Genomic DNA, 110,172 nt, shown 5'->3' with positions numbered 1-110,172 from the left:
ACGCCGAGGGTGCATGGAGCGATTCGGCCGTGCGTCGATACGTGCGGGATGCCGGCGACGAGCTCGAGCGCCTGCACATCCTCACCCGCGCCGACGTGACCACCCGCAACAAGCGCAAGGCCGCGCGGCTGCGCTCGGCGTACGACGACATCGAGCGGCGCATCGCGGAGCTGGCCGAGCAGGAGCAGCTGCAGTCGATGCGCCCGGCCCTCGACGGCAACCGGATCCAGGAGATCCTCGGCATCCCGCCAGGGCCGGTCGTGGGCGAGGCGTACCGGTTCCTGCTGGATGTGCGCCTGGACGAGGGCGTCGTCGACGAGGCCGAGGCCGAGCAGCGCCTGCGCGCCTGGTGGGCCGCCCGCGCCTGACCCGCTGTCCCGGCGCCGCGACCGCGCGGACCGTGAGACCGTATCCGGCGGCCGAGGCATTGGTCGTTTCCCACGGTCTCGGCCGCCAGATGCGGTCTCAGCGATCGGGTGGGTCGGATCGGGTGGGTCGCGCCCCTCGGCTCGTCACCCGAACAGGTCCAGCAGCCACGGCACCGCCATCACGACCAGGAGCACCCCGCACAGCACCCACGGGAAGCGCGTCGCGAGGCGGCGACCCTCGGGCGCGACGCCGGGCGGCGGGCGCAGCAGCCCCGCAGGCGGGGCGAACGGCAGGGACGCCGCCGTCATGGTCCCCGTCGCCGTCGCGAACGCCGCATGGCCGTCGGCGGATGCCGCCTGCAGCATCCGCTCATCGCGCCAGCGTTCCCACTGGTCGAGTTTGTCGAGCACGGCCGCCACGGCTCCGAACAGCCACGCCCAGGTCGCCGGGTCGGTCGTGCTGGCGTTGCGCTTGGTGTACATGAGCAGCCAGTCGTCCACGATCTCGACGTCGAGGTCGGCTGCGTTGTCGATGAACCTCGACATGACGTCGGGGGTGAACAGGTACAGGGCATCCTGCTCGTACCCTTCCGGGCAGTACAGCGCGAAGTGCCGGTCGAAATCGCCCTCCAGGCTCAGCCGCTGCTCCTTCTTGTACGACGTCGGCAGGTTGGATCCGAGAAGGCTGTTGTTGCCGGTGGCATCCAGCACGATGTGCGGCAGCGGGGTGTCGAGCTTCACAGCGACGTACCCCCACCGATGGGTCCTGCGGTGTTTCCCGGAGCCGGTCGTGTACACGTAGTTGGCGAACTCGACCACCCGAGGCTCGTCACCGCGCACGAGGTCGAAGCTCTGCCGGTGCGAGCCGGTGTTGAAGATCATCCCGGGCAGTGACGGATTCGCCCGCTGCGGGGTGTAGCTCATCCCGTTCGCGCGCGCGAAGCGGTCGAGCCGATAGCGCCGGGTCGCCACGCGCAGCTGCGAGAAGAAGGTGACCACCACGCCCACGATGGCCGCCACGAGCAGCACCACGAAGAAGGGCCCCATCTCCGACAGCTCGACGAGGAAGGACGACCGGGACGTCGCCGCGCCGATCAGCATCATCCCCGCCAAGAACACCAGGACCACGCCGTATCCGACGATGCTGGCCGTCACTTCGTTGTGCGTCCGCCCCGACGCGCGCAGCTCCTTCGTGAACGCGCGGACGGCCGCGCGATCGACGCGCTCGGTCAGGGCGCGGATGTCGAACGGCACGGATGCCGCCGTCGTGCGCGGCGTCACCGCACGCCGCCGAGTCCGCCGAGCATGCCGAACATCCCGGTCTGCATGAACAGCTGCATCCCGAGCCACAGCAAGCCGAACAGCCCGACGGCGATGATGGTCGCCCACGGCACGCGCCGCCGCAGGCGCTGTCCCTGCTGCGCGACGCCGAGCGGCGGGCGCAGCGACTCGGTCGGCGGGGTGAACGGAAGCGTCTGGGCGCCCCCGGCGAGAGCATGCCCCGCCTGAGCGGCCGCCTGTCCCGCCTGAGCGCCGGCGAGCGCGTGCGCGTGCTGCTCGGGCTGGACCAGCCGCTCGTCGCGCCACCGCTCCCACTGCGCGAGCTTGTCGAGCATGGCCCCCACCACGGAGAACAGCCAGGCCCACATGCGCGGGTCCAGGGTGGAGAAGTCGCGCCGGGCATAGAGGAACAGCCAGTCGTCGACGATCTCGACGTCGAGGGCCGCGGCGTTGTCGATGAAGCGGGCCATGATGTCGGGCGTGAACAGGTAGAGGGCGTCCCGCTCGTAGCCGGCGGGGCAGTAGAGCGTGAAGTACCGGTCGAAGTCGCCCTCGAGGCTGAGTCGCTGCTCCTTGTCGAACGTCGCCGGCAGGTTCGAGCCCAGCAGGCCGTTGTTGCCCACGGCATCCAGCACGATGTGCGGCAACGGCGTGTTCAGCCTGATCGCGATGTAGCCCCACTTGTGGGTGGTGCTGTTCTTGCCGGACCCGGTCGTGTAGCGGTAGTTGGCGAACTCGACCCACCGCGGCTGCCCGCCACGCAGGATCTCCGACGCGGTGCGGGCGGACCCCTGATGGAAGATCAGACCCGGCAGCGGCGGGTTCTTCGCTTCGGGGTAGAACGTGAGTCCGTTGGATGCCGCGAACCGGTCGAGCCGATACCGGCGTTCCCCACTGCCACGCGACGACCGCACGATGACGACGATCACGATCGTGAAGACGGCGGCCACGAGCAGCAGCGGGAGCAGCGCGAGCACCCCGAACCCCCCTCCCGTCGAGGAGGCGATGGTGAAGAAGACCGCGCCGAGGCTCCCGAAGCCGGTCACCATGATCACGCCCACCACGATGAGGATGATCACCGTGATCGGCAGACCCATGTCGTGCGGGGCGCGCCCGGAGGCGACCAGATGCTCTTTGTGGGCCTTGATCGCGGCGCGATCGACCGGCTCGGTCAGCGCGCGCGTGTCGAACGGAACGGATGCCGCAGGTGTCGTCATCGCGCAATCTCCCCCAGGTGGTGCGGCCGGGTGTCCAAAGACGCGCTGACGGGGCCCGTCGACATCGACTGGCCCCCCGACACGTCCCCCTGCACGCGGCTCACGCTATCGAATGCGCGGGATGGATGCCGCGCGGGGCATCCTCGCCCCGCGCGGTCGCACGGCTGGGGTGGCATCCGCTAGACTGTCGAGGTTGTCCGTTCACCGCGCCACTCGGCGCCGGCGTCCGGGCAGTGCACACACCCTCCTGCTTCCGGGAAATGCCCGGGAGCCGTTCTAGTCCGAAGGAGGTGGGTCAGTGACGCACACACACCAGTACGAACTCATGGTGATCCTCAACCCCGAGATCGACGAGCGCCTCGTCGCCCCGAACCTTGAGAAGTTCCTCAAGGTCATCACGAGCGACGGCGGCACGATCGACAAGGTCGACATCTGGGGCCGTCGCCGTCTCGCTTACGAGATCCAGAAGAAGACCGAGGGCGTCTACGCCGTCGTCAACTTCACGGCGACCAGCGAGGCCACCCAGGAGCTCGACCGTCAGCTCAAGCTGAGCGAGCAGATCATGCGCACCAAGGTCCAGCGCGCTGAAGACGCGATGGCCATGGTCGCCGCCGAGAAGGAGCGTTCCGAGGCGAAGGCTGCCCGCAAGGCTGCCGCGCCCGCGAAGGCTGCGAAGGCGTAACGACGATGGCTGGCGAGACCGTCATCACCGTTGTGGGAAACCTCACGGCAGACCCCGAGCTGCGGTACACGCAGAGCGGGCTGCCCGTCGCGAACTTCACGATCGCGTCGACGCCGCGCAGTTTCGACCGTCAGGCGAACGAGTGGAAGGACGGCGAAGCGCTGTTCCTCCGCGCGAGCGTGTGGCGCGACTTCGCCGAGCACGTGGCCGGTTCGCTCACCAAGGGCATGCGGGTCATCGCCAGCGGTCGCCTGAAGCAGCGGTCCTACCAGGACCGCGAGGGGCAGAACCGCGTCTCCATCGAGCTCGAGGTCGATGAGATCGGCCCGTCGCTGCGTTACGCGACCGCACAGGTCACGCGTACCAGCAGCAGCGGTGGCGGCGGCGGAAACGGCTCCGGCGGTGGCGGCGGGGGCGGACAGCAGTCCCGCCCGCAGGTCGCCGACGAGCCGTGGGCCACTCCCGGTTCGGCCGCTCCCGACGCGTGGAGCGCCCCCGGCGCCTACGGCGACGACACTCCGTTCTGATCCCTCGGATCAATCAACTCTCTCTAAGGAAAAACCATGGCTGGAAAGTCGAGCGGCGACCGCCGCAAGCCGCGGAAGGGCGCGAAGAACGCCGCTCCCGCGAAGGCGATCCGTGTCGGCGTCATTGATTACAAGGACGTCGCCACTCTTCGCAAGTTCATCTCGGAGCGCGGGAAGATCCGCGCCCGCCGTATCACCGGTGTCTCGGTGCAGGAGCAGCGTCTGATCGCGAAGGCGATCAAGAACGCCCGTGAAATGGCGCTCCTGCCCTACGCCGGCGCTGGCCGTTAAGGGGTCCCGACATGGCAAAGCTGATTCTCACGAATGAGGTCGCCGGGCTCGGAAGCGCCGGCGACGTGATCGAGGTCAAGAACGGGTTCGCCCGCAACTACCTCATCCCCCAGGGCTTCGCAGTGATGTGGTCGCGCGGTGGCGAGAAGCAGGTGGCGTCCATCCGCGCCGCCCGCGAGTCGCGCGCGATCCACGACCACGAAGAGGCCGTGGCCCTGAAGAACTCGCTCGAGTCGACCAAGGTCCGTCTGGCCGTCAAGGCCGGCAACGAGGGACGCCTGTTCGGTTCGGTCAAGACCGGTGACGTCGCTGACGCGGTCAAGGCTGCCGGGCTCGGCGAGCTCGACAAGCGCAAGATCCACATCACCTCCACGATCAAGGCCGTGGGCGAGCACGAGGCGACCGTTCGCCTGCGTGACGACCTCACCGCCGTGATCACGCTGCAGGTGGTCGCCGCCAAGTAAGGGCGGTGGAGCGCCCCTCTGCGGGCGTCTGAACGACACGGATGCCGTGGACCTCGAGGGGTCCACGGCATCCGTCGTTTCCGCCGCAGAACGCCCCCAGAGGCCCCCGCTGGAACCCCTCCCACCGCCCGTCCACCCGCCTGTGTGTCCACAGCGGCCTGTGTATAACGTGCTACGTACTCCCAACCTTCAATGCGGACTTCAACCACAATCCATTCCACAGGCTGTGGAACCATCAATCCCAGGTCAGCCGGTAAAAGTGTTCTGTCTTGTTCCGGTATCCCGGGCGTTTTCCACAGGACTTGTACACAGGCTGGGCGGCGTTTCGCCCACACTCTCCACAGAGTTATCCACAGGCTCGGTTGCGAGTGTCAGTGGCCGTGCATAGCGTGAACGTGTCCCACCCCGACAACACCCGAAAATGACGGAGGTACGGCTGCGTGTCCATCGCTGACATCTCCGACGAACGACTCGGCGGGCGCCGTGAGAACGAGCGCACACCGCCGCATGACGTCCTCGCCGAGCAGAGTGCGCTGGGCGGCATGCTGTTGTCGAAGGACGCGGTCGCCGATGTGATCGAGACGCTTCGCGGGGCCGATTTCTACGTGCCCAAGCACGAGCTGATCTTCGAAGCGATCCTCAGCCTGTACTCGCACGGCGAGCCCACCGACGTCGTCGCCGTCACCGACGAGCTGATCAAGACGGGCGAACTGCAGCGCGCCGGCGGCGCCGATTACCTGCACTCACTCACCTCGATCGTGCCGACCGCCGCCAACGCCGGCTACTACGCCACGATCGTCTCCGAGCGCGCGCTGCTGCGCCGCCTGGTGCAGGCCGGCACCCGCATCGTGCAGATGGGGTACTCCGGGCAGGGCGAGGCTGTCGAGCTCGTCAACAACGCCCAGGCCGAGATCTACGCGGTGACCGGCGCCGAGGCGGCCGAGGACTATGTTCCCCTCGAGATCGCGGTCACCTCCGCCATCGACGAGATCGAGGCTGCCCGTGGCCGCGACGGCTCGATGACCGGCATCCCCACCGGTTTCGCTCAGCTCGACGAGCTCACCAACGGGCTCCACGGCGGTCAGATGATCGTCGTGGCCGCGCGACCCGCCATGGGAAAGTCCACGCTCGCACTGGACTTCGCGCGAGCGGCGGCCATCAAGCACAACATGCCGACGATCTTCTTCTCGCTCGAAATGGGGCGCAGTGAGATCGCCATGCGCCTCATGAGCGCCGAGGGCGCGGTGCCGCTGCAGAACATGCGCAAGGGCACGCTCGACTCGCGTGACTGGACCACCATCGCCGCCACGCGGGGCCGCATCAACGACGCTCCGCTGTACATCGACGACAGCCCCAACATGACGCTCGTCGAGATCCGCGCCAAGTGCCGTCGACTCAAGCAGCGGGTGGGGCTGCGCATGGTGATCATCGACTACCTGCAGCTGATGACCAGCGGCAAGAAGGTCGAGTCGCGTCAGCAGGAGGTCAGCGAGTTCTCGCGTGCGCTGAAGCTGCTCGCGAAGGAGCTGCAGGTGCCCGTGATCGCACTGTCGCAGCTGAACCGTGGATCTGAGCAGCGCACCGACAAGCGTCCGCAGGTGAGTGACCTGCGAGAGTCCGGCTCGATCGAGCAGGATGCCGACATGGTCATGCTGCTGCACCGCGACTCGGTGTACGACAAGGACACCCGCCCCGGCGAGGCCGACCTCATCGTGGCGAAGCACCGTAACGGGCCGACCGCGACCATCGAGATCGCGTTCCAGGGTCACTTCTCGCGCTTCACCGACATGGCGCCGGTGTAGCGGAGGGCGCTTACCGGTGCCTCTCAGTCTCACGGGTCCTGCCCGACGGCATGTCCGCGTGGGGTGGAGGGAGACCTTCCCGGTCGGCGCTCTCATGCGTGAGAGGCTGGCCGCATGCCTGTGGCTCTCTCAGTGGACGGGCTTGCCAACGCACGCGACCTCGGTGGCATGGAGCGCAGCGATGGTTCGCTGACTCCGACGGGCGTGTTCGTTCGCGCCGAGATGCTGGACCGTCTGGACGAATCCGGGTGGGCTGTCCTGCGAGATCACGGGGTGCGTACCGTCATCGACCTGCGGCGGCCGGAGGAGGCCACAGGCTCCGTGCCCGACGACATGCTCCTGGTGCGACTCGATCTCGACGGCGATGAACGCGACTTCTGGGCGCCATTGGAGGCGGACGGACGGTGGGGAACGCCGCTCTACTACGCCGCTCACCTGCAGCAGTTGCCACATCGGCTCGCCCAGGTCGTAGACGCGATCGCGTCAGCGCCCAGGGGAGCGGTGGTGTTCCACTGCGGAGCCGGCTGGGACCGAACAGGGCTCGTCGCCGCCTTCCTGCTCAAGGCGATCGGCGTCAGCGAGGATGCCGCAGTGGCCGACTACCTCGTCTCCTTTGCCAACGCCGACGCGATGACCGCGCTGCATGGTCGGTCATTCGACGTCGAGGAGCGTCACGCGGTGCTCGCCGCATTCGGCCATACGCCGGAGTCGGCCTTCCGCGGGATGTACCGAGAGCTCGATGTGGACGAGTGGTTTCGGCACGCGGGAGTCGGCGAGGACGCAGTCCGCGCGATCGTCACCTGGCGTGGACACGTCGACGCGCGCCCGCAGTGATGAGTAGCCCCCGATGCATTGGCGCGCGATCGGCTTCGATCTCGACGGCACCCTGTTCGACCACGTGGGAGCCGCGGAGGAGGCTGTCAGTGAGTTCGTGGCCGATCTCGGATGCGAGCCGACCGCCGATCAGCTACTCCAGCGACACCTACAGTCGCGCGCGCATCTGATTCCGTCCCCACCGCACGCTGGCGGTGATGTCCCTGCCACCATGAGCGAATGAGCTTCAGGACCCGGATGCCGGTGCCGACGGATGCCGCGGAGATCGCCGATCTCCACGTCTCGACGTGGCGGGAGGCTTACGCACATCTGTTGCCAGAGGACCACTTCTCGGCGCAGTACATCGAGGGACGGCATCGGATGTGGAAGCACGTCCTCGGGCACCCGGGGGACGATGTGGTCGTCAGGGTCGCGGAAAGCGCCGGAGCCATCATCGGGTTCGCGTGGGCGGGGCCGACCGTCGGCGCGGAGGGCGCAGAGCGCCCGCGTGATCGCGAGCTGTACGCGATCTACGTCTCCGCCGCTCACTACGGCACCGGCGCCGGCCAGTCGCTCCTCGACGAGACTCTCGGTGACGGGCCGGCGATGCTCTGGGTCGCGAAGGAGAACCCGCGCGCGACCGGGTTCTACGTGCGCAACGGCTTCCGCTTCGATGGCGTCGAACGGATCGACCCGCACGTTCCGATGATCACCGCCGCACGGATGGTGCGATAGCGCCCTGGACCGCGTCATCGTGGTGGGAAGCGTCGTGCTCCCTGGGTTCAAGATGGGCCGGAAAGCGGCAGGGACCGGATCGTCCGAGGTTTACTCGCACGGTCCGGTCCCACCACGCGCCGCGGACTGACCGAAGGGTCAGGCGCGGTCCGCGCGGTTCGTGCCGTCGTCGTAGTCGATCTGTTCCTTGCGGACCTGCTCGGTGACCGTCTCCTCCTCGGTCACGGTTTCCGTTCCCAGGCGGACACGCTCGACCGGAACGGTCTCCTTGGCGATGACGGGCCGTTCCTCAGTGAGGACGACCTCATGCTCTTCCTCGCTGATGGCCGGCCCGTCCATGGCATCCGCAACGTTGGCGTCGGTGATGGGTTCGCGTTCCAGCCGCACTTCCTCACTCTCAAGTTGCGAATCACCCAGTTTTAGCCGTACGACAACTCGCGTGAGCGACCTGGTTCGAGTGGGACTGACCGCCAGGGCGCGGTCAGTCTTCGCCGGCGAGAGCAAAGATGAGGCATGCCTGGGCGGTGAGGCCGAATCCCTCTACGTTGTCACGCAGTGGCTGCGCGCTTGCGTAGTCGATCGGCTCGGCTTTGCCGGAAGGCGTCCTGTTCGGCAAGCGCAACACGTGGGTCGCGCGGGGGATGCCGTAGGCGAGCGCTGCGCGAACTGTGGCACGGTGGACAAGTCGTGTCGGTCCCTACCGCTCTCGGATCCGCGTCAACCTTGCGTGGATCAAGCGCCGACTGGTCACCTGCGTAGGGTGTTTGCATGATCGGCGCGCGTTGGTTGCAGGAGATGGCGGGCCAGCTCGCCGCTGTCGACGGCGTGCTGGCGGTGGCGCTCGGTGGCAGCCGGGCACGAAATACCCATCGGCCCGACTCTGACGTTGACCTCGGTCTCTACTACGAGCGCGAAACGCTCGACCTTGGCGCTCTCGAGGATCTTGCCCGCCGCTGGGCCGGCCGCCGCGTCGAGGTCGCGGCGCCGGGAAGCTGGGGACCGTGGGTTGATGGTGGCGCGTGGCTCACCGTCAACGGTACGGATGTCGACTGGATTCTTCGCGACGTCGAACGCGTCCGAGAACAGTGCCACCGCGCGCGACGTGGTCAGTTCGGTTTCCACGCTCAGGCCGGTCATCCGCTGGGATTCCTGGACGTCGCTTACGCCGGCGAAGCGGCCACCGCTGTGCCACTCGTCGACGCAGGAGGGGTGCTCGCGGGCCTCCGCGAGCTCGTCACCCCATACCCCGAGGCATTGCGGGCGGCGATGATAGACAACCTCTGGCAGGTGGACTTCTTTCTGGACGGCGCACTCAAGGGCGCCAAACGCGGTGATGCCGCCTATGTAGCGCTGTCCGCCTCTCACGCAGTCCTGCTCGTCGCGCACGCGTGGCACGCCGCTGCGGGGGAGTGGGCCACCAATGAGAAGGGGCTCACGGCCAACGTGGCGCGACTCGCCATCGAATCTCATGGTTTCGCGGAGATCGCGACCCGCAGCCTCGCCTACGTCGGTCGCCGACCAGCCGAGCTCGTGTCCACACTCACCGACCTCAAGACCATCCCGCGGCCGACCGGAGATGTTCGCGCATAGGGGCCGCCACCGACCGAGCAGCCCTGGCGGGCGTTGCACCCACTCCTCCGGGTCGCCCAAGTCATCGCTCGGCGCCGCTACCTTCGCGCCCTCCGCTGATCAAGCCGCCGGGGAGGACGAGGGTCAATGGCTCGTCATCCAACTCCGCAGCGAATGGGATGGAATCGCGGAGGTGCGTCCGCAGGTTCTGCCTGAATTCTCGGTGGCGATGCGCATCACTCACGGGCACATAGGTTTTGTGATGCGAGTTGTCGTGTGGGGGCATCGGAGACTTCGAATTGGTTCCTAGACGGTGGCTGCGATTGCGCGTTGGATTGAGCCGCGCGAAGCTCTTCAGATGCAGGTGGGTCCGATGCTCGAGCGATACTGCGTCTCGGCTTTCTTCGCTCGTTTGGAAGTGGGGGAGCGGTTCGCGCGAAGCGACTGGCCAGCGCATGTCACGCTCGCTTCGAACTTCGTCGTCTCGGAGCCGGTTGAGCAGATTGTCAGCGCGATCCGTGACGCGAAGGTCGTCGACCGAGCCCTGAGGTTCCAATTCACGGGGCTTGCCTTCTTCGGCCCGCGACGGGATGTTCCGGTTCGGTTGGTGGAGTGCCCGGATATCGAAGACGTACATCGAGACCTCGCGGATCACCTCGGTCACCTCGGCGGTTTTAAGCCGGACGAGCCAGCCCATTGGCGAGACGGCTACCGCCCCCACCTCACTCTCCGTCCGGCCGTCGACGTCCGCGACGGCGCGAGCTGCATCGCGTCACACATCGCGATCGCACGGCTGACTGGCGAAGCAGCCGAGGTCGTCGCCTGCTTCGCGCTTGATCGGTCGCCAGTGCCGAAGGTGCGTGCGGTCGGCTTCGACCTCGACGGCACGCTTTTCGACCATCATGGCTCTGCGGCCGACGCTGTCCGGAATTTCATGACTGAACTTGAGCGCGAGCCGACCATCGAGCGAGTGACAGCGTGGTTCGAGCTCGAAGCCCAGCACTTCGAGAGCTGGCGGGCCGGCGATCTCACCTTTGCGGAACAGCGGCGGCTGCGGCTGCGTGACTTCCTGGAGTTCCTGAGCGTGGTCGTACCTGCTCGCGATGACGTTCTCGACGAGCTGTTCGAGAAGTATCTGGTGGACTATCGCCGCGCATGGCGCGCATTTCCAGGGACGGAGGCAGTACTTGAGAACCTGCGTGGTCGCGGGATCCGAATCGGCGTCCTCACCAATGGGAACCACGCGCAGCAGATCGACAAGCTGAATGTCACTGGCCTAACCCACCTCATTGACGTCGTGTGCACCTCCGAGGACATCGGTTTCGCCAAGCCGGATCCTCGAGCGTTCGAGATCCTCGCCGCACGACTCGAATGCTCGACGTCGGAGATGGTGTTCATCGGTGACAACTCTGAGATGGATGTTGCCGGTGCTCGGGCCGCTGGAATCGCGGCAGCGCGTGTCCGGCACGACGATGACTCCGATGCGGCACTCGAGGCTGCGTTGGATTCGGCGAGCCTCTGACACCTGCGGCCTGCAGATGCAAAAGCGGCTCTGCACTGTCGGCGAGTGGGGCTCTGGGCGCACCGTGCTGAGACAGCAACCCATGAAAGCCCGCGGAATTCCGCGGGCTTTCATGGGTTTCTCGGATGGTGGCGACGGGTGTCAGGCGCGGTTCGTGCCGTCGTCGTAGTCGATCTGTTCCTTGCGGACCTGCTCGGTGACCGTCTCCTCCTCGGTCACGGTTTCCGTTCCCAGGCGGACACGCTCGACCGGAACGGTCTCCTTGGCGATGACGGGCCGTTCCTCAGTGAGGACGACCTCATGCTCTTCCTCGCTGATGGCCGGCCCGTCCATGGCATCCGCAACGTTGGCGTCGGTGATGGGTTCGCGTTCCAGCCGCACTTCCTCATGGCTCACGGGGACAGTGACGGTCTTCTCCTCCGTGACGACGTACTTGCGCAGCCGTGCGCGACCGGTCTGCACCTTCTCGGTGCCCACGCGCAGGCGCTCCTCGGACCGGGTCATCGCATCGTCGGTGGTCGGACCGGATGTGTCATAGCCGGTGCTCGTGTCCACGGCCCCGTCGCTGGCGTCACGGACGGTACCGGTGCCTTCAGTGGCGCTGGTGGTGCGGGAACCGTTGCCGTAGTAGACGTACAGTTCGTCTTCCTGCGCGTGCTCCAGCGCCCCGTCCGCGTCCACGCGCGGTGCGTTCTTCACGAACTCTTTCGCGTAGCTCACCCGGAGGTTCTGGCCGTCCTGGTTGGCGTCGTCGATGGGCACGAAGGACTCCGAAGTGCCGAAGAAACCGGTGCGCACCGCCGCCCAGGTGGGCGCCCCGGTGTCGGTGTCGAGGTAGATCTGCTCGAGCGTGCCGATCTTCTCCCCGTCGGAGTCGATCACCGCTGCTCCCATGAGCCCGCTGATGTTGTCTGTGCTGATCATGACTGCTTCCTATCGTTCGTTTGTTCGTACGTATTGAGACCGGCGCGGGGCCCGCGACCGGGAACCGTGTCACCGGGTTGTGGTGACCTGCACGGCAGTGGTGTCGGGGTCACGCTTGACGACACTCCGCACGCCGAGCATCCCGCCGAGGGCCGCGATCACCGCGCCGATCAGCAGACCGGCGAAGCCCCACCACGCGGCGGCTTGAGCGGTCGCGGCGGCATCCTCCGCCGTCTGCTGCGCGTCCTGCAGCGCCTCATCGGTCTGCTCCTGCGCTTCTTCTTCGTCGACGTTGCTCTGCACGTCCTCGACGACCTGGGTGACGTCGGTCCCGGACAATGCCTGGGTGGCGGAGCTGACGACGCCGCCGAGCAGGCTGGCGCTGAGCCACACGGTCAGGGCGAGAGCAACCACCAGGGACGTCGCCCAGGTCAAGAATCCGTGCAGCAGCCCGCTGCGCACCGCCAGCGCGCCGGCGACGAAGCCGGCCGCGGCAAGAGCGATCACCAGGGCGATGACGCTCCAGATCGTCGCCCCGATGCCCGAGCCCCCCAGTCCGATGCCGGCGGTGACGAGGGAGAGCAGGATGGTGACGGCCAGAAAGGTCACCACCCCGGCGATGATGGACCCCCATGAGACGTTCGCGGTGCGGCCACCCCTTTCGGTGCCGATCAGCGACTCCTTCGCGGCGTCGTCGTTGTGGTCTGCGATGACAGGGCGGGCTGCGGCGCTGTCGGGGTGGGCGGTGCGATTGTTTGCCATTGTCTCGATCCCTTGGGTTGGGGCGTCGGAGCCGCAGGAGTCGAAACGTGCGGACCGGCTACCAGCCCGCTTACACCGTAAGCCGACTAGCGTGACAGTACAGCGCCCGAAATGACTTGGCGAGGGGGGTTGCGCGTGATGGGAGGGAATGTGCTATGAGCGTCCGGGTGACGAAGAAGCCGACGGGTACGCAGTCCCGTCGTCTGAGCCGCGGCCTGATCATCGAGACCGCACTCGCGCAGATCGACCGGCGCGGCGCACAGGGGTTGTCGATGCGCTCCTTGGGGCAGGAGCTCGGCGTAGAGGCGATGTCGCTGTACCGATACGTACACGGGCGAGAGGATCTGCTGGAGGGGGTGGTGGCTCTGCTGATGGAGAACCTGACCTCGGATCTTGACGATGAGCTCGCCGAACACTGGCAGGGGTTCCTGCAAACCGTCGCCCACCACGTCCGCCAGATCGCGATCGATCATCCGCTGGCCTTTCCGCTGGTCGCCACCCGCCACCCGGCAGCCCCCTGGCTGCGCCCCCCGCTACGCAGCGTCGAAGTGGTCGACACGTTCCTCGGCACCCTCATCGGGCACGGTTTCACCGACCAGCAGGCCGTGGATGCCTACCGGTCCTTCAGCAGCTTCCTGCTCGGCCACCTGCTGCTGGAATCAGCCGTGCGCGGCGCGGAAACCGGCCCGGTCGAAGAACCCCTCGACGAAGGCGACGCCACCATCCCCGAAGGGGACGGGCAGGTCAGTCTGGAGGCCGCACCCGAAGTGAAACGCCTCCGAACCCTCCTCAGCGAAGACCGCAGCGACGAGGAATTCGAAGTCTCACTGGAGGCACTGCTGGACCGGCTGAACCGCGAGCTCACCCAGTAACGAGCCAGCCCTGCCGGCGACGTGGAGTCAGCGTGGATCAGGTGCCGGTCGCAGCACGCCGTCGCGTCAGTCGAAGATCGCCACCGATTCCGACAGCCGAGTCACTTCCTCAGCGGTGAGTTCCAGGTCGGCGGCTTTCGCGGAGTCTCTGATGGATGCCGCACGGCGCGCACCGGGGATCGGGATGACGTGCGGGTCGAGGGCGAGCTCCCACGCCAGCACGGCCTGCTGTGGGCTGACCCCGTGTGCATCGCCGACTTCGCGGAAGGCCGAGAACCGGTCGCCTACGCTGCTGGCACCGCCGCCGGTACCGCCGAGAGGACTCCACGGCAGGAAGGCGATGTCGTGAGCGGCGCAGAAGCGCAATTCGTCGATGCTTCCCGGATGCTTCGGCGAGAACTCGTTCTGGACGCTGGCGAGGTTGCCTTCGCCGAGCACGTCGAGAGCGATCTGGATCTCTTCGACACTCGCGTTGGAGATGCCGATCGCGCGGACGAGGCCGTCGTCGTGCAGCGATTTCAGTCCCCGCATGATGTCGGCGTAGACACGTGTGCGGTCGGGACGGTGGTACTGGTACAGGTCGATCTGGTCGACGCCGAGGATCGCGAGTGACTTCTCCACGGCCGAGCGCAGGTAGGCCTCCGACCCATCGCGTCCCTTGGCTCCGTCTTCTCCGAGCGTGATGCCGCCCTTGGTCGCGACGAAGATGCTCGAGGAATCCCCGTCCCATGTCCGGAGCGCCTCGGCGACGATGCGCTCGTTGTGCCCCATCTCTTCGCCATCGGGCGCGTAGATGTCCGCCGTGTCGATGAGCGTCACGCCCGCGTCGAGTGCGGCGTGCACGGTCGCCACGGCATCCTCGAATGACGGATACTGCTTGTCGTTGTTCATCGACAGCGGCATGGCGCCCAGGCCGATCGCCGAGACCTGTCGTCCTGCCAGAGTGCGCTGCTTCATTGCTTCTCCTCGTCGCGTCTTCTCAAAGACTGCCAGCGCAGCCGCGCGCGTGCGTGGGACTGGACATACGGCTGGACACCGTAGTAGTCCACTGAGCGCACGTGTTTCTAGGATGTCGCCGTGGACCGCGTGATCGTCATGGGGAGCATCTTCCTGCCGGGGTTCGTGATGGATCCCTTCGTGTCGGCGTTGCGGGAGCGAGGACTGGTGGCCGAGTCGGTCGCCCCGACGTCCGCGGGGACCGCGGGAGCAGCCGGCGAGGAGTACTCCGCGGCCGCGGCGCGACTCGGTGCGACGACGGCGATTGCGCATTCGAACGCCGGCAACTTCGTTCCTGCCGTCGCCGCGGCTTCCGCTGTCAGGCGGGTGGTGTTCCTCGACGCGATCGTCCCGCCTCTGCACGGTGGCACATGGCCCGTTGTGCCCGCGCCTCTGCGCGACACCCTGTCGGCGACCGCGAGGCGCGGCATCCTGCCGCCGTGGACGCGGTGGTGGCCGCAAGAGAGCGTGCGCCCTCTGTTTCCGGACGACGCTACCTTCGCGCGGGTGGATGCCAGCACACCTTGCATCCCCGCCTCCTACCTGTCGGCTCGCGTCTCAGCGGCTCGGGACTGGTCGGCTGAACTCACCTGCAGTTACGTCGCCTTCGGGACCACCTACGCCGACGAGGTCGACGTCGCCGCCGACGCAGGATGGCCCGTGCGGACCCTCGAACTAGGTCACCTGGGGATGCTGCAAGACCCCGCGATGGTCGCGGACGCGGTGATGGCCGCCGCCGAAGGCTGAGCCGCTCTGCGCTGGTCGTCACGGTTGTGACTTGGATACTGTGTGGCAAGGACAGGGTGGGATGATCCGCTGACCCGAGCGACAACGCCCGTCACAACTCGATAGACAGCGATGGGGGAATGCGGGTGCACCTGTTCGGCCGGCACGCAGAATGCGAGGCTCTCGATCGCGCCCTCGCCGATGCGCACGCGGGGCGGAGCAGGGCGCTGTACGCACGTGGTGAGGCGGGAATCGGAAAGACCTCCCTCCTGGACTACGCGCGGACCGCCGCCGATGCGCTGGGGTTCCGGGTGGAAAGCGCCACCGGCATGGAATCGGAGTCGCAGTTCGCGTACGCCGCGCTGCATCAGCTGTGCGCTCCGCTCCTGGAGTACGACGCGACGATGGCCGGGCCCCAGCGCGACGCACTCGCCATCGCCTTCGGCACGAAGACGGGGCCCGTTCCGGACCGGTTCCTGGTCGGCCTGGCCGTGCTGAATCTGCTCGCAGAGGCCGCGGAAGAGCGGCCTCTCCTCTGCCTCGTCGACGACGCGCAGTGGCTGGACCGCGCCTCGGCCGAGGTCATCGCCTTTGCGGCCCGGCGGGTATCCGCCGAACGCCTGGCCCTCGTCGTCGCGGGCCGTGATTCCGACGACGACGCGTCCGCCGCGTTCTCGGGGATGCCGGTCCTCACGGTTGCCGCACTCGGTGAGGCCGACGCGCGGGAGTTGCTCGCTGCCGAGACCGCCACCCTGATCGACGCCTCAGTGCGCGAGCGCGTCATCGCGGAAGCACGCGGAAACCCCCTGGCTCTGCTGGAGCTGCCGCGCAGCGTCGGGCCGGCGACTCTCGCAAGCGGGTTCGACGTGCATGACCGCCCCGACGTCCCGCAGCACCTCGAACAGGCCTTCCGGCAACGCTCGACAGCGCTGCCGTCCGAGACTCAACGTGTTCTTCTCCTCGCAGCCGCCGAGCCTACGGGCGACGTGGCACTGCTGTTCCGCGCTCTGTCCCGGCTCGGGATCGAGGGTTCCGGCGCCGCTGCGGCAGAGACCGCGGGGTTGTTCACCATCGACTCGAAGGTGCGCTTCCGGCATCCCCTGGTGCGTTCGGCGATCTACAGTGCCGCTGTCCCAGCGGAACGTCGCCAGGCACATGAAGCGCTGGCTGCGGCGACCGACCCGCGCATCGATCCAGACCGTCGGGCGTGGCATCGGGGGCAGGCCGTCCTCGGCCCAGATGAGGACGTGGCCGTCGAGTTGGAGCGCGCCGGCGAGCGAGCACTCGCGCGCGGCGGCATGGCAGCGGCGGCCGCCCTTTTCCAGCGCGCGGCGCAACTGACCCCCGACCCTGCTCTTCGCACGCAGCGCGCGATGACCGCGCTGCAGGCGAAACATGAGGCGGGCGCTGCAGATGAGGCATTGAAGCTGCTCGCGCTCGCAGCTCAAGGGCCGCTGAGTCCGCTGCAGTCTGCGCGCCTCACGCTCTACAGAGCGCACATCACCTTCTATCTCGTCCACAGCGACGACGTTCCGGTGATGTTCTTGGATGCGGCACACGCGCTGGCGCCGCTCGACCCCGCGGTGTCTCGCGAGGCCTTTCTGCTCGCCCTCAACACCGCCGTCATCGCCGGAGGCGATGTGCGAGGGGTTGCCGAGGCAGCCCGGGCCGCGCCCCGACCGCCCGAGCAGCCACGGCCGCTGGACCTCCTTCTCGACGGGCTCGTGACGGTCTACACGGAGGGATACGTCGCCGGCGTGGACACGCTGCGAAGAGCGGTCACCTCGTTACGTGATGAAGAGCTCAGTCGAGACGTCTACCGCGGCACGGACAGCGACCGCTGGCTCTGGCTCGCCAGCCGCACGGCCGTCGCACTCTTCGAGAACGACCTGATGTACGACCTTGCCGCGCGCAAGGTCACGATCGCGCGTACGGCGGGGGCGGTGGCGACCCTGTATGTCGCGCTGATCGCTCTTTCGGCGGCACACGCGCTGCGCGGTGAGTTGAGTCGTGCCGCGGAGCTGCTGGCTGAGAGCACGGCGATCGCTCGCGCGACGGATGCTGTCCCGCTGCCCCACGGGGAGCTGTTCCTCGCAGCATGGCGAGGCTGGGAATCAGATCTCCCCGAGCTTCATCGACGCAGCGCCGGGGCGGCGGACAAGAACGCCGGTACCGAGGTCGCCGTGGCGAACTACGCGTCCGCGGTGTTCCACAACGCGACAGGGAGCTTCGCAACGGCCATGACCGCAGCTCAGCGCGCCGTGGAATCCGATGATTTCTCCGTGCAGAGCGTCGCCCTCCCCGAGCTGGTCGAAGCGGCCGCCCGCGCAGGTCACGCACAGGCGGCCCGCGAAGCCCATGCGCAGCTCGTCGCGCGTGCCCACGCGAGTGGAACCCCGTGGGCGCTCGGCCTGGCCGCACGGTCGCGGGCTCTGATCACACCGGGCGGGGCCGCGGAGGACGACTACCGGGAGGCCATAGAGCGGCTGGGTGAGTCACGCCTGACCGGCCACCTTGCACGAGCCCACCTGCTGTACGGCGAGTGGCTGCGGCGCGAAGGGCGTCGCCGCGAGGCGCGAGAAGAGCTCCGCACGGCACACGACATGCTGACCGACATGGGAGCGGTGGGTTTTGCAGAGCGCGCCGCGAAGGAACTGCGCGCGACCGGCGAGCACCCCCGTGCTCGCAACGCGCCTCCCAGCACCGCGCTCACCGAGCACGAGCTGCAGATCGCGCGTGCTGTCGCGACCGGCGCCACGTCGCGGGAGGTTGCGGCGATGCTCTTCCTGAGTCCGCGAACGATCGAGGCTCACTTGCGCACGATCTTCCGAAAGCTCGGCGTCACCTCCCGACGCCAACTCAGGGAACTCCACCTCTGACGACGGTGCACACACCTCGGCGGCCGGAGCGGACACGTGATGATCGGCTGCTCGCTGGAAGGAGGGTACGCGACCTACGGCCCTTGCGCGAGGGGGGTTCGCGGGCCTGCGCGGGCGAGCAGGCTGAGCCCACCGACCCTTTGGAGGAAACATGTACTTCCATGTTCAGCAGCTGATCAACGAAATCGACCAGGATCAGCCCGATCCCGACGCCGCGAACGCGCTTCAGGAGGGCCTGGGCGGGCAGTTCGGCGAGATGCGCACGATGATGCAGTACCTCTTCCAGAGCATCAACTTCCGCGGTCCGTCGGCGAAGCCCTACAAGGACCTCATCCAGGGCATCGGCACCGAGGAGATCAGCCACGTCGAGCTCATCGGCACGACCATCTCACGCCTGCTCGACGGATCGCCGGGGTACAAGGGCAAGCCCAGCGACACCGTCGACGCCCCCGGTGCCGGTGGCGCGACGCCGCTGCAGGTAGCGACGTCCGAGAGCAACATCCATCACTACCTGGTCGGTGCGCAGGGAGCGATGCCGGTGGATGCCGCCGGCAACCCGTGGCTGGGCAGTTACGTCTACAACTCGGGCAACCTCGTGCTCGACCTGCTCTACAACCTCATGCTGGAATCGACCGGCCGCCTGCAGAAGTGCCGCCTCTACGAGATGACCTCCAACAAGACCGCTCGCAGCACCATCTCGTACCTGATCGTCCGCGACCAGGCGCACGAGAACGCGTTCGCCCGGGCGCTGGAGACCCTCGGCGTCAACTGGCGCACTGCACTGCCCATCCCCAAGACAAACGCGGAGAAGTTCCCCGAGGTCGCGCGGCTGCTCGAGATGGGCCTGCAGAGCAAGCAGTACTCCTTCGACCTCACCAACCTGTCCGAAGCGGGCAAGATCTTCCAGGGCCTTTCGCCTTCGAAGGATGGCACCCAGCTGGATGCCAGCGAGCAGGCGCCGGCCGGCGTACCGATGACGATCGCACCCGAGCGTCCGGAAGAATTCTCCCCCGGTGCCGACGCCGACCTGCGGGAGCTCATCGAGGCGACGGCGGCAATGGAGATGAAGGACATCGACCGCACCTTCGGTGAGATGAAGTAGCAGGCCGCAGTCCGACGGGTTGCGAGGGGGAGCCGAGATGTGCCGATGGATCGCGTATCTGGGCTCCCCGCTTGCCGTTGAGGACGTTCTCGTCCGCCCGGATCACTCGCTGATAGACCAGAGCCTGGTCGCCCGCCGGCTGTACCTGCCCGGCACGACGATGGCGTCGCAGTTCCGGGAGCACGCGTTCCCCACCAACGGCGACGGTTTCGGTCTCGCCTGGTCTGGCCGCGCGGGCACGTTGGGACAGTTCCGGCAGGTCACGCCGGCATGGGACAGCGACAACCTGCGCCACCTCGCAGCGCAGATCGAGTCCCCCTGCTTCCTCGCCCACGTGCGGGCGGCGCCCGGCGGCACGATCGCCGAGCAGAACGCCCACCCCTTCGTGCACGACGGGTGGATGTTCCAGCACAACGGCGAGATCGGCGGGTTCGCCGCGCTCAAGCGCGACCTCACGATGGATGTCGCGCCCGAGCTGTACCCGCACATCCGGGGCACCACCGACAGCGAAGTGTGCTTCTTCCTCGCGCTGACCTACGGCCTCGCCACCGACCCGGTGACGGCTCTGACCCGCATGGTCGAGCGCGTCGAGGCGGCGCGCGCCGCGCACGGCGTCACCGCGGCGTTCCGCGGCGCGTTCTGCGCCTCCGACGGTGAGCGCCTGGTGGTGGCGCGGTGGCGGAGCGCGGATGCCGGCGAGCTGCCGCCGCCGTCGCTCTTCCACAGCGTCGGGCCGGAGACCTTGCATGTGGGCGAGGGGCGCACCGAGCGCCTTCCCGACGGCGCGCAGCTCGTGGTCTCGGAGCCGCTCGAGCTGCACTGGTCGCGTCGGCATTGGCAAGAGATCCCCACCGCCACGGTCGGCGTCTTCACCCGCGGCGCCGACCCGGTGTTCACCGCGCTCGCGTGACGCCGCCGGGTGGACGCGCGGGGGCTTGGCGCTCGCCGCCTCACCGCGGGCTGGCCCCGCCCCGTCGCGCGGCGCTGTCGACCTGCCCGGCATGCAGGTCGGCCACCCACTCCCAGCCGGGCTCGGGCGCGTCGATCCGGGGGTCTTCGAACACCCCGCCGTCGCGCAGCGTCTCGATGTAGCGGCGGTCCAGCGCCAGCCGCTGCCGCAGCTGCGTGGCGTCACCGGCCGAGCCGTGTCCGGGGACGAACGCGTCCACCTGGTCGGCGACGGACGCCAGCGCATCGAGCCCCGCGAGGTAGTCGCCCAGCGGATCGTCAGCGCCCTCGAGGTCGGGCATGGGCACGAAGACGTCCGACAGCATGTCCCCGGCGATGAGCACGCGGCATCCCTCCACCACGAGCGCCGCGTGCCCGATGGCGTGACCGGGGTGGGCGACGACCCGCACCTCGGGGCCGTTCCAGGGGACGCGCGCCCCGTCGCGGGGCAGCGCGTCGATCAGGCCGAACGGCTCTATCGGCACGTCCGTGATGATCTCGGGGGGCAGGGCGTCGGCGAAGCGCTGCTGCCAGTCGCTCTGCGACCGCAGGTCGCGCAGGAACGCCGCACACGCCGCCGTGCCCCAGCGTGGGGCGTCTCCCAACTCCGGATGCCACAGCGCGTGGTCCCAGTCGGGGTGCGTGGCGAAGCCGGCGACCACCGGCATCCCGAGGGCGCGCAGGTCGTCGGCGAGGCACCGCATCTCCGCCTCGGTGATGCCGGGATCGACCAGCAGCACACCGTCGTCGTCGCCCTGCACGACGACGGTGTTGTTGCGCAGCAACGGGCTCTGGTGGGCGAAGACGCCGGGGGCGACGGGGGTCAGCATGACCGTGGCCCGGGGGTGGACGGGTTCGGGGCGGCCGTCGGTGCGAGCAGTGCCATCGAGGAGTCCTTCGTGTTCCGGGCGCTCAGTCCAGCGAGAGCGCGATGATCGCGAGCGTGCAGATGCCGATGCCGGCACCCTGCGGTGCGCTGAGTCGCTCGCGGAGCACGCCGGCGGCCAGCAGCACGGTGACCGCAGGATAGAGCGAGGTGAGCACGGCCGCTACAGCCAGCGAGGTGGTTCCGCTGGACAGCAGGAAGGCGACCGTTCCGGCGGCGCCGGTCAGTCCTGCCGCGGTGCCCCAGCCGACGGCCGTGCGCATGCTGTGCCCGCGGGGTCGCACGGCTGCGACGCCGATGCCGGCGAGCACCGCGCCGGTGGCCTGGTTCGCCGCGAGCGGCAGCAGCCCCGCATCGGGCCCGATCTGGGCCAGGCAGACGAACAGCAGCCCGAACCCCGCACCCGCGAGGGCGCCGTCGCCGAGCGCACCCCACGACCGCTGCGGGCGGCCGGTGCCGGTGCCGGTCTCGCGCGAGACCAGCCAGATCCCGGGGAGGGCGATGACGATGCCCGCCCACACCAGCAGACCGGGGCGCTCGCCGAGCACGACACCCGCGATCACGGGCAGCGCCGCTGCCCCGACGGCCGACAGCGGCGCCACCAGACCCATGCGACCGCGCGCCAGCCCTCGATACAGGAACAGTCCGCCCGCCGCGGAACCGACGCCGGCGAGCACACCCCACCCGAAGTCGGTCGCCGTCGGGGTTCCGCCGAGGAGGAGCCCCGCGGCCAGCAGGGCGATGGTCCCCGCGATCTGACCGACCAACAGGATCAGCCACGGCGAGCACCGCCGGGCACCGACGCCCCCGATGAAGTCCGACGTGCCGTACGCGATCGCCGACGCCAGCGCCAGCAGGATCCCGGGGCTCACGGCATCCAGCCTGAGACGCGGCGGATCAGCCGGCCTGGCGCTGCAGCGCCTGCGCGACCCAGAAGTCCAGCGTCCCCTCGTCCTGCGCCGCATCGGGGTGGATGTGGATCCACCCAGGGCCCATGGAACGACCGGGGCCCATCTCGGCGCGCACGGCCTCGGGCCGCGTCACGAGATCGGCGTCGTCGTCGGCGCTGACGTGCACGAGCAGTCCCAGGTCCTTGCGGGCCGCGACGAGCATCGATCCGTCGAACATCACGGCGATGGTGCCGAACATCGGCACTTCGCGCACCGACCCCGCCGGAAGTCGCCGCAGCACGCGGTCGAGCAGATCGCGCCGCGCCGCATCCACCATCACGGTCATGTCATCACCTCGCAGCGTCGTCCGGATGCCGGTCAGCGTAGAGCGCGACCGCGCTGCCGTCGAGGGGGACACTGGCGCGCTCGCCCGCCCGGTCGTACGGTCGGAGCCAGCCGCCCGGCGACCTGCGCCGTGCGAGCCGGAGGGGGAAGAGATGCCGTGGGATGCCGATGACCTCGCGACGATCGGCGGTGCGGAGGAGTTGCAGGTCTCCTCGGTCCGCCCCGATGGCACGGACCGCCCGTTCGTCACCATCTGGGGGGTGCGTGCCGGCGACGACCTGTACATCCGGTCGGCGTACGGTCCGGACAACCCCTGGTACCGGCGGGCGCGGCGTGCCGGCATCGGGCGCATCCGCGCCGACGTGGTGGATCGGCCGGTGAGCTTCACCGCGGTCGATGCCGGCGACGAGGCGACGCAGCAGGCGGTGGATGCCGCCTACCACGCCAAGTACGACCGCTTCGGGCCGCAGATCGTCGGCACGGTCACCGGGCCGGCATCCTACGAGACGACGCTGCGGCTCGATCCGCGCTGAGCGCGGCACCGCGCCGGGGCGGTGGTTTGCCGGAATGCGGGGATCTGCCCGGATGCGGACCGTTTCGGCCGCGGGGATCCGCGTTTCGGCGGATTCCCTCATCCGGGACAGTGGAAAGGCAGCCCCCCGTCGACTCAGTCCTCGTCGACCGGGGTGGCCCGCACCGCGTTGCGGTCGGCGATGAGCGTGTCGCGCACGCGCCGGCGCAGCACCTTGCCGATGAGCGACGTCGGAAGCTCCTCCCACACGCGGTAGGCGCTCGGGCGCTTGTATTCGGCGAGGTGCTCGCGGGCCGCGGCGCGGGCGGCATCCTCATCGAACGTCGCGCCCGGCTCGAGCACGACGACGGCCGTCACGACCTCGGCACCGCCGCCGCGGGGGATGCCGACGACGGCGGATGCCGCCACGCCCGGCACCGCGTTCAGCACCTTCTCCACCTCGCTGGGGGCGACGTTGAAGCCGCCCGTGATGATGATCTCCTTCTTGCGGTCGACGACCGTGACGAAGCCGTCTTCGTCCTGCATCACGAGGTCGCCGGTGCGCAGCCAGCCGCCCTCGAGCAGCGCCTGCGCCGTCTCCTCCGGACGGTTCCAGTAGCCCTGGAACACCTGCGGACCCTTGATCAGCAGCTCGCCGACCTCGCCCTGCTCCACCTCATGGGTGGGCTCGTTGGGATCGACGACGCGGATGTCGGTGGAGGGGAACGGGATGCCGATGGCGCCGATCTTCCGCGAGGAGTTGAACGGGTTCGCAAGGGCGACAGGGCTCGTCTCGGTGAGCCCGTAGCCCTCGTTGAGCATGCTGCCGGCCAGCTCCTCCCAGCGCTTCACGATCGCCGGGGTGAGGGTCATCGCGCCGGAGATGGCGTAGACGACGCCGGAGAGGTCGAGCTTGCCGTCGCGGGCGACGCGGGCGAGCCGGTCGAACATCGGGGGCACGGCGGGGATGAACGTCGGCGGGTACTTCTTCGCCGCCTGTGAGACCAGTTCGGGGTCGAACGTGGGGAAGAGCACCGCGTTCGAGCCCGTTTCGACGGCGTAGATCACCGACAGCAGCACCCCGAACGAGTGGAACATCGGCAGCAGACCGTAGATGCGGCCTTCGCCGTGTGCGAAGCGCGGCATCCAGGCCCCACCCTGGCGGGCGTTGGCCCACAGGTTGCCGTGCGTGATGATCGCGCCCTTGGGGGTGCCGGTGGTGCCCGAGGTGTACTGCAGGCACGCGATGTCGGTCACCGAGGGGCGAGGGGTGGATGCCGGCAGCGGGGCGGACTTCTCGAGTTGCGAGAACGGGATGGTGCCGGGCGCGGGAGCGGTGAGCTTGTTGCGGGAGGCCTTCGCCTTCGCGATCGGCAGGCGCAGCGCGAGACGGGTCGTCAGCGGCATCGCGCGGGTGATGTCGACCGAGACGATCGTGCGGATGCCGAGATCGGCGGGCAGCGACTGGATCACCGGGGCCATCTTGTCCCAGGTGATGACGACGGTGGCGCCATGGTCGCGGAACTGCACCTCGAGCTCGTCGCGGGTGTACAGCGGGTTGTGCTCGACGACGATCGCGCCCAGGCGCAGCACGGCGTAGAAGGCGGCGAGGTGCTGTGGTGCATTCGGCAGCACGAGCGCCACGCGGTCGCCTGCCTTCACTCCGAGCGCCGCCAGGCCGCCGGCCACCCGGGAGACGCGGTCGGCCAGTTCCCGGTAGGTCTGCGAGGCGCCGAAGAACGTCACGGCGGGGCGGTCGGCGTACTGCGCGGCCCGCTCGTCGAGCAGGTCGACCAAGGAGCCCGTCGGCAGCTCGATGTCGACGGGGGTGCCTTCGGCGTAGAAGCGGTTCCAGGCGCGGGTTTCGTTCAGGAGCACCGGACAAGATTACGTCGCCGTCGGGCGCCGCGCCGCACCCACCTCGCCTGCGTCTCCGGGCCGCCGCACGGCTCGAAGGGGTGGTTGCGCGGCCGTCGGCGCGCCATGATGAGGCCATGACGCCAGGCGCCCGCGGTCGCGACAGCCGAGCCGCCCGATGAGTGACGACAGCGTCGCCCGGCCCCTGCCTCCGCCTGCCGGCCCCGTGGCCGCCTTCCTCGCAGGGCTGGAATCGCAGTTCTCGCGGATGGAGCGGTTCAAGGACGCCGTCGACCCGGTCGCCGCCCGGCGGGGCGGGCGCATCGTGACGGACTTCTTCACTCCGCGGGTACCCGAGCTGCGCGCCGCCGCGGGGCTGCCCGCGGGCCGCGGGCGTGCGTCCCACGGCAGGCGCCTGGCCGCCCGCGACGGCGGACGCGTCGGCACCGACGAGCTGGCGGTCTACTGCTACTGGGATGCGGGCGTCGATCAGGCGCCCGAGCTCGTGCGTGCCTGCATCGACAGGGTGCGCGAGGTGCATCCCGATGCCCGTGTGCTCGACGCCGCCGGCATCCGCGAACTGATCGCCATTCCGGATCGCGTCACGTCGGTGCTCGCCGAGCACCATCCGGCGCACTTCGCCGACTACGTGCGCGTGGCGCTGCTGGAGAAGTACGGCGGGATCTGGGTGGATGCCACCTGCTGGCTACCCGGCCCGCTCGACGAGGCGATCCTCACGTACCTCGACGCGGGCGTCGTCTATCCCCGCTGGACGCATCGCGAGATCGGCAACTGGTTCATCGCCGCCGTGCCGGGCTCTCTTGTGATCAGGCTGCAGCGGGTCGCCCTCGAGATGTGGTGGGAGGCGCGCGACGACGTGCCCGACTACTTCCTCTATCACCGCATCTTCGAGACCCTTCACTCACTGATCCCGGAGTTCCGCGGGCAGTGGTCGCGGGTTCCCTCCCTTTCGAGCACCGCCAGCCACCTGCTGCAGCTGAGCATGATGGAGCCCTGGTTCCCCGGCGTCGCCGACATCATGGCGCGCCTGTCGATCGTGCAGAAGCTCAGTTACAAGTACGACCCCGCCGCGGTCCCAGAAGGCTCGATCCTGGCCCGGCTGCTCGAGCACCGGGCGCTGTAGGGGGCGCCGGTCCGGTGGCTCGGGCTGCTCAGGTGTGGGCGACCGGCTGACGCAGGATCGTCCTGAGCTTGTCGGCCTCGGTGTGGCGCGGGTCGTTGAGGTAGATCTCGTGGTGCCTGCCGGTGGCGACCAGCCCGTTCGCAGGAAGGTACTCCTCGTGCAGGCGCGCGAGCACCGGGGCCTCGTCGTCGTACGAGCCGACGTGCAGCGTCTGCACCGCGAGGCCCTCATCGAGGGTGGCCAGCCGGATGAGATCCAGCGACGGCGCGTCGCCCTTCTGCTCCAGCATCGCGATGACGTCGGCGACGTGGTCATCGGTGATCCAGTGCGGCACGAGGTTCATCACGGTCCAGTCCCACTGGGACTTGTCCCGGGCGGCGGTGAACGCTGTCATGTCCTGTGCCCACCACAGCGCCTCCAGCGGCATGACGACGTAATCCATGTCGAGGGTGGTCTTGCTGAAGAACTTCAGCTTGTACGCCACGGGATACAGCGTCGACAGCGCGTCGGCGTAAGCCTGAGACGTGTTCGGATCGCCGTGCCCGTCGAGCATGAGGTACTGCAGCGGGGGCACCGTGACCACCTCGAACGCGCCCGCCGGAGCGGTGTAGGTCGCGATCTGCTTCTTGAGGTCGACTTTCACGGCTGCTCCTCCTGCGGCGAGGCTACGAGCCGCCGCGACCGGTGAAGTGGTCCATCGAGGAATACACCTTGAACACCTTGTCGGCAACGACGTCCCAGACGCGGGTGGGCAGGATGCCGCGCAGCGCCATGGCCAGCTTCACCGTCCACGGGCGCAGCACCATCGGCGTGCCGCGCACCATCCCCTGCCACGCGGCGTGCGTCGCCTGGCGCGGGGTCATGATCGGGGTCAGCAGCGGCCCGCGCGCCCCGGCGAACATGCCGGTGGAGACATAGCTCGGGCAGAACGTCGTCACGGTGACGTGGCGGTGGCCGCGCGCGCGCAGCTCGAGTCGCACCGAGTCGCTCCAGCCGATCATCGCCCACTTGGATGCCGCGTAGACCGCCATGTTGGGGTTGGCGAGCGTCCCCGCCGCGGACGCGATGTTGAGGATGCGCTTGGGTCGGCTGGTGTCGGCGATCATCGCCGGCAGCACCTCGCGGGTCAGCCACATCGCCGCGAGGGTGTTCACCCGCATCGTCATCTCGATGTCGCGGGTCGGGTCGTTGTCCCAGAAGACCCCCGCGCGGACGATGCCGGCGTTGTTCACGAGGATGTCGGGGGCGCCGATGTCGGCGGTCACGCGCTCCAGCGCGGCGACGATCTCGTGCTGCTGAGAGACGTCGACGCGGTAGGCCCGCACGTCGACACCCGAGGTGCTGAGCGCGGATGCCAGTGCGCTCGCGGCATCCTCGTCGATGTCCCACAGGGCGATCGCGTGCGCGCCGCCGGCGACGGCCCGGCGGGCGAAGAGCTCGCCCATGCCGCGGGCGCCGCCCGTGATCAGCACGGTCGCGCCGCGGACGGCATCCATCCGGCTCGTCGCTGCGCTCATGTGCGGTCCTCCTCGCGTCGGCTCCCGCCAGCGTAATCCGCTGACGGGAGCCGATCACGCGGCGGCGTCGGTCACCAGGTGGAGTCGCCCCGGATGACGGCATCCGAGCCGCCGTCGATGAAGATCATCTGGCCGCAGAGGTGCGCGTTCTCCTCGCTGACCAGCCATGCCATGAGGTAGGCCACGTCGAGCGGCTCGAAGATGCCGTTGAGCGGCATCGGCACCCGCTGCAGCAGGGCCGCTTTGGCCTCTTCGGTCGTGGTCAGGTCGGCGGTCATGGGGGTGGCGACGACGCCGGGTGCGACGCCGTTCAGCGCGATGCCGGCGCCGGCCCACTCGGGGGTCGCCGCCACGCGCCGCATCCACCGGGCGAGTGCCCGCTTGGAGGTGCCGTAGATCAGGCTGGCCTGCTCAGGGGTGCCGGCCGCGAGCTCGCCCGCGCGAGCCAGGGCGGTCTGCTCGTCCCCGGTGAGGAATGCCTCGAGCAGCGTCTCGTCCGGCGGGAACAGCGACGCCATCGAGGCCGTGGCGACGGCACGCGGTGCGGCGGATGCCGCCAGCAGCGGCCGCAGGCCCTCGAGGGTCGCGACGGCGCCGAAGTAGTTGACGGCCGCGGTGGCGACCGTCGGCGACGACAGCCCGGCGTTGGCGATGACCACGTCGACCGTGCCGTCGGAGAGGTCGGTGACCTCGGTGACGAGCCTCTCGCGGCCCTCGGCCGTGGTGAGGTCGACGTTGACGTCGGCACCGGCGATGTCGACCCCGATGACCCGGTAGCCCCGCTCGGTGAGCAACCGCGCGGTTGCCGCTCCGATGCCGCTGGCGGAGCCGGTGATGACGGCTGTGCGGGCCATGATGATCTGCCTTTCCTCGGTGAGTCCCGCCGACGGTGGCGGGCTGCTCACTGCCATCATGGCATGTGGTCAGACCATAGGGAAGGGGCAGGCGAGGGCGGTTTTCCGGCCGTCACACCGTGAGCATCACCTTGATCGCCCGGCGCTCGTCCATGGCGCGGTAGCCCTCTGCGGCATCCTCGAGGGGGAGCGTCAGGTCGAAGACCTTGCCCGGGTCGATCTCGCGGTCCCAGATGCGCTGGATCAGGTCGGGGAGGAACCGCCGCACCGGCGCCGGTCCGCCGTGCAGGTGCACGAGGGAGAAGAAGAGCTCCCGGCCGGGAAGCTCCACGTCGTGCGATACCCCGACGAACCCGATGTGGCCGCCGGGTCGCGTGGAGCGCAGGGCCTGCAGCATGGACTCGTGGGTGCCGACCGCTTCGATCACCGAGTGCGCGCCCAGTCCGCCGGTGAGCTCCTTGATGCGGGCGACGCCGTCGTCGCCACGCTCCTCGACGATGTCCGTCGCACCGAATTCGCGGGCCAGCGCCTGGCGGTCGGCGTGCCGGCTCATCGCGATGATGCGATCGGCGCCGAGCTCCCGGGCGGCCAGGATCCCCATGAGGCCGACGGCGCCGTCGCCGACGACCGCCACCGTCTTTCCGGGGCCGACCTCTGCGGCGACGGCGGCGAACCAGCCGGTGCCGAGCACATCGGATGCCGCCAGCAGCGACGGGATCAGGTCGGCATCCGGCTGACCCGGAGTCGCCACGAGCGTGCCGTCGGCCAGGGGGATGCGCGCGTACTCGGCCTGCGTGCCGATGCGGCCCATGGGTACGCTGTGCACGCAGCGCGACTGGTAGCCGGCGCGGCAGATCTCGCAGGTGTTGTCCGAAGCGAAGAACGACCCGACGACGAAGTCTCCGACCTTCACGGTGCGGACGTCCCCGCCGATCTCGGTCACGACACCGACGTACTCGTGCCCCATGGGGGTGCGGTTCACCTTGTCGGCGCCCCGGTACGGCCACAGGTCCGAGCCGCAGATGCAGCTGGCCGCGAGCTTGATGATGGCGTCGGTGGGCTCGATGATCACGGGGTTCTCCCGGTCTTCGACGCGCACGTCTCCTGCGGCCTGCATGATCACTGCGCGCATGCGCGTCTCCTTCGTTGCGTTCGTTCCGTGGTGTCGCCCGGGGCGTGTGGTCGGCGCCGCTCACGATAGACCCCGGGGCTGGGGACCGCGATCATCAGAGGCCATCGGTTCCCGCGAGAAACCACGTTCGGGGCGAGACACCACGCGGTGCGTGATGTCTCAGCCCAGAAGCGGTTTCTCGGCGAGGGAGGGCCGGGCGCACGGGATTCGAATCGATTCGAATCCAGCGATAGGATGGCCCGTCGCCTTCGCCGCTCCGGCGTCACCCGTCCCCAGATTCCCCGGAAGTCCTGCATGTCCACGTCCCTGACCACCGGCAGCCCTTGGCGCGTCATCCTCCTCTTCTCCGTGCCGTTGCTGCTCGGCAACATCGTGCAGCAGATGTACCAGTTTGCCGACGCCGTGGTCGTCGGCCGGTGGCTGGGGGTCGAGGCGCTCGCCGCCGTGGGGGCGACGGGAAGCCTCTTCTTCTTCCTCCTCGGATTCGTATGGGGTCTCACGACCGGTTTCGCCATTCCCACCGCGCAGGCGTTCGGGGCGCGTGACGCGGCGGGCGTGCGCCGTTCCGTCGCGGCCGGCACCATGCTCACCGGGGTCGCGACCGTGCTGCTGACGATCGCCGGGCCGCTGCTGTCGGAGCCCATGCTGCTGCTGCTGCGCACGCCGGCCGAGCTCATGCCGCAGGCGACCGTCTTCGCCCAGGTGAGCTTCCTCGGGTCCGGCGCCATGCTCTTCTTCAACTACCTCGCGGCGATCATCCGCGCCATCGGCGACTCGCGCACGCCGCTGATCTTCCTCACGATCGCCTGCGTGCTCAACGTCGGCCTCGTCGTGCTGATGGTCGGACCCCTCGCCTGGGGGGTCGGCGGTGCAGCGCTGGCGACGGTGGTCGCCCAGGGCCTGTCGGTGGTGCTGTGCGTGGAATTCGTGCGCCGCCGCGTCCCCGCCCTGCAGATGCGGCGCAGCGACTGGCGGGTGTCGTGGGAGGACATCGCCGACCACCTGCGACTGGGCCTTCCGATGGGCTTCCAGGCATCGATCATCGCCATCGGCGCCCTCGCCGTGCAGGTGCGCCTGAACGAGCTCGGCGCCGACGCGGTCGCGGCCTACACCACCGCATCGCGTGTCGACTCCCTCGCCGTGGCGCTGCTGCAGTCGCTGGGCCTCGCCGTCTCGATGTACGTCGCGCAGAACTTCGGCGCGCGCCGGCCCGACCGCATCCGCCGCGGAGTCGTCCAGGCGGTGTGGATGTCGATCGCCGCGTCCGTCGTCGTGGGTGCGCTGCTCGTCGTGTTCGGCAGCGGCGTGGTGCGCCTGTTCGTCGGGGAGGGGGCGGATGCCGTCGTCGGCCTCGCCTCGCTCATGCTGGTGATCAACGGCGTCAGCTACAGCCTGCTGGGCGTGCTCTTCGTTGTCCGCGGCGCCCTGCAGGGCCTCGGCCACACCCTCATCCCCACCGTCACCGGCGCGATCGAGCTGGTGATGCGCGTGGCCGCCGCCGTCGTGCTGGGCGGGCTCATCGGCTTCGCCGGCGTCGCCTGGAGCAACCCGCTGGCCTGGTTTGGAGCGGTGGTGCTGCTCGTTCCGGCCTACATCCGCGAGCATCGGCGACTGGCGGGCATGCCGGTGCGGCCCGACACGGTGACCCCCACGACGCCGATCGCCGTGATCGGTCCGGTCGACGGATCGATGGCCGTCGACGCCGTCGTGACCCAGCCGGTGCCGGTTGTGGCGTCGCCCAGCCGCGCGCAGCGGCTGCGCCGGCGCGTGAGGCAGCGCCCGCGTCGCCGGCGCGACCGCGCGAGCTGACCCGACTGCGGCTCACAACCCTGGCGACGTCGTACCGCCCTGTGCGACCATCTCCCCGTGGTTGCACGCACGCCCCGGGATCTGCAGACGCTTGTGCTGCTGCGGCGCGTGCGCGACCGCATGGACCGCGAGTACGCGCAGCCGCTGGATGTGGCATCCCTCGCCCGTGATGTGCACATGTCGGCCGGTCATCTGAGCCGGCAGTTCAAGCTCGCCTACGGGGAGTCGCCTTACGCCTATCTCATGACCCGGCGCATCGAGCGGGCCATGACCTTGCTGCGCCGAGGCGACCTCAGCGTCACCGAGGTGTGCTTCGCGGTCGGCTCATCGTCGCTGGGCACGTTCAGCACCCGGTTCACCGAGCTCGTCGGGGTGCCTCCGAGCGTCTACCGAGAGCAGGGTGCACCGTTTCGGGCCGGTATGTTGCCGTGCATCGCCAAGCGCCTCACCAGACCGGTCAGGAATCGAGAAGCGCAGGACGCCCCCGCACTCGTACCGTGACCGTCATGGACATCACGATTCAATCGAGTTTTCTGCCGCACACCGACGCTGAGGCATCCGTCGCCTTCTACCGCGACGTGCTCGGGTTCGAGGTGCGGCTGGACGTGGGCTATGACGACATGCGGTGGATCACGGTCGGCCCCGTGGGCCAGCCTGACACCGCGATCGTGCTGCATCCGCCCGGCGTCGGGAGCGATCTGACCGACGAGGAGCGCGAGGTGCTGCTCGAGATCATCGCCAAGGGCAGCTACTTCGGCGTGAACCTCGCCACCGACGACCTCGACACCACCTTCGCCGCGATCGCCGCGGCCGGCGCCGACGTCGTGCAGGAACCCATCGACCAGGATTACGGCGTGCGCGACGCCGCCTTCCGTGATCCGGCCGGCAATCTCATCCGCATCCAACAGAACCCGGAAGGCTGATCATGGCCGACACCCGCACCGCCGACCAATCCGGCTTCAGCGCCGCCGAGCGCTCCGCGATGAAGCAGCGCGCCGCCGAGCTCAAGACCCAGGTCAAGAACGGCAAGGGCAGCGCGAAGAAGCAGAAGGAGGCGCAGGCCTGCCTCGACGCCATCGCCGCGCTGCCCGAGCCCGACAAGACCATCGCGGAGCGCTTCCACGCCGCGGTGACCGAGACGGCGCCGCACCTCGACCCGAAGACCTGGTACGGATTCCCGTCGTACGCTCGGGACGGCAAGGTGGTGACGTTCCTGCAGCCGGCGTCGAAGTTCGAGACCCGATACGCCACGATCGGGTTCAACGAGGACGCCACGCTCGACGAGGGGGAGTTCTGGGCGACGTCGTTCGCCGTGATCGACTACACCGACGCGGTGGATGAGAAGGTCCGGGCGCTGGTGAAGAAGGCGGCAGGCTGACGACCTTCTTGCGCCCGTTCTGCTCTGGGCGGATGCTGGGCGGTGACGCACCCGACGAGGAGGTCTTCCGTGCAGAGAATCGTCCCGCACCTCTGGTTCGACCACAACGCCGCCGAGGCGGCGGAGTTCTACACGGCGGCGTTCCCCGGGTCGACGTCGACCGTCACCGCCCGCTATCCCGATGAAGGGCTGCCGGGCTTTCAGAGCGACTTCGCCGGGGCGGAGCTGACCATCGACGTCGAGATCGACGGATACCGGCTCACTCTCATCAATGCGGGGCCGCAGTTCAGGCCCAACCCGTCGGTGTCGTTCATGCTCAACTTCGACCGCCTGCTCTTCGGCGGGGACGCGGGTGCCGCGCGGGAGCGGCTCGACGCGCTGTGGGAGCGCCTCGTCGACGGGGGCGAGGTGCTGATGGAGCTGGCCGCGTACCCGTACAGCCCTCGTTACGGGTGGGTGCAGGACCGCTACGGCGTCAACTGGCAGCTCATCCTCGACGAAGCCGGCGACGAGCCCCGGCCCTTCCTCATGCCCAGCCTGATGTTCGGCGGAGACGCCCAGAATCGCGCCCGTGAGGCGGTGGACTTCTACACGTCGCTGTTCGAGGGCTCCCGCATCGGCATGATCGCGGAATACCCCGAGCAGACCGGTCCTGCCCCCGCCGGGGCGATCATGTTCTGCGACTTCCAGCTGGAGGGGCAGTGGTTCACGGCGATGGACTCCGCCGTGCCGCAGGACTTCTCCTTCACGTGCGGCGTCTCGCTCGAGGTGAGCTGCCCCGACCAGGCCGAGATCGACCGGCTGTGGAGTGCCCTGTCTGCGGTCCCCGAGGCCGAGCAGTGCGGCTGGCTGGCCGATCGGTTCGGCCTGAGCTGGCAGATCGTGCCGGAGAACATGGGCGAGCTGATGCGGCGGCCGGGCGCTTACGCCCGCATGCTCGACATGCACAAGCTGGTGATCGCCGGCCTCTGAGTCGTCAGGGGACGACGTCGCCGGCATCCACTGACACGATGCGGTCATCGCCGGGCCGCGCGTCGCCGCGCCCGTCGGTGTTGTTGGTGACGATCCAGACGCGTCCGTCGGGGGCGAGCAGCACGTCGCGCAGGCGCCCGTACGCACCGGTGAGGTGGTCGACGGATGCCGCGGGGTCATCCGTCGGCACGGCGCGCAGCGATTCCCCGCGCAGGTTGGCCATGAGCACCGTGCCGTCGACGATCGCGATGCCGCTGGGGCTGGCCTGTGCCGTCGGCCACTGCGCCACCGGGTCGATGAAACCCGGCTCGGATGCCGCGCCCTCCACGACCGGCCAGCCGTAGTTCGCGCCCGGCTCGATGACGTTCAGCTCATCCCACGTGTTCTGCCCGAACTCGCTGGCGAACAGGCGTCCGTCCTCTGCCCACGCCAGGCCCTGCACGTTGCGATGGCCGAGGCTGTACACCGGTGAGCCCGGCGTGGGGTTGTCGGGCGGGATGCCGCCGTCGGGGGTGAGCCGCAGGATCTTGCCGTTCAGCGCGGTCGCGTCCTGTGCGGCATCCGGATCGCCGGCATCGCCGACGGGGACGTAGAGCATGCCGTCGGGACCCAACGCGATGCGTCCGGCGTTGTGCGTGCCAGAAGCCGGGAGGCCGTCGATGATCGTGCGGGCGGTGCCGAGTGCAAGCGCGCCGGGCTCTCCCGACAGGGCGAACGCCTGCACGCGGTTTCCCGCCGCCGTCGTGGCATACACGTAGAGCTCGCCCTCTGCGGCGGCCAGCCCAAGCAGCCCGCCCTCACCGCCGTGAGTCACATCGTCGATGACGGCCAGCTCCCGCAGATCCCCGGTGGCGGTCCACTCGAACACGCGGGCGGTGTCGCGCTCGCTGATGAGCACCGATGAGCCGACGGGCGCGAGCGACCACGGCGCGTCGAGGCCGGTCACCACGTCGAACGGCGGGCTCGGCGCCGTCGTGGCGGAGGGCGAAGGGGCGGGTGTCGTCACGGGCGCCGCGGACGGCGCCGCCACCGACCCGCCACCACACCCGGTGACGAGTGTCATCACGGCGACCACGGCGATCACGGCCGGCACGGCGCGTGCGGACCGGTGGGGTCTGCGGGCGGTGATGTTCACGGGGCCTCCGCGCGGGACGGGAGGCCAGGCTACCCGCGCCGCGGCCCGGTGCGACAGGGCGGGCACCGAAGGTCTCCCAGCCGGCGACGACCTAGACTGGAGGCGTCCCATTTCTTGAGCTGACGAGTTCCGCCGTGTCCGACACCACCCCCCGCACGTTCGACGTGCGACACCTGCAATTGGCGCGCGCCCTGTTCGCGCTGACCGCGGGCGTCATGATCACCTTCTCGCCCGACCACTCGGCGGCGATCGGGATGGCGGTCTTCAGCGGGTTCGCCGTCGCGACCTCCCTCGTGCTGCTGCTGTCGGCATGGCTGGTCTTCCCGGCCGGCCAGCGCTGGCCCTCGGTGCTGCTCGGCATCCTCACCCTCGTCGCCGGCATGATCGGCGGCGCACCGGGGCTGCGCACCACCACGACGTTCTTCGTGCTCGTCATCGCCTGGGCACTGACCACCGGCGCCGCTGAACTCGCCGCGGGCATCGCCGCCCGCCGTCGTGCCGTCGCGCTGACCCAGCAGGCTTCGGACGCTCGCGACGCCATCGTCGTCGGGGCCATCACCCTGCTTTTGGGGCTCGGCATGCTGGTCGTGCCCGCGGGCTACCAGCTGGACTACTTCGTCGACGAAGCCGGTCAATGGTTCACCCTCACCGGCATCGTCATCGGCGTCGGCATCTTCGGCGCGTACGCGGCGGTGATCGGGGTCTACCTCGCCATCGCCGGGTTCTCGCCGCGGCGCACCGAGACCGATACCGCGTCCCCGGTCGTCACCCACTCCGGAGGCATGTCGTGACCGAACCCACCCGCCCCACCCGTCGCGAGCTGCTCAAGCCCGTGCAGCTGCTGGGCTTCGCCTTCGCCGCCGCCGCTTTCGCCGGCGTCGTGACGCTGCTATCGATGGGCGCGCTGCAGGCCGGACCGCCGGAGGACACGCAGCGCGCCGTCGTCGTGGCGCTCATCGTCGCGGGGGTCTCGTTCATCGTCACCCTGGTGGGGCTGGCGCTGCTGATCCTCGTGGTCGACCCGGCCCAGGTGGCCAAGCCGATCGACGGACCGGTGATGCGCAACGACCGCACGGATCGCGATGACGCCGGGACGGCGCCCGAGGCGGACGACAAGCGCTGACACCGCGCCCCCTCGGCGGTGCGAGTACTCACTCGGCGATGCGAATACTCACTCGGTGACGCGAGTACTCACTCGGTGGCGCGAGTACTCACTCGGCGATGAGGGTGTCGACGAGCCGCTCGGCGAGCCCGGTGTAGTCCGCCGGGGTCAGCGCCCGCAGCCGCGCCTTCGCGGCGTCGCCGATATCGAGGCCGTCGACGAATTCGGCCAGCTCCGCCGCGCCCACCCGGCGACCGCGCGTGAGGTCCTTCAGCAGTGCGTACGGGTCGGTGATCTGCGAGCGTCCGGCGGCGATCTCGGCGCGCACGACGGTCTGGATCGCCTCGGCCAGCACCTCCCAGTTCGCGTCGAGGTCGGCCAGCAGCACGTCGCGTGACAGCGAGATCTCGCCGAGGCCGCGCTCGAGGTTGTCCAGTGCCAGCAGCGAGTGGCCGAAGGCGACGCCGATGTTGCGCTGCGTCGTCGAGTCGGTGAGGTCGCGCTGCTGACGCGAGGTCACGAGGGTCTGGGCGAGCGTCGCGAAGAGGCCGCCGGCGATCTCGAGGTTCGCCTCGGCGTTCTCGAACCGGATCGGGTTGATCTTGTGCGGCATCGTGGACGACCCGGTGGCCCCCGCCACGGGGATCTGGGCGAAGAAGCCCATCGAGATGTAGGTCCAGATGTCCGTGGCGAGGTTGTGCAGGATGCCGCCGGCGTGCCGGGCCCGGTCGTAGAGCTCGACCTGCCAGTCATGCGACTCGATCTGCGTCGTCATCGGGTTGAACCCGATCCCGAGACCTTCGATGAAGGAGCGCGACAGCTCGGGCCAGTCCACGTCGGGCTCGGCGACGAGGTGCGCCGACCATGTGCCGGTGGCCCCGGAGAACTTCGCGAGGTACTCCCCGCCGGCGATCTGCGCGGCGACCCGCTCGAGCCGCCAGACGAAGACGGCGAGCTCCTTGCCCATGGTGGAGGGAGTCGCCGGCTGCCCGTGGGTGCGCGAGAGCATCGCGGCGTCCTTGTGCTCGATCGCCAGGGCCCGCAGCTTCTCGATGACGGCGCGCAGCTTCGGCAGCCAGACCCGCTCGACGGCTCGGTGCACGGTGAGCGCGTACGAGGCGGAGTTGATGTCCTCGCTCGTGCACGCGAAGTGCGCCAGCTCGGCGATGGCATCCAGTCCCAGCGTCGACAGGCGGTCGCGCACGAGGTACTCCACGGCCTTCACATCGTGCCGGGTCACCGCCTCTTTGTCGGCCAGCCAGTCGATCTCGTCCTGGCCGAAGTCGCGGTACAGGGCCCGGAGCGCTTCTTTGTCGCCCGGCTGCAGGGGAGAGGTGCCGAAGAGGGAGCGGTCGGTCAGCGCGATGATCCACTCCACCTCGACCTCCACCCGGGCTCGGTTGAGGCCGGCCTCGGAGAGGTAGTCGGCAAGGCCCGCGACGGCGGCGCGGTAGCGGCCGTCGAGGGGGCTCAGCGGCTGGGAGGGGAGGGACGTGGGCACGGGGACTCCGATCGCCGGCGCGGTGGAACAGATCGCTCAGCGGGGCTGACGGACCGCGGGTTCGAGTTGCCGGAAGAGGGCCCGGCACGCGCTCTCGATCATACCGAGCACCTCATCGAACATCTCCGGCCCGCCGTAGTAGGGGTCGGGCACGTCGAGGTGGTCGCCCGCGCCGGAGTCGAAAGACCGCAGCAGCGAGACCTTGTCGGCATCGGCGGTCGTCCGCGCCCACTCGAGCAGGATGCGCTCGTGGCTGCGGTCCAGCGCCACGACGAGGTCCGAGCGGTCGAAGTCCTCCTGGCTGAACTGCCGGGCGCGGTGGCGCTCGCCGTCGTACCCCTGCCGGGCGAGGGCGCCGAGGGTGCGCGCATCGGCGCGTTCGCCCACGTGCCAGTCGCCGGTTCCTGCGCTCCACGACGAGACACGGTGGTCGAGCCCTGCCCGTCGGGTGTACGAGCGGAACACGATGTCCGCCATCGGGGAGCGGCAGATGTTTCCGGTGCAGACGAAGACGACGCGGAACGGGTCCACGGCCACAGTCATCCCCCCATCATGGCGATATCGACGCGCTCTGCACAGAGTCGGTTTTCCGCTGATTGCGCCCCGACGCGTCCGAACGGCTCCGCGGCAGCACCCGCAGCCGCCAGAGTCGAACCCGTGACACTGGATCTGAGCGACGACATCGCCCGGGTGGATGCCGCCCTCGGCAGGCTTTCCCGGGTGCAGACGGGGCTCGGCGACGTGCGGCTGCGTGCCATCGGGCTGGCGCGCGAGACGGACTGGCAGTCGAGCGCCGCGCAGGCGTTCCGTGACGCGGTGGATGGCTGGGTCGAGGGCATTGCGCGCCTCGACCGACCGATGGAGCACCTGCGGGAACGTCTCATGCAGACCCGCGACCGCCTCGAGAGCACCTGGGTGCCGGATCCGTGAGCGACCTCGAGATCCGCGGTTCCGGGCCGATCGCAGTCGACACCGCGTCATTGGATGCCGCGGCCGGCGGCTTCGAGCTCGTCGCCGCCGCGCTCGACGACGCCGCCGCCGAGCTGGCGGCCGCGGCTGCCGACCTGTGGGGCGTCGTCTTCGCCGAGCCCGAGGCGGGTGCCGCCCGCGCCCTCGGCCGGGAGCTGACGGCATCGGCCGACGAGGCGCGGGCCCTCGCGGGGCGGCTGCGTCGCGCCTCTGCGGTGTACGAGATCGTCGAGCTGCGGGCTCGGCTGATGGCGGCCGAAGCGGGGGGTGACCGCACGCAGATCATGCGCGTGCGCGTTGCGCTGCTGCTCGCGCGCACCAGCGACCCGGCGGCTGCCCGGGCAGCGGATCTGGCGATGCGGGAGTGGCGAGCCGAGACGGGGGCCGGTTTCGGCGGCCAGCTGCTGGCGCTGGGCGTGCAGGCGGGGCCGCTCGTGCTGAGCGCGCTCGCCGCCGGCCTGCCGGCGTTCCGGCAGGCCGTGCGCGCGCACGGCGGTGGCACGGTCGACGCCCGGGAGCGGCTCGCGGGACACCCGCCCCCGGTCACTGCGGTGCCGCTTCGGCAGCCGGCGCGGGGATCAGCGCCCGCCACTCTCGCCGAGGCCGCCGCCCGCATGCCGGGGGAGGGTGACGCCCGCGTACGGGTAGAGAAGTACACCATGCCCGACGGCACCCGGCAGTTCGCGGTGTACATCGCAGGGACTCAGACGCCGACCGCCGGCGGCGAGGACCCGTTCGACATGCAGTCCAACCTCGAGCTGTACGGCGGGGAGACCGCCGCGTCGTACGCCGTCGTCGTCGAGGCGCTGCGCGCGGCCGGCGCGGGCGAGGGCGACGCCGTGCACGCCTTCGGTCACTCCCAGGGCGGCATGATCGCGGCGCGGCTGGCGACCGAGGGCGGATTCGACACGCGCACGGTGGTCACGTTCGGTTCCCCTGTGGCGGCGGACGTGGGCGCCGACACGCTGAGCGTCAGCGTGCGGCACGCCGACGACCCCGTCGCGGCGCTGGCCGACGGAGGGCTTCCGACCGTCGTGGGTGCCCCCGGGAGCTTCGTCGCCGAACGGGTCGCGCACCCGCGGGCGCACATCGGCGACCTCGCGCTGCCGAGTCACCACATGACCGCGTACGCCGAGACGTCGGCGATGCTCGATGGCAGCGCCGATCCCCGCATGCAGCCGATCCGTGCGGTCCTCGACGGACTGGATGCCGCGGCATCCGTCGAGACGACGGTGTGGGGCGCGGCCCGCCGGGAGGAGCGGGTCAGTCGCGGCGACGCTGCGGGCGCAGGATGATGCCGAAGATCCAGTTGATGAGCGAGATCACGATGGCGGCGACCACACCCCACCAGAAGTCCTCCACGCGCAGTCCCCAGTGCCAGAACGACGTGATCCACCCCGTCAGCCACAGCAGGAACCCGTTGATGATGAAGGAGATGAGCCCCAGGGTGAGCACGTACAGGGGCAGCGCGACGATCTTGACCACCGTGCCGATGATCGTGTTGACCAGCGCGAAGATCGCGGCGACCGCAAGCAGCGTCAGCACGAGCTGCAGGGTCTCGCCGGGTGGGAAGGCGATGACCGTGACCTGCAGCGCAGGCATGAGGGTCACGACCCAGATCGCGAAGGCGTTGACGACGACGCGGATGATGAAGGGCATGCCCAGCAGTGTGGCACGCTCTCGCGCTCCGGCGCCGCGAACTGCCGATGCCGTCGCCGCCCGGCCGCGCTTGTAGGCTCGGACCGTGACAGAGGCCCCCTCGCCCGCGCCCGTGCGGATCCGTCCCGAGATCGCCGCCCTCCCGCCCTACCGGCAGGGAAAGCAGGCGGGCGCCGACGCGTTCAAGCTCTCCAGCAACGAGAACCCGTTCGACCCCCTACCGAGCGTCATCGAGGCGATGCGATCGGCCACCGCCGTCAACCGCTACCCCGACGCGTCGGCGTCGCGGCTGCGTGCCCGGCTGGCCGCGCGGTTCGGCGTGGGAATCGACGGCGTGCACGTCGCGGCCGGGAGCGTGTCGATCCTGCAGCAGCTGGCGCTCGCCACGGCCGGCGCGGGCGACGAGCTGATGTACGCCTGGCGCTCGTTCGAGGCCTACCCGGGCCTGGCCGCCGTCGCCGGGGCGACCGCGGTGCCCGTGCCCCTCGCTGCAGACGGCACCCACGACCTCGACACCATGGCGCGGCGCGTCACCGACCGCACTCGCCTGATCCTCGTCTGCAGCCCCAACAACCCCACCGGTCCCATCGTCCGGCAGGACGATTTCGAGGCCTTCCTGGCTCGGGTTCCGGCGGACGTGCTGGTGGTGCTCGATGAGGCGTACGCCGAGTTCGTCACCGACCCGGCAGCCGTCGACGGCGCCCGCGTGCTGGCGGACGGGCACCAGAACGTCGTGGTGCTGCGCACCTTCTCCAAGGCGTACGGCCTCGCGGGGCTGCGCATCGGCTACGGCGTCGGACACCCCCGCATCCTCGACGCGGCCCGCGCCACCGGCATCCCGCTGTCGGTCACCGCGCAGGCCGAAGAGGCGGCGCTGGCCAGCCTCGACGCCGAGGACGAGCTCATCGCCCGGGTGGCCGTCATCACCGACTGCCGCGACCGGCTCGCGGCCGGGCTGCGCGCGGGGGGATGGAACGTCCCCGACGCGCAGGGCAACTTCGTGTGGCTGGCGACCGGCGAGCAGACGCTCGAGGTGGCGCCGCGCTTCGAGGACGCCGGCCTCGTCGTGCGTCCCTTCGCCGGCGACGGCGTGCGCATCTCGGTGGGCGAGGAGGCATCGATGCCGGCGATCCTCGAGGCCGCGGCATCCGCCCTGTCGCTGCTGCCGGAGGGGCACCCCGCGCGAGCGATGTGACGACCGGGCCTGTAGGCCGGGCACTGTGGATCGGGCAATCCGTTGTGGGATGTCCAGCGAGGCGGGCCCCGCGCCGCACGTTAGCGTAGGGGGATGATCCCGCCCGACGATCCCGCTCTCGTGCGCATCCTCGCGGCCGACGGGTCGTTCGCGCCGACGCCCGCCGCCGAGCCCTACCTCGAGATGGTCGACGCCCTCGACGATGCCGACCTCGAGCGGTTCTACCGCGATATGGCGATGAGTCGCGCCTTCGACCGGCAGGCCACGCACCTGCAGCGTCAGGGCCAGCTGGCGCTCTGGCCACCCTCGTTCGGCCAGGAGGCCGCCCAGGTCGGGTCGGCGCGCGCGGCCCGCGCGCAGGACCACATCTTCCCGTCGTACCGCGAGCACGTCGTGTGCACCATCCGCGGGGTGGACCCGGTCGACATCATCCGCCTCATGCGCGGTCTCACCCACGGCGGGTGGGACCCGGCCGACCCGAAGAACGGCAACACCCGGCCCTACACGCTGGTGCTCGGCGCCCACACCTTGCATGCGACCGGTTACGGCATGGGCCTGGCGTTCGACGGACGCACCGCCACCGGTGAGCCCGAGCGCGACGAAGCCGTGATCGTCTACTACGGCGACGGGGCCTCGAGCCAGGGCGACGTGCACGAGGCGATGGTGTTCGCCGCGAGCTACCGCGCCCCCCAGGTCTTCTTCCTGCAGAACAACCAGTGGGCGATCTCGGTGCCCGTCACGACCCAGTCGCGCACGCCGCTGCACCTGCGGGCCGCCGGCTACATGCCCTCGATCCTCGTCGACGGCAACGACGTGCTGGCCAGCTACGCGGTCACCAAGCGGGCGCTGGACGAAGCGCGCGCCGGCGACGGCCCGCGCGCGATCGAGGCGATGACCTACCGCATGGGCGCGCACACCACCAGCGACGACCCGACGAAGTACCGCACCTCCGACGAGGAGCAGTCCTGGACGCGCCGCGACCCGCTCGTGCGCATGCGGGCGTTCCTCGAAGCGCGGGGAGCGGCGGCCGCCTTCTTCGCCGACGTCGACGCCGAGGCGCAGGCCCTCGCCGACGATGTGCGCACACGCACGAACGCACTGGGCACCATCCCGGCCGAGGCGATGTTCGCGCACGTCTACAGCGACCCCCACCCGCTCGTGGACGAGCAGCGGAGCTGGCTCGCCGACTACGAGGCATCCTTCGAGGAGGGCGCGTCATGACCGAGGCCGCCACCACCACCCGCCCGTCGCCCGCGCCCGCCACCCTCACGACCATGCCGCTCGGGCGGGCCCTCAACGCCGGCATGCGTGCGGCGCTCGCCGCCGACGACCACGTGCTGCTGATGGGCGAGGACATCGGGCGCCTCGGCGGTGTCTTCCGCGTGACCGAGGGGCTGCAGGCGGAGTTCGGCGAGCAGCGCGTGCTCGACACTCCGCTGGCGGAGTCCGGCCTCATCGGCACCGCGATCGGGCTGGCGATGGCAGGGTTCCGCCCCGTCGTCGAGATCCAGTTCGACGGCTTCGTCTTCCCCGGGTTCGACCAGATCACCACGCAGCTGGCGAAGCTCACCAACCGCTCCGAGGGCCGGCTGCAGATGCCGGTGGTCATCCGCATCCCCTACGGCGGGCACATCGGCGCGGTCGAGCATCACCAGGAGAGCCCCGAGGCGTACTTCACGCACACCGCGGGACTGCGGGTGGTGTCGCCCTCGACCGCCAACGACGCCTACTGGATGATCCAGGATGCCATCGCCTCACCCGACCCGGTGGTCTTCCTCGAGCCGAAGGCGAAGTACTGGGCCAAGGGCGAGGTCGACACGTCGTCCCGAGCCGTGCCGCTGCACGCCTCGCGCGTCGTGCGCCGCGGCACCGACGTCACGCTCGTCGGCCACGGCGCGATGGTGACGACCCTGCTGCAGGCCGCCGCGCTCGCCGAAGGCGAGGGCACCTCGTGCGAGGTGGTGGACCTGCGCTCGCTCTCACCCATCGACTACGGTCCCATCCTCGACTCGGTGCGCCGCACCGGCCGCATGGTCTACGCCCAGGAGGCGCCCGGCTTCACCTCGGTGGGGTCGGAGGTCGCCGCCACCGTCATGGAGCGCGCCTTCTACGCCCTCGAGGCGCCGGTGCTGCGGGTATCGGGCTTCGACGTTCCGTTCCCGCCCGCCAAGCTCGAGGGCGTCTACCTGCCCGATGCCGACCGCATCCTCGAGGCCGTCGACCGCGTTCTCGCCCACTGAGGCCGACCGGGCCGCTGCGAAAGGAACACCCATGAGCATGCAGACCTTCGTCCTGCCCGACGTCGGCGAGGGACTCACCGAGGCCGAGGTCGTGCAGTGGCACGTCGCCCCGGGCGACGAGGTCGCCGTCAACGACGTGATCGTGGAGATCGAGACCGCCAAGTCGCTGGTCGAGCTGCCGTCGCCGTTCGCCGGCACGGTCGGCGAGCTGCTGGTGGGCGAGGGTGACACGGTGCCGGTGGGAGCGGCGATCATCACGATCGAGTCCGCCCGCGCCGCCGCCGATGACGCGACCCCCGCGGTGGTGGGCCAGTCCGAGCACGGCGAGCAGGCGGCATCCAACGACGGCGACGGCGCAGGCGCGGTGCTCGTCGGCTACGGCACCGGAGGCGCGGTGGCCTCGCGCCGGCGGCCGGTGCGGACGCCGAACCCGCAACAGCAGGTGCGGGCGTCGGTCGGCATCATCGCCAAGCCGCCGATCCGCAAGCTGGCGCGCGACCTCGGGGTGGACCTGGCCGCGGTGACCCCCAGCGGCCCCGGCGGGCAGGTCACCCGCGACGACGTGCTGGCGCAGGCGTCGCAGGCCAGCGTCTTCCGCAACATCCAGACCCCCGAGCTGCCCGACGTCCGCGAGCAGACGATCCCGGTCGCACCTGCGCCGTCGCCGTCCGACGACGGCCGCGAGGAGACCATCCCGGTCAAGGGCGTCCGCAAGGCGACCGCCTCGGCCATGGTGCGCTCGGCGTCCTCCGCCCCGCACGTCTCGGTGTGGACCGACGTCGACGCGAGCCGCACGATGGAGCTGGTCAAGCGCCTGAAGGCATCCCCCGATTTCGCCGACGTCAAGGTCTCGCCGCTGCTGATCATGGCGCGGGCGGTCGTCTGGGCCGTGCGCCGCACCCCCATGGTCAACGCCGCCTGGGTCGACACCGACGGCGGGGCGGAGATCCGGGTGCGCAACTACGTCAACCTCGGCATCGCCGCGGCGACACCCCGCGGCCTGCTCGTGCCGAACATCAAGGACGCGCAGGACCTCAGCATGCGCGAGCTCGCCCGGGCGCTGCAGCGGCTGACCCTCACCGCGCGCGAGGGCAAGAGCACCCCGGCCGACCAGCAGGGCGGCACCATCACGATCACAAACATCGGCGTCTTCGGCATGGACGCCGGCACCCCCACGATCAACCCGGGCGAGTCCGGGATCGTGGCGATGGGCGCCATCCGCCAGAAGCCGTGGGTGGTGGACGGCGAGGTGCGCCCCCGCTGGGTGACCACGGTCTCGGGGTCGTTCGACCACCGCGTGATCGACGGCGACGGCATGAGCCGGTTCATCGCCGACGTGGCATCCGTGCTCGAGGAGCCCGCGCTGCTGCTGGACTGACGCCGGCTCAGGGCGCGGTGTCGTCCGCGGATGCCGTGGGGGTCTCCAGCCGTCGCGCCAGAGCCTGCAGCAGCGCCGATTCGGCGTCGGGCGCGGCCTGCGCGGCCGAGACGTTCTCGCGCTCGACGGCGGCGACGATCTCGGCGCGGTGGATGCGCGTCTCGCGGGGCGCCTGGATGCCGATGCGCACGCTGTCGCCCTTGACCTCCAGCACGGTCACCTCGATGTCGTCGCCGATGAGCACGCGCTCGCCGATCCGCCTCGTCAACACCAGCATTCGTTCACCCTACTTCGGCTCAGGCGACGTTGATCGCGTGGGAGTCGTTCGCGGCGTCGCGGACGACCCCGACCGTGTCGATCGTGAAACCCCCGGCGGTGGCCTCGGTGTACGACAGCACCGGCAGCCCGTCGGTCTGCGCCGACACGAGCCGGCGGACGGCCGGGCGCAGCGAGGGTGCGCAGACCAGCACCGGCTCCGGCCCCGCACCGGCCGAGGCCACCGCCGCCCGGGTGGACTCCACGACCGCCTCCAGGCGGTGCGGATCGAAGGCGATGTGCACGCCGTCCTCGCCCGGGCGCAGCGCTTCGAGCATCGACTGCTCGAGCAGCGGGTTGATCATGACGATGCGCAGGCGCCCGCCCTCCGCGAACCGGGCGGCCACGGCCGGACCCAGCGCCGCGCGCGCCGCCTCGATGAGCGCTTCGGGCTCGGTGGTGGTCTTCGCGCGCAGAGCGAGCGCCTCATAGATGCGCACGAGGTCGTTGATGGCCACCCGCTCGGCGAGCAGCCCCTGCAGCACGCGCTGGATCTCAGCGAGCGACAGCAGCGCCGGGGTCAGCTCCTCCACGGCCGCGGGGCTCACCTGGCGGAGGGCGTCGGTCAGCTGGCGCACGTCTTCGCGGCTCAGCAGGCGCGCGGCGTGCGTCTGGATGACGCTGGAGAGGTGGGTGATGATGACGCTCGCGCGGTCGATGACCGTCGCCCCCGCGAGCTCCGCGCTGTGGCGCATCTCCAGCGGAACCCACTTGCCGTCGATGCCGAACACCGGCTCGGGGAACGACGTGCCCGGCAACGCGTCGAGCCCCTGTCCGAGGGCGAGGAGCGATCCGCGGGGCGCCACGCCGGTTCCGACGTCGACGCCGGCGACACGGATGACGTAGGTCGAGGCGGGCAGCTCGATGCTGTCGCGGGTGCGCACGGGCGGCACCATCAGGCCGAGCTCGGCGGCTGTCTTGCGCCGCAGCGACTTGACGCGGGCGAGAAGGTCGTCGGGGCCGCCGCCCGTGACGAGGTCGACGATGTCGGGGGCCAGCAGGATCTCCAGGGAGTGCACGCGCATGCGCTCGATGAGGTCCTCGGTGGCATCGGCGGCCGCGGGGGCGTCGGCGGCCGGTGCGTCCTCCTCGGCCCGCCGGGATTCGGCGGCCTTCACCCGCTGAGCCGCGAACAGCAGCAGGGCGGAGATGACGAGGAACGGGACCATCGGCATCCCCGGGATGAACGACATCACGACGCCGGCGCCGCTGGCGATGAGCAGGGCGTTGCGCGACTGCCCCAGCTGCGCCCCCGCCTCGGTGCCCATCTCGGCCTCGGCGTTCGAGCGGGTCACGATCATGCCGGTCGCGACGGCCATGAGCAACGCCGGGATCTGCGTCACCAGCCCGTCGCCGATGGTGAGGATGGCGTAGGTGTCGATCGCCTCGGCGATCTCCATGCCGTGCATCGTGGCGCCGATGGCGATGCCGCCGACGAGGTTGATGACGATGATCACGAGGCCGGCGATGGCGTCGCCCTTGACGAACTTCGACGCGCCGTCCATCGCACCGTAGAAGTCCGCCTCGGCGGCGACCTCGGCGCGGCGGCGGCGCGCCTCGGCGTCGGTGATGAGGCCCGCGTTCAGGTCGGCGTCGATCGCCATCTGCTTGCCCGGCATCGCGTCGAGGGTGAAGCGCGCGCCGACTTCGGCGACGCGCTCGGCGCCCTTGGTCACCACGACGAACTGGATGACGATGAGGATGAGGAAGACCACGATGCCGATGACGAGCGAGCCGCCGACGGCGATCGCGCCGAAGGCGTCGATCACCTGACCCGCGTGCGCCTCGCCGAGCACGAGCTTGGTCGAGGCGACGTTGAGCCCGAGCCGGAAGAGCGTGGCCACCAGAAGCAGCGAGGGGAAGACGGAGAAATCCAGCGGCTTCTTCACGAACATCGTCGTCAGCAGCACGAGCAGGGCGAACAGGATGTTCAGGATGATCAGCGCATCCAGCAGGAACGGCGGGATGGGGACCACCAGGAGCATGATGATGCCCACCACGCCGATGGGGACGGCGGACATGCTCAGCATGTTCTTCATGTGTTCTTCCTCTGTGGGAGGGTGTGCACGCCGCGGGCGGAGCCGCGACGTTTGAGGGTGTCGACGAAGACCAGCACCTGGGCGACGGCGGTGTACAGATCGGCGGGGATCTCCTGTCCCAGCGCACAGGCCCCGTGCAGGGCGCGGGCGAGCGGGATGTCGCGCACGAGGGGCACGCCGGCCTCGGTCGCGCGGTCGCGGATGCGCTCGGCGATGAGCCCGCTTCCCTTCGCCACGACCCGCGGAGCGGACTTGCCCGGCTCGTAGCGCAGCGCGACGGCGACGTGCGTGGGGTTCACCAGCACGACGTCGGCGTCGCCCACCGCTGCGATCATGCGGTTGCGGCTGAGGGCGAGCTGGCGGGCCCGGCGCTGGCCGCGGATGAGCGGGTCGCCTTCGCTGCGCTTGTGCTCGTCCCGGGCTTCTTTCTTGGTCATGCGGGTGTGCTTCTGGTTGCGGCGCCTGACGACGAGCACGTCGAGGACGGCCAGGGCGATCCCCACCGCCACGGCCGTGATCAGCAGCGAGGCGACGCCCGAGGATGCCACCTCGAGCAGGTGCGCGATCGAATGGGAGCCGCTCGCGGTGAGCACCGGGACGAGGCCCGCGATGATCGCGTAGAGCGACAGGCCGATCGCGGCGGTCTTCAGCAGCGACTTGACCCCCTCCCAGAGGGCCTGCACGCCGAAGATGCGCTTCACGCCGTTGAGCACGTTGAACTGCTCGAAGCGGGCGGGGATGCCGCGCAGGTGCACGCCACCCTGGGCGACGGCGCCGATGAGCGTCACGACCGCGACCGCCCCGAGCAGGGGGACGAGCACCGACGCGATGGATGCCAGGGCGGACTGCATCACCGCGACCGCCGCCTGCGGGTCGGGATTGCGGATGACCGAGGTGATGGCGACGAACTGCTCGCCGCCGACGTCGGCGGCCGCGCCGATCGCCGTCGCCATCATCGCACCCGCGGCGGCGATGCCGAGCCAGGCGGTGAAGTCCTGGCTGCGCGTCAGCTTGCCCTTGCGCCGTGCCTCGCGCAGCCGCCGGTCGGTGGCTTTCTCGGTGCGCTCCCCGGAGTCGCCGCCGCCGCTCATCGCGTGCCCCCCGTCAAGAGGCCGAGGGCGTCCTCGGCGAGGGCGCCGACGATCGTGGGCAGAGCGAGGACGACGCTGCCGGCCAGCAGGAAGGTGAGGAGGATCTTCACCGGGAAGCCCATGGCGAAGGCGTTGAGCGCGGGGGCGACGCGGGTGATGAGACCCAGTCCCACGTCGGCGAGGAAGAGCACGAGCAGCAGGGGACCGGCGATCTGCACGGCGGAGAGCATCATCTGCGAGACGGTGTCGATGATCAGGTCGGCGGGACGGCTGAGATCCAGCATCCCGGTGACGGGGACGGCGGTGAAGCTGCGGACGAGCCCGGCGAGGATCAGCTGGTAGCCGTTCGAGGCGAAGAGCAGGGCCAGCGCCGTGATCTGGAACAGGCGGGTGAACTGCGCGCCGTTCACCTGCATCTGGGGATCGAACGCCTGCGCGAGCTGGAAGCCGCCGAAGACGTCGATGAGACTGCCGGCGGACTGCACCGCCGAGAAGCAGACCAGCACGAGCAGTCCCAGCAGCGCCCCGACGACCACCTGGATGACCAGCGCCCCGAGGAAGCCCGCCGTGTCGAGCACCTCGTACGGCGCCGCCACACTGCCACTGACGACGACGGCGAGCCCCACCCCCAGCATGGCCTTGATGCGGGCGGGGAAGGCGCCGTACGAGAAGGGCGGGGCGATGAAGAGGAATGCGGTCGTGCGCACCGCCGCGAGGCCGGTGGCCTCGAGCCAGGCGTAGTCGATGGGGATGAACACGTCAGCCGCCGGAGAGCAGGTGCGGCACCCGGTCGAACATGCCGAGGGTGAACGCGATCGCTTCGGACATCATCCAGTTGCCGCAGACGACCAGGGCGATGGCGACGGCGACCGCCTTGGGGACGAACGACAGCGTCACCTCCTGGATCTGCGTGATCGACTGCAGCAGCGAGATCGCGAAGCCGACCACGAGCGCGGTCACGAGGAGGGGAGCGGCGAGCTTCGCGGCGATGACCAGGCCCTGCATGGCGATGTCGAGGACCGCTTCGGGGGTCATCCGGTGCCCCCGTAGCTCTCCACCAGCGTGCGCAGGATCAGACCCCACCCGTCGACGAGGATGAACAGCAGGATCTTGAAGGGCAGCGAGATCATGACCGGCGGGAGCATCATCATGCCCATCGACATGAGCGCCGCCGCGACGACGAGGTCGATCACCAGGAACGGCACGAAGATGACGAAGCCGATGATGAAGGCGGCCCGCAGCTCCGAGATCATGAATGCGGGGATGAGCGTCTGCAGTGGCACGTCCGCGGCGGCCGCGGGGTTGTCGAAGCCGGCGAACCTCGTCATGAGCGCGAGATCCTCCTCGCGCGTGTAGGCGAGCATCCATGTGCGCAGCGGATCGGCGCCCAGCGCGACGGCGTCGGTGAACGTCAGGCCGCCGTCGACGTACGGCTGCACGGCAACGGCGTTGATGTCGGTGAGCACCGGCCACATGATGAACAGCGACAGGAACAGGGCCAGGCCCGAGAGCACCTGGTTCGGCGGGATCGTGGGCAGGGACAGCGCGTTGCGGGTCATCGCGAGCACCACGAAGATCTTCGTGAACGACGACATCATCAGCAGCAGCGCCGGGGCCACCGACAGCAGTGTGATGCCGATGAGCGTGAGGATCGACGCCGAGGGCGTGCCGTCGATGCCGTTGATGTCGACGGTGACCCCGCCGGTCGCGGGCGGGGTGGGCTCCACGACGTCGGCGTATGCGGGGGCGGCACCGCCCAGGGGGAGCAGCAGGCCCGCGGCGACGAGGGCGACGGCGATGAGCGACCGCAGCCACCAGGGCGACCGCCGGATGCCGGTCATGCGCCCAATGCCCGGCGCAGCGCCTGTGCGGCGGTGCGGGCCGGCGGGGCGTGCCGGCCGATCGCTCGGCCCGACAGGGTGTTCGACGACATGCTGCGCAGCTCGGCGCGGCGCAGCGGCAGGGGTGCGGGAAGCTCGCGGTCGTCCGTGCGGTCGCTCGCATCGGCGGTGACGGTGGACTGCTGCAGGGCGGCGGCGGGCAGGCGGTCGATGACCGACAGGCCGCCCTCGGTCACGCCGAGCACATAGCGTGCGTCGTCGACCTCGACCACGACGAGCTGCGCCTTGGCGCCCAGCGTCTGCTTCGCGATGACGCGAATGGGCTGGAGGACCGCCCGCCCCGCGGAACCGCGGGTAACCCGGCGCTGGATGAACCAGAGCGCGCCGAGCACCGCGGCGAGGGAGACGACGACGCGGAGGGCGAGGAGCAGATCGTCCAGCTCAGACCTCGGCGTTCTCGATGATGCGCGTGATGCGCACGGCGTAGTCCTGGTCGACGACGACGATCTCGCCGTGCGCGATGAGGCGGCCGTTGAGCTTGACGTCGGCGGGCGCCCCTGCGGAGCGGTCGAGCTCCACGATGCGCCCCGGCTCAAGATCCAGCACGTCCCGCACCGTCATCCGGGTGTGGCCGACCTCGACCGTGAGGTCCATCTCGACGCCCGCGATGCGCTGCAGGCGACGCGGCGAGGCGGTGCGCGAGTGCGTCACACGCACGGCCAGCCGGCCGATGGTGCGGTCCCCCTGGTCCACGAGGTCGAACACCTGCGCGGAGGGGTGCGAGAACAGCGCTGACGCGTCGCCGATGACGGGGGCGCCGAGGACGCACGGGCCGAATGCGGTCGCCGCCGCCTCGAGCGAGTCGTGCAGGCGCTCGGTCAGGGGCGCATGCGGGCTGCCGTCGATGAGGACGGTCTCGTCGAGGATCAGCACCGCCAGGGCGGCGCTGGTGTCGCCGACCGACGAGACCATGACGGCGTCGCCGGTCTCGCTCGACACCGCGCCGGGGCGCACGGTCGTGCGGCCGGCCGTCGGCAGGCGGTCGGCGAAGGCGGCGGCGGCAGCGAACTCATGGGCGGTGGTGCTGGTCATTTCGTTTCCTCGACGAGGGAGTGGGACAGGGGGGAGGAGGTGACGACGCAGGCCAGCCGCGCGCCGTGGGAACCCACCGCGGCGGCGGCGACGACCTGGTCGCCGACGGCGAGGTCGAGGGGGCGATCCTGCCCATGGGGAAGCGGGATCACATCGCCGACCGCGAGGGTCAGCACCTCGCTGGGTGTCATGCCGCGCGGCGCCAGCCGGAGGGTGAGCTCCACCGGCGTCTCCTCGACATGACGACGCACCAGGGCGGGGTCGGCGGCCGCGTCGGGCGACGAAGCCGTGTGCGACAGGCGCTCGAGCAGGGCGGCCGCCGGCAGTGCGACGCTGGCCGTTTCGGTGCGGTCGGCGAAGCGCATCGAGAAGCGGGCGACGACGATGAGGTCCTGCGCCGAGGCGATCTGGGCGAACGTGGCGTTGTACTGCACCGTGCTCACCGTGAACTCATGCGGCAGCAGGGCGCCCAAGGCGCCGCGCAGGTGCCCGAGCGTGTCGTCCATGAGTGCGCGCAGCAGCGCCTGCTCGACCGCGGTGAGCGCGCGGGCCTCGACGCGGCCGGACGCGTCGCCGCCGAGCATCTTCACGATCCACGACAGCGCGGTGTGCAGGGGGAACTCCACGATCCCCCGGTCGTCCGAGCCCTCGGCGGCGCACACCACGAGGGTGGTCGTCGGAGGGACCGTCGCCACGTACTCGTCGTAAGTCTCCAGGGTGACCCGCTCGACGGCGATGTGGGCACGCAGGCGCGTCTTGGAGGTGAGCTGGATGGCCCACTGCCGCGCGAAGACGTCGAACGCCCCCGCGAGGGCCCGGGTGTGCTCGCGCGACAGCGCGGCCGGGCGGCCGAAGTCGTAGCGCTCCGGGCCCCCCGGTTCGGACGCGGCGTGCGCGCGGTCGTCGTTGTGCACGAGAGGGACTATCGGGCGACGGCCGCCGGATGTAAGGGCGGCCGGGTCACTGCGGGGAGTGCTGCGCCGCCACCTGTGGCAGGAGGGCCCGCACCGCGTCGTCGGCGCCGGACAGCACGACGATGTCGACGCGTCGGTTGGCGGCCATCGCGCTCTCGCTCCACCCCTCGGCCAGCGGCCGGGAGGCCCCGAAGCCGACGGAGGTGATGCGCTCGCCGCCCACTGCCTGCTGATCGACGAGGTAGCGCAGCACGCCCGTGGATCGTGCCCCGGAGAGTTCCCAGTTGTCGGTGAACGGCGCCATCGGCGGCCGGTGGTCGGCGTGGCCCTCCACCGATATCTGGTGGGTGACCGTGGCGAGCACCCCGCCGGTGGCATCCAGCACGGCGCGTGCCTTGTCGCTGAGGTCGGCGCTGTTCGTGGCGAAGAACGTCTCGGCGCTGATCAGCCCGATCGTCAGGCCCCGCTCATCGATCGTGAAGGTGGCCGCGTCGCCCAGCCCGCGGGCATCCAGCGCCTCCTGCAGACGGGTGCGGAGGTCCGCGAGGGCCTCGTATTCGGCTTCGGCGCCGAGCTCGACGGCTGAGGGCGCGGGCTGCACCACGGTGAACCCCTCGCCCGCCTCGTCGAGCAGCTCGGGCGGCACGATGACGCCCTGAGAGACGTCGGTGGCTTCGGACACCTCGGCGCCGAAGCCGGTCGCGAGCGACGAGCGCAGGGCCTCGAACTTGTCCTGATCCACCGTGGACATCGCGAACATGACGATGAACATGCACATGAGCACGGTGACCATGTCGAGGTACGACGCCATCCAGCGCTCGTCGGGGCCATCATGGCCCTGGACCGGAATGCGGCGACGCGGTCGCACGCTCATGCTGTCTCGTCTGCGCTCTCGGGTGCCTTCTCGGTCGCACGCCGCCGGGACTTCGCCGGCGCCTCGGGGGCGAGCGCCCGCATGCGCTCCTCGACGAGGTGCGGCGGGCTGCCGGACTGCACCGCCAGCATCCCCTCGGTGAGAAGGGTCATCCGGTCGATCTCGATCTCGGCCAGACGCTGCAGCCGGGTGCCGATCGGCAGCCAGATGAAGTTGGCCGACAGCAGCCCCCAGAGGGTGGCGACGAAGGCGGCGGCGATGAGCGGTCCGAGGGTGTCGGGCTGGTCGAGCTTCTCGAGCACGTGGGTGAGGGAGATGACGGTTCCGACGATGCCGACCGTCGGGGCGTAGCCGCCGAGGGTCGAGTAGAACCGCGCCGCCGTGCGGCGGTGCGAGGCGGTGGTCGCCACCTGGTCTTCCATGACGACGCGCAGGTCGTCGGCATCCGTTCCGTCGGCGATGTTCTGCAGCGCCTGGCGGACGAACGGATCCTTCTCGTCGGCGACGGCGTTCTCGAGGGCGAGAAGACCCTGCATGCGCGCCGTCTCGGCGTAGCCGACGACCTTCGCGATGAGGTCGTCGGTGGATCCCTTGAGTCCGCGGAAGGCGCGGGGGAGCGCCCGCACCGCTTCGCGTGCGTCGGCGACCGTGCCCCCCGCGATGCCGATCGCGATGGTCGCGCCGAACACCAGCACCATGGGCGCCGGCAGCAGCAGGGCGCTCACGTGCGCGCCCTCGAGGCTGATCATCGCGAGCAGCGCGCCGAAGGCGATGGCGATGCCGATGAGCAGGGACGGGTCCATCAGTCCTCGCCCTCCGAGGTGCGCCGGTCCGCAGCGGTGGCCAGCACCCGGGCGCGGAACTCCACGACGCTCTCGATCACGGCATCCATCGACTCTGACACGACGAAAGTGGCGCCGTCGACGAGTACGAGCGTGGTGTCGGGCGACTCCTGGATGCGCTCGATGAGGTCGGGGTTCACAGCGAACCGCACCCGATTCAGACGCGTGAGGACGATCATGCGACTTCCTCCTTCTGGGTGCGTCGGGGCGGTGCGGGCGTCGTCCAGCCGGGCGCCGTGCGGCGTCGGCCGTCGAAGGGACTGTCGGCCGGGGGCGCGCATCCGTTAGCCGCGCCCCGTCGTCGTCATCGCTTGAGGTTGGTCAGCTCCTGCAGCACCTCGTCGCTCGTGGTGATGATGCGCGCGTTCGCCTGGAAGCCGCGCTGGGCGACGATGAGGTTCGTGAACTCCTGCGAGAGGTCGACGTTCGACATCTCGAGTGAGCCGCTCGCGAGGTCGCCGAAGCCATCGGCCCCGGCGGCGCCCACGGTGGGTGCGCCGGAGTTGGCGCCGGAGCGGTACTGCGACGAGCCGGTCTTCTCCAGCCCTTCGGGGTTGTCGAACGTCGCCAGCGCGACCTGCGCCAGCACATCCGATGCGCCGTTGCTGAACGACCCGATCAGGCTGCCGTCGGCCGAGATCGTGTACGACACGAGGCTGCCGGGGGCGCGTCCGTCCTGGCCGGTGAGCGCGACCGTGCGCAGATCGGCGAAGCCGGTCACCTGCGAGAGGTCGACGGCGACGCCGCCGCTGACGATCGAGGCCGCACCGGTCGGCTTGCCGTCGGCGAAGGCGAGCGACGTCGTCGCGGCACCGTCGGTGACGTCCCAGCCCGCGCCGGTGCGGGTGAAGGTGAGCGCCAGCTGACGCGCCGCCCCCTGGGCGTCGTAGACCGTGATGTCGCGGACGAGCTGTTCGCCGACGGCGGCGTCGGACGGCAGGTTCCCCTTCACGCTGGCGGAGCTCGTAGCCTGGGCGGGGGAGGTGGCGCCGACGGGCAGCGAGATGTCGCCGACCGGGCTGCCGGTCGTGATGACGCCGTCCGCGGCCGTCCATCCCTGCACGAGGGCACCGTCGCCGGTCACCATGCGGCCGGAGGCGTCGAACGAGAACGCGCCGTTGCGCGTGTACAGCGTCTCGGCGCCGTTGCGCACGACGAAGAACCCGTCGCCGGCGATCATCAGGTCGGTGGCGACGCCGGTGGCCTGCCGGGAGCCCTGGGTGAAGTTCGTGCGGATGCCGGCGACCTGCGTGCCGAGGCCCACCTGGGCGGCGTTCGTGCCGCCGGCGTCGGCCTGCGGCGTGCGGGAGTTCTGCACGATCTGCGACAGCGTGTCCTGGAACTGGACGGAACCCGCCTTGAACCCGACGGTGTTGACGTTCGCGATGTTGTTACCCGTGACGTCGAGCATGGTCTGGTGCGAGCGGAGGCCGGAGATCCCGGCGTAGAGCGAACGGAGCATGACAAGCCCTTCTGGAGGTGGTTTCAGGAAGCGGTGACGCCGGAGACGGCGTCGAGGGGCACGGTGGCGTCGCCGATGGTGACGGTGGGGACGCCCTGTTCGAACGAGACCTTGGAGACGAGACCCGACTGGGTGACGCCATCGGCGTCGACGTACGACGCATGCTGCCCGACGAGCGCGGCCGCGGCCTGGCGCATGCTCAGCGCGAAGCTCTCGCTGAAGCTGTCGGAGAGCGCGGTGAGCTGCTCCATCATGGCCAGCTGCGTCGTCTGCGCCATCATCTCGTTGGTGTCCAGCGGCGAGCTGGGGTCCTGATTCTTCATCTGCGTGACCAGCAGATGCAGGAACACCTCGCTGTCGAGGCTCTGCTTGGGGGCGGCGGGGAGCGCGGTCGTGGGCGCCGATGACACGGCGGCGACGGGATCGATGGTGGGCATGGCTTCCTCGGTGTCAGGCGAACAGGTCGATGCCCGAACCGGGCACGGGGGGCGGAGGGGCAGCAGGGGGCGCGTCGGCGGCAGGCTGGCGGCTGCCGTGCGGCGCCGTCTCGGGCCGCGCGTCCTGCTGACCCGACGAGGCCGAGCCGGACGCGGACCCGCCGGACCAGGCGCCGGTCTGGCTCTGCGGGCCGCCGCCCGCCGCGGTGTCGGCAGCGGCGAGCAGGATCGACGCGTTCGGGGCGAGCGCCGCCAGGTCGCGACGCAGATCGACGAGCAGGGCGCGCAGGGCCTCGCGGCCCATGTCCGACGGCGAGGCGAGCTCGATCGTGAGGGATGAGCCGGAGATCTGGGCGGTGACCGTGACAGGGCCCAGGGTCTCGGGCGACACCCGCAGGGTGAGCGTGTGCTGCCCGTCGTCGGCGCGCGCCAGCGAGAGCACGGGGGCGGTGATCTGCTGGGCCAGGGGGGTGCGCGCGGGGGAGGCGGCCGCGGCGGGCGACGGTGGCGCGGCGACCTGGTCGGCGGTGCCGGGGGCCGTGACGCCGCTCGCGGCGGCTGCCGTGGAGTCGGTGCCCGCACCCGCCGCGCCTGCTGACGCGGCCGCGGACGTGCCGGCAACGGGGACCGAGCGCAGCGCCCCGGCCGACGAGGCGGCGGCTGTCGGGCCGGCGAACGCGGTGGCGGATGCTCCAGTGAACGCCGGGGTCGATGCGGCAGCGAAAGCCGGCGCGGATGCCGGCGCGGAGGCCGTGCCGAACAGGGCCGAGGCGAAGAGGGCTGCCGGCGCGACCGCGGTCGCTGCGGGGGCCGCCTGGGCCTCGGGGACGACGCGGCGGATGGTCTGGATGTCGGCGTCGGTGAGGTAGTTGTTGCGCAGCTCGACGTTCTTGCCTGGGCTCGGCGCGTGGATGATCTTGCCGTCGCCGGCGTAGATGACGATGTGCTTCTCGCCGTTGGTGACGAGCAGGTCACCCGGTCGTGCTTCGGCGAGCGAGGGGACCTCGACCCCGATGCCGGACTGGTCCTGCACCACGCGCGGCGCGTCGATGCCGAGGTCGGCGAGCACCCGCTGCACGAGCCCGGAGCAGTCCATGCCCGTGGCATCCTCGCCGCCGAAGACGTAGGGCACGCCGAGGTACTTCTCGGCCTGGGCGACGATGTCTTCGCCTGTGACGGTGCCGTCCCCGAGCGCCAGGGTGCTGCGGACCTGCTCGACGGCCGATGCGAACGCCCCGGCGCTCGCGGTCGCGCCGGCGGTGGTCGCCCCGGTCGCTGCGGGGATCGCGGGTTCGACCGACAGCGACCTGATCCGCTGCTCGATCTCGTCGATGCGCGCAAGCGCCGTGACAACGCTCATGACGTCTCCTGGGTCGGGGGTCTGACGGCGATCTCGTCGAGTTCCGCCTGCTCGGCGCGCAGCGCGTGGGCGCGCTCGCGCTCGGTGTGCGCGTCGGCGAGCCGCGCGAGTCCGCGCTGATCGACGCGGGTGGCTGCGTGGCGCGCCCGTGCATCGTCGACGGTGGTCTGCTGCAGGTCGCCGAGCAGGGCGAGGTCGGCCAGCAGGCCGCGCGAGGCCACGCGCGAGGCGGCGAGGGCGGCCAGCGCGCGGACGTCGACGGCGACGTCGGAGGTGCTCGACAGGGCGGCGCGCAGCTCGCGCTCCCGCGCCTGCGTGCGCGTGTGCTCGAGGGCCGCGCGCGAGAGGTGCTCGGCGGCGGCGCGCTCCTGCAGGCCGCGCACGCGCAGCAGCCCCGCGAGGCGGAAGGGGCGGCTCACGAGATGTCCCCGAACGCCGCGACGAGCGACCTCAGCCGCTGCCACGAGTCCTCGGCCGAGGCCTGCTCGTCCAGCGACTGGGTGAGGAACTGATCGAGGGCGCGCTGGTGGGTGATCGCGGCATCCACTCGCGCATCGGCACCGGCCTGATAGGCGCCGATGCCGATGAGGTCGTGGGCGTCGCGGCGTGCCGCGAGCACGGTGCGCAGCGTCGCGGCGAGCTGCTGCTGCTCGGCGGATGTCACCTTGCCCGCCAGGCGCGACACCGAGGCGAGCACGTCGATGGCGGGGTGATGCCCGGTGATGGCCAGGGAGCGGTCCAGCACGATGTGGCCGTCGAGGATCGAGCGCACGGTGTCGGCGACCGGCTCGTTGTGGTCGTCGCCGTCCACCAGCACGGTGTACACCCCGGTGATGGAGCCCTGGCGGTCGTTGCCGGCCCGCTCGAGCAGCTTCGCCAGCACGGGGAAGGTCGAGGGCGGGTAGCCGCGCGTCGCCGGCGGCTCACCGGCGGCCAGCCCGATCTCGCGCTGCGCCATCGCCACGCGCGTCAGGGAATCCATCATGAGCATCACGTCGACGCCGTCGTCGCGGAACGCCTCGGCGATGCGGGTGGCCGTGAACGCCGCTCGCAGGCGCGCCATAGCCGGCTGGTCAGAGGTGGACACCACCACGACCGAGCGGGCGAGCCCCGCCTCGCCGAGGTCGTCCTCGATGAACTCGCGCACTTCGCGGCCGCGCTCGCCGACGAGGGCGATGACGTTCACGTCGGCGGCGGAGCCGCGGGCGATCATCGACAGCAGCGACGACTTGCCCACACCCGAGCCGGCGAACAGGCCCATGCGCTGGCCGCGGCCCATCGGGCTGAGGGTGTCGATCGCCCGCACGCCCGATGCCAGCGGCGCGGCGATGCGCGCGCGCTCCATGACCGGAGGGGCGTCGTGGTCGAGGGTGACGCGGCGGGCCTGGAGCGGGCCGCGCCCGTCGAGGGGGCGTCCGAGACCGTCGATGATGCGCCCGAGGACCGGGGGTCCCACCGGCACGCGGAGCCTGCCCGACGCGACCGTCGCGCGCGCGCCGATCCGCATGCCGTTCGTCGCCGACAGCGGCATGCATCGGAGGGTTCCCTCCTCGGCGGCGACCACCTCGGCGTCGACCTCGCCGGCGGCGACTTCGCCGGCGATCGTGACGACGTCGCCCACCGCCGCGGTGAGCCCGCGCACCTCGACGCTGAGCCCGAGGATCCGCGAGACGCTGCCCGAGCGTTCCGGGAGCGCCGCCTCGAGCACCGCCGACCACCGACTCATGGCGCGACCTCCGCCAGGGCCGCCCGCGCCCGCGCCAGGGCCGTCGCGACGCGCAGATCCACCTCGCCGTCGCGCAGGCGCACCACGGCGTCGCCGGGGGACAGCTCGGGGGAGGCCTCGAACCGCGTGCCGTCGGGCCGTTGCGCCCCCAGCCGGTCGAGCGTCGCGAGGTCGCGGGGGCTGAGCACCACGGTCGCCTCGTCGCCGGGTGCCAGGATCCCCTGCGCCCGTGATGAGGCGGTGAGCGCCGATCGCGTCGCCTCGGCGACCTCGGCGGCGAGGATCGTCTCGGCGAGCTCGACGGCCAGGCGCATCACGTGGTCCTCGGAGAGCGCGGCCACGGCCTCGGCACGTTCGGTGAAGGAGGCCGCGGCGCGCTCGAGCGCGGAAAAGGCGGCCGCGGCCGCCGTGCGCAGTTCTTCGTGCTGCGCACGGCGCTCGCGTGCGGCCCGATCCGCTTCGCGCACCGCCGCCTCGCCTGCGGCGCGCATGCCTTCGGCGTACCCCATCGCGTGACCGCGCTGCCGTGCGCGTTCCCGCTCGGTGTGCTCCGCGGGCCCGGACAGCCGCGGGATCGCCAGCGGGCTGAAGACGTCAGGAGACATACTCCTCCTCGTCGCCGCGCTCCACGCGGATGTCGCCGGTGGCCTCGAGGGCGCGGATCGTGCGCACGATCTCGGCCCTGGCCTCCTCGACCTGCGACACGCGCACCGCCCCGAGCGCCTGCGACTCCTCGTCGAGGGTCTCGCGGTTGCGCTCGGACATGTTGCGGCGGATGACTGCAGCCACGGCGGGCGGGGCGCCCTTGAGCGCCAGCGCCAGCGTGCGGATCTCGATGCCGCGCAGCACCCGCTGCGCGTCGCGGTCGTCGAGGACGACGACGTCGGCGAAGGTGAACATGCGCGAGCGGATGTCTTCGGCGAGGTCGCTGTCGCGTGCCTCGAGGTTGGCCAGCAGCGCCTTCTCGACGGCGGCGTCCGAGCGGTTGATGATGTCGACGAGGGGCTGCACGCCGCCGAGCACGTCGGGGGCGTCGCGGGTGGCGAAGGCCCCCGACCGGGCGCGCAGCGCCTCGGCCACGATGGCCACGGCATCCTGCGACGCCGTCCCCATGCTCGCGATGGCCTGGGCGACATCGGTGCGCACCGGGTCCGACAGCTCCGCCAGCACGGCGGCCGCACGATCGACGGGGAGGTGCGCGAGCACGAGGGCGATGGTCTGCGGCAGCTCGCCGTCGACGGCGCTGGCGATCTGCGCGGGTTCGACCGCGATGAGGAAGTCGAACGACGAACCCGTCATCGCCGACGAGACCTTCGTCAGCACCCCGGCGGCGCGGTCGGTGCCGAAGGATGCCTCGAGGAGCCCCGCCGCGATGTCGCGGCCGCCGCGCGCGGGGGGCAGGTGCCCCTGCACGATGCGGTGGAAGTCCGACAGGGCACGTGCGGTCGTCTCGGCATCCAGGCGGTTCAGCCGGATGATCTCGGCGGCGATCCCCTCGGCCTCCTCCTCGGTGAGGTGCTTCATCACCTCGATGGCGAGGGCGCGGTCGAGGTTCATCATCACGACCGCCGCGGTCTGCGTGCCGTTGAGGTCGTTCATGCGTCCTGCCTGTCCCGCATGAGGCTGCGCAGCAGATCGGCCGTGCGGGCGGGGTCCCTGCGCGCGAAGTCGCCGAGCTCGGCGCGGCGGCGGTCGAGGGTGATCTGGGTGGGCTCCGGCTCGGGATCGGGCTCGAGGTCGAGCAGCGGCAGCGGCACCGTTGGTGCCTCCAGCTGCGGGGCCGTGCCGTGCACGATGGCGCCGAACGGGTCGGCGACGGGGTCGAGCTGCAGCGGCGCGACGGTGGACTGCGCCGCCCATGCCGCCTTCGCGCGCCGCCGTGCGACGGTGATGCCGGTGACGGCGGCCAGGATGAGCACCAGGGCGACCGCGCCCACGATCAGTGCGGTGCGGGTGAGTTCGCCCTGACGCTCCGCCTCTTCGGCCGCGCGCGCGGCATCCAGCGCCGCCTGGGCGGCGACGGCGTCGGCGTCGCTGAACGTGACGAGCTCGACCGTCAGATCGTCGCCGCGCCCCGGGACGATCCCCGCCGCCGACGCCACGAGAGCCTCGATCTGGTCGACGTCGACGGCGTCGGCCGCGGTGGCGTCGACGGCGACGGCCACGGTCTGCCGCCGGAGGGAACCGGCCGGGGTGGTCGTGCTCTCCACGGACTTGTTGACGACGCTGTTGCGGGTCGACTGGGTGGATTCGTATGTGCCCGCACCGCCCTGGGCGGCCGCGGCGGCCTCGGCCCCCAGCACTCCCGTGCCCGCTGCCGGGCCGCTGTACGTCTCGGTGCTGGTCTGCTCGCTCGTCGACGCCTCGCCCTCGACGGGCGTGTACGTCTCGTCGATCCGCTCGCTGGTGGCCTGGTCCATCTCCGCCGCGACCGTGACGGTGGCGTTGCCGGCCCCGACCACGGTGTCGAGCATCTGCTGGATGCCGGCGGTGAGGCGGGTCTCATAGGCGCCGGCCTGCTCGCCGGCACCCCCTCCCGACCCGGCGCCGACGGCCGAGAGCGTGTGCCCGGCCTGGTCGACGACGGCGACGTTCTCGGGCTTCATGCCGCTGACCGAGGCGGAGGTGAGGTGGATGATGGCATCCACCTGCGCCGACGACAGCGTGGCGCGGTCGGCGGTCTCGATGAAGACCGATGCGGTGGGGTCGACGGTCTCCGACACGAAGACGCTCTCTTCGGGGATCGCGAGCTGCACCGAGGCCGTCGACACCCCCTCCAGCGCCGAGATCGTGCGGGCGAGTTCGCCTTCGATCGCGCGCTTGTAGGTGACCGACTGCTGGAACTCCGAGCTGGTGACGCCCATCTCGTCCAGCAGGGTGTAGCCGTTCGAGCCGGCGCTGGGGAGCCCCGCGACGGCGGCAGCGAGCCGCTGCTCGTAGACGACGGCTTCGGGGACGAGCACGGTCGACCCGCCGTCGGTGAGCTCGTACCCCACCGACGAAGCCCGCAGCTGCTCGACCACGGCGCTCGCATCGGCGGCGCTCAGCCCGGTGAACAGCGGTGTGAGGGTGGGCCGGGCGAGCCAGCTCGCGATGGCGAAGGCTCCCATGGTGAGTGCGGCGATGCCGATGACGGCGATCGTCCGCTGAGCGACCGTGAACGATCCCACCGTGCCACGCAGGCGGCTGAAGAGGGAGGTGACCGCCGCAGGCATCAGGCCTGCATCCGCATGATCTCGTTGAAGGCGTCGACGCCCTTGTTGCGCACGGCGGAGATGAGTTCGAGCGTGACCGAGGCGCGGGACGACGCGATCATGGCGGAGTGGATGTCGTCGAGGTCGCCCGTCACGGCGGCGACGGCCAGCTCGTTCGACGTGGACTGCAGGGCGCGCAGCTCATCGACGGCACCGGTGATGCTCTGGGCGAAGGCCCCGTCCCCGGCCGGCGAGGGCGCGGGCGGTGCGACGGGGAGGGGGATCGACGACGCGATCGCGTCGATGGAGGGGATCGAGGGCATCAGCGGCGTCCGATCTGCAGGGCGGCCTCGTAGGTCGTCTTGGCGCGGTCGACCACCGCGGCGCTGGCCTGGTAGCCGCGCTGGGCCATGATCAGGTGGCCCATCTGCTCACCGAGGTCGATGTCGGGGTAGCGGACGTAGCCGTCTGCGTCGGCGAGCGGGTGGGTGGGCTCGTGGACGAGCCGGCCCTCGCCGTCGCCGAGCTCGGCGCCCACGACGCGCACGCCGCCCCCGTCGCCGTCCGCCTGCACGGCGACGTAGCGCTGGCGGAACGCGTCGTCGTCGGTCGAGGTCACCGTGTTGATGTTGGCGATGTTGTCGCTCAGCGCGTCGAGCCAGGTGCGGTGGGCGGTGAGCCCCGAGCCGGCGATGCCGATGGCGTCGAAGGTCATGACGTCCTCAGGGCGGTCTGCACGGAGCTGAACGTTCCGCCCACCGCTTGGGAGGCGAACTGGTAGCGCAGCACCGTTTCGATATTGGTCAGCGTCTCGGTGTCGAGGTTGACGTTGTTGCCGTTCAGCCGCGTCGCGGCCCGGGACTCGGTCACGGCGGGGGCGACGTCGCCGTCGCCGCGCGCCACCGAGGCGGCGAGGGCGTCTTCGAAGGCCACGACCTTCGCGCGATACCCCGAGGTGTTGACGTTGGCGATGTTGTCCGCGATGGCGCGTTGACGCTGCGAGAGCCCGTCGAGCGCGCTGGTGAGCGCGGTGGTGGTCACTGAATCGAACACGAAAGCCGTTTCCGTCGCCGGTTGACGTGGCCGATCCGTGGCCGAAGGGGTGAGCGATCCCTGCTCACGAACTCCTATCGGCCGCGCCGCCGCCGCCGTTAGCCGCTGACGTCGACGTATGCCGCTCCGTCTTCCCGAAGCGGCGGGACCATGCCGATCGCGTCGAGGTGCCCGCGGGTGACCGCGAGTTCCTCGCGCAGGCGCGCCATGCGCTGCTCCTGCCGCTGCACGAGGCGGGTCGCGCGGTCGACCAGCTCCGCCGGAAGGGGCGCGCGGTGCAGGATCGGGGTCCAGGGTGTCGGGTCGCCGGCGGTCTCGTCGAGATCCCGTTCGAAACGCTCCAGCAGCGCCAGCCAGGCGGCATCCGATCTCATGATCCCGACACCGTCGCCGACGCCGCGGCGTGCCATGCCTCGTGCAGGGGCGCGATCAGCTCATGGCACTCGCGGGTGCGCTCGGGGTCCCGGCCGATGTTGGCGCCGATGAGGGTGCGCGTCAGGTACGCGTACACCGCCTGCAGCTCGGCGCTGCCGGACCACGAGGGCGCGAGGGAGGACGAGAGCTCGGTGACGATGCTCTGCGCGTGCTGCAGTTCGCCGTTCGCCGTCTCCCAGGCGCCCGCACGCTGTGCGGCCTCGGCCCGTGCCACATCCAGCAGCAGCCGGTCGTACAGCATCGTGACCAGGCGCTCGGGGCTCGCCGAGAGGATCGCCTCTTCGCGGTAGCGCTGCTGGGCTTTCAGGGCGGCGTTCATGAGCTGCCTCCGTCGGAGTTCGAGGGCAGGCTCGCCAGCTGCGAGGTGAGGTAGGACGACTGCGCCTGCAGGCGGGAGAGCATCGTCTCCAGCGACGCGTACGTCCGCTCGAGCGTCGCCCGCCGCTGGTCGAGCCGCAGGTCCCAGCGCTCGAGCTGGTCGGACATGCGGCTGACCTCGCTCTGCTGTCCCGTGATGCGGGCGGTGAGCAGCCCGTCGTACTTGTCGGAGTACTGGTCGCTGACCTCCTGCACGCGGGCGGCGACGCCGGCGAAGAGGGCCCCCGCCGCGGCCGGGTCGGTCTCGAGGGCCGCGAGGAACTTCTTCTCGTCGAACGACAGCGCGCCGTACCGGTCCACGGAGATGCCGATCGTCGAGGGTGACACCCCGTCGATCGGGAGCTGCACCGCGTCGGTCAGCGCCTGTCGGAGGGCGCGCACGGTGCTGTCGCCGGTGAACACGCCGAGGGTCGTCGTGCCCCCGGCCCCGGTGGGCGTGGTCGCGGCGGAGCCCTTCGCGATGCCCGACAGTGCGGCGGCGACCTGGCCGACGAGATCGCCGGCGGCCTTGGCTCGGGCGGCGGGATCGGCGGCGACGGAGACCGTGACGGGAGCGGTGTCGGCCTTCGAGACCGTGACGTCCACGCCGGCGAACATCTCGGTGAACGTGTTCTTCGGCGACGTCACGACCTGCTCGGCGGCGGTGCCCGCCCACAGCCGCACCTGCGCGTCGGCGCCCTGCGTGACGACCGCGGCGCCCGTTTCGCCCGCGAGATCGGTGGCGGTGCCGGCAGCGACGGCGGCGGCGTCGCCGAGGTGCACCCGGAAGGCGGCCGCGGCCCCGGTCTCGGTGGCGGTGACCTGCAGGCGGTAGAGCGCCTGCCCGCTGCCGTCGGCGCCGGCCGAGACGGCGGACGCGACGATGCCGGCGCCGGCGGCGCTGAGGGCTCTGGCGACCTCGGCGGGGGCTGACGAGGCGGGACGCACCTCGACGAGCTCACCCGACGCGCTCTCGACCGTGAGCACGAGCGGGTCTGCGGTGAAGCCGGTCATGGCGCGGCTGACGACGGTGTGCGCCGTGGCGGTGCGATCCACCACGACCTGGGTGGAGACCGCGGTGGCCCCCGGCTTCGCGACGAGTGTGACCGACGGGTCGGAGCTGGTCGCCTTCACCTGAGCGAGCGCGGTGGCGCCGGTGGCATCCTTCGCGCTGGTCAGCAGCTTCTGCAACGCGGTGTTGAGCGACTGCAGCTGCGAGATGACGAGCTTGCGGTCGTCGGACTTGTTGCTCAGCAGCGTGCGGGGGATCGCCTCGACGTCCATCAGCGCATCGATGATGGCGGTGGTGTCGAGGCCGGAGGCGAGGCCGTCGAACGAGAGGCCCATGCGCTCCCCTTCCTGTCGCAGGTGTGCGGACGCCGGGAGAACCCGGGCTGTCCGCAGATGCCTATCGGCAGGAAGCGCGGGACTGTTAGACGGCGGCAGGGATGCGTCCGGACGGACCGGTCGCGGCGATGCGCGAGAAGTACGCCTCGCGGGTGGTTTCGGAGACCCGTGAGGTGGGGGCCGCGCCCTCGTCGAGGTGGAAGCGCTCCATCGCGTCGCGGAGCAGCCGGATGGCTTCGGCGCGCTGCTGCGAGACCGCGGAGTGGCTGACGCCGAGCTGCTCGGCGATCTCCTTGACCGGCCGCTCGTGCACGTAGACCGCTTCGATGATGGCCCGCATGCGCTCGGGGAGCGCGTCCACGGCCCGGGTGAGCACCTCACGGCGCTCCTGCAGCACAGCCGACTCTTCGGGGAGCGCGACGGCGGCGGGCACGTTCAGTGCCGACGTGTCATCGAGGCTCGTGACCGTGCGGGCGGCGTCGTGGAGCGACTCGACCACCGATTCCCGCGGCAGCGCCATGGTGGTGGCGATCTCGTCGGGCGTGGCGGTGCGGCCGAACGCGGAGGTCAGCGTCTCGCGAACGGCGGTGACTTCCTTGATGCGCTTGCGGATGCCGCGGCTGGCCCAGTCCATCGAGCGCATCTCGTCGGCGAAGGCGCCGACGATGCGCCGGCGCGCGTAGGCGCCGAACGGCACCCCGAGGGCGGGATCGAACGCCTCGGCCGCCGTGACGAGGGCGAGGGCGCCCACCGCCGCGAGCTCTTCCAGCGAGACGTGGGTGGCCCGGGCGTGCAGATCGCGGGCCAGGTGACCCACCAGCGGGAGGTTGTCTTCGATGAGACGGTTGCGCTCTTCGCGGTTCTGCATGCGCATTGCGTGCCTCTCTTGCTGATGCTGCTCACCGCGCGGGGGAAGCGGGAAAGCAAACCTGTCCATCACCTATGAGGCGATTATGAGAAACCTCTCACGAAAACCGTGATTACGCTACGGCCATCCCGGCCGATAGGGAAAAACGAGCCGCTGACTGCGGTCATCATGGGGAGATGCAGTCTGGGGAGCAAGCCGCGGAACGTGCCCGACGGTCATTTGATGGGGGAGATGTAGTGGGAGCGAACGAGTTGTCGATGCAGCTCTGGCAGGAGCGGGAGCTGCTGGAACTGCTGCTGTTCAAGCTCGAGGAGCAGCGTCTGCTCCTCGAAGCGGGGAGCGTGAGGTGGATCCATTTCGCCACCCGCGAGATCGAGCAGGTGCTCGAGCAGCTGCGCGTGTCGGGACTCGGACGCGACGTCGAGGTCGCCTCCGTCGGACGCGAGTGGGGCGTGCCGGATGCCGCGACGCTGGCAGAGCTGATCGATGCTGCTCCGTCGGACGCCTGGCGCGAGGTCTTCGCCGAGCACCGGGTGGCACTGACCGCCCGCATGTCCGAGGTCGCCCAGCTCAAGGACTCCAACGAAGTGCACCTGCGCGCCGGAGCGCGCGCGGTGGAGGAGATGCTGGCCGGTCTCGCCGCCAGCACCGGCGAATACACCACACGCGGCGAGCGGGTTCGGGAGGACACCGCTCGCATCGTGGACAAGCAGATGTGAGGACGGCGCCATGTCGACATTCAGTGGGTTGAACGCGGCGTCCAGCGCGCTGGCCGCGGCGCGTCGAGGCATGGACCTCGTGGGGCAGAACATCGCCAATCAGTCCACGCAGGGCTACACCCGGCAGCGCCTCGAGACCTCCGCCGTCGGCGCGGTCGCGGTCGCGGGAAAGTTCGCGGTGGGCGTGCAGCCCGGGCAGGGGGTGTCGGTCGACGGGATCGCGCGCCTCGGCGACGGGGTGCTCGACGCCCGCGTGCGCGACACGCTGGCCTCGTCGGGGTACTGGTCCACGCGGGCCAGCGCGGCGGTCTCCGCCGAGGCGACCCTGGCCGAGCCGACCGTCAACGGGCTCTCCGACCGGCTGGCGACGTTCTGGGCCGGCTGGCAGGACCTGTCGAACGCGCCGGATTCGACCGCGGCCGCCGCCGTGGTGCTCACCGGCGCCGAGACGCTGGTCGCGCAGATCGCCGACGGATACCGCGGCATCGCAAAGCAGTGGTCCGACGCACGGGATGCCGCGGGGGTCATGGTGGCGCAGGTCAACGCGGCCGCCGCGGAGATCGCCGAGCTCAACGGCGCGATCCGCGACACCCTGGCATCCGGCGCGTCGGCGAACGAGCTCGTCGACCGGCGCAACGTGCTCGCGCAGGGCGTCGCCCGGCTCTCGGGGGCCGTGGGGACGATCGAGCAGGACGGCACGATGACGCTGCGGCTCGACGGCAACGCCCTCGTCTCGGGGGCCGATGCTCGGCGCCTGACCCTCGACGGGCCCCCGTCGATCGAGGCCGGAACGCCGACGACCGTCCGCTGGGAGGGCGGCGCGGCCGTCGTCGTCTCCAGCGGCGAGCTGGGGGGCCTGCTCTCGGTGATCGCGCCCGCCGACGAGGGCGGGGTGCTGGCGGGTCTCGCGCACTCGCACAACGGCCTGGCGGCGGCGCTCGCCGAAGCCGTCAACGCCCAGCACCGGCAGGGGACGACCGCCGCCGGCGCACCCGGCGGCGACTTCTTCTCGCTGGCGGCGGGCGCTCCCGCCGCGCTGGGCCTCGCCGTCGTTCCCACCGGCCGCAGCGAGCTGGCGCTCGCCGCCCCGGGGGCCGGAGCCCTCGACGGTGGCAACGCCGACGCGCTGGCCGGCATCGGGGAGCGCGCGGACGGACCGGATGCGTTCTGGGCCGACGTGGTCTCGCGGCTCGCCGTGGACACGGCCGCCGATGTCGGACGCGCGACCAGGGCCGAGACGGGCGCGGTGGCCGCCGTCGCCGCCCAGCAGTCGGTCGCCGGCGTCGACACCGACGAGGAGACGGTGAACCTGCTGATGTACCAGACCGCCTACCAGGCGGCCGCTCGCGTCATGACCGCCGTCGACGAAGCCCTCGACGTGCTCATCAACCGCACCGGCCTCGTCGGCCGCTGACACCAGGAGCAGCATGATCAATCGAGTGACATCGCAGGCGATGACGCAGACCGCGCTGCGGAACCTCCAGAACGGCCTCGGCGACCTCGCCCGGCTGCAGGCGCAGGCGACGTCGCAGCGCGCGTTCGCCGCCCCCTCCGACAACCCCGCGGCCGCCGCCGCGACGCTCGATCTGCACGCCGCGCAGCGCCGCACCGACCAGTACGCGCGCAACATCGACGACGGCCTGGCATGGGTGACGACGGTGGACAACGCCATTGCGGCATCCACCTCGCTCCTCGGGCGCGTGCGCGACCTGACGCTGCAGGGCGCCAACACCGGAGCGATGGATGCCGCCTCGAGGGAGGCGATCGCCGTCGAGCTCGAGGGGCTGCGCAGCGAGCTGCTCTCCCAGGCCAACACGACGGTGCTGGGACGCTCGGTGTTCGCCGGCACCTCGGATCGCCCGGCGTTCGCGGCGGACTACTCCTTCACCGGCACGCCCGGTGCCGAAGTGCACCGCCGGGTCTCGGACGGGCAGACCGTGCGCGTCGACGCGGACGGGGCCGAGGTCTTCGGAGAGGGCGCGGGCTCGGTCTTCGCGCTCGTCGACGCCATCGTCGGAGACCTCCGCTCGGGGGTCAACGTGGGTTCCCGACTGGGCGAGGTCGACGCGAGGCTGGACACTATGCTCGGGGTGCAGGGCGCGGTGGGCGCCCGGCAGTCGCAGATCGAGCGGGCCAAGGAGGCCACATTGGATGCCACGGTCTCGCTCGAGGCGCGACGCGCAGCGGTGGAGGACGTCGACACCGTCGAGGTGCTCGTCAAGCTCCGCGCGCAGGAGCTCGTCTACCAGTCCGCGCTCGCCGTGACCGGTCGCGTGCTGCAGCCGACGCTCATGGAGTTCCTGCGATGAGCGCCGCGGTCCGCTTCGTCGCGCCCCCTCCGGGCCTCGCGCCGCACACGACGTTCACCCTCGACCCGGTCTCGGAATCGGGCGGGCTCTTCGCGCTCCGCGCGGTGCAGGACCCCGACGTGCGCCTGTTCGTCCTCGACCCGGGCGCGGTGGTGCCGGACTACGCGCCGGTGCTCTCCGACAGCCAGGCCACCGGCCTGGGACTGCGGTCGTCTGACGACGCCCAGCTCTTCGTCGTCGCGCACATGACGGACGAGGGTGTGGGCGTGAACCTGCTGGCGCCCGTCGTGCTGAACCGTCACACCGGGGATGCCGCGCAGGTCATCCTCGAGGGGCAGGATCTGCCCGTGCGCGCCCTTCTGGCCTGACGCGGTCTACGCCGCGACGAGCGCGGCGCGACGGTCGCGCGTGTGGGGCCGTGCCGAGTTGATCGCCGAGAGGTACCGGCCCTTGTGCCCGGTGCGGATGCCGGTGGCGCTCGGCTTGTTCTCGTAGACGCCCGCGGCCCAGTTGCCCTCGACGAGCACGGGGCCCTGAGGCGTGACGGCGATGTCCCAGCCGACGTACCGCACCTGCGGCACGATGCGCGCGACGCGATCGACGAAGGCGATCACCTCGTCGAACATCGGGAGCTGGAAGTCGGAGATGCGGATGCCGCTGTCGGGGTGGGTTTCGTAGACCCGGTTGTGGGAGTCGTACCCGGCGCCCGTGGCCCGGCCGGATTCGTCGAGCATGGCGTAGAAGCCGCCGAAGCTGTTCTGGTCGCTGACGGCGCCGCGGCCGAACTTCTGCGCCATCGCGAGGATGTGCGTCGTCTCGCCGTCGAAGAACGCCGTGACCCGGGTGGTGTGGACGGTGCCGGGGCAGAGCGCCGCCAGCTGGTCATGCTGGCGGATGACCTGCTCGACGAGGATCTCGCCCCGGGCGAGCAGTCCTCGGTGAAACGCCGGCCAGTCGTCGACGGTGGCCACGTGGTAGCGGTGCACGCCGCGGCCCTGGTGCCCGAGGGGCTCCTTCGTCACGATCGTGCCGTGGCGCAGGGCGAAGGTGCGGAGGGCCTCGGCGTTGCCGGGTTCGATGACCATCCACTCGCGGTGCAGGTGGGCGTCGAAGGTGCGGTTGAACTGCACCTTGTCGTGGAACACGTGGCGATAGGCCGGATCGTCGAAGGTGAGCGACAGCCGGTTCGAGACCGGATTGGTCATGTAGGTGGCGCGCTCCTCGCGGGTGAGGATCGCGAAGTCGTAGTCGATGTAGTCCTGAAATCCGACGCCGCGGAAGCCCGCCTGCCACAGCATGTCCAGTACGACGGCGGGGGTGCGCCGGCCGTGGCGGGACGCGGCCGCGCGAGCCCGCGTGAGCAGCGAAGTGACGTCGACGCGCAGCACTCGTCCCGCGAGGTAGCTCAAGCGGGGTCCGAGGTGGGGAACGGACGTCATGGTTACTCCAGTGGGGTCGTGGGTGGCGTCAGCCGGCCCCCTCACGAGGAGGAGCCCCGAGCCACTCGGCGCGGGGCTCCTCCCAGTGATGAGTGCTCAGCGCAGCAGCTGCAGAACGCCCTGCGTGGACTGGTTCGCCTGCGCGAGCATGGCGGTGCCGGCCTGCGACAGGATGTTCGACGCGGTGTACTTGACCATCTCCGACGCCATGTCGGTGTCGGTGATGCGGCTCTTCGCGGCCGACAGGTTCTCGGCCGAGACGGCGAGGCTGTTGATCGTCGACTCGAAGCGGTTCTGCACCGCACCGAGGTCGGCGCGGGCCGACGAGACGGACTTGATGGCCGCGTCGACCGCCGTGATGGTCGTCGCCGCCAGGGCCGGGGTCTCGAACCCGTCGGTGGTGACGATGGCCGTCTTGAGGTCGGCCGCCAGCGTCTTGATGTCGGCGCTGCCCAGGTCGACCGTGATCTGGCTCGAGGCGGCGCCGTCGGCACCGACCTGGAAGCTCAGGACGCCGTCCTCGGCGGCGCCAGCGGATGCGTCCAGCAGCTTGATGCCGTTGAAGTTGGTCGAGTCGGAGATGCGCGTCAGCTCGTCGACCAGCTGTGTCACCTCGGTGGTGATCGCCGTGCGGGAGTCCGCGTTGTTCGAGTCGTTGCCCGCCTGCACAGCCAGGTCGCGCACACGCTGGAGGATCGAGTGGACCTCCGTCAGGGCGCCTTCCGCGGTCTGGATGACCGAGATGCCGTCCTGGGCGTTGCGCTGGGCGACGTTGAGGCCGCTGACCTGGGACTTCAGCCCCTCCGAGATCGCGAGGCCGGCGGCGTCGTCCGCGGCACGGTTGATGCGCAGACCGCTCGAGAGCTTCTCGAGCGACTTCGACAGGTCGTTCTGCGTGCTGGACAGGTTGCGGTAGGCGTTGAGCGCCGACACGTTGGTGGTGATCTGCATTCCCATGGTGTTCCTCCGTGAGTGGGGATGTTGCGAAGCCCGTCCTGGGCTCCGGAGTCCATCCGTGGACTCCTGAACTGCGCTATCGACCGTGGCAACGTGCGCGTTAGTCGTCCGGGGATCTCCCGCCAAGTTGAGAACGATTATCAGTAGCGCGTACACTGGACACCATGACGAACCGCACGACGCTCCCCGCCGCCGCGCTCGGTGCGGCATCCGTGCTGCTGCTCGCCGGATGCTCCGGCACGACCCCGGACGACGCCGCGACGGACGACGACGCGCTGCAGGTGGTCGCCTCCACGAGCGTCTACGGACAGATCGCCGAGCAGATCGGCGGAGATGCCGTCGACGTCACCTCGATCGTTTCGTCGGCGTCGCAGGACCCGCACGCCTACGAGGCGAGCGCGCGGGACCAGCTGACGATCCAGCGAGCCGACCTCATCATCGAGAACGGCGGGGGCTACGACCCCTTCGTCGACGCGCTGATCGACGCGAGCGGTGCCGACGCGCCCGTCGTGACCGCCGTCGAGCACGCGCACGACTGGCCCGAGAACGCGGGGCACGACGACTCCGCGGACGACGCGACGCACGAGCACGAGCACGGCGATCACGATCACGTCGAGGGCTTCAACGAGCACGTCTGGTACGACCCGCACACCGTCGAGCACGTGGCCGAGGACATCGCCGCCGCCCTCAGCGAGCTGCGTCCGGACGACGCGGCGATGTTCGAAGAGAACCTTGCGGCGTTCTCGGAGCAGATCGCGCAGCTCGAGGCCGAGCTGGCCGGCCTCGCCGCCGCGCACCAGGGCGAGGGCGCCTTCGTCACCGAACCGGCGCCGGTGTACCTGGCCGCCGCCGCCGGGCTCGTCGACCTGACCCCGCCCGCCTTCAGTGAAGCGGTCGAAGAGGGCCAGGACGTGCCCCCTGCCACGCTGCTCGAAGCCCTCGACGTCATCGCGTCGGGTGACGTCGCCGTGCTGCTGACCAACGCGCAGACCGCCGGCGCCGAGACGGCCGAGGCGGTCGATGCGGCAGAGGACGTCGGCGTGCCCGTCGTGGAGGTCACCGAGACCCTCCCCGGCGGCGCGACGTACATTGAGTGGATGCAGGACAACATCCGCGCCCTCGCGACGGCGCTGGACGCGTGAGCGCGACCACGCCCGGCGCCGGAGCGCCGCTGCGCATCACCGGCGCCGCGCTCCGCCGCGACGGTCGCGACCTCTGGTCGGGGCTCGACCTCGAGGTGCAGCCCGGGGAGCTCCTCGCGGTGCTGGGCCCGAGCGGGTCGGGCAAGACGACCCTCCTGCGGGCGATCCTGGGGCTTGAATCGCTGAGTGCCGGGCACATCGAGGCGCTGGGCCGGCCCGTGCGCCGTCGCGGCAACCGTGACATCGGCTACATCCCCCAGCAGCGGCCCCTTCCCCCCGAGACGCCGCTGCGCGGACGCGACCTCGTCGCGCTCGGCATCGACGGACACCGGTTCGGCTTTCCGATCCCGCGCCGCGGCGACCGGGCGCGGGTGGACGCCCTCGTCGACGCCGTCGGCGCGCGCGGTTTCGCCGACCGGCCCGTGGGGGTGCTGTCCGGCGGCGAGCAGCAGCGCCTGCGCGTCGGCCAGGCACTCGCCGACGACCCCCGGCTGCTCCTCTGCGACGAGCCGCTCACGAGCCTCGACCTCGCCAACCAGCAGGCGGTCGTCGGGCTCATCGACGCGCACCGGCGCCGGACCGATGCCGCCGTGCTGCTGGTGACCCACGACATCAACCCGGTGCTGGGCGCCGTCGACCGCATCCTCTACATCGCGGGCGGACGTTTCACACTGGGGACCCCCGACGAGGTGCTCACCTCCCGCGTGCTCAGCGACCTGTACGGCGCCCCCGTCGAGGTGCTGCGCGCGGGCGGGCGGCTCGTCGTCGTCGGCGCGCCCGACGCCGAGGACTCACACCATCACCACCACCACGAGGCATCGGCATGAACTGGGACGACATCGGCGACGCGCTCTTCGGCGGAGTCGCCGACTACACCGCGATCCTCGCGCTCGTGCAGAACTCGGTGTGGGCGGGCGCGGTGCTCGGCCTCGTCGGCGGGCTCATCGGCGTCTTCGTGATGCAGCGCGACATGGCCTTCGCGGTGCACGGCATCAGCGAGTTGTCGTTCGCCGGTGCTGCGGCCGCCCTCCTCATCGGCGTCGACGTCGTCACGGGGTCGATCGTCGGCTCCCTCATCGCCGCCGGGATCATCGGCGGGCTCGGTGCCCGGGCACGCGACCGCAACTCGATCATCGGCGTGCTCATGCCGTTCGGCCTGGGTCTCGGCATCCTCTTCCTCTCGCTCTACGACGGACGCAGCGCCAACCGCTTCAGCCTGCTGACCGGCCAGATCGTCTCGGTGCAGTCCGGACAGCTCGGGTGGCTCATCGCCATCGGCGCCTTCGTGCTGCTGGGCCTGCTGCTCATCTGGCGCCCGCTGCGCTTCGACTCGCTCGACCCGCAGTCCGCGGCCGCGCGCGGTGTGCCGACGACCGCGGTGTCGCTGACCTTCATGCTGCTGCTGGGTCTCATCGTGGCCGTGGCCGTGCACATCATCGGGGCGCTGCTGGTCATGGCGCTGCTGGTGACCCCCGCCGCCGCGGCCATGCGCGTGGCATCGGGGCCGCTGTCGGTGCCGCTGCTGGCGGCCGTCTTCGGCGTGGTGTCGGCGGTCGGCGGCATTCTCCTCGCCGTCATGGGCACCCTGCCGGTGAGTCCGTACATCACGACCATCTCGTTCGTGATCTATCTCGTCTGTCGCGTCGTGGGGAACCGCCGCGGCCGCGTGACGCGCCTGCGGGAGGCGGCGTGAGCGTCCGCTCTCCCAGCCGGCTCTGCGGGCCGCCCGCCTAGAATCGGACCCATGGCTCAGCGGAACACCTGGCAGCGGGAGCGCGTGCGCGACGCGCTCGCCGACGCGCCGGGCTTCGTCAGCGCCCAGACGCTGCACGCGACGCTGCGCGAGGAGAACACCGGCATCGGCCTCGCCACCGTCTACCGCGCGCTCGCGGGCCTGGCCGCCGCCGGCGACGCCGACCAGCTGCAGAGCCCCGACGGCGAGGCGCTCTACCGCGCCTGCACCACCTCGGGTCACCACCATCACCTCATCTGCCGCCGATGCGGACGCGCCGTCGAGATCGCCGCGACCGACGTCGAGCAGTGGGCGCACCGCACGGCCGCCCAGCACGGATTCACGCAGGCCGAGCACGTGGTCGACATCTTCGGACTGTGCGCCGCCTGCACCGCCGTCGCCCAGGGCGACGCCGTGGACGCCGGTGAGCCGGCGGTCCCCGCCGAGGATTCGCTCGCGTGACGAGCGTGCAGCCCCGCCGCGCGCGTCGGCCGCGCACCGCGCGCCCGGAACCCGCGCGGAGCACGCGACTGCTGGCCTCGCTCGGGCTCGGCGGGGTGCTGGTCGCGGCGCTGCTCGTGGTCGCGGCGATCACGCCGGCATCCACTCCCCTCCCCGACAGGGCGCAGGACGGCCTCACGCTTGCCATCAGCGTGCTCATCGAGTCGCTGCCCTTCGTGGTGCTGGGCGTGTTGCTCTCGATCGTCATCCAGGTATGGCTTCCGCCCGGCGCGATCGAGCGGTGGATGCCGCGACGCGCGTGGGCGCGCCGCGCGGTGCTGTCGCTGCTGGGCATGTTCATCCCGGTATGCGAATGCGGGAATGTGCCGTTCGCGCGGGGTCTGATGATGCGTGGGTTCTCGGTGCCCGAGACGCTCACGTTCCTCGTGGCGGCGCCGATCGTGAACCCCATCGTGATCCTCACGACGCACCAGGCGTTCGGGTTCGACGACGGCATCCTCATCGCCCGGCTCGTGGGCGGCTACCTGGTCGCCAACCTCGTCGGCTGGCTGTACAGCCTGCATCCCGACCCGGATGCCCTGATCACCGACCGCTTCCGCGACACCTGCGACTTCGCGGCGACCGACACGGGCAGTCGGGGCCGGCGCAGCCTCGCGCAGTTCGTCGTGGAGCTGCGCGCGGTCATGCCGGCGCTCGTCATCGGATCGGGCCTGGCGGGCGCTGTGCACGTGCTGGTGCCGCGGGAGGCACTGGTCGCCATCGGGTCGAACCCCGCCCTGTCGATCGCGGTCATGATCGCCCTGGCGATGATCGTCTCGATCTGCTCCAACGTCGACGCGTTCTTCGCGCTGTCGTTCGCGTCGACCTTCACGCCCGGGGCGATCGTGGCGTTCCTCATCGTCGGGCCGATCGTCGACATCAAGATGCTGGCCCTGCTGCGCACCACCTACCGCACCCCCGTGCTCGTCGGGATGACGGTGGTGGTCGTGCTGTTCGCCTTCGCGATGGGCGTGGGGGTGAACCTGCTTGTCTGACACCGCGACCCGCTCGAAGAAGTCCACGGGGCTCACCCGCGGGCAGGCACTCGCCAACCGGTGGCTGGGCGTCGGGCTGGCCGCCGGTGTGGCCGCCTTCACCATCGTGCTGGCGGCGACGGGCCGCCTGGGGCTGTACATCAACCCCGACACGGCATGGTTCGCCGTCTCCTTCGCCGTCGTCGCACTCGTCGGCACCGTCGCGAGCTTCGCGCTCCCGCTGGGTGCCGAGGCGGACCACGGGCACGATCACGGTGATGCCGACGAGCTCGTCGTGCCTTCGCGCGGCGAGCCGGGTCGCGGTCGTTCGGCCGAACGCGAGGCCCGCCGCGACGCCGTCGTGGCTGCGGGCTTCGGCCGCACCGCGGCGACCGCCGCCACCGTGGCGGGAGGGGTGCTGGCCACCGGCATCGTCGGCGCGATCCTGGTGCTGCCCCCGGCGTCGCTGTCGGCGGAGCTCGCGATGGACCGTGACACCGGCGCCGCGCCGCTCTTCCAGGGCGCCGACGCGCTCGACCTCGCGACCACCGGTGACACCACGGTGTTCGGGGTGGGGGAGTGGGCGACGGTCTTCGCGACCGCCACCAACCCCGAGGCCTTCGACGGCGACGCGGTGACCCTCACCGGATTCGTCACCCCCGGCGACGACGGCTTCGGCCTCACGCGACTCGTCATCACGCACTGCGTCATCGATGCGCAGGTGGCGAGCGTGCCGGTCGCCGTCGGCGACGTTCCGGAGACGGGGAGCTGGGTGACCGTCAGCGGAACCGTGCGGGCCGGCGCCGACGGCGCGCTGTCGATCGCCGCCACCGAGGTGACTCCCGTGGACGAGCCGGACGACCCGTATGAGTACTGACGCCACGGGTGGTCGGCAGCGCACGCGCACGCGCGGCGGCCTGCGCCGCGACCGGCGCCGCCGCTCGTTCGCGGTGGCGTTCGCAGTCGTCGTCGGCCTGCTGGTGGTCGTGGGGCTCGCGGGGGCCGGCATCGCCGCCCTGCAGGGTCCCCGCGTCACCGACGTGCAGTCCGATCCAGCGGCGGCGGTCGCGGCATCCGGGTCGCGGTTCATCGTGACGACCAGCCGGTCGCTGCAGGAGGTCGACCCCGCGCAGGTGACCGTCACCCCGGAGACCCCCTTCACGGTCGACACCTCCGGCCGCAGCGTCGGGGTGCGCTTCACCCTGCCGCTGTACGACGACACCGAGTACACGGTGCGCATCGAAGGGCTGCAGGCCGTCGGCGGCGGCCCGACCTCGGATGTGGTCGAGACCATGCGCACGCCGCCGCTGGAGATGTTCCTGCTGCGCCGGTCCGCCGAGGGCGACGACACCGTCTTCCGCACCGACCTCGCCGGCGAGGGTGTGCCGGTGTTCGAGCACCCCCACATCGAGGACTTCCGGGCCACCTCCAGCCGCCTGGTGATCTCGGTGCGGGAAGACGACCGCACGGCGCTCATCGTCACCGACCGCGACGGGGGCAACCCCACCGAGCTCGCGCTGCCGGGCGAGGGTCGCGTCGCGAACCTGCAGAGCGCCGACCGCGGCGAGCTCATCGGCTACACCTACACCGCCGACGACGTGGGGCTCGGCGGCGGCGTCGAGAGCGTGCTGTACACCGCATCGCTGAAGGATCCGGATGCCGAGCCGGTCGCGGTGCCCATCGCCGGCGACGAGCAGCGGGTCACCGACTGGAGGTTCGTCCCCGACAGCGAGGCGCTGCTCGTGTTGACCTTCCACGGCCGGCTGCTGCTGTCGGCGTCGTCGGGGGCCGACGCGGTCGACCTCGGCACGGCCATCGCGATCGACGGCATCGCCCGCGGCACGCCGGTGGCTGCCGTGGAGCGGGTGGACGGGTTGGTGCTGGTCGACCTCGGCGACGGCACGGAGGAGCCGCTGCCGCTTGCCGCCGAGCAGGTGCGTCCGCTGCTCGTGCTCCCTCTCCCCGGCGGGGGGACCCTGCAGACCATCACCCGCTTCGACGGCCTGAACCCGCTCGGCACCTCGGTCGAGGTCGTCGAGCCGAGCGGCACGCGGGCGGTCTTCGAGGCACCCGGCACCGACGCCGTGCTGCAGACCTGCGTGTCGCCGAGCGGCCGCTACGCCGCCGTGCTCGTCGCGCCCGACGCGGTCTCGAACGCGTACGACCTGTATGACGTGCCGCTGCCCGAGGGGCTCGAGACCCACATCGTCACCCTCGCCGACGGTGAGCCGGTCGTCGCCCTCACCGGGTTCGACGCGTCGTGGTGCCAGGTGCCGCCGCAATGAGCGAGCTGCGCCCCGCGACACGTGAGGACTTCGTGGGGCTGCCCCTCGACGTGGCGCCCCGGCTACTGGGCGGCGTCTTGCGGGTGACGGCCGACGGCGAGACGGTCGCCGTGCGCCTCACCGAGGTCGAGGCGTACCACGGCCGCGGCACCGGAAAGGTGCCCGACCCCGGTTCGCACGCCCGCATGGGACCGACCCCCCGCAACGCGACCATGTGGGGCGAGCCTGGACACCTCTACGTCTACCTGAGCCACGGCATCCATTCCTGCGTCAACGTCGTCTGCGCCCCCGACGGGGTTGCCGGCGGTGTGCTGCTGCGTGGCGGCGAAGTGGTGGAGGGACTGGATGCTGCACGCCACCGCCGCCCCGCCGCACGCGTCGACCGCGACCTGGCCCGTGGGCCGGGCCGCCTCGGCGACGCGGTGGGACTGCGCCACCCGCGTCACGACGGGATCGACGCCGTCACGGGCGCGCCGCTGCACGGTGCCGTGGCGCGGCTGATGCTGGCGGTGCAGCCGGTGGCGCAGCCGGCGACCGGTCCCCGCGTAGGCGTGGCCTGCGACGCGGGGACGGCGGCGTTTCCGTGGCGGTTCTGGATCGCCGGGGACCCGACCGTCTCGGCGTTCCGGTGGGGGCGGGGCGCGGGACCGCAGCCGGGCGGCGTCAAGCCGACACGCCCTCCCGTGCTAGACTGACTCTTCGTCTGCGCGCACTCCAGCACGCAGTTCGCACCCCTCCCTCGATCGCCGGCCTTCACGGGCCGGGTCGTTCGCGGGGTGCAGACAAGGGATCTTGGGTGGCACCGTCCGGTGCCACGGTACTAAGGAGACATCACATGGCAGCAGTGTGCCAGGTGACTGGAGCTGTTCCCGGCTTCGGTCACAACATCTCGCACTCGCACCGCCGGACGAAGCGCCGCTTCGACCCGAACGTGCAGAAGAAGACCTACTTCGTGCCCTCGCTCGGCCGGAAGATCACCATCAACGTGTCCGCAAAGGGCATGAAGGTGATTGACGTTCGTGGCATCGAGTCGGTTGTGAAGGACATGATCGCGAAGGGTGTGAAGCTCTGATGGCCAAGAAGGCTCAGGACGTCCGTCCGATCATCAAGCTGCGTTCGACCGCCGGCACGGGTTACACCTACGTCACGCGCAAGAACCGCCGCAACAACCCCGACCGCATCGTGCTGAAGAAGTACGACCCGGTGATCCGCAAGCACGTCGAATTCCGAGAGGAGCGTTGATCCATGGCTAAGAAGAGCAAGATCGCGCGCAACGAGCAGCGCAAGGTCGTCGTGGCACGCTACGCCGCGAAGCGCGCTGAGCTGAAGAAGGCGCTCGTGTCGCCGGAGTCCACCGACGAGGAGCGCGAAGCCGCCCGCGTGGGCCTGCAGAAGCTGCCCCGCAACGCGTCGCCCGTGCGCGTGCGTTCGCGCGACGTCATCGACGGTCGCCCCCGCGGAAACCTCACAAAGTTCGGCATCTCCCGTGTGCGCTTCCGCGACATGGCTCACCGCGGCGAGCTGCCCGGTGTGACCAAGTCGTCCTGGTGACACCCGGTCGCTGACCGAAGGCCCGCAGTTCCCCGGAACTGCGGGCCTTTCCCATTCCCGAGTGAGTATTCGGGTTGCCGAGTGAGTATTCGAGTTGCCGAGTGAGTATTCGGGTTGCCGAGTGAGTATTCGGGTTGCCGAGTGAGTATTCGCGGCACTCCCCCCGCGCGACCCGGACGGCATCCTCATTCAGCTGATGCAGTGGGTGGAGGACCCCGGCCGGTGACGAGCCCCGAGGATGCCGGCGACCCCCGGAACGGCCGCATCCGCCCCGATTCACTGCGACACGCCGGTGAATCTGCCCCGCAAGGCGCCCAAATCCGCATGATTCCGCGGATCGTGGGTATATTCGGGCACGGTCGCACCGACCAGCCCGGGGGCGCCAGCCTCCGGTCCGAAGGACAAGAAGGCGGCGCCGCCGCCTTGGAGGACAACCCCATGGCTGACAAGTCCATCACGAAGACCGAGCTCGTCTCGAGCATCGCCAGCGCCACCGGCCAGAGCCAGGCCACCGTCTCCGGTGTGCTCGACGCGCTGTTCTCGACCGTCTCCGAGGCCGTCGCGAAGGGCAGCAAGGTCTCGATCCCCGGCTGGATCGCGTTCGAGCAGGTCGACACCGCCGCTCGCACGGGCCGCAACCCGCAGACGGGCGAGGAGATCAAGATCGCCGCGGGCAAGCGCGTCAAGGTGACCGCCGGCTCCAAGCTCAAGGCTGCCGTCAAGTAACGACGCCGGTCAGGCCAGTTCCGGCGCGCGCGGGCGCGCCCCGGGACCTCGGTCGTCAGAAGGGGGATGCCACGCGGCATCCCCCTTCTGCATGCCCGCGTAGGCTTGTGAGGTGAATTCCCGCGCCCTCCGGTACGCCGGCCCGGCGATCCTCGCGATCGCCGCTGTCGCCGTGCTGCTGTGCGGGCTCGCCTTCGCCGGCGGCGCGCAGCCGCTGCGGTTGGGCGATCCGGGGCCCGTCGTGCGCTGGGGCCTGCCGCTGGCCAAGCTGACGGTCAACCTCTCCGCCGCCGTCATGGTGGGTTCTCTGGTCGTCGCGCTCTACGCGCTGCGCGCGGGCACCCGCGCCTTCGAGATCGCGCTGGACGCGGCATCCGTCGCCGCCGCCGTCTTCACCGTCTCCGCCGGCATCACGGGATTCTTCACCGTCCTCAACGCCCTCGGCTCCACCCCCAGCCCCGACGCGCAGTTCGGCCAGCAGCTGGGGCGGTTCCTCGTCGAGCAGGAGCTCGGCCGTGCGTGGCTGCTGACCACGCTGGCCGGCGCCGTGCTGACGGTGCTGACCTTCGCCGTGCGCACGTGGACTCTGACCCTCTTCGTCGCGATTCTCGCGATCGCCTCGCTCGTGCCCATGGCCACGCAGGGCCACTCCGGCGACGACGCCAATCACAGCGCCGCCGTCATGGCGCTGGCACTGCACCTCGTCGCGGCAGCCGTCTGGCTGGGTGGCCTCGTGCTCATGGTGCTGGTGCGGCCCGCGCTCTCGCGCGACGAGATGGCCGACGTGCTGCGGCGGTACTCATCGATCGCGCTGGTGTCGTTCATCGTGGTCGCCGTCTCGGGCACCGCCCGCGCCGTCGCCGGCGGGATCACGCTCGAGTTGCTGGCGTCACCGTACGGCATCGTGCTGCTGGTGAAGATCGTCGCGCTCGTCGTGCTGGGCGTGCTGGGCGCCTGGTACCGCGTGCGCCTCATCGGCCGATACCGGGAGGATGCCGCATCGCGCCGGTTCTGGTCGCTCATCGGCCTGGAACTGGCGTTCATGGGCGTCGCCAGCGGAGCGGCGGCAGCCCTCGCGCGCACGCCTCCGCCCGTCGACACGTCCCTCCCCACCGACCTCACCCCCGCGCAGATCCTCACCGGGTCGCCGCTGCCGCCGGAGTTCACCGTCGACCGCTGGTTCACGGCCTGGGACATCGATCTGCTCTGGGCCTTCGCCGTCGCCTTCGGGGCGTTCTTCTACGTCGCGGGCGTCATCCGCCTCCGCCGACGCGGCGACACCTGGCCGGTCTACCGCACTGCGCTGTGGCTGGTCGGGCTCGCCCTGCTGCTGTGGGTCACCGGCGGGCCGATCAACGTCTACCAGGACTACCTTTTCAGCGTGCACATGGTCGGGCACATGCTGCTGTCGATGGCCATTCCGCTGTGCCTCGTCGCGGGAGCTCCGGTGACCCTCGCCGCGCGGGCCATCCGCAAGCGGGACGACGGCACGCGCGGCGGCCGCGAGTGGATCCTCTGGGCGGTGCACAGCCCGTTCTCGCGCGTGGTCACCCATCCGCTGTTCGCGGCGGCGATGTTCATCGGGTCGCTCTGGGTCTTCTACTACACCGATCTCTTCCGGTGGTCGCTGTACGACCACCTGGGCCACGAGTGGATGGTCGCGCACTTCCTCATCGCCGGGTACCTGTTCACGCTGTCGCTCGTCGGCGCCGATCCGGTGCCGTACCGCTACCCGTACCCGTTCCGCCTCGTCACGCTCATCGCGGTGATGGCGATGCACGCCTTCTTCGGCATCGCCATCATGATGCAGTCCGGTCTCATGGTCGCGGAGTGGTTCGGCTCGATGGGCCGCACGTGGGGCGTGACGCCGCTCGAGGACCAGTATGCCGGCGGCGGCGTCGCCTGGTCGGTGGGCGAGATCCCGACGCTGATCCTCGCCCTCGTCGTGGCGATCCAGTGGAGCCGCAGCGACGAGCGGATGCAGAAGCGACGCGACCGCCAGGCGGACCGCACCGACGACGCCGAACTCAAGGAGTACAACGAGCGCCTCGCGCAGCTCGCCGAGCGCGACGCCCGCCGGGAGCGCGCCGGGCTCTGAGGCCGGGCTCTGAGGCGGCCCGGGGCCATTCCATGGCGCGAGCGCCCCGAATACTCACTCGGGCCCCCGATACTCACTCGGGCCCGCGAATACTCACTCGGGCCCGCGAATACTCACTCGGGGCCGCGAATACTCACTCGGCGCCGGAGACGACGATCGAGGCCGTGCCGTCGGGCAGCACCGTGATGTCGCCGGTCAGCTGGAACGGGACGTCTTCGGCGACCTCCCACACCGAGCCGTCGAACAGCGACTGCACCTCGACGTCGATGTGCGCGACGGCGCCGGTCACGGGGATCTTCCACCCCGCGCCGTTCGGCTCCAGTGCGACCTGCGGCGGCTGCGGAATCGACCACTCGGGAAGCTCGGTGATGCGGTTGCGCACGGTGTAGCCGAACGGGCAGCCGGCGGGCTGCAGCACCTGCTGGGCGGCGCAGTCGGCGAGGAACTGGTCCACGCGCTCCTGTACGACACCGATGAACTGCTCGGTGGGCTCCGCCTGCAGCTCGATCGGGATGCCGGTCGCGGGCGAGTCGGACAGCACGGCGACGCCGGGGGTCGCCGACATGGCCGTGTCCACCGAGACCGAGTAGACGCCCGGCGAGAAGACCAGCAGCGGCACCGACGCCGTGGGGTCGGCCTCAGCGCCGTCCGGCGACACCTGTCGCTTGTCGATCTCGAAGCCGTTGACGGTGAACTCCATGGCGCCGTGCACCGTGAGATCGATGACCGCCAGCGGCGACTCTCCGAAGCGCCACGCGGGAGCCACCCCGATCCAGCCGTCGCGCTCCACTTCGAACGTGGTCTTGCCCGGGTACGGGCCGGCGCTGTATTCGACGGTCACGTGGGAGACGCCGTCGCGGGTCTCCTCGGCCACCGCCCGCACGTCGGTGAGCTGGGCGAGGGCCGCGCGGCGCAGCAACGCCTCGGATGCCGTCGTCGGAAGCCCGGCGGCTTCGAGCTCGGCGGAGTCCACGACGACTCCCGGCACGGCGAGGGCGTCGGCGGCCCGCCCCTCGCTGAGCATCGCGAGGTAGCGCGTCACGAAGGCGCTCGGGCTGTAGAAGTTCGTGTACAGCACACTCGAGGTGGCGGCCAGCGCCCCGAGGAGCAGCACGCCCACCACCGCGAGCAGGGAGAGATCCCGTCGCAGGCTGCGGCGGGCCGACCGGGAACCCGGCAGGGCGGCATCCGCCCGCGTCGACGGTGCGCCCCGTCGGCGCGCGCGAGAGCGCGTCGGTGCCGTGACCCCCTGCTGCATGTACTCAGTCTAGGAACTGCACCTGCCCGCAGCCCGGGAGCCCTCCCAGGCGGCGCGGCGCGCTGTGAGCCGCGGGCCGCGGCAGGTCGCGCCTGTGCGAGCATGAATCAGTGACCACGCCGCCCCTCTCCGATGAACAGGAAGCGGTGTTCCGGCTGATCGAAGACACCGATGAGCACGTCTTCGTCACCGGCCGCGCCGGAACGGGCAAGTCGACGCTGCTGCGTCATCTGGCCTGGAACACCGACAAGCAGATCGCCGTCTGCGCCCCCACCGGCGTCGCCGCCCTCAACGTCGAGGGGCAGACGATCCACTCCCTGTTCCGGCTGCCGATCGGGCTCATCGCCGGCAGCGACCTGGACCAGCCCGACCAGACACGCCGCATCCTCAACGCCCTCGACACGCTCGTCATCGACGAGATCTCGATGGTCAACGCCGACCTCATGGATGCCATCGACCGCTCGCTCCGCCAGGCGCGCGGCCGCCGCAGCGAGCCGTTCGGCGGCGCGCAGGTGGTCATGTTCGGCGACCCGTACCAGCTCGCGCCGGTTCCGCCCCGTGGCGACGAGATGCGGTACATCCGCGACCACTACCGGTCGTTCTGGTTCTTCGACGCGCACGTGTGGGCGGGGGAGTCGGGCGACGACGCCGAGGGCGGACTCATCGACCTCGGCCGCCACGGCGCGAAGCTGAACATCCGGGAGCTGCGCGACATCCACCGCCAGTCCGACCCCACGTTCAAGATCCTCCTCAACGCGGTGCGTCACGGTGTCGTCACCGCGGACATGGCCGACGTCCTCAACACCGCCGGCGCCCGGCGTCCGCCCGAGCCCGGCGGCGACGAGCCGCCGATCATCACGCTGGCCACCCGCAATGACATCGTCAACCGCATCAATCAGCGCCACCTCGACGCCCTCCCCGGTGCCGTGCAGACGGCGCGGGCCGAGGTCAGTGGCGACTTCGGGCGTGGCGACGCGGCGTACCCGGCCGAGATGGAGCTGCAGCTCAAGGTGGGCGCGCAGGTGATGTTCCTGCGCAACGACGTCGGTGGATTCGGCGAGCCGCCCCGGTGGGTCAACGGCACCATCGGCACGGTCACGCGCATCGCCGGGGCGACGGTGCGGGTGGAGGTCGACGGCATCGAGCACGACGTCGAGCCGACCGTCTGGGAGAGGTTCCGGTACGCGTACGATCCGGCATCCAAGTCGCTCTCCCGGGACATCGTCGCGGAGTTCACGCAGTTCCCCCTGCGGCTGGCGTGGGCCGTGACGATCCACAAGTCCCAGGGCAAGACCTACGAGCGGGCGATCGTGGACCTCGGCTCGGGTGCCTTCGCCCCGGGCCAGACGTACGTCGCGCTGTCGCGGCTCACCAGCCTCGAGGGGCTGTACCTGACCCGGCCGCTCCGTCCCAGCGACATCCGCGTCGACCCGGACGTGCGCCGCTTCATGCGCCCGCGCGCCTGACGGCGCCGCCGGGGCGCGGGAGCGCTCGTGAGGATCAGGCGACGCGGATGCCGGCCTTCGCCCGTGCCAGGTCCTCGAACAGCTCCGTGTTGAACCGGTAGGCGCGCAACACCTCGTCGATGACACGCTCCTTCTCGGCGTCGTCCCACGGCGCGGCATCCAGCTGTTCCCGGTAGACGTCCTTGAACGCCTTCGGGTCGGCGATGGCGTCGAAGAGGTAGAACCCGATGCCGTTGGTCTCGAAGCCGAACCGGCGAGCCATCAGGCGGCCGATGAACAAACCCCCCGAGAGGTCGCCGAGGTAGCGGGTGTAGTGGTGGGCGACGAAGCCGCCGGCCCAGGTCGCCCCGACCGCCCGGATGCGCTCGACGTAGCGCTGGGTCGTCGGCAAGGGCGCGATCTGCGCGTGCCAGTCGGACCCCAGCAGGAATTCGAGGTCCGTTTCGAGTGCCGGCAGTCGGGTGAGCCGCTCGGTGATGAAGACGGACGCCACCGGGTCGGCCTTCATGCGATCGGCGGCAGCCTCCAGGGCCTCGTAGATGAACCAGTGCTGCGCGACGAGGGCGATGTAGTCCTCGCGGGTGCCCTCGCCCTTGATGAGGTCGGCCATGAACCCCGCGCTCTCGCTGCCGGAGTGGGCGCCGGTGGAACGCTCACGCAGTGCGGTGGAGAAGGCGATCGGCTCGGACATGGCCTCATCGTATGACGAAGGCTCAGCTCACCTGAAGCTTTTTCTTGCCGCGGCATCCGACTGCTGTCGCCGCCGCATCCGACTGTCTGGCGCCGCCGTTGTCGTCGCCGCTGTCGCCGCCGCTGTCAGTCGTGGGGGCGGGGTTCGACCCCGAGTGCAGCGCAGGCGGCGTCATACAGTGCCACGATCTCGCGACGAACGTCGGGACGCTCGGAGATCGGGGCGTGGGGCCACGCGAGGCGGACCGACTGCGCCGATCCGTCTGCTCGCACGACGAGCCAGTCGGCACCGTCCCCGTCGAAGCCGGCCATGGTCGCCTGGACGGCGTCCGGGCAGCCGAATGCGCGGACGATCAGCAGATTGTCGTCGGCGTGGTCGTCGTTCATGTGCCGGAGCACGCGCACCAGGGTGTCGTCGTCGAAGGTATGCGGCATGACCCCCAGGGTAGGTGAGCCGTACGGGGGCGGACGCCGGGGTGTGTTTGAATCGTAGGGAGACTTTTCGGGGGTTTGGATGCCGCACATCAGCCGCGCACGGCGCGTCGTGACCGCGATCGCCGGTGTCGTCGGCATCGCGCTGGTCGCCACCGCGTGCTCCGGCGACGGGGCGTCGGTCGTTCCCGACGTGCCGGAGCAGGTCGATGCCGCCCTCCCCGCCGAGACACAGCAGCAGCTGCAGGGAGCGGTCGAGCGCGCCATGGCTGCGACCGGCTCCAGTGGTGCGATCGTCGGAGTGTGGGCGCCGTGGAGCGGCACGTGGATCGCGGGCCTCGGGACGACGACGCCCGGTGGCGAGGAGGTCAGCACCGACATGCGCTTCCGGGTGGCCAATGTCACCCGTGCGATGACCTGCGACGTGCTCTACGCGGCGGCGGCCGACGGACTGGTGTCGCCGGACGATGCGGTGACCGAGTGGATCACCGGCATGCCGGGCTACGAGAACGTCACCCTCGAGCAGCTGTGCGACTCGACGAGCGGCATAGCGTCGTACGCGCCGCGCGTGGTCGAGCGCTGGCGGGTGACTCCGGAGCGCGTGTGGAGCCCCAAGGAGCTGGCCGCCTACGGCATGGGAGCTGCGCGCACCGGCGAGCCCGGCGCCGCGTTCGCCGATTCGGACACCGGCTACCTGCTGCTGGGCATCGCTCTCGAGCGGGCGACCGGTTTGACGGCCGCGGAGATGTACGAGAAGTACATCACCGAGCCCCTCGGGCTGCAGGCCACCGTGCTTCCGGCCCCCACCCGCAACCTCGCCGAAGCCGATGCGCCCATGCTCAACGGCCTGTACTCGCCCGACAACCCGGAGGGCGCGGTCAACTGCGCCGAGCCGATGGACGTCACCGCCCTGTCGTCGAGCACCGGATACACCGCGGCCGGCGTGGTGTCGGACATCGAGGACCTCGGGCTGTACGTGCAGGCGCTCGCGACGGGATCCCTTCCCGGTGCGACGGACGAGCGCTTCGCCTCGCCGCTGCCCGCTTCGGCGAACGGGCCGACCTGGTACACCGCCGCCGGGGGCGCCTACCAGGCCGGGTCGCTCATCGGCCAGTACGGCGCGATCCCCGGCTACATCACGGGGGCCTTCGCCGACCCGTCCAGCGGGATGGCCGTGGCGGTCGTGCTGAACAACTCGCGGGCGAGCGCGACCGTCGGTTCCGACCTGGCGTGGGAGCTTGCCGCGATCGCGTCGAAGGCGCCGGCAGCGTCCGGCCAGACCGCGCCCCCGGCCGGCCTTCCCTGGACGGCCGAGCAGTACGGCGAGTACGTGGCCGCCGCCGCCGTCTGCCCGCTCCCCGAGGGCTGACCCCCCGCTGCCGAGTGAGTATTCGCATCGCCGAGTGAGTATTCGCGTCGCCGAGTGAGTACTCGCGCCCCGAGCACGCTCACGTGGCGGGCCCGGAGCCCTATGCATGCCCGCGACTGAATACTCACTCGCGTCGCCGAATACTCACTTGCGTCGCCGAATACTCACTCGGCACGCCCGCGAGCCGTCGGGGGGCGGGCGGTGTCAAGCCCCTTTTCGCTGCAGGACCGCTCGGGCACGCTCGAGGGACGCAAGGGAAGGAGTCACATGACCATGCAGGATCCGCGCGACAAGTATCGCGACGAGGAAGTGCCCGACCAGCACCAGGAGCAGCCCGGACTCACCGAGCAGACCCTGCCCGGCCCCGACCACGGCGAGAAGACCTACCGGGGCAGCGGCCGACTCGAGGGCCGCAAGGCGCTGATCACCGGCGGCGACTCCGGCATCGGCCGCGCCGTTGCGATCGCCTACGCGCGCGAAGGCGCCGACGTCTCCATCGTGTACCTCCCCGAGGAGCAGGAGGATGCCGACGCCACCGTCGCCCTCATCGAGCAGGCAGGGCGCAAGGCTGTTGCCCTCCCGGGCGACATCCGCGACGAGGCATTCGCGACGCAGATCGTCGCCGACACGGTCGAGCAACTCGGCGGCCTCGACATCGTCGTGCTCAACGCGGCCTACCAGAAGGACCGCGACGGCATCGAGAACCTGCCGACCGAGGAATTCGACCGCGTCTTCCGCACGAACCTCTACGGCATGATCTGGACCGCGCGCGCCGCCGTGCCGCACCTGCAGCCCGGCGCGTCCCTGATCGTCACCGCATCGATCCAGGCCTTCAGCCCGTCGCCGTCCCTCGTGGACTACGCCATGACCAAGGCGGCCCAGGTGGCGTTCGTCCGCGCCATGGCCGAGGAGCTCGGACCCCGCGGCATCCGGGTGAACGCCGTCGCCCCCGGTCCCATCTGGACCCCGCTCATCCCCGCCACCGGCTGGGAGGTCGAGCGCCTCGCGGAGTTCGGCCAGGACACCCCGCTCGGCCGCGCCGGGCAGCCGGCCGAACTCGCCGGCGCGTACGTGTACCTCGCCTCCGAGGACGGCTCGTACACGTCGGGTGCCGTGCTTCCGGTGACCGGCGGCAAGCACCTCTGACGTTCAGGCGGCGCGCGGCATCCGCGCCCTCGTCAGTTCTTCGGGGATCGCCGGTATTTCGGATGCCAGCGGCGTTTCGGGTCCGAGGAACGGTCGATCTCCGACGTTATGGCGGAGCGCCGGTGACGCCCGGGCTCAGGCGGCCCCGGCGGCCCATCGGGAGAGTGTCCCGATGAGCCGCCGGTGGCCGTCCGACTCGTAGGACCGCTCGTCGTGCCCGAGGGTGTCGACGGCCACCCGCGCCGGCCCGTGCGTGCGCACCCAGGCCGCCGGCATCCGCTCGCCGTCGGTGACCTGAGTGGTCACCACGTGCCGCTCGCCGAGCTGCTGCAGGCGGCAGTACCGCTCGTCGAAGACCGTGAAGCCGTCCACCACGGTGCCTCCGGGGAGCACACCGCCCGCGATGTCGACGTCGCCGATCTCGGGATGCCACGACGCGCCCGGCACCCACATGCCGCCGATCGCCGGAGCCCACGACGGGTAGTCCCGCAGGGACCCCACCGACAGGTGCATCGCGAGCACCCCCATCCCGCGCTCGAGTGCGTGGTCCAGGCCCTCGACGGATGCCGAGGGAGCAGCGCCCTCCCGGTCATCCCGCCACGGGTCGCCGGCATTCACGACGAGCAGGTCGACGTCGTCGAGCCGGGCCATCGCGGCATCCACGTCGTCGTCGATCCTCACCTCGAACCCCGTCTCCCGCAGGATCTCGGCGAGCAGGGCACTCGTGCGGGGGAACGGATGCCACGCGTCGGCGTACCGCCCGGAGCCGCTGACGACGAGGGCGGTCTGGTGCGAGGAGGCGTTCGGCATGCTGCAACGGTAGCGGGCGGTTGTGCTCACCCCCCGCGGCGCGGCGCAGGGGCCAAAGCGGGACCTCGCCGTGGGCCTGGCGCGGCGCTCGGTCGGGACGTACCGTGGCCGCCACGAACACCGCACGCCATGGAGGACATCATGCGCAAGGTCACGACGGCTGCGCTCGCGGCCATCATCCTGCTCACCGTCTCGGGCTGCAGCGTCCGCGGGGCGACGGACGGCGGCGCCACGCAGTCGACGACCGAGCAATCCGTCGCCGAAGCCTGTGACATCGCTGAGGGCGCGGCCCAGGACGCGGAGGATGCGCTCTCGGAAGCGCTCGCCCTCGTGGATGACGAGGACTACACGGCGGCATCGGAGTCGATCCAGTCCGCCACGGACGATCTGCAGGCCGCACGGGGGCAGGTGACGAACGTGCGGGTGCGTGACGAGCTCGAGGACATCGATGAGGACATGAGGGAAGTCGGCCTGCTGATCGACCAGCTGCAGGCCGCCGCCGACGACGCGCCGCTGCTGGCCGAGGTCCAGAGCGACCTCGTGGACGACAGCCGCGACGCGCAGGAGTCCATCGACGAGCTGACGGCCCTCTGCGGCTGACGGGGCGGGAGGGAGGGGCTCGACCCGCGCCGCGCGTCGAATCGGGCGGGTCGCCCGGTTTGGCACAAGGCGCCTGTCTCACGCGATACTCGTGGGATGCCCTCCCCGATCAACCTCGACGGTCAGCGGTTCGCGATGGTCTCCTCCACCGCCAGCGTCGTCGATCCGCAGTCCCCGACCACCTTCACGTACCACCAGGACGGCCTGCTGGTGTGGGGAGAGTACACCGGCGACACCGTGACCGAGGGGCGCTTCGTCGGCAGCGTGGACGGCGACGTGGTCGGCATCTCGTTCGCCCACGCGCTCGCCGCCGACGGAAGCGTTGTGCGCGGCTCCGCCGACAGCCGTGCGGAGCGCGCTGAGGACGGCCGCCTCCGCCTGGTGGAGAGCTTCGTCGTCGACGGCGTCGACCACGAGAGCGTGTGCATCCAGCTCTGAGCGCGCGTCAGCCCGACGGACGATCCGAGCTCGTCGCCACGTAGCTCATCAGGCCCCTCTCGGGCAGCACCTCTTCGCGGGCCGGGATGTCGGTGGGCAGCACGTAGGGCCGCTCGAACACCTCGTTGAGGATCAGCACGGTCTCCACGCGCGCCACCTGCGGCAGCAGAGCGATGCCGCCCACGACGAGCGAGTGGATGCCTTCGACGTCGACGCTGCGCACGAGCAGCATGATGTCGTGCTCACCCGTGGTGATCTTCGCCGATTCGACCTCGGGAAGAGCCCGCACCGCGGCGAAGAACTCCTCCCAGCTCTGCGGGTGCACGGAGCAGAACACCAGCGCGCAGACCCCGAGACCCGCCTTGGCAGGATCGACCCGCGCCGAGTACCCGGTGATGACCCCCGCGCGGGTGAGTGCCTCCACCCGGCTGTAGGCGCTCGCCCGCGAGATGCCGACCCGTGCCGCCAGTGCGGCGATTGAAACACGACCGTCATCTCTCAGCGCGCGGAGGATGTCGTAGCCGATTTCATCGATCTGGACGGCCGATCGTCCAGCCGAGTGCATGCGCGGTTCCCTCATGTTGGACATATTGCACCCGCGTGTTACGTCCGTCAACGGAAAGTGCGCGTCGGTGACTCAATCTCGGATAGAGTGCCCGAAAACCCGCTGGACCCTCTCGAGATGTCCAGCATGCGATTTCAGGAGGACCCGCCCGTGGCCCGACCCCACACCCGTGCCGCTGCCGCGCTCGTCGCGGTTTCCGCGCTTGCGCTCGCCGGCTGCTCCGGCGGCAACTCGGCGAACACCGACGCAGACGGTGGCGACAGCGCGTCCGGCACGCTCGTCGTCGACACCGCCTTCTCGCTCGAGACCGGCGACCCCGGCCGAAACTACGTGCCCACGGGCAACATGGTGCTGCACGCGGTGTACGACACGCTGCTCACCCTCGAGGGCGACGACACCACGCCGCAGCCGGCGCTGGCGACGATGGAGCAGAACGACGACGCCACCGAGTTCACCTTCACCCTCGACGAGGACCGGGTGTTCTCGGACGGTTCCCCCGTGACGGCGGACGACGTCGTGTTCTCGCTGGAGCGCGTGGCGGGCATGACCGACTCCAAGGCCAACTTCCTCATGGCCGGCATCACGGTGGAGAAGGTCGACGACGCCACCGTCGTGCTGAAGACCGAGAAGCCGTCGTTGCAGCTGCCGGCCATCGTGACCAACCCCTCGCTGTCGATCCTCAACGCCGAAGAAGTCGAGGCCAACGGCGGCGCCACCGACACCGCCGATGCCGCGCAGACGTTCCTCGACGGCGCGTCCGCCGGTTCCGGACCGTACCTGCTGGATTCGCTCGACCTCACCACCCAGGTCGTGCTGGTCGAGAACCCCGAGTACAACGGGCCCACGCCTGCGGCGTACGACAAGATCGTGGTGCGCAACGTCACGGAGAGCGCGACGCAGCTGATCAATCTCAAGGGCGGCGACTCCCACATCGCGGTCGACCTGAACGGCGACCAGGTCGAGGGACTGGGCGACGGGTTCACCGTCGACTCCGTGCCGTCTGCCGAGACGATCTTCCTGCTCATCAACCAGAACGCCGAGGTCGGCCCCGCCACCGCGAGCCCGAAGTTCGCCGAGGCCGTGCGCTACGCGCTGGATTACGACAAGATCCTCGAGCTGGCCGGCGCGGGCGCCGAGCAGGCCACCGGGGTCATCCCGCCGATGTTCGCCGGCGCGCTCGCCGACGGCGCCGACCAGGACCTCGACCGTGCGCAGGCCGCGCTGGCGGAGTCCGGCTATGCCGGTGAGACGGTCAAGCTGCAGTTCCCCAACGACAACCCGGTCGGCGGCGTCGAGTTCACGCCCGTGGCCGAGCGCGTGCAGGACCAGCTGAAGGCCGCCGGCATCAACGTCGAGCTCGCTCCCGCGCCGTTCGCCACCGAGATCGACCCGTACGTCAACGGCACCGAGGCGTTCTCGATGTGGTACTGGGGCCCCGACTACGCCGACTCCTCGTCGTTCCTGCCGTTCGGTCCGGGCGAGAAGGTGGGCCTGCGCGCGGGATGGGATGCCGCGGCATCCGCCGACATCGCCGCGCTCGTCGACGCGGCGCGCAATGCCACGTCGGTCGAGGAGCGCACCGAGGCGTTCCGCGCCTACGCCACCGCCATGCAGCAATCTGGTCCGTTCGTTCCGCTCATCGTCCCCGGCAACAACATCGCCGCCGACGACACCGTGAGCGGACTGACGTACAACCCGACGTGGACGCTCGACCTCACCGCGCTTTCCCCCACGCAGTGACGTGACGACGTCCACCACGCCCGCTCGTCGCACCGGAGCCGGCCGGCACACGCTGGCCCGCTACCTGGTGCGGCGGGCGGGCACCTCCGTCATCCTGCTCTTGGGCGTCGTGCTGGTGACCTTCTTGCTCACCGTCCTGGTGCCCGGCGACCCGGTGCGCGCCGCACTGGGTGAGGGCGCCTCGTCCAACCCGGCCACCGTGGCCGCCTACGAGGAGAAGTACGGACTGAACAAGTCGGTGCCGGAGCGCTTCGTGCTGTATCTCGGCAACCTGCTGCAGGGCGACCTCGGCACGTCGATCACGACGGGCCGCCCGGTGGTCGACGACCTCGCCAAGGCCGTCCCCGCCACGGGTGAGGTCGCTTTCTACGCGATCATCCTGAGCCTTGCCGTCGCGATCGTGCTCGGCACGCTCGCCGCGTACCGCCGGGGCAAGGCCACCGATCAGGTCGTGCGGGTGGTCTCGCTGGTCGGGCTCAGCATCCCGACCTTCTGGATGGCGATCCTGGCGTACAACTTCTTCTTCCTCGAGCTCGGCTGGGTGCGCGGGTCGGGGCGGCTGTCGCCGACCATCACGCCGCCGCCGCGCGTCACGGGATTCCACACCATCGACTTCCTGCTCAACGGCGACTCGGTCGGGTTCTTCGACGCCGTCAGCCACCTGGCTCTGCCCGTGTTCGTGCTGAGCCTGTTCACGATCGCGCTGCTCACCCGCTTCATCCGCACCTCGGTGCTCGAAGTGCTCGACGCCGACTACGCCCGCGCGGCGCGTGCCAAGGGACTGAGCGGACCGCGCGTCGTCTTCGGCTACGTGCTGCGGGGGGCGGCGCTGCCGATCCTCACCATGGTGGGCATCGCGTTCGGCACGCTGCTGTCGGGCACCGTGCTCGTCGAGGCGGTCTTCGCCTGGCCCGGTCTCGGCACCTACGCCTACAACGCCGCCAAGGGCCTGGACCTGCTCGCCGTCACCGGCGTGGGGCTCGTCGTCGGCGTCATCTACCTCGTCATCAATCTCGTGATCGACATCCTGTACGGCGCGCTGGACCCCCGGGTGAGGCTGTCATGAACCTGCTGCTGCCCGCCCGCGTCGCCCCTCGGCGCCGCCGTCTTCCCGCCGCGTGGCGCTCGCCGCTGGCCGTCGTCGGCGTCGTCATCGCCGCCGCGTGGGTCCTCGTGGCGATCCTCGCCCCGTGGATCACGCCGCACGACCCGCTCGCGCAGCAGCTGCCGCGCCTGCAGGCTCCCAGCGTCGAAGCGATCATGGGGACGGATGCCAACGGTCGCGACGTCTTCTCCCGCCTGCTGGCGGGTGCGCAGACGACCATCCCGCTCGCCCTCGTGCTCGTGGTGTGCGCCATGCTCATCGGCACGACCGTCGGCGCTGTCGCGGGCTACATCGGCGGCTGGGTCGACGAGGTGCTCATGCGCATCACCGACATGGTGATGGCCTTTCCGACCGTGATCCTGGCCATGGTGATCGCCGCCGCGCTCGGCCCCTCGATCATGAATGCGGTGATCGCCGGCATCATCGTCGCCTGGCCGCAGTACGCCCGCATCACCCGATCGCTGGTGCTGAGCCTCCGCCACCAGAACTACGTCATCGCCGGCAGGCTGCTCGGCTTCTCGCCGCTGCGGTCGCTGCGCGTGGACATCCTCCCCAACGTGGGCGGACCGGTGCTCGTGCTCGCCGCGCTCGACATCGGCACGGCGATCCTGCTGCTGTCGGGCCTGTCGTTCCTGGGACTCGGCGCGCAGCCGCCCACCCCCGAGTGGGGCGCGATGATCTCCGCGGCGATGCAGCACATCGACGCCTGGTGGCTGGGGGTGTTCCCGGGTCTTGCGATCCTCACGGTCGTCATGGCGTTCAACTTCATCGGTGACTCGCTGCGCGACGCCCTCGACCCGCTGGCCGCCCGGGAGCGTCCCGCCGAGCCCGCCCCGGCGACCGCTGCGAAGGAGGAGGCTCGGTGAACGCCCTCACGATCAGCGACCTCCGCGTCGAACTGGGACCTCGCGGTGCCCGCACCGAGGTCGTGCGCGGCATCGACCTGGCGCTGCGCCCCGGCGCGGTGCAGGGCCTGGCCGGCGAATCGGGGTCGGGCAAGAGCATGACGGCGATGGCGGTGCTCGGCCTGCTGCCGGCGGGCGGCACGGCGAGCGGCTCGATCCGGCTCGGCGACGAAGAGCTCATCGGGATGCCGTCGCGCCGGTACCGCGCCGTCCGGGGCCGTCGCATCGGGATGGTGTTCCAGGACCCGTCGGCGAGCCTGCATCCGCAGCTCACCGTCGGCGCGCAGCTGACGGACGTGATGCGCACCCACCTCGGCCTCTCGCGGGCACAGGCGCGCACGCGGGCTGCGGAGATGCTCGACCGAGTGCGGGTGCCGCATCCCGACGCGGCGCTGACGAAGTTCCCGCACCAGTTCTCCGGCGGGCAGCGCCAGCGGGTGGCGATCGCGATCGCCCTGGCCTGCGACCCCGAGGTGCTGCTGGCAGACGAGCCGACGACGGCGCTCGACGTCACCGTGCAGGCCGGCATGCTGCACCTGCTGCGCGACCTGGCGATCGAGCGGAACCTCGCCGTGCTCCTGGTCACCCACGACCTCGGCGTGATGAGCGCCATCGCCGACGACGTCGCGGTGATGCGCCACGGCCGCATCGTCGAAGCGGGGACACGTGCGCAGGTGTTCACCGCCCCTGCCCACGAGTACACGCGAGAGCTGCTGGCGGCCATGCCCGACGCACAGGAGCCGCTCGTCGCGGGCGAGATCCCGCAGGAGGACGAACGATGACCGCTCCGATCCTCGAGGTCGACGACCTGGTCGTCGAGTACGGCGGCCGCGGCGCGCTGCGCGCGGTGGACGGCGTGTCGCTGCGCATCGTGCCGGGGGAGGTGCTGGCGCTCGTCGGCGAGAGCGGCTGCGGCAAGTCATCGACCGCCCGCGCCGTGGTCGGCATGGAGCGCCCCCACTCCGGCGCCGTGTCGTACCACGGGGCCGCGGTGCCGCCGCTGGGACTTCGGACTCGCCCCGCGGCGCTCACGGCGATGCAGATGGTCTTCCAGGATCCGAACTCGTCGCTGAACCCCCGCGTGCGCGTCGCGCAGCAGATCGCCGACGGCGCCCGCGCCGCGCGCGGTCGGGGTGTGGTGTCGGCGCGACCGGAGGAGTGGCTCGAGGCGGTCGGGCTCGCGGCGTCGTTCGCGCGCCGGTATCCGCACCAGCTGTCGGGCGGTCAGCGCCAGCGCGTTGCGATCGCCCGGGCGCTCGCCGCGCGGCCGGACCTCATCGTCGCGGACGAGCCGATCTCGGCGTTGGACGCCTCGGCACAGGCATCCGTCGCGGGCATGATGCGCACGCTGTGCCTGGAGTCCGGTGCCGGGATGCTCTTCATCTCGCACGACCTCTCGGTGGTGCGGCTCATGGCCGACCGGGTGGCGGTGATGTACCGCGGGCGCATCGTGGAGTCGGGGCCGACCCCGCTCGTCTGGGCCGACCCCGTGCACCCGTACACGCGGGATCTGCTCGCGGCGATCCCGCATCCCGACGGCACCGGCACGCTGCCGGCGGCACCCGCGGCGGAGTCGCCCGCGGAGTGGGCGGAGCACATCCCGGCGGCGCTGGACCGGGCGGTCTGACACCGGCGGTGGTGAGCCTGGTCGCCCCAGCGCGACGGATCGTGGACGTGGTATATTGTATATTACGTAGATTCCGCCCGCGTCAGCGGCGACAGAGCAGGATCGAGGCCTCATGTCATCGGCGACCCCCACACCCCCGGTGGCCGCGCCGGACCCGAGGGCATCCGCGACGCGGACCATCGCCGCGTGGGCCAGCGGCGCCGACCTGCCACCCGAGCTGGTCCACCACGGGCGCCGGATGATCATCGACTACCTCGCCGCAGCGTCGGCCGGCAGCCGGACAGAGCTGTCCCGCACGCTGCGCGAGCACTTCCGTGCCGCCGAACCGGGCCGCGCGGCCACGGTCATCGGCGGTCCGCGCCTCACCGCCACGGCCGCCGCCTACGTCAATGGCGCGGCCGCCCACGGTCTCGAGCTCGACGACGGCTACACCCCAGGGTCCGTGCACCCCGGCGGGTGCGTCGTGCCCGCCGTGCTCGCCGTCGGCGAAGCGCGGGGCGCCGGCATCGACGACGTCGCCGCCGCAGCGGTCGTGGGCGTGGAGGTCACCACCCGCATCGCCGAGGCGGGGCACCCGAGCGTGCTGCGGGCGGGCTTCCACAACACCCCCGCGGCCGGCGTGTTCGGCGCGACGGCGGCCGTCGGCCACCTGCTGCGGCTGTCGCCGGAGCAGATGTCCGGCGCGCTGGGCCTGGCCGGATCCTCCGCCGGAGGGCTGCGCGAATACCATGCGCACGGCTCCGAGGTGAAGCGACTGCACACCGGCAAGGCTGCGCGCGAGGGCGTGATGTGTGCCGAGCTCGCCGCGGCGGGCGTTTTCGGGCCCCACACGATCCTCGAGGGGAAGGACGGGTACTTCGCGGCCTTCGCCCGGGGGGAGTGGAAGCCGGATGTGCTGCTGGACGGGCTCGGCAGCTCGTGGCGCGCGTTGCGCACCTACGTCAAGCCCTACCCGTGCTGTCGCCACCTGCACGGGGCGATCGACGCGGCGCGACAGCTGCGTGTCCTCGTCGGCGACGATCGTTCTCGGATCGAGCGGATCCGCGTCGGCACGTTCGAGCTCGCCGCCCGGCTGGACAGACGCGACCCCACCACCGTCATGCAGGCGCAGTTCAGCCTGCCGTTCGCCGTCTCGGCCGCCCTCCTGCACGGCACGGTCGACCTCCGCACCTTCGAGCCGGATCGTCTCGGCGACCCGGACGTGCAGGCGCTCGCGCAGCGCGTCACGGTGCACCTCGACGAGGCGGCGCAGTCCGCGTATCCGCGGGAGCGGGCCGCCGAGGTGGAGATCACCCTGCAGGGCGGAGCAGTCGTGCGCGCGCGGGTGCACCACCCGCTCGGGGAACCGGAAAATCCGCTCAGCGACGCCGACATCGAGGACAAGTTCCGGACCCTCGCCCTGCCGGTCCTCGGCGCGGCGCGCGTCGACGAGGCGCTGGAGCAGGCGTGGCGCGGCGACGATCTGCAGGCGCTGACTTCCGCCCTGTCGGAGTGAGCGGAGACACCACGGCGGCATCGCCGTCGCGAAAGGAGACCATGCACGCCGCGGCCACGCCCACCGACGCCCCCCTGTTCACGAGACTCGCCCGATGGGTCGCCTCAGACGATCTCGTCATCCCGGACGCGGCGCGCGCCGTGGCGCGGCTGGCGATCCTCGACACCGTCGGAACGACGATCGGCGCGCGGACGAGCCCCGACTTCGATCAGGTCGCTCCGTTCATCGACGAGGTCGAGCCGGACGGCCGATCGGCGCTCATCGGACGGCGCGGCAGCGCTTCGGTGTCGGATGCCGCCTTCGTCAATTCCTTCAGCGCCCACCTGCTCGACTTCGATGACTCGCAGGGCGATATGGCAGGTCATCCGACGGCCGTGATCTTCCCGGCCGTCCTGGCGGTCGCCGAGCGGTTCGGCGGGCCGATCGGCGACGTCGTCGACGCCTACGCGGTGGGCGTCGAAGCGGCCGCGCGGCTGGGTCGCATCCTCAACCCCGACCACTACGACCTCGGGTGGCACCCCAGCGCGACGATCGGCGTGTTCGGCGCCGCGGCGGCCACGGCCCGCCTGCTGGGGCTCGACGCCGAGCGTACGCAGGCGAGCCTCAGCCTCGCGGCGGCGTTCTCCAGCGGGATCAAGGCGTCGTTCGGCACCTCGGCGAAACCGCTGCAGGTGGGGCGGGCCGCGGCATCGGGCGTGCAGGCGACCTTGTTGGCGAGAGCCGGCGCGACGGGACGCGAGAACGCGTTCGAGCACGCGCAGGGGTACGCGCGGGTGTTCGAGCGCAAGGATCCGGCGGTGATGCCGGTCGCCGATGCGATCGAGGGTCTCGGGGTCGAGTGGGCACTGCTGCACCCCGGCATCATCATCAAGCAGTACCCGTGCTGCGGCAGCACGCATTCCGCGATCGAGTCCGCCGCCGCCCTCGGTCCGCTGGCGTGCGACGAGATCGAGGAGGTGCTCATCCGGCTGCACCCGAAGCGGCGAGGGCACGTGGATCGTCCGAACCCGGCCAGCGAGCTGGACGCCAAATTCAGCGTGCAGTACACCGTGGGCCGGGCGCTGCGCAGCGGCACCGTCACGCTGACCGACTTCGCCGACGCCGCCCACCGCTCCGACGAGGCCGTCGCGATGCTCGCGAAGACCGTGGTGGCCGACATCGACGCCCCCGACACCTCGGTCGCCGACCGGTATGTGGCCTCGGTGACCGTGCGGACCACCGACGGGCGCACGCTTCAGCGCACGACGCCGGTGGCGTCGGGCCGGGAACCCGGGCGCATGCTCCCCGCCGAGAAGATCATCGCGAAGTTCGACAACTGCGTGCAGCCGCACCTCGATGCCGCGCGTTCGGCGGCGCTGCGCGATCTGATCCTGAGCGACGACGCCCGGCTCGCCCGCGACCTGGTGCGACTGACGCTCCCTGAATGAGCAGAGGGGTGGATGCCGCGTGTGCGGCATCCACCCCTCCTCTGGGTCTGCGGATTCAGGACGCGGCGCGGTCCAGTTCGAAGCGCGGCAGCACCACGCCGTCGGGCATCGTGCTGTAGCGCAGCGAGACCCGCTCGTCGATCCACGAGCCCTCCGGCTCGGGGCCTTCGAGGTTGCTGATCATGATGGGTCCCTCGTCGAGGCGCACCGCGATGACGGTGTGCGGCGCCGGGTAGGCGGGCAGGTAGGTCTTGTGGAACACCACCCAGCTGAGGATCGTGCCCTTGCCGCTCACCCGCTCCCAGGTGGCCTGCTCGGAGTTGCACTCGGCGCAGATCGGTCCTGCCGGGTATCGGAACTGGCCGCAATCGGCACAGCGCTGCAGCTTCAGGTCCTTCTGCTTCACCGAATCCCAGAACGGGATGTCGTGGACGAGGGGAACGGGTGCGGGGGTGGGAGCGATATCCATGGGATCTCCTATCGTCCGTAGATGACCGACATGCATTTGCCGGCGACATCAGAGGTGTAGTGAACGGTCTGCGCACCCGGGATCTGTCGGGATCCCGCCTCACCGCGCAGCTGGCGCACGGCCTCGAGCTGGTGGTTCCAGCCCTGCATGTACGACTCCGAGAGGTGGCCGCCGTGGGTGTTCACCGGAAGCGCCCCACCGGGGCCGATGCCCTTCTCCGTCAAGAACTGAGCGACACCGCCGACGTCGCAGTAGCCGTAGCCCTCGAGGGCGAGGGGCACATGCACCGAGAAGCTGTCGTACGCGAGCATGACGTCCATGTCGTCCGGCCCGATGCCGGCCATCTCGTACGACGCCGTCCCCGCCTGCTGCTGCGCCGGCAGGTAGTAGTCGGTCAGCCGCGGTTCGAGGCTCGTCGCTCCGGTGTTCAGGTCCGACCGGCCGGTGCCGAGGATGTAGACCGGGTCCGGTCGCATCCGCTCGGCGTATTCGGCATCCGCGATGATGAGGGCGACGCCGCCGTCGTTGACGAGGCAGTAGTCGAAGACGTGCAGCGGCTCGCACACGTACCGCGACTGCAGGTAGTCGTCGACCGTGATGGGCTTGCGCTGGATGGCGGCGTCGTTCATGGTCGCCCACGCGCGCTGCGCGACCGCGACCTGTCCCATGTCCGCTTCCGAGAGCCCGCGCTCATGCTGGTAGCGACGCAGGGTGAGGGCGTACAGCGCACCCTGCGAGGTCATGCCCCAGGGGGAGTGGTAGACGTACGAGAGGAAGGACTGCCCTCCCATCGCGCTCGGGCCGCCGTACTGCGTGCCGGCCGACCTCTGGTCGTTGCCGTACACCAGCGCGATGACCTTGGCGTAGCCGCTCTCGATCGCCATCTGGGCCTGGAGGATCGCCTGCACGGCGTCGGCCTGGCCGCCCCAGCGGACGTTCAGGCCGAGCACCTCGCCCATCCGCTCGTACGCCGTCGTCGGTCCGACGATGAGGCCGTCGATGTCGCTCTTCGGGATGCCGGAGTCGCGCAGCGCGTCCTGGAAGGCCTGTGCGGCGTAGCCGACCGAGTCCGCCGGCTTCTCGCCGTTGCGGACCCTCCTCCAGTCCCCGCTCCAGTCGGTCTGTCCGATGCCGATGATCGCTGTCGCGCGTGGTGTGCGAGCCATGTTCTCCTTCTCCCGCTGGTGTCTAGCTGAGGACGTCCGTCGTGCGCAGGTGCGCGATCTGCTGCGGGCTCAGCCCCAGCAGCTCCTCGCAGATCTCGTCGGTGTGCTGTCCGAGGAGCGGCGCCGGCGTGGTCGGCTGCACCTCGTGGCGAGCGAACCGGAACGGTTGGCCGTTGTAGAGGGAGCGCCCCATCTCGGGGTGCTCGAGGACGCGCCAGTGCTCCCGGTGCTCCAGCTGCGGGTCGGCGATGACCTCGGGCGGGGACAGCACCGGCGCGGCGGCGACGCCGCCGGCCTGCAACGCGTGGGCCAGTTCGTGGTTGTTTCGCGCGGCGACGGCGGCGGCGACCTCGTCGCGGCGCACCGCGGGGGCTCCGGCTGCGACGCCGAGCGTCGCCAGCAGCACCTCCCACTCGCGTGGGGTCGGCGTCGAGATGGCGATCCAGTCGTCGTCACCCGCCGTGGGCAGCACGTCCTGCCAGTAGAGCCCTTCGCCGCTGTTGCCCAGCGGGGCGCGGTCGTTGCCGTTGGCGGTCCAGTCCAGCAGCTCCGCGCCCAGCGTGGCGAGCATGGCCTCGGTCTGGGCCATGTCGATCCGCTGGCCGCGGCCGGTGCGGCGGCTGTGGCGCAGGGCGGCCAGCATGGCGAAGGCCGCGTGGCCGGGATTGGGGATGTGGTCCGGGTAGTTCGTGCCCGTGCCCGTCGGGGTGAGGCCCGGGATGCCACTCAAGTGGTGCAGCCCGGTGATCGCGCTCATCATCGCGCCGTACCCACGGGCGTGGCGTTCCGGTCCCGTGGCTCCGTTCATCGACATGGAGAGGTAGACGATGCGGGGGTTGACCTCGGACACCGCCTCGTAGCCGAGGCCCAGGCGCTCCATCACCCCGGCGGAGAAGTTGTTGCAGACCAGTTCCGCCTGCGCGATCAGCTTCAGGGCGAGGTCGACGGCGGCCGGCTCCTTGAGGTTGAGCAGCATGCTGCGCTTGCTCGTGTTGCGGTCGGCGAAGTAGCCGCTGCGGTTCACGCCGCTTCGTCCGCCGGCGAACGGCGGGCTCAGGCGGATGCCGTCGACCTTCTTCGTGCTCTCGATCTTGATGACCTCGGCGCCCAGATCGGCGAGGATCTTCGTCGCGTACGACCCCGCGCCGACCCAGCTGAAGTCGATGACGCGCACACCCGTCAGTGGACGTCTCATGCGATCCCTCCGTCGCGGCGGAGTGCGTCGATGGCCGTAGCGGACAACCCGAGCTCCGCCAGGATGTCGTCGGTGTGCTGACCGAGGCTCGGCGCGGGGCGCCGGTGCCGCCACGGGGTCTCGTCCAGCCGGTAGGGGGCACCCGGTGCGTCGGCCTCGGTCGAGTCGACCGCCATCGGCGCGAAGAACTCCCGGGCGCGCAGCTGCTCGGACCGGTGCACCTCCGACATCGTCATCACGGGTGACAGCGGCACGTTCCAGCGGATCGCCGCCTGCAGCAGTTCTTCCTTGGTGCGCTCTGAGGAGTACGGCGTGAACACCGACCAGAAGAGGTCCTTGCCCTCCGTGCTCTCCACGAACCCCCGGTCCCCCCAGCGCTCCTCGTCGAGGACGTGGGCGTCGGCGACGGACTCCGCCGCCATCCACTCGACGAAGTTCGGCCAGAACCGGTTGCCGCCGATGCCGGCGGCGATGAGGAAGACGAAGCCGTCGGCGCAGGGGAACACGCCGAAGCCGGCCTGCTTCTGCGCGCCGCCGTGGCGCCGCCGCACGTGCCCTTCCAGGTCGTAGAACTGGATCGCGTTCTCGAGACCGAGCGAGACGCACTCCTGCACGGACACGTCGATGAGCTCGCCCTGCCCGTCCTCGCCGGCCAGCAGCGCCGCCATCGACGCGACCGCGCCGAAGAGACTCCCCGCCCGGAACGACTGGTTGCCGGCCGGCTGCACCGGCGGGCCGTCGGCGTAGCCGCCCAGCCAGAGCATGCCGCCGAAGGCCATGCACGTGGCATCCGTCGCCGCGAAGTGCGCATACGGACCCGTGAGGCCGAAGGGAGTGATCACCGTGGTCGTCAGCGAGGGGAACATCGTCCCGAGCGAGCCATGGGCGAATCCGCCTGCGCCGAGATCGTGCTGTGTCCGGTCATCCAGCAGCAGGTCGGCCGAGCCGGCGAGGCGCGTCAGCACGTCGCGGCCCGCGTTCGTGGCGAGGTCGACGCCGATCGACCGCTTGTCGACGTTGTCGTAGGCGAAGCGAAGGCTCGAACCGGCCGCGGTGACGGGATGGGCGCGGCGATAGCTCGATCCCCCCGAGGGCTCGACGAGGATGACGTCCGCTCCGAGCTGGGCGAACAGGCGGCCGCAGTAGTTCGCGATCTCCCCGCCGAGGTCGAGGACGCGCAGTCCTTCGAGTGCGCCCGCAGGCACCGTGGGTGTCGTCATCGCGCACTCCTCCTCACTGAGCAAGATAAATATACTCTATACAATACAGAACCGGAAAGCGAGCACGGCCTGCTGGTCCCGCCGCGTGAGCTGGCGCACTGCCGCGCGGCACGGGACGGTGAAAGAGGCGCAAACGCACACCGCCTGCCGATGGCGGGGCGACCATCGACAGGCGGGGCGGGGTGCGCCGTCGGAGCGGGTGCTCGGATCAGCCTCGCGACAGGTCGGCGCCGTACTCGCGCTTGGCGTACTCCGCGAGCCAGTCGATGATCTCCTGGGGAGGGTCGTAGAGCGCCGCGGCGACGTCGGATTCGAGGGACTCGCCCACCAGCAGGTCGTAGCCACCGAGCGCGTCGCGCACGGCCTCGAAATCGGGGTCCTTCTGCATGTCGATGAAGGCCTGCTGGAATGCCTCGACGGCGACCTCGGGGGCGCCGTCGCGGATCCACAGCTGCTTCTGCAGGTTCTGCCCGATGAGGACGAGGAACTTGTAGGCCTCGAGCATGTCCGGGTCGGGAAGCGTGCCGTGCTTCTGCTCATAGAGTTCGACGGCGTGCGGCAGCTCGGGGAAGGCGGAGTCGCGCACGAGCTCGTCGCCCTCCATGAATCCGATGGAGTAGACGGGGGTGGCCTCGCCTCGATCGACGAGGGGTGCGATGGACTCGAGGTAGGCAGCGGTCGACTGTCCGTCGATCGTGACCTCGCCCTGGCTGAAGGCGATCTGCACCGCGCTCCGCGACTGGTAGCCCCACACGTGCTCGACGTCCAGGCCGAGCAGATCCATTCCCAGAATGCGCGGGAACTCTCCACCGCCGGGCGTGATGCCGCCGTAGATCAGCGGGTTCGTGGTGTCGAGCAGACTCAGGGGGTCCGTCACGCCCGTGGACGGCGCAACGTACTGGGTTCCGCCGGCGGGGACGCCGGCGATGGGGGTGAAGTCGTTGTAGTCGAACTGCACAGCCGGGTCGCCGAACAGCACGGCGGTGTTGGTGGACGAGGACGTCATGAGGATCGTGAGCCCGTCCGCGTCGGTCTTCGCGAACTCGTTCGTGCCGAGAACCCCGTTGCCGCCTTCGATGTTCTCGATCTGGATCTTCGGGTTGCCGGGGAGGTGCTCCGTGAGAATCGGCACGAGTGCACGCGCGGAGGTGTCGGTGCCGCCGCCCGCCTCGAAGGGGACGATCCACCGAATGGTCTGACCCTCGAAGAACTCGGCGGGGTCGTCGGTGTCCCGCGCGGCGGAAGGGCGGGTGCAGCCGGCCAGGAGGAGTGAGACGGTTCCGATGCCGGCGATGACGGCGAGTGCGCGGCGGGCGTGATGCGCGCGTCGGGAAGGGGTGGTCATGGTTCTCCTCGGCTCTGAGTCGTGCAGGGTCTGCGGTCGCCCTGGTCGGGCGCCTCTACTTCGTCGTAGATTGTGTAGACCGTAAGATATAGAGCACATAATAACAACTACCTGAGGATCGCAGGGCGAGGAGCGCGATGGTCCGCACCGTCGAAGGCGCCGTGCCCTGGGGGCTCGTCGGCGTCATGGCAGGCACGGCGGTGCTCAGTCATGGGCTGAGGCCGCTCGCGGGTTACCGGGCGGTCGAGATGGGTGCCTCGGCCTTCGAGATCGGTCTGCTCGCATCCGCTTTCGCTTTCGGGGCGCTCGTCCTCGCGCTGCCCGGTGGGAGGCTGATCGATCGCATCGGGCCCGGCCCGGTGATCATCCTCGCGTGTGTGCTGCTTCCGGCATCCGTGACGGCGGCGGCGCTGGCGGTCTCGCTTCCGGTCCTCATCGTGAGCGCGTCGGCGTTCGGCATCGGGCAGATTCTCGCGGTCGTGGCGCTGCAGTCGGCGGTAGCCAGGGATCGCACGCCGTCGCAGCTCGACAGCGTCTTCGGATGGCTGACGGCGGGCACCTCGGTGGGGCAAGTCCTCGGTCCGCTTCTCGCGCTGGCGCTCCCCGGCCTCGTGTCCACCGGTGCCACCGCCACGGGGCTGCTCATCCTGCTGGGCGTCTCTGCCGCCGTCGGGTCGGGTGGTGTGATCGTCGGCGTCCGTCTGCGGACCGCGGTGCCTCACGTCCGCGAAGCGCGCGGCCGGGGAAGCGCAAGGATCCTGCGGATACCGGGGATGCCGGTGGCGTTCGTCGCCAGCGGCGTCGTGCTGGCGTGCCTGGATCTGCTTGCGGTGTTCCTCCCCCTCTGGGCGGCGGAGAACGGCGTCTCGCGTTCCGCGGCGGGCGTTCTGCTCGCGACGCGTGGCGCGGTATCCCTCGTGAGCCGTCTGGGCCTGGCCGCACTGGCGCGCCGCATCTCTCGCCGCACCCTGATCGTCGGATCCACCGGAGCCGGCGCAGGTGCCTTCGCGCTCCTGCCGGCCCTCGATTTCTGGGGCGCAACGGTGGCGATGGTCGTGATCGGGTTCGGCTTCGGTCTGGTGCAGCCTCTCACCCTGACGTGGGTCGCCAGCGTGGTCGCGCCTGCGAGTCGAGGCGCTGCCCTCGGGCTGCGGATGATGTCCAACCGTCTGGTGCAGGTGGTGCTTCCGCTCGGCATCGGCGTGCTGTCCACTCCACTGGCGTTCCTGGGATCTTCCAGTTCGCGCAGCCTCATCCTGTCGGCCGTCGCCCTGGGTGTCAGTGCGGTGGCCAGCGCCAGCGCCTCCTGGGACATCGATGGCCCGGATGACCACGAGCCGCCGACAGATGACACTGTACAGAATATATAAAAGGTAATAGTCTCCAGTCGGCGGTCCGGTGCAGTGGTGCACACGTCCGTCGGGTACGCAATGTTGCGAACGAGATTCTGGAGAATGCCCATGCCGTCACGAACTCCCAGCGTCGCGACCGAGGCCGCGGTGAGCGGCCCGGTCACCCACCACGCGTCAGCCGCCGGGTGGTGGCCCCGTGCTTGAAGCAGCGCTCGAAGCGCTCACGCAGATCTTCACTCTCGAGCGCATGGTCTGGTTGCTCCTCGGGGTGCTCCTCGGACTCTTCCTCGGATTCGTGCCGGGCATCGGCGGCGTTGTCGGCATGTCGCTGCTGCTGCCCTTCATCTACGGCATGGACCCCTACACAGGCATCGCCCTGATGATCGGAATGGTCGCGGTGATGCACACCGGCGATACCTTCCCCGCCGTCCTGATCGGCCTTCCAGGCAGTGCGGGAGGTCAGGCGACGATCATGGACGGCTATCCCATGGCGAGAAAGGGGCAGGCCGGGCGCGCCCTCGGCGCCGGCTTCTTCGCCTCGATGATCGGCGGGCTCTTCGGGGCCGCCGTGCTGTTCGCCGTCCTTCCCATCGCGCGGCCCATCGTGCTGTCGTTCGGGTCTCCCGAGCTGTTCATGATGACCCTGATCGGGCTCAGCCTCGTCGCCATCCTCAGCAAGGGAGCACCGCTCAAGGGCGTCCTCGCGGGGCTGCTCGGCATGCTCATCAGCACCGTCGGCATCGCCCCCGCGTCGACGGACCTTCGGTTCACGTTCGACATCGGCTACCTCTACGGCGGATTCGGCCTCGTGCTGATCGCCCTCGGCGCCTTCGCGATCCCGGAGATCATCGAGCTCTTCGTGGAGAACAAGAAGATCGCGAAGGATGCAGCGAAGCTCAACGGCGGCATCGCCGAGGGCATGCGCGACACGCTCAAGAACTGGCGCCTGGTGATCCAGGGTTCGACGATCGGGTCGGTGCTGGGGATGATCCCCGGCATCGGCGGCGCCGTCATCAACTGGCTCTGCTACGGGCTCGCGGCGAGCACCATCCGCAAGGACAACCGGTTCGGGCGCGGCGATGTCCGAGGCGTGATCGCGCCCGAGGCCGGCAACAACGCGTCCGAGGGCGGCAACATGGTCCCGACCATGCTGTTCGGCATTCCCAGCGGTGGCACGACGGCGATCATCCTCGGCGCGCTGGTGCTGATGGGCGTGCAGCCGGGGCCGTCGATGCTCGAGGAGGAGAACATGCCCTTCCTCCTCACGATCGTCTGGACCCTGGCCATCGCCACCGTGATCGGCACCGGCCTGTGCATCCTGCTCGCGCGTCCGATCTCGCTGATGACCATCGTGCCGGCTCGCCGGGTTGCTCCGTTCCTCGTCATCGTGATCATCCTCGCGGCCTACCAGACCACCCGGAACTGGGCGGACATCGCGGTGGTCCTCATCCTCGGGCTCATCGCCTTCGTGATGAAGCAGCTGCAGTGGCCGCGAATCCCCTTGCTGATCGGGTTCGTCCTCGGTCCGGCGTCGGAGCGGTACTTCACGGTCAGCATCAGCCGTTTCGGGTTCGAGTGGCTCACGCGTCCCAGCGTGCTGATCCTGGCGGTCATCCTCGCAGCGGCGGTCGTCTTCGGGGCTCTGCAGCAGCGCAAGATCGCGCTCGTCCCGAACAAGATCGAGCATGATGTCGCCGAGCGCGCGGCGGCGTTGCCGCCGACCGCCACGGTGAAGACGCTGCGCACCGCGCGTCAGCGCCGCAGGGCACGTGCGTCACTCGCCCACGCCGGACCGGGGGCCGTCGCGACCGAGGAACGTGACGACGATGCGCGAGATGCCTCCGCGACATCGGTGGACAACGATCTTCCCGGCACGCCCGACGGCGCCGGCTCCACGAGAAAGGACCCGTCATGACCGCTCCGAGCGAGATCGTCACAGATGAAGCGAGCGAGACCGCGCCCGAAGGCCTCACGACGAGCGTGTTGCGGATCGCCCTGGCGGCCATCGTCGTCTTCATCGGCGTCTTCGGTGCCGTCGGTGCCTCGGGCTTCTCGGAGGTCGCACGTCGCTTCCCGCTCTACATCTCCTTCGGGATCGTGATCATCGGCACGATCGTCTTGGCCAGGGAGATCTTGATCATGGTGCGCGGAGGCGAGTACAGCGCTGCCGCATACGACTACCAGGTGGCCGACATGACCCCGTCGAGCGTGCTGCGCCGGGGTCTGCTCTGGTTCGGCATCGTCCTGGGCTTCATCGGCATCATGGCCCTCGTCGGGTACCTGGTTGCCGCACTGGTGTTCCTCACGGTGACGCTCATCATCGGAGCGAAGATGCGGTGGTGGACCTCGCTCATCGCCGGCGTGGTCGGCACGGCGATCGTCTACGCACTCGCACGGGTGCTCGTCATTCCCCTGCCCGAGGGAGTGTTCTACATCGGGCTGTGAGGAGAGGCGGGGTTGCGGTTGCGCGCCGTTCGCTCCCGCAGGGCGACTCGCACATGCTCGGCCATGAGGTCTCCGGCTTCCTGCCCGCGTCCGGCTTCCACCGCTGCCAGCACGGCCTCGTGCTCCCTCAGGAACCGCTCCACGCGGTCGGGGTCGTCCCACATGCTCGCTGAGCTCGGGATCGCCTTCTCCCAGAGTGGCCGCATGATGTCGTCGGCGATGTAGGGGGAGCCGGCGCGCATCACCGCGAGATGGAACTCGCGGTTCGCGGACGAGAGCGCCTCTGCGCCCGCTGCGTGCCGGACCAGTCTGCGCAGCTCGTCGTGAGCTGTCCGCAGGGCGCTCACCGTCGTGGCATCGGCGCGTTCGGCAGCCAACCGCGCGAGGAGACCCTCGACCTCAGCACGGAAGAGGTAGAGGCCCCGAACGTCGCGCTTCGGCATCTCTGTGACCGTTGCGCCCCGGTGCGGGGCGTAGTCGACCATGCCGTCGGCCTCGAGCCGGCGCAGGGCTTCGCGAACGGGGGTGGCGCTCACGCCGTAGCGGGAACTGATCTCGGTCTGGCGTACCTGCGCCCCCGGGGGAATGGTGCCTTCCTGCAGTTCCCTGCGCAATCGCTGGAAGACGTACTCCGCTTTGCTGAGCGGCCGTTGGTCGGCGCTTCCTCGGTCGATCGGTGCGTCCATCGGCAGCTTCCTCGATCAGCAGTTCTTGCCCTCGTCGGCAGAATCCACGATGAGTCCCGGTGAGCCGATCGGCGGGTGGACGCCCCGCGTTTCGTCGAATCAGTCGGTCAGCGCCCGACGAATCGCGGGGGGCGCTTCTCGGCGAAGGCGCGTCGGCCCTCCGCGCGGTCCTCCGTGTCGCGGAGCAGGCCGAAGGCGTAGCGCTCCGCGGCGATCCCCGCCTCGAGGGGCACGTCGAGTGACATCCCGACGAGCTTCCTCGCCGCCGACACCGCGAGCGGGCCGTTCGCCGCGATGGCGAGCGCGAGCTCGGATGCCCGGTCCTTCAGCCGGTCGAGCGGGACGACCTCCTGGACGAGACCGATCCGCAGTGCTTCCTCGGCGTCGATGCGCTCGCCGGTGAGGATGAGCTTCATGGCGTTCGGCACGCCGACCACGCGGGGGAGGAGTTGCGTGCCGGCGCTGCCCGGAATGCTGCCGATGCGCACCTCGGGCAGCCCGAAGCTGGCGTTGGATGACGCGATGCGGATGTCCGCCCGCAGGGCGATCTCGAGCCCGCCGCCCAGGGCGTAGCCGTTGATCGCGCA

At 70.5% G+C, this 110,172-nt stretch carries 121 protein-coding genes and 1 pseudogene (2 of these 122 cut by a window edge); 63 read left to right on the top strand and 59 right to left on the bottom strand.

Annotated features, from left to right (window positions below; genetic code table 11):
* Positions 1-368, top strand: partial view of a CCA tRNA nucleotidyltransferase gene (locus QNO14_RS15230; RefSeq protein ID WP_257507017.1) — the final stretch only. Its footprint begins 1,060 nt before the window's first position; 368 of the gene's 1,428 nt are visible here — the last part of the coding sequence; the start codon falls outside the window, past its left edge; the stop codon is at positions 366-368.
* Between the two features lie 144 nt (positions 369-512).
* Here the strand turns inward: QNO14_RS15230 and QNO14_RS15225 are convergent, their stop codons facing one another.
* Both QNO14_RS15225 and QNO14_RS15220 read right to left on the bottom strand, forming a co-directional pair.
* Positions 513-1,649: a hypothetical protein gene (locus QNO14_RS15225; protein WP_257507018.1), complete on the bottom strand. Its 1,137-nt coding sequence runs from the start codon at positions 1,647-1,649 to the stop codon at positions 513-515.
* Complete coding sequence (locus QNO14_RS15220) at positions 1,646-2,866, bottom strand: DUF3137 domain-containing protein (RefSeq protein WP_257507019.1); 1,221 nt, start codon at positions 2,864-2,866, stop codon at positions 1,646-1,648. The genes QNO14_RS15225 and QNO14_RS15220 overlap by 4 nt, the downstream gene beginning before the upstream one ends.
* Positions 2,867-3,191: 325 nt before the next feature.
* Between QNO14_RS15220 and rpsF the strand changes: the two genes are divergently transcribed.
* The 8 genes from rpsF to QNO14_RS15180 all read left to right on the top strand — a co-directional run bounded on the left by rpsF (position 3,192) and on the right by QNO14_RS15180 (position 8,180).
* The gene (gene rpsF / locus QNO14_RS15215; RefSeq protein WP_257495429.1) at positions 3,192-3,548 is read left to right on the top strand and encodes a 30S ribosomal protein S6; all 357 of its coding nucleotides are present in this window, start codon (positions 3,192-3,194) and stop codon (positions 3,546-3,548) included.
* Between the two features lie 5 nt (positions 3,549-3,553).
* Positions 3,554-4,075 carry a single-stranded DNA-binding protein gene (locus QNO14_RS15210; RefSeq protein ID WP_257495196.1) on the top strand — a complete coding sequence of 174 codons (522 nt, stop codon included), beginning with the start codon at positions 3,554-3,556 and terminating at the stop codon, positions 4,073-4,075.
* Positions 4,076-4,111: 36 nt separating this feature from the next.
* Entirely contained in the window at positions 4,112-4,366 is a 255-nt protein-coding gene (gene rpsR / locus QNO14_RS15205; RefSeq protein ID WP_133541417.1) for a 30S ribosomal protein S18, read from the top strand.
* Positions 4,367-4,377: 11 nt separating this feature from the next.
* The gene (gene rplI / locus QNO14_RS15200) at positions 4,378-4,830 is read left to right on the top strand and encodes a 50S ribosomal protein L9 (RefSeq protein ID WP_257495195.1); all 453 of its coding nucleotides are present in this window, start codon (positions 4,378-4,380) and stop codon (positions 4,828-4,830) included.
* Between the two features lie 440 nt (positions 4,831-5,270).
* On the top strand, positions 5,271-6,632 hold the full coding sequence (dnaB, locus tag QNO14_RS15195; RefSeq protein WP_257495194.1) for a replicative DNA helicase: 1,362 nt from the start codon (positions 5,271-5,273) through the stop codon (positions 6,630-6,632).
* Between the two features lie 114 nt (positions 6,633-6,746).
* Entirely contained in the window at positions 6,747-7,466 is a 720-nt protein-coding gene (locus QNO14_RS15190) for a tyrosine-protein phosphatase (protein WP_257507020.1), read from the top strand.
* 13 nt (positions 7,467-7,479) lie between these two features.
* Positions 7,480-7,689, top strand: a complete 210-nt coding sequence (locus tag QNO14_RS15185) for an HAD family hydrolase (RefSeq protein WP_257507021.1) — start codon at positions 7,480-7,482, stop codon at positions 7,687-7,689.
* Complete coding sequence (locus QNO14_RS15180) at positions 7,686-8,180, top strand: GNAT family N-acetyltransferase (RefSeq protein WP_257507022.1); 495 nt, start codon at positions 7,686-7,688, stop codon at positions 8,178-8,180. Before QNO14_RS15185 ends, QNO14_RS15180 begins: the two co-directional genes overlap by 4 nt.
* 138 nt (positions 8,181-8,318) lie before the next feature.
* Here QNO14_RS15180 and QNO14_RS15175 read toward each other — a convergent pair.
* Positions 8,319-8,582, bottom strand: a pseudogene (locus tag QNO14_RS15175) (DUF2382 domain-containing protein); the annotation flags it as partial.
* 366 nt (positions 8,583-8,948) lie between these two features.
* Between QNO14_RS15175 and QNO14_RS15170 the strand changes: the two are divergent.
* Together QNO14_RS15170 and QNO14_RS15165 are read left to right on the top strand one after the other, a co-directional pair.
* Entirely contained in the window at positions 8,949-9,770 is an 822-nt protein-coding gene (locus tag QNO14_RS15170) for a nucleotidyltransferase domain-containing protein (protein WP_257507023.1), read from the top strand.
* Positions 9,771-10,062: 292 nt separating this feature from the next.
* Positions 10,063-11,271: an HAD-IA family hydrolase gene (locus QNO14_RS15165; protein WP_257507024.1), complete on the top strand. Its 1,209-nt coding sequence runs from the start codon at positions 10,063-10,065 to the stop codon at positions 11,269-11,271.
* Positions 11,272-11,412: 141 nt separating this feature from the next.
* Here QNO14_RS15165 and QNO14_RS15160 read toward each other — a convergent pair whose 3' ends face one another.
* The gene (locus tag QNO14_RS15160) at positions 11,413-12,195 is read right to left on the bottom strand and encodes a DUF2382 domain-containing protein (protein WP_285184321.1); all 783 of its coding nucleotides are present in this window, start codon (positions 12,193-12,195) and stop codon (positions 11,413-11,415) included.
* A 69-nt stretch (positions 12,196-12,264) separates the two neighbouring features.
* Positions 12,265-12,957 (bottom strand): hypothetical protein, encoded by a 693-nt coding sequence (locus QNO14_RS15155; protein ID WP_257506362.1) that lies wholly within the window; start codon positions 12,955-12,957, stop codon positions 12,265-12,267.
* A 167-nt stretch (positions 12,958-13,124) separates the two neighbouring features.
* Between QNO14_RS15155 and QNO14_RS15150 the strand changes: the two genes are divergently transcribed.
* Entirely contained in the window at positions 13,125-13,829 is a 705-nt protein-coding gene (locus QNO14_RS15150; RefSeq protein WP_257506363.1) for a TetR/AcrR family transcriptional regulator, read from the top strand.
* Between the two features lie 66 nt (positions 13,830-13,895).
* Here QNO14_RS15150 and QNO14_RS15145 read toward each other — a convergent pair whose 3' ends face one another.
* The gene (locus QNO14_RS15145) at positions 13,896-14,786 is read right to left on the bottom strand and encodes an aldo/keto reductase (RefSeq protein WP_257506364.1); all 891 of its coding nucleotides are present in this window, start codon (positions 14,784-14,786) and stop codon (positions 13,896-13,898) included.
* A 120-nt stretch (positions 14,787-14,906) separates the two neighbouring features.
* Here QNO14_RS15145 and QNO14_RS15140 point away from each other — a divergent pair, with 120 nt between their 5' ends.
* The 4 genes from QNO14_RS15140 (at position 14,907) to QNO14_RS15125 (ending at position 20,442) form a co-directional block, all read left to right on the top strand.
* Complete coding sequence (locus QNO14_RS15140) at positions 14,907-15,572, top strand: hypothetical protein (RefSeq protein ID WP_257494625.1); 666 nt, start codon at positions 14,907-14,909, stop codon at positions 15,570-15,572.
* Between the two features lie 119 nt (positions 15,573-15,691).
* Positions 15,692-18,430, top strand: coding sequence for an ATP-binding protein (locus tag QNO14_RS15135; protein WP_257494624.1), 2,739 nt, complete (start codon positions 15,692-15,694; stop codon positions 18,428-18,430).
* 151 nt (positions 18,431-18,581) lie between these two features.
* Entirely contained in the window at positions 18,582-19,532 is a 951-nt protein-coding gene (locus QNO14_RS15130; RefSeq protein WP_257494623.1) for a manganese catalase family protein, read from the top strand.
* Positions 19,533-19,569: 37 nt separating this feature from the next.
* On the top strand, positions 19,570-20,442 hold the full coding sequence (locus tag QNO14_RS15125; RefSeq protein ID WP_257506365.1) for a class II glutamine amidotransferase: 873 nt from the start codon (positions 19,570-19,572) through the stop codon (positions 20,440-20,442).
* Between the two features lie 40 nt (positions 20,443-20,482).
* On the opposite strand, the gene QNO14_RS15120 is transcribed toward QNO14_RS15125, so the two are convergent.
* The 3 genes from QNO14_RS15120 to QNO14_RS15110 form a co-directional block, all read right to left on the bottom strand.
* Positions 20,483-21,310: an MBL fold metallo-hydrolase gene (locus QNO14_RS15120; protein ID WP_257506366.1), complete on the bottom strand. Its 828-nt coding sequence runs from the start codon at positions 21,308-21,310 to the stop codon at positions 20,483-20,485.
* Positions 21,311-21,392: 82 nt separating this feature from the next.
* Positions 21,393-22,238 carry a DMT family transporter gene (locus QNO14_RS15115; protein ID WP_257506367.1) on the bottom strand — a complete coding sequence of 282 codons (846 nt, stop codon included), beginning with the start codon at positions 22,236-22,238 and terminating at the stop codon, positions 21,393-21,395.
* Positions 22,239-22,263: 25 nt separating this feature from the next.
* On the bottom strand, positions 22,264-22,602 hold the full coding sequence (locus QNO14_RS15110) for a TfoX/Sxy family protein (RefSeq protein ID WP_257494619.1): 339 nt from the start codon (positions 22,600-22,602) through the stop codon (positions 22,264-22,266).
* Between the two features lie 151 nt (positions 22,603-22,753).
* Between QNO14_RS15110 and QNO14_RS15105 the strand changes: the two genes are divergently transcribed.
* Positions 22,754-23,134: a DUF2255 family protein gene (locus QNO14_RS15105; protein WP_257506368.1), complete on the top strand. Its 381-nt coding sequence runs from the start codon at positions 22,754-22,756 to the stop codon at positions 23,132-23,134.
* 134 nt (positions 23,135-23,268) lie between these two features.
* On the opposite strand, the gene QNO14_RS15100 is transcribed toward QNO14_RS15105, so the two are convergent.
* Entirely contained in the window at positions 23,269-24,990 is a 1,722-nt protein-coding gene (locus QNO14_RS15100; RefSeq protein ID WP_257506369.1) for a long-chain-fatty-acid--CoA ligase, read from the bottom strand.
* A gap of 157 nt (positions 24,991-25,147) precedes the next feature.
* Here QNO14_RS15100 and QNO14_RS15095 point away from each other — a divergent pair, with 157 nt between their 5' ends.
* Complete coding sequence (locus QNO14_RS15095; protein WP_257494616.1) at positions 25,148-26,113, top strand: capsular polysaccharide synthesis protein; 966 nt, start codon at positions 25,148-25,150, stop codon at positions 26,111-26,113.
* Between the two features lie 28 nt (positions 26,114-26,141).
* Here the strand turns inward: QNO14_RS15095 and QNO14_RS15090 are convergent, their stop codons facing one another.
* The 4 genes from QNO14_RS15090 to QNO14_RS15075 all read right to left on the bottom strand — a co-directional run bounded on the left by QNO14_RS15090 (position 26,142) and on the right by QNO14_RS15075 (position 29,616).
* Positions 26,142-26,756, bottom strand: coding sequence for a GyrI-like domain-containing protein (locus QNO14_RS15090; RefSeq protein ID WP_257506370.1), 615 nt, complete (start codon positions 26,754-26,756; stop codon positions 26,142-26,144).
* 22 nt (positions 26,757-26,778) lie between these two features.
* The gene (locus tag QNO14_RS15085; protein ID WP_257494614.1) at positions 26,779-27,630 is read right to left on the bottom strand and encodes an SDR family NAD(P)-dependent oxidoreductase; all 852 of its coding nucleotides are present in this window, start codon (positions 27,628-27,630) and stop codon (positions 26,779-26,781) included.
* Positions 27,631-27,701: 71 nt separating this feature from the next.
* The gene (locus tag QNO14_RS15080; protein WP_257506371.1) at positions 27,702-28,484 is read right to left on the bottom strand and encodes an SDR family oxidoreductase; all 783 of its coding nucleotides are present in this window, start codon (positions 28,482-28,484) and stop codon (positions 27,702-27,704) included.
* Between the two features lie 112 nt (positions 28,485-28,596).
* A complete protein-coding gene (locus QNO14_RS15075; RefSeq protein WP_257506372.1) occupies positions 28,597-29,616 on the bottom strand; it encodes a zinc-dependent alcohol dehydrogenase family protein in 1,020 nt (339 codons plus the stop codon).
* 294 nt (positions 29,617-29,910) lie between these two features.
* Between QNO14_RS15075 and QNO14_RS15070 the strand changes: the two genes are divergently transcribed.
* The 5 genes from QNO14_RS15070 to QNO14_RS15050 all read left to right on the top strand — a co-directional run bounded on the left by QNO14_RS15070 (position 29,911) and on the right by QNO14_RS15050 (position 33,775).
* Positions 29,911-31,425, top strand: a complete 1,515-nt coding sequence (locus tag QNO14_RS15070; protein ID WP_257506373.1) for an MATE family efflux transporter — start codon at positions 29,911-29,913, stop codon at positions 31,423-31,425.
* Positions 31,426-31,545: 120 nt separating this feature from the next.
* Complete coding sequence (locus QNO14_RS15065; RefSeq protein WP_257494633.1) at positions 31,546-31,926, top strand: helix-turn-helix transcriptional regulator; 381 nt, start codon at positions 31,546-31,548, stop codon at positions 31,924-31,926.
* 5 nt (positions 31,927-31,931) lie between these two features.
* Positions 31,932-32,348, top strand: coding sequence for a VOC family protein (locus QNO14_RS15060; protein WP_257494610.1), 417 nt, complete (start codon positions 31,932-31,934; stop codon positions 32,346-32,348).
* Positions 32,349-32,350: 2 nt separating this feature from the next.
* Positions 32,351-32,803, top strand: coding sequence for an iron chaperone (locus QNO14_RS15055; RefSeq protein WP_257506374.1), 453 nt, complete (start codon positions 32,351-32,353; stop codon positions 32,801-32,803).
* A gap of 69 nt (positions 32,804-32,872) precedes the next feature.
* Positions 32,873-33,775 carry a VOC family protein gene (locus QNO14_RS15050; RefSeq protein ID WP_257506375.1) on the top strand — a complete coding sequence of 301 codons (903 nt, stop codon included), beginning with the start codon at positions 32,873-32,875 and terminating at the stop codon, positions 33,773-33,775.
* Between the two features lie 4 nt (positions 33,776-33,779).
* Here the strand turns inward: QNO14_RS15050 and QNO14_RS15045 are convergent, their stop codons facing one another.
* Positions 33,780-34,910, bottom strand: a complete 1,131-nt coding sequence (locus tag QNO14_RS15045; protein WP_257506376.1) for a PQQ-dependent sugar dehydrogenase — start codon at positions 34,908-34,910, stop codon at positions 33,780-33,782.
* Positions 34,911-35,044: 134 nt separating this feature from the next.
* Between QNO14_RS15045 and QNO14_RS15040 the strand changes: the two genes are divergently transcribed.
* Together QNO14_RS15040 and QNO14_RS15035 are read left to right on the top strand one after the other, a co-directional pair.
* Positions 35,045-35,701: an acyl-CoA synthetase gene (locus tag QNO14_RS15040; RefSeq protein ID WP_257506377.1), complete on the top strand. Its 657-nt coding sequence runs from the start codon at positions 35,045-35,047 to the stop codon at positions 35,699-35,701.
* Positions 35,698-36,033, top strand: a complete 336-nt coding sequence (locus QNO14_RS15035) for an amino acid transporter (protein ID WP_257506378.1) — start codon at positions 35,698-35,700, stop codon at positions 36,031-36,033. Before QNO14_RS15040 ends, QNO14_RS15035 begins: the two co-directional genes overlap by 4 nt.
* An 88-nt stretch (positions 36,034-36,121) precedes the next feature.
* Here the strand turns inward: QNO14_RS15035 and purB are convergent, their stop codons facing one another.
* Together purB and QNO14_RS15025 are read right to left on the bottom strand one after the other, a co-directional pair.
* Positions 36,122-37,513 carry an adenylosuccinate lyase gene (gene purB / locus QNO14_RS15030; protein WP_257494602.1) on the bottom strand — a complete coding sequence of 464 codons (1,392 nt, stop codon included), beginning with the start codon at positions 37,511-37,513 and terminating at the stop codon, positions 36,122-36,124.
* A gap of 36 nt (positions 37,514-37,549) precedes the next feature.
* Entirely contained in the window at positions 37,550-38,056 is a 507-nt protein-coding gene (locus QNO14_RS15025; RefSeq protein WP_257506379.1) for a low molecular weight protein-tyrosine-phosphatase, read from the bottom strand.
* A gap of 114 nt (positions 38,057-38,170) precedes the next feature.
* Between QNO14_RS15025 and QNO14_RS15020 the strand changes: the two genes are divergently transcribed.
* Both QNO14_RS15020 and QNO14_RS15015 read left to right on the top strand, forming a co-directional pair.
* A complete protein-coding gene (locus tag QNO14_RS15020) occupies positions 38,171-38,443 on the top strand; it encodes a WXG100 family type VII secretion target (RefSeq protein WP_257506380.1) in 273 nt (90 codons plus the stop codon).
* Positions 38,440-39,777: an alpha/beta hydrolase family protein gene (locus tag QNO14_RS15015; RefSeq protein ID WP_257506381.1), complete on the top strand. Its 1,338-nt coding sequence runs from the start codon at positions 38,440-38,442 to the stop codon at positions 39,775-39,777. The genes QNO14_RS15020 and QNO14_RS15015 overlap by 4 nt, the downstream gene beginning before the upstream one ends.
* Here QNO14_RS15015 and QNO14_RS15010 read toward each other — a convergent pair.
* Positions 39,746-40,141: a phage holin family protein gene (locus QNO14_RS15010; RefSeq protein ID WP_257494598.1), complete on the bottom strand. Its 396-nt coding sequence runs from the start codon at positions 40,139-40,141 to the stop codon at positions 39,746-39,748. The two genes, QNO14_RS15015 and QNO14_RS15010, sit on opposite strands and share 32 nt — an antisense overlap.
* Positions 40,142-40,226: 85 nt before the next feature.
* On the opposite strand from QNO14_RS15010, the gene QNO14_RS15005 reads away from it, so the two are divergent.
* The 4 genes from QNO14_RS15005 to QNO14_RS14990 all read left to right on the top strand — a co-directional run bounded on the left by QNO14_RS15005 (position 40,227) and on the right by QNO14_RS14990 (position 44,954).
* Positions 40,227-41,336: a histidinol-phosphate transaminase gene (locus tag QNO14_RS15005; protein WP_257494597.1), complete on the top strand. Its 1,110-nt coding sequence runs from the start codon at positions 40,227-40,229 to the stop codon at positions 41,334-41,336.
* Between the two features lie 93 nt (positions 41,337-41,429).
* Positions 41,430-42,557 (top strand): thiamine pyrophosphate-dependent enzyme, encoded by a 1,128-nt coding sequence (locus QNO14_RS15000; RefSeq protein WP_257494596.1) that lies wholly within the window; start codon positions 41,430-41,432, stop codon positions 42,555-42,557.
* Positions 42,554-43,576 (top strand): alpha-ketoacid dehydrogenase subunit beta, encoded by a 1,023-nt coding sequence (locus QNO14_RS14995; protein ID WP_257494595.1) that lies wholly within the window; start codon positions 42,554-42,556, stop codon positions 43,574-43,576. The genes QNO14_RS15000 and QNO14_RS14995 overlap by 4 nt, the downstream gene beginning before the upstream one ends.
* Before the next feature lie 31 nt (positions 43,577-43,607).
* The gene (locus tag QNO14_RS14990) at positions 43,608-44,954 is read left to right on the top strand and encodes a dihydrolipoamide acetyltransferase family protein (protein WP_257494594.1); all 1,347 of its coding nucleotides are present in this window, start codon (positions 43,608-43,610) and stop codon (positions 44,952-44,954) included.
* Between the two features lie 7 nt (positions 44,955-44,961).
* Here QNO14_RS14990 and csrA read toward each other — a convergent pair whose 3' ends face one another.
* The 27 genes from csrA to QNO14_RS14855 all read right to left on the bottom strand — a co-directional run bounded on the left by csrA (position 44,962) and on the right by QNO14_RS14855 (position 66,201).
* Positions 44,962-45,231 (bottom strand): carbon storage regulator CsrA, encoded by a 270-nt coding sequence (gene csrA, locus QNO14_RS14985; protein ID WP_257506382.1) that lies wholly within the window; start codon positions 45,229-45,231, stop codon positions 44,962-44,964.
* Between the two features lie 19 nt (positions 45,232-45,250).
* Positions 45,251-47,308, bottom strand: a complete 2,058-nt coding sequence (locus QNO14_RS14980) for a flagellar biosynthesis protein FlhA (RefSeq protein ID WP_257506383.1) — start codon at positions 47,306-47,308, stop codon at positions 45,251-45,253.
* Positions 47,305-48,399: an EscU/YscU/HrcU family type III secretion system export apparatus switch protein gene (locus QNO14_RS14975; protein WP_257506384.1), complete on the bottom strand. Its 1,095-nt coding sequence runs from the start codon at positions 48,397-48,399 to the stop codon at positions 47,305-47,307. The genes QNO14_RS14980 and QNO14_RS14975 overlap by 4 nt, the downstream gene beginning before the upstream one ends.
* Positions 48,396-49,157 (bottom strand): flagellar biosynthetic protein FliR, encoded by a 762-nt coding sequence (locus tag QNO14_RS14970; RefSeq protein ID WP_257494590.1) that lies wholly within the window; start codon positions 49,155-49,157, stop codon positions 48,396-48,398. Before QNO14_RS14970 ends, QNO14_RS14975 begins: the two co-directional genes overlap by 4 nt.
* A 1-nt stretch (position 49,158) precedes the next feature.
* Positions 49,159-49,434 carry a flagellar biosynthetic protein FliQ gene (locus QNO14_RS14965; protein WP_257494589.1) on the bottom strand — a complete coding sequence of 92 codons (276 nt, stop codon included), beginning with the start codon at positions 49,432-49,434 and terminating at the stop codon, positions 49,159-49,161.
* Positions 49,431-50,240: a flagellar type III secretion system pore protein FliP gene (fliP, locus tag QNO14_RS14960; RefSeq protein ID WP_257506385.1), complete on the bottom strand. Its 810-nt coding sequence runs from the start codon at positions 50,238-50,240 to the stop codon at positions 49,431-49,433. Before fliP ends, QNO14_RS14965 begins: the two co-directional genes overlap by 4 nt.
* Complete coding sequence (locus tag QNO14_RS14955; protein WP_257506386.1) at positions 50,237-50,632, bottom strand: FliO/MopB family protein; 396 nt, start codon at positions 50,630-50,632, stop codon at positions 50,237-50,239. Before QNO14_RS14955 ends, fliP begins: the two co-directional genes overlap by 4 nt.
* A 49-nt stretch (positions 50,633-50,681) precedes the next feature.
* A complete protein-coding gene (gene fliN, locus QNO14_RS14950; RefSeq protein WP_257494586.1) occupies positions 50,682-51,332 on the bottom strand; it encodes a flagellar motor switch protein FliN in 651 nt (216 codons plus the stop codon).
* Positions 51,329-52,246, bottom strand: coding sequence for a flagellar motor switch protein FliM (locus QNO14_RS14945; protein ID WP_257506387.1), 918 nt, complete (start codon positions 52,244-52,246; stop codon positions 51,329-51,331). Before QNO14_RS14945 ends, fliN begins: the two co-directional genes overlap by 4 nt.
* A gap of 46 nt (positions 52,247-52,292) precedes the next feature.
* Positions 52,293-53,120: an OmpA/MotB family protein gene (locus tag QNO14_RS14940; protein WP_257506388.1), complete on the bottom strand. Its 828-nt coding sequence runs from the start codon at positions 53,118-53,120 to the stop codon at positions 52,293-52,295.
* A complete protein-coding gene (locus tag QNO14_RS14935; protein ID WP_257494582.1) occupies positions 53,117-53,923 on the bottom strand; it encodes a motility protein A in 807 nt (268 codons plus the stop codon). The genes QNO14_RS14940 and QNO14_RS14935 overlap by 4 nt, the downstream gene beginning before the upstream one ends.
* Positions 53,923-54,141 carry a flagellar FlbD family protein gene (locus QNO14_RS14930; protein WP_257506389.1) on the bottom strand — a complete coding sequence of 73 codons (219 nt, stop codon included), beginning with the start codon at positions 54,139-54,141 and terminating at the stop codon, positions 53,923-53,925. Before QNO14_RS14930 ends, QNO14_RS14935 begins: the two co-directional genes overlap by 1 nt.
* A 125-nt stretch (positions 54,142-54,266) precedes the next feature.
* Positions 54,267-55,424: a flagellar hook protein FlgE gene (locus QNO14_RS14925; RefSeq protein WP_257506390.1), complete on the bottom strand. Its 1,158-nt coding sequence runs from the start codon at positions 55,422-55,424 to the stop codon at positions 54,267-54,269.
* A gap of 23 nt (positions 55,425-55,447) precedes the next feature.
* Positions 55,448-55,861: a flagellar hook assembly protein FlgD gene (locus QNO14_RS14920; RefSeq protein ID WP_257494579.1), complete on the bottom strand. Its 414-nt coding sequence runs from the start codon at positions 55,859-55,861 to the stop codon at positions 55,448-55,450.
* Between the two features lie 13 nt (positions 55,862-55,874).
* Positions 55,875-57,221: an NlpC/P60 family protein gene (locus QNO14_RS14915; protein ID WP_257506391.1), complete on the bottom strand. Its 1,347-nt coding sequence runs from the start codon at positions 57,219-57,221 to the stop codon at positions 55,875-55,877.
* Entirely contained in the window at positions 57,218-57,640 is a 423-nt protein-coding gene (locus QNO14_RS14910) for a hypothetical protein (protein ID WP_257494577.1), read from the bottom strand. Before QNO14_RS14910 ends, QNO14_RS14915 begins: the two co-directional genes overlap by 4 nt.
* Positions 57,637-58,947 carry a FliI/YscN family ATPase gene (locus QNO14_RS14905; protein WP_257506392.1) on the bottom strand — a complete coding sequence of 437 codons (1,311 nt, stop codon included), beginning with the start codon at positions 58,945-58,947 and terminating at the stop codon, positions 57,637-57,639. Before QNO14_RS14905 ends, QNO14_RS14910 begins: the two co-directional genes overlap by 4 nt.
* Complete coding sequence (locus tag QNO14_RS14900; protein WP_257506393.1) at positions 58,944-59,552, bottom strand: FliH/SctL family protein; 609 nt, start codon at positions 59,550-59,552, stop codon at positions 58,944-58,946. Before QNO14_RS14900 ends, QNO14_RS14905 begins: the two co-directional genes overlap by 4 nt.
* Positions 59,542-60,546 (bottom strand): flagellar motor switch protein FliG, encoded by a 1,005-nt coding sequence (gene fliG, locus QNO14_RS14895; protein WP_257494574.1) that lies wholly within the window; start codon positions 60,544-60,546, stop codon positions 59,542-59,544. Before fliG ends, QNO14_RS14900 begins: the two co-directional genes overlap by 11 nt.
* Positions 60,543-62,162 (bottom strand): flagellar basal-body MS-ring/collar protein FliF, encoded by a 1,620-nt coding sequence (fliF, locus tag QNO14_RS14890; protein ID WP_257506394.1) that lies wholly within the window; start codon positions 62,160-62,162, stop codon positions 60,543-60,545. The genes fliG and fliF overlap by 4 nt, the downstream gene beginning before the upstream one ends.
* Positions 62,162-62,464 carry a flagellar hook-basal body complex protein FliE gene (gene fliE / locus QNO14_RS14885; protein WP_257506395.1) on the bottom strand — a complete coding sequence of 101 codons (303 nt, stop codon included), beginning with the start codon at positions 62,462-62,464 and terminating at the stop codon, positions 62,162-62,164. The genes fliF and fliE overlap by 1 nt, the downstream gene beginning before the upstream one ends.
* On the bottom strand, positions 62,464-62,856 hold the full coding sequence (locus tag QNO14_RS14880) for a flagellar basal body rod protein FlgC (RefSeq protein WP_257494571.1): 393 nt from the start codon (positions 62,854-62,856) through the stop codon (positions 62,464-62,466). Before QNO14_RS14880 ends, fliE begins: the two co-directional genes overlap by 1 nt.
* Positions 62,853-63,194, bottom strand: coding sequence for a flagellar basal body rod protein FlgB (locus QNO14_RS14875; RefSeq protein ID WP_257494569.1), 342 nt, complete (start codon positions 63,192-63,194; stop codon positions 62,853-62,855). Before QNO14_RS14875 ends, QNO14_RS14880 begins: the two co-directional genes overlap by 4 nt.
* 98 nt (positions 63,195-63,292) lie before the next feature.
* On the bottom strand, positions 63,293-63,568 hold the full coding sequence (locus tag QNO14_RS14870) for a hypothetical protein (protein ID WP_257494568.1): 276 nt from the start codon (positions 63,566-63,568) through the stop codon (positions 63,293-63,295).
* Positions 63,565-63,948 carry a flagellar export chaperone FliS gene (gene fliS / locus QNO14_RS14865; protein ID WP_257506396.1) on the bottom strand — a complete coding sequence of 128 codons (384 nt, stop codon included), beginning with the start codon at positions 63,946-63,948 and terminating at the stop codon, positions 63,565-63,567. The genes QNO14_RS14870 and fliS overlap by 4 nt, the downstream gene beginning before the upstream one ends.
* Positions 63,945-65,333, bottom strand: a complete 1,389-nt coding sequence (gene fliD, locus QNO14_RS14860) for a flagellar filament capping protein FliD (protein ID WP_257506397.1) — start codon at positions 65,331-65,333, stop codon at positions 63,945-63,947. The genes fliS and fliD overlap by 4 nt, the downstream gene beginning before the upstream one ends.
* 85 nt (positions 65,334-65,418) lie before the next feature.
* A complete protein-coding gene (locus QNO14_RS14855; RefSeq protein ID WP_257506548.1) occupies positions 65,419-66,201 on the bottom strand; it encodes a sigma-70 family RNA polymerase sigma factor in 783 nt (260 codons plus the stop codon).
* A gap of 257 nt (positions 66,202-66,458) precedes the next feature.
* On the opposite strand from QNO14_RS14855, the gene flgN reads away from it, so the two are divergent.
* From flgN to QNO14_RS14835, 4 genes are read left to right on the top strand one after another with little or no spacing between them, the layout of a single operon-like run.
* Positions 66,459-66,920 (top strand): flagellar export chaperone FlgN, encoded by a 462-nt coding sequence (gene flgN, locus QNO14_RS14850; RefSeq protein WP_257494565.1) that lies wholly within the window; start codon positions 66,459-66,461, stop codon positions 66,918-66,920.
* A 10-nt stretch (positions 66,921-66,930) separates the two neighbouring features.
* Positions 66,931-68,334, top strand: coding sequence for a flagellar hook-associated protein FlgK (flgK, locus tag QNO14_RS14845; protein ID WP_257506398.1), 1,404 nt, complete (start codon positions 66,931-66,933; stop codon positions 68,332-68,334).
* 13 nt (positions 68,335-68,347) lie between these two features.
* Positions 68,348-69,229, top strand: a complete 882-nt coding sequence (gene flgL / locus QNO14_RS14840; protein ID WP_257494563.1) for a flagellar hook-associated protein FlgL — start codon at positions 68,348-68,350, stop codon at positions 69,227-69,229.
* Complete coding sequence (locus tag QNO14_RS14835; RefSeq protein WP_257506399.1) at positions 69,226-69,597, top strand: flagellar assembly protein FliW; 372 nt, start codon at positions 69,226-69,228, stop codon at positions 69,595-69,597. The genes flgL and QNO14_RS14835 overlap by 4 nt, the downstream gene beginning before the upstream one ends.
* 6 nt (positions 69,598-69,603) lie before the next feature.
* Here the strand turns inward: QNO14_RS14835 and QNO14_RS14830 are convergent, their stop codons facing one another.
* A complete protein-coding gene (locus QNO14_RS14830; protein WP_257494561.1) occupies positions 69,604-70,668 on the bottom strand; it encodes a sugar-transfer associated ATP-grasp domain-containing protein in 1,065 nt (354 codons plus the stop codon).
* A gap of 96 nt (positions 70,669-70,764) precedes the next feature.
* The gene (locus QNO14_RS14825) at positions 70,765-71,625 is read right to left on the bottom strand and encodes a flagellin N-terminal helical domain-containing protein (protein WP_257506400.1); all 861 of its coding nucleotides are present in this window, start codon (positions 71,623-71,625) and stop codon (positions 70,765-70,767) included.
* A gap of 164 nt (positions 71,626-71,789) precedes the next feature.
* Between QNO14_RS14825 and QNO14_RS14820 the strand changes: the two genes are divergently transcribed.
* The 13 genes from QNO14_RS14820 to QNO14_RS14760 all read left to right on the top strand — a co-directional run bounded on the left by QNO14_RS14820 (position 71,790) and on the right by QNO14_RS14760 (position 82,634).
* Complete coding sequence (locus tag QNO14_RS14820) at positions 71,790-72,767, top strand: metal ABC transporter substrate-binding protein (RefSeq protein WP_257506401.1); 978 nt, start codon at positions 71,790-71,792, stop codon at positions 72,765-72,767.
* Positions 72,764-73,594 (top strand): metal ABC transporter ATP-binding protein, encoded by an 831-nt coding sequence (locus QNO14_RS14815; RefSeq protein WP_257494558.1) that lies wholly within the window; start codon positions 72,764-72,766, stop codon positions 73,592-73,594. Before QNO14_RS14820 ends, QNO14_RS14815 begins: the two co-directional genes overlap by 4 nt.
* Complete coding sequence (locus QNO14_RS14810; RefSeq protein WP_257506402.1) at positions 73,591-74,460, top strand: metal ABC transporter permease; 870 nt, start codon at positions 73,591-73,593, stop codon at positions 74,458-74,460. Before QNO14_RS14815 ends, QNO14_RS14810 begins: the two co-directional genes overlap by 4 nt.
* 51 nt (positions 74,461-74,511) lie before the next feature.
* Positions 74,512-74,961 (top strand): Fur family transcriptional regulator, encoded by a 450-nt coding sequence (locus QNO14_RS14805; RefSeq protein ID WP_257506403.1) that lies wholly within the window; start codon positions 74,512-74,514, stop codon positions 74,959-74,961.
* Positions 74,958-75,995, top strand: a complete 1,038-nt coding sequence (locus tag QNO14_RS14800; protein ID WP_374113977.1) for a permease — start codon at positions 74,958-74,960, stop codon at positions 75,993-75,995. Before QNO14_RS14805 ends, QNO14_RS14800 begins: the two co-directional genes overlap by 4 nt.
* A complete protein-coding gene (locus tag QNO14_RS14795) occupies positions 75,988-76,851 on the top strand; it encodes a TIGR03943 family putative permease subunit (RefSeq protein WP_257494555.1) in 864 nt (287 codons plus the stop codon). The genes QNO14_RS14800 and QNO14_RS14795 overlap by 8 nt, the downstream gene beginning before the upstream one ends.
* Positions 76,841-78,259, top strand: coding sequence for a hypothetical protein (locus tag QNO14_RS14790; protein WP_257506404.1), 1,419 nt, complete (start codon positions 76,841-76,843; stop codon positions 78,257-78,259). The genes QNO14_RS14795 and QNO14_RS14790 overlap by 11 nt, the downstream gene beginning before the upstream one ends.
* Complete coding sequence (locus QNO14_RS14785; RefSeq protein ID WP_257506405.1) at positions 78,256-78,954, top strand: DNA-3-methyladenine glycosylase; 699 nt, start codon at positions 78,256-78,258, stop codon at positions 78,952-78,954. The genes QNO14_RS14790 and QNO14_RS14785 overlap by 4 nt, the downstream gene beginning before the upstream one ends.
* 140 nt (positions 78,955-79,094) lie before the next feature.
* Positions 79,095-79,331, top strand: a complete 237-nt coding sequence (gene rpmB, locus QNO14_RS14780; RefSeq protein ID WP_257494552.1) for a 50S ribosomal protein L28 — start codon at positions 79,095-79,097, stop codon at positions 79,329-79,331.
* Positions 79,331-79,501 (top strand): 50S ribosomal protein L33, encoded by a 171-nt coding sequence (gene rpmG / locus QNO14_RS14775; protein ID WP_005051772.1) that lies wholly within the window; start codon positions 79,331-79,333, stop codon positions 79,499-79,501. The genes rpmB and rpmG overlap by 1 nt, the downstream gene beginning before the upstream one ends.
* A 3-nt stretch (positions 79,502-79,504) precedes the next feature.
* Positions 79,505-79,810, top strand: coding sequence for a 30S ribosomal protein S14 (rpsN, locus tag QNO14_RS14770; RefSeq protein WP_257494551.1), 306 nt, complete (start codon positions 79,505-79,507; stop codon positions 79,808-79,810).
* 438 nt (positions 79,811-80,248) lie between these two features.
* Positions 80,249-80,536: an HU family DNA-binding protein gene (locus tag QNO14_RS14765; protein WP_257494550.1), complete on the top strand. Its 288-nt coding sequence runs from the start codon at positions 80,249-80,251 to the stop codon at positions 80,534-80,536.
* Positions 80,537-80,648: 112 nt separating this feature from the next.
* Positions 80,649-82,634: a bifunctional copper resistance protein CopD/cytochrome c oxidase assembly protein gene (locus QNO14_RS14760; RefSeq protein WP_257506406.1), complete on the top strand. Its 1,986-nt coding sequence runs from the start codon at positions 80,649-80,651 to the stop codon at positions 82,632-82,634.
* A gap of 133 nt (positions 82,635-82,767) precedes the next feature.
* Here the strand turns inward: QNO14_RS14760 and QNO14_RS14755 are convergent, their stop codons facing one another.
* Positions 82,768-83,892, bottom strand: a complete 1,125-nt coding sequence (locus QNO14_RS14755) for a hypothetical protein (RefSeq protein WP_257506407.1) — start codon at positions 83,890-83,892, stop codon at positions 82,768-82,770.
* 110 nt (positions 83,893-84,002) lie between these two features.
* On the opposite strand from QNO14_RS14755, the gene QNO14_RS14750 reads away from it, so the two are divergent.
* Positions 84,003-85,358 (top strand): ATP-dependent DNA helicase, encoded by a 1,356-nt coding sequence (locus tag QNO14_RS14750; protein WP_257506408.1) that lies wholly within the window; start codon positions 84,003-84,005, stop codon positions 85,356-85,358.
* A 34-nt stretch (positions 85,359-85,392) separates the two neighbouring features.
* Here QNO14_RS14750 and QNO14_RS14745 read toward each other — a convergent pair whose 3' ends face one another.
* Both QNO14_RS14745 and QNO14_RS14740 read right to left on the bottom strand, forming a co-directional pair.
* Complete coding sequence (locus QNO14_RS14745) at positions 85,393-86,049, bottom strand: biliverdin-producing heme oxygenase (protein ID WP_257506409.1); 657 nt, start codon at positions 86,047-86,049, stop codon at positions 85,393-85,395.
* 125 nt (positions 86,050-86,174) lie between these two features.
* Positions 86,175-86,483 (bottom strand): DUF2470 domain-containing protein, encoded by a 309-nt coding sequence (locus QNO14_RS14740; RefSeq protein WP_257506410.1) that lies wholly within the window; start codon positions 86,481-86,483, stop codon positions 86,175-86,177.
* A gap of 79 nt (positions 86,484-86,562) precedes the next feature.
* Between QNO14_RS14740 and QNO14_RS14735 the strand changes: the two genes are divergently transcribed.
* Both QNO14_RS14735 and QNO14_RS14730 read left to right on the top strand, forming a co-directional pair.
* Positions 86,563-87,849, top strand: a complete 1,287-nt coding sequence (locus QNO14_RS14735) for a serine hydrolase domain-containing protein (protein WP_257506411.1) — start codon at positions 86,563-86,565, stop codon at positions 87,847-87,849.
* Between the two features lie 267 nt (positions 87,850-88,116).
* Positions 88,117-88,995, top strand: a complete 879-nt coding sequence (locus QNO14_RS14730; protein ID WP_257506412.1) for an SDR family oxidoreductase — start codon at positions 88,117-88,119, stop codon at positions 88,993-88,995.
* A 135-nt stretch (positions 88,996-89,130) separates the two neighbouring features.
* On the opposite strand, the gene QNO14_RS14725 is transcribed toward QNO14_RS14730, so the two are convergent.
* Entirely contained in the window at positions 89,131-89,805 is a 675-nt protein-coding gene (locus QNO14_RS14725) for a ThuA domain-containing protein (protein WP_257494542.1), read from the bottom strand.
* Positions 89,806-89,934: 129 nt separating this feature from the next.
* On the opposite strand from QNO14_RS14725, the gene QNO14_RS14720 reads away from it, so the two are divergent.
* Positions 89,935-90,405 (top strand): hypothetical protein, encoded by a 471-nt coding sequence (locus QNO14_RS14720; protein WP_257506413.1) that lies wholly within the window; start codon positions 89,935-89,937, stop codon positions 90,403-90,405.
* 96 nt (positions 90,406-90,501) lie between these two features.
* On the top strand, positions 90,502-90,843 hold the full coding sequence (locus QNO14_RS14715; protein WP_257494540.1) for an avidin-fold protein: 342 nt from the start codon (positions 90,502-90,504) through the stop codon (positions 90,841-90,843).
* A 7-nt stretch (positions 90,844-90,850) separates the two neighbouring features.
* Here the strand turns inward: QNO14_RS14715 and QNO14_RS14710 are convergent, their stop codons facing one another.
* Complete coding sequence (locus tag QNO14_RS14710; RefSeq protein ID WP_257506414.1) at positions 90,851-91,423, bottom strand: Lrp/AsnC family transcriptional regulator; 573 nt, start codon at positions 91,421-91,423, stop codon at positions 90,851-90,853.
* A 135-nt stretch (positions 91,424-91,558) separates the two neighbouring features.
* Between QNO14_RS14710 and QNO14_RS14705 the strand changes: the two genes are divergently transcribed.
* From QNO14_RS14705 to QNO14_RS14675, 7 genes are all read left to right on the top strand, one after another.
* The gene (locus QNO14_RS14705; protein ID WP_257506415.1) at positions 91,559-93,148 is read left to right on the top strand and encodes an ABC transporter substrate-binding protein; all 1,590 of its coding nucleotides are present in this window, start codon (positions 91,559-91,561) and stop codon (positions 93,146-93,148) included.
* Position 93,149: 1 nt separating this feature from the next.
* Positions 93,150-94,214, top strand: coding sequence for an ABC transporter permease (locus tag QNO14_RS14700; protein ID WP_257494537.1), 1,065 nt, complete (start codon positions 93,150-93,152; stop codon positions 94,212-94,214).
* Positions 94,211-95,119: an ABC transporter permease gene (locus tag QNO14_RS14695; RefSeq protein ID WP_257506416.1), complete on the top strand. Its 909-nt coding sequence runs from the start codon at positions 94,211-94,213 to the stop codon at positions 95,117-95,119. Before QNO14_RS14700 ends, QNO14_RS14695 begins: the two co-directional genes overlap by 4 nt.
* Positions 95,116-95,940, top strand: coding sequence for an ABC transporter ATP-binding protein (locus QNO14_RS14690; protein WP_257506417.1), 825 nt, complete (start codon positions 95,116-95,118; stop codon positions 95,938-95,940). Before QNO14_RS14695 ends, QNO14_RS14690 begins: the two co-directional genes overlap by 4 nt.
* Positions 95,937-96,785, top strand: a complete 849-nt coding sequence (locus QNO14_RS14685) for an ABC transporter ATP-binding protein (RefSeq protein ID WP_257506418.1) — start codon at positions 95,937-95,939, stop codon at positions 96,783-96,785. The genes QNO14_RS14690 and QNO14_RS14685 overlap by 4 nt, the downstream gene beginning before the upstream one ends.
* 112 nt (positions 96,786-96,897) lie before the next feature.
* The gene (locus QNO14_RS14680) at positions 96,898-98,280 is read left to right on the top strand and encodes an MmgE/PrpD family protein (RefSeq protein WP_257506419.1); all 1,383 of its coding nucleotides are present in this window, start codon (positions 96,898-96,900) and stop codon (positions 98,278-98,280) included.
* A complete protein-coding gene (locus QNO14_RS14675) occupies positions 98,277-99,707 on the top strand; it encodes an MmgE/PrpD family protein (protein ID WP_257506420.1) in 1,431 nt (476 codons plus the stop codon). Before QNO14_RS14680 ends, QNO14_RS14675 begins: the two co-directional genes overlap by 4 nt.
* Before the next feature lie 55 nt (positions 99,708-99,762).
* On the opposite strand, the gene QNO14_RS14670 is transcribed toward QNO14_RS14675, so the two are convergent.
* From QNO14_RS14670 to QNO14_RS14650, 5 genes are all read right to left on the bottom strand, one after another.
* On the bottom strand, positions 99,763-100,176 hold the full coding sequence (locus QNO14_RS14670) for a Zn-ribbon domain-containing OB-fold protein (protein WP_257494523.1): 414 nt from the start codon (positions 100,174-100,176) through the stop codon (positions 99,763-99,765).
* Between the two features lie 8 nt (positions 100,177-100,184).
* Positions 100,185-101,342, bottom strand: coding sequence for a thiolase family protein (locus tag QNO14_RS14665; protein WP_257494522.1), 1,158 nt, complete (start codon positions 101,340-101,342; stop codon positions 100,185-100,187).
* A 22-nt stretch (positions 101,343-101,364) separates the two neighbouring features.
* Positions 101,365-102,537, bottom strand: a complete 1,173-nt coding sequence (locus QNO14_RS14660; protein WP_257506421.1) for a CaiB/BaiF CoA transferase family protein — start codon at positions 102,535-102,537, stop codon at positions 101,365-101,367.
* A complete protein-coding gene (locus QNO14_RS14655; RefSeq protein ID WP_257506422.1) occupies positions 102,534-103,757 on the bottom strand; it encodes a CaiB/BaiF CoA transferase family protein in 1,224 nt (407 codons plus the stop codon). Before QNO14_RS14655 ends, QNO14_RS14660 begins: the two co-directional genes overlap by 4 nt.
* A gap of 208 nt (positions 103,758-103,965) precedes the next feature.
* Positions 103,966-105,102, bottom strand: a complete 1,137-nt coding sequence (locus QNO14_RS14650; RefSeq protein WP_257506423.1) for a type 2 periplasmic-binding domain-containing protein — start codon at positions 105,100-105,102, stop codon at positions 103,966-103,968.
* A gap of 137 nt (positions 105,103-105,239) precedes the next feature.
* Between QNO14_RS14650 and QNO14_RS14645 the strand changes: the two genes are divergently transcribed.
* The 3 genes from QNO14_RS14645 (at position 105,240) to QNO14_RS14635 (ending at position 108,899) form a co-directional block, all read left to right on the top strand.
* The gene (locus tag QNO14_RS14645) at positions 105,240-106,472 is read left to right on the top strand and encodes an MFS transporter (protein WP_257506424.1); all 1,233 of its coding nucleotides are present in this window, start codon (positions 105,240-105,242) and stop codon (positions 106,470-106,472) included.
* A 178-nt stretch (positions 106,473-106,650) separates the two neighbouring features.
* The gene (locus QNO14_RS14640) at positions 106,651-108,369 is read left to right on the top strand and encodes a tripartite tricarboxylate transporter permease (protein ID WP_257506425.1); all 1,719 of its coding nucleotides are present in this window, start codon (positions 106,651-106,653) and stop codon (positions 108,367-108,369) included.
* Positions 108,366-108,899: a tripartite tricarboxylate transporter TctB family protein gene (locus tag QNO14_RS14635; protein ID WP_257494516.1), complete on the top strand. Its 534-nt coding sequence runs from the start codon at positions 108,366-108,368 to the stop codon at positions 108,897-108,899. Before QNO14_RS14640 ends, QNO14_RS14635 begins: the two co-directional genes overlap by 4 nt.
* Here the strand turns inward: QNO14_RS14635 and QNO14_RS14630 are convergent.
* Both QNO14_RS14630 and QNO14_RS14625 read right to left on the bottom strand, forming a co-directional pair.
* A complete protein-coding gene (locus QNO14_RS14630; RefSeq protein WP_257506426.1) occupies positions 108,884-109,585 on the bottom strand; it encodes a GntR family transcriptional regulator in 702 nt (233 codons plus the stop codon). The genes QNO14_RS14635 and QNO14_RS14630 overlap by 16 nt on opposite strands.
* A 107-nt stretch (positions 109,586-109,692) precedes the next feature.
* A protein-coding gene (locus tag QNO14_RS14625; protein ID WP_257506427.1) for an enoyl-CoA hydratase/isomerase family protein crosses the window boundary here: on the bottom strand, positions 109,693-110,172 show its 3' portion. 294 nt of this gene lie beyond the right edge of the window; only the last 480 of its 774 coding nucleotides appear in the window; the start codon falls outside the window, past its right edge; it ends in the stop codon at positions 109,693-109,695.

Source organism: Microbacterium sp. zg-Y625 (genome assembly GCF_030246925.1).
GTDB lineage: Bacteria > Actinomycetota > Actinomycetes > Actinomycetales > Microbacteriaceae > Microbacterium > Microbacterium jiangjiandongii.
This window is presented reverse-complemented; position numbering and strand designations above follow the sequence as displayed.

Bases quoted from the DNA above. Each gene is read 5' to 3' on its own strand.
- QNO14_RS15180 (WP_257507022.1), top strand. From the start codon at position 7,686: ATGAGCTTCAGGACCCGGATGCCGGTGCCGACGGATGCCGCGGAGATC.
- rpsF (WP_257495429.1), top strand. From the start codon at position 3,192: ATGGTGATCCTCAACCCCGAGATCGACGAGCGCCTCGTCGCCCCGAAC.
- fliD (WP_257506397.1), bottom strand. From the start codon at position 65,333: ATGGGCCTCTCGTTCGACGGCCTCGCCTCCGGCCTCGACACCACCGCC.
- csrA (WP_257506382.1), bottom strand. From the start codon at position 45,231: ATGCTGGTGTTGACGAGGCGGATCGGCGAGCGCGTGCTCATCGGCGAC.
- QNO14_RS15085 (WP_257494614.1), bottom strand. From the start codon at position 27,630: ATGAGCGCAGCGACGAGCCGGATGGATGCCGTCCGCGGCGCGACCGTG.
- fliP (WP_257506385.1), bottom strand. From the start codon at position 50,240: ATGACCGGCATCCGGCGGTCGCCCTGGTGGCTGCGGTCGCTCATCGCC.
- QNO14_RS14665 (WP_257494522.1), bottom strand. From the start codon at position 101,342: ATGGCTCGCACACCACGCGCGACAGCGATCATCGGCATCGGACAGACC.
- QNO14_RS14755 (WP_257506407.1), bottom strand. From the start codon at position 83,892: ATGCAGCAGGGGGTCACGGCACCGACGCGCTCTCGCGCGCGCCGACGG.
- QNO14_RS14810 (WP_257506402.1), top strand. From the start codon at position 73,591: ATGAACTGGGACGACATCGGCGACGCGCTCTTCGGCGGAGTCGCCGAC.
- rpsN (WP_257494551.1), top strand. From the start codon at position 79,505: ATGGCTAAGAAGAGCAAGATCGCGCGCAACGAGCAGCGCAAGGTCGTC.
- QNO14_RS14975 (WP_257506384.1), bottom strand. From the start codon at position 48,399: ATGAGCGGCGGCGGCGACTCCGGGGAGCGCACCGAGAAAGCCACCGAC.
- QNO14_RS14725 (WP_257494542.1), bottom strand. From the start codon at position 89,805: ATGCCGAACGCCTCCTCGCACCAGACCGCCCTCGTCGTCAGCGGCTCC.
- QNO14_RS15110 (WP_257494619.1), bottom strand. From the start codon at position 22,602: ATGACCGTGATGGTGGATGCGGCGCGGCGCGATCTGCTCGACCGCGTG.
- QNO14_RS14645 (WP_257506424.1), top strand. From the start codon at position 105,240: ATGGTCCGCACCGTCGAAGGCGCCGTGCCCTGGGGGCTCGTCGGCGTC.
- rplI (WP_257495195.1), top strand. From the start codon at position 4,378: ATGGCAAAGCTGATTCTCACGAATGAGGTCGCCGGGCTCGGAAGCGCC.
- QNO14_RS14740 (WP_257506410.1), bottom strand. From the start codon at position 86,483: ATGCCGCATACCTTCGACGACGACACCCTGGTGCGCGTGCTCCGGCAC.
- QNO14_RS14940 (WP_257506388.1), bottom strand. From the start codon at position 53,120: ATGAGCGTGCGACCGCGTCGCCGCATTCCGGTCCAGGGCCATGATGGC.
- QNO14_RS14915 (WP_257506391.1), bottom strand. From the start codon at position 57,221: ATGAGCGTTGTCACGGCGCTTGCGCGCATCGACGAGATCGAGCAGCGG.
- QNO14_RS14670 (WP_257494523.1), bottom strand. From the start codon at position 100,176: ATGGATATCGCTCCCACCCCCGCACCCGTTCCCCTCGTCCACGACATC.
- QNO14_RS15135 (WP_257494624.1), top strand. From the start codon at position 15,692: ATGCGGGTGCACCTGTTCGGCCGGCACGCAGAATGCGAGGCTCTCGAT.
- QNO14_RS14710 (WP_257506414.1), bottom strand. From the start codon at position 91,423: ATGAGGGAACCGCGCATGCACTCGGCTGGACGATCGGCCGTCCAGATC.
- QNO14_RS14870 (WP_257494568.1), bottom strand. From the start codon at position 63,568: ATGAGATCGGATGCCGCCTGGCTGGCGCTGCTGGAGCGTTTCGAACGG.
- flgL (WP_257494563.1), top strand. From the start codon at position 68,348: ATGATCAATCGAGTGACATCGCAGGCGATGACGCAGACCGCGCTGCGG.
- QNO14_RS14825 (WP_257506400.1), bottom strand. From the start codon at position 71,625: ATGGGAATGCAGATCACCACCAACGTGTCGGCGCTCAACGCCTACCGC.
- QNO14_RS15145 (WP_257506364.1), bottom strand. From the start codon at position 14,786: ATGAAGCAGCGCACTCTGGCAGGACGACAGGTCTCGGCGATCGGCCTG.
- QNO14_RS14720 (WP_257506413.1), top strand. From the start codon at position 89,935: ATGGAGGACATCATGCGCAAGGTCACGACGGCTGCGCTCGCGGCCATC.
- QNO14_RS14735 (WP_257506411.1), top strand. From the start codon at position 86,563: ATGCCGCACATCAGCCGCGCACGGCGCGTCGTGACCGCGATCGCCGGT.
- QNO14_RS14855 (WP_257506548.1), bottom strand. From the start codon at position 66,201: ATGCAGAACCGCGAAGAGCGCAACCGTCTCATCGAAGACAACCTCCCG.
- QNO14_RS14905 (WP_257506392.1), bottom strand. From the start codon at position 58,947: ATGAGTCGGTGGTCGGCGGTGCTCGAGGCGGCGCTCCCGGAACGCTCG.
- QNO14_RS14990 (WP_257494594.1), top strand. From the start codon at position 43,608: ATGAGCATGCAGACCTTCGTCCTGCCCGACGTCGGCGAGGGACTCACC.
- QNO14_RS14685 (WP_257506418.1), top strand. From the start codon at position 95,937: ATGACCGCTCCGATCCTCGAGGTCGACGACCTGGTCGTCGAGTACGGC.
- QNO14_RS15055 (WP_257506374.1), top strand. From the start codon at position 32,351: ATGGCCGACACCCGCACCGCCGACCAATCCGGCTTCAGCGCCGCCGAG.
- QNO14_RS14650 (WP_257506423.1), bottom strand. From the start codon at position 105,102: ATGACCACCCCTTCCCGACGCGCGCATCACGCCCGCCGCGCACTCGCC.
- QNO14_RS15060 (WP_257494610.1), top strand. From the start codon at position 31,932: ATGGACATCACGATTCAATCGAGTTTTCTGCCGCACACCGACGCTGAG.
- fliG (WP_257494574.1), bottom strand. From the start codon at position 60,546: ATGAACGACCTCAACGGCACGCAGACCGCGGCGGTCGTGATGATGAAC.
- QNO14_RS14745 (WP_257506409.1), bottom strand. From the start codon at position 86,049: ATGTCCGAGCCGATCGCCTTCTCCACCGCACTGCGTGAGCGTTCCACC.
- QNO14_RS14765 (WP_257494550.1), top strand. From the start codon at position 80,249: ATGGCTGACAAGTCCATCACGAAGACCGAGCTCGTCTCGAGCATCGCC.
- fliN (WP_257494586.1), bottom strand. From the start codon at position 51,332: ATGACCAGCACCACCGCCCATGAGTTCGCTGCCGCCGCCGCCTTCGCC.
- QNO14_RS14785 (WP_257506405.1), top strand. From the start codon at position 78,256: ATGAGCGAGCTGCGCCCCGCGACACGTGAGGACTTCGTGGGGCTGCCC.
- QNO14_RS15155 (WP_257506362.1), bottom strand. From the start codon at position 12,957: ATGGCAAACAATCGCACCGCCCACCCCGACAGCGCCGCAGCCCGCCCT.
- QNO14_RS14820 (WP_257506401.1), top strand. From the start codon at position 71,790: ATGACGAACCGCACGACGCTCCCCGCCGCCGCGCTCGGTGCGGCATCC.
- QNO14_RS15210 (WP_257495196.1), top strand. From the start codon at position 3,554: ATGGCTGGCGAGACCGTCATCACCGTTGTGGGAAACCTCACGGCAGAC.
- QNO14_RS14995 (WP_257494595.1), top strand. From the start codon at position 42,554: ATGACCGAGGCCGCCACCACCACCCGCCCGTCGCCCGCGCCCGCCACC.
- QNO14_RS15075 (WP_257506372.1), bottom strand. From the start codon at position 29,616: ATGCGCGCAGTGATCATGCAGGCCGCAGGAGACGTGCGCGTCGAAGAC.
- fliS (WP_257506396.1), bottom strand. From the start codon at position 63,948: ATGAACGCCGCCCTGAAAGCCCAGCAGCGCTACCGCGAAGAGGCGATC.
- flgN (WP_257494565.1), top strand. From the start codon at position 66,459: ATGCAGCTCTGGCAGGAGCGGGAGCTGCTGGAACTGCTGCTGTTCAAG.
- QNO14_RS14655 (WP_257506422.1), bottom strand. From the start codon at position 103,757: ATGACGACACCCACGGTGCCTGCGGGCGCACTCGAAGGACTGCGCGTC.
- QNO14_RS15160 (WP_285184321.1), bottom strand. From the start codon at position 12,195: ATGATCAGCACAGACAACATCAGCGGGCTCATGGGAGCAGCGGTGATC.
- QNO14_RS14930 (WP_257506389.1), bottom strand. From the start codon at position 54,141: ATGATCGTCCTCACGCGTCTGAATCGGGTGCGGTTCGCTGTGAACCCC.
- QNO14_RS14715 (WP_257494540.1), top strand. From the start codon at position 90,502: ATGCCCTCCCCGATCAACCTCGACGGTCAGCGGTTCGCGATGGTCTCC.
- QNO14_RS15025 (WP_257506379.1), bottom strand. From the start codon at position 38,056: ATGACTGTGGCCGTGGACCCGTTCCGCGTCGTCTTCGTCTGCACCGGA.
- QNO14_RS15065 (WP_257494633.1), top strand. From the start codon at position 31,546: ATGGACCGCGAGTACGCGCAGCCGCTGGATGTGGCATCCCTCGCCCGT.
- QNO14_RS14980 (WP_257506383.1), bottom strand. From the start codon at position 47,308: ATGAAGAACATGCTGAGCATGTCCGCCGTCCCCATCGGCGTGGTGGGC.
- rpsR (WP_133541417.1), top strand. From the start codon at position 4,112: ATGGCTGGAAAGTCGAGCGGCGACCGCCGCAAGCCGCGGAAGGGCGCG.
- fliE (WP_257506395.1), bottom strand. From the start codon at position 62,464: ATGCCCTCGATCCCCTCCATCGACGCGATCGCGTCGTCGATCCCCCTC.
- QNO14_RS15185 (WP_257507021.1), top strand. From the start codon at position 7,480: ATGCATTGGCGCGCGATCGGCTTCGATCTCGACGGCACCCTGTTCGAC.
- QNO14_RS14880 (WP_257494571.1), bottom strand. From the start codon at position 62,856: ATGACCTTCGACGCCATCGGCATCGCCGGCTCGGGGCTCACCGCCCAC.
- QNO14_RS14730 (WP_257506412.1), top strand. From the start codon at position 88,117: ATGACCATGCAGGATCCGCGCGACAAGTATCGCGACGAGGAAGTGCCC.
- QNO14_RS14635 (WP_257494516.1), top strand. From the start codon at position 108,366: ATGACCGCTCCGAGCGAGATCGTCACAGATGAAGCGAGCGAGACCGCG.
- QNO14_RS14965 (WP_257494589.1), bottom strand. From the start codon at position 49,434: ATGACCCCCGAAGCGGTCCTCGACATCGCCATGCAGGGCCTGGTCATC.
- rpmG (WP_005051772.1), top strand. From the start codon at position 79,331: ATGGCCAAGAAGGCTCAGGACGTCCGTCCGATCATCAAGCTGCGTTCG.
- QNO14_RS15080 (WP_257506371.1), bottom strand. From the start codon at position 28,484: ATGGCCCGCACAGCCGTCATCACCGGCTCCGCCAGCGGCATCGGAGCG.
- QNO14_RS14630 (WP_257506426.1), bottom strand. From the start codon at position 109,585: ATGGACGCACCGATCGACCGAGGAAGCGCCGACCAACGGCCGCTCAGC.
- QNO14_RS14695 (WP_257506416.1), top strand. From the start codon at position 94,211: ATGAACCTGCTGCTGCCCGCCCGCGTCGCCCCTCGGCGCCGCCGTCTT.
- QNO14_RS14920 (WP_257494579.1), bottom strand. From the start codon at position 55,861: ATGCCCACCATCGATCCCGTCGCCGCCGTGTCATCGGCGCCCACGACC.
- QNO14_RS15170 (WP_257507023.1), top strand. From the start codon at position 8,949: ATGATCGGCGCGCGTTGGTTGCAGGAGATGGCGGGCCAGCTCGCCGCT.
- QNO14_RS15130 (WP_257494623.1), top strand. From the start codon at position 18,582: ATGTACTTCCATGTTCAGCAGCTGATCAACGAAATCGACCAGGATCAG.
- QNO14_RS15010 (WP_257494598.1), bottom strand. From the start codon at position 40,141: ATGCCCTTCATCATCCGCGTCGTCGTCAACGCCTTCGCGATCTGGGTC.
- QNO14_RS14925 (WP_257506390.1), bottom strand. From the start codon at position 55,424: ATGCTCCGTTCGCTCTACGCCGGGATCTCCGGCCTCCGCTCGCACCAG.
- QNO14_RS14660 (WP_257506421.1), bottom strand. From the start codon at position 102,537: ATGAGACGTCCACTGACGGGTGTGCGCGTCATCGACTTCAGCTGGGTC.
- QNO14_RS15120 (WP_257506366.1), bottom strand. From the start codon at position 21,310: ATGCTGACCCCCGTCGCCCCCGGCGTCTTCGCCCACCAGAGCCCGTTG.
- QNO14_RS15105 (WP_257506368.1), top strand. From the start codon at position 22,754: ATGCCGTGGGATGCCGATGACCTCGCGACGATCGGCGGTGCGGAGGAG.
- QNO14_RS14790 (WP_257506404.1), top strand. From the start codon at position 76,841: ATGAGTACTGACGCCACGGGTGGTCGGCAGCGCACGCGCACGCGCGGC.
- QNO14_RS15095 (WP_257494616.1), top strand. From the start codon at position 25,148: ATGAGTGACGACAGCGTCGCCCGGCCCCTGCCTCCGCCTGCCGGCCCC.
- QNO14_RS14935 (WP_257494582.1), bottom strand. From the start codon at position 53,923: ATGGACCCGTCCCTGCTCATCGGCATCGCCATCGCCTTCGGCGCGCTG.
- QNO14_RS15070 (WP_257506373.1), top strand. From the start codon at position 29,911: ATGTCCACGTCCCTGACCACCGGCAGCCCTTGGCGCGTCATCCTCCTC.
- QNO14_RS15220 (WP_257507019.1), bottom strand. From the start codon at position 2,866: ATGACGACACCTGCGGCATCCGTTCCGTTCGACACGCGCGCGCTGACC.
- fliF (WP_257506394.1), bottom strand. From the start codon at position 62,162: ATGCCTGCGGCGGTCACCTCCCTCTTCAGCCGCCTGCGTGGCACGGTG.
- QNO14_RS15190 (WP_257507020.1), top strand. From the start codon at position 6,747: ATGCCTGTGGCTCTCTCAGTGGACGGGCTTGCCAACGCACGCGACCTC.
- QNO14_RS14680 (WP_257506419.1), top strand. From the start codon at position 96,898: ATGTCATCGGCGACCCCCACACCCCCGGTGGCCGCGCCGGACCCGAGG.
- QNO14_RS15125 (WP_257506365.1), top strand. From the start codon at position 19,570: ATGTGCCGATGGATCGCGTATCTGGGCTCCCCGCTTGCCGTTGAGGAC.
- QNO14_RS14900 (WP_257506393.1), bottom strand. From the start codon at position 59,552: ATGTCTCCTGACGTCTTCAGCCCGCTGGCGATCCCGCGGCTGTCCGGG.
- QNO14_RS14805 (WP_257506403.1), top strand. From the start codon at position 74,512: ATGGCTCAGCGGAACACCTGGCAGCGGGAGCGCGTGCGCGACGCGCTC.
- QNO14_RS14835 (WP_257506399.1), top strand. From the start codon at position 69,226: ATGAGCGCCGCGGTCCGCTTCGTCGCGCCCCCTCCGGGCCTCGCGCCG.
- flgK (WP_257506398.1), top strand. From the start codon at position 66,931: ATGTCGACATTCAGTGGGTTGAACGCGGCGTCCAGCGCGCTGGCCGCG.
- rpmB (WP_257494552.1), top strand. From the start codon at position 79,095: ATGGCAGCAGTGTGCCAGGTGACTGGAGCTGTTCCCGGCTTCGGTCAC.
- QNO14_RS14830 (WP_257494561.1), bottom strand. From the start codon at position 70,668: ATGACGTCCGTTCCCCACCTCGGACCCCGCTTGAGCTACCTCGCGGGA.
- QNO14_RS15000 (WP_257494596.1), top strand. From the start codon at position 41,430: ATGATCCCGCCCGACGATCCCGCTCTCGTGCGCATCCTCGCGGCCGAC.